The sequence below is a fragment of the Sphingobium mellinum genome (assembly GCF_037860795.1).
In the GTDB taxonomy this organism is placed as follows: domain Bacteria; phylum Pseudomonadota; class Alphaproteobacteria; order Sphingomonadales; family Sphingomonadaceae; genus Sphingobium; species Sphingobium mellinum.
In genome coordinates this window covers 1-115,343 of the sequence record NZ_JBANRK010000002.1, presented here as the reverse complement: position 1 = coordinate 115,343, position 115,343 = coordinate 1, and the positions used below count along the sequence as shown (strand labels likewise).

The window sequence follows — 115,343 nt, the reverse complement described above, 5'->3', positions numbered from 1 at the left end:
GACACGCAAATAGGTATCGACCAGCGCCTGGTTCACCTGGTCCCAGCCATAGCGTTCCGCATCGGCCATCGCGGCCGCACCCGCATCCGCGCGCACCTGGGCATCGGCGCAATAATGGGCGAGGGCATCGGCAAAGGCGCCGATCGCGCCGGGGCGTATCAGCCGCCCGGTCGCCCCGTCCCTGACCAGGCTTTCGCTGCCCGTCGCACGCGCGGCCACCGTGGGCAGGCCGCATGCCATCGCCTCCAGCGTCACATTGCCGAAGGTTTCGGTTACCGAGGGATTGAACAGCATGTCCATGCTGGCGACGGCGCGGCCCAGATCGGCGCCCTTCTGAAACCCGGTGAAGATCGCGTCGGGCAGGCGATTCTGGAACCACTCCCGTGCCGGACCCTCGCCGACGATCAGCACCTTGTGCCGCACATGGCGCAGCGCCAGCTGGTCGATCGTGTCGGAAAAGACGTCCAGCCCCTTTTCCATCACCAGCCGACCGATGAAGCCGATCACCGGCTCGTCATCGGCAATGCCGACCGAGCGCCGCCAATCAGGGTCACGACGGCCGGGATGGAAAATCTCCCGGTCGATGCCGCGCGTCCAGATGCCGACATCATAGCTCATCCGCTGTTCGCGCAGCAGCTGCGCCATGGATTCGGATGGCGCGACGATGGCGTCGCAGCGGCGATAGAATCGGCGGAGCAGCGATTCGATCACCGGTTCCAGAAAGGCGAGCCCATAATAGCGCGGATAGGTCTCGAACCTCGTATGCACCGACGCCACGGCGGGCAGCTGGTGATTGCGCGCCCAGCTGACGGCGCGATGGCCCAGCGGATCCGGGCTCGACACATGCACCAGATTCGGGCGGAACGCCTTGATATCCCGGCGGACATGACCCGACATGCGATAGGGCACGCGATATTCCGCGCGACCCGGCACGGAAAAGGATGGCGCGCTCACCAGGTCGCCGGTCGGCTCGAACGCCGGGGTGGCTGTCGTGGCGGAATAGACGCGCACAGCGGCTCCCTGCCGCAGCAGATAGCCGACGAAGCGGTTGAGCGCCTGGTTCGCACCGTCGCGCACATAATTGTAATTGCCGCTGAAGAGCGCGACGCGAAGCCCCGTGACATCCATGCGCCGCCCTTAGCCCAGGCAAAGGCAAAACCCAAGGGAACCGGGTCGCCCACTGGGATTTTTGCTTGTGGCAGCAGCGAATGAACGGCCGGCGTGGTTGCGCCCGGATTGAGAGCCGGATGGAGAAATACCGATGACGGAAAGCTTTCGCAAAGGAGCGAGGGTTAAATGGAATTGGGGACAGGGCGTGGGCCGGGGTCGCGTTGCGGCGCGTTTCGACGGCCATGTCGAACGGACCATCGAAGGCGCGCTCATCCGCCGCAATGGGTCCAGCAGCAACCCGGCCTATCTGGTGCAGACCGACAATGGCAGTGAGGTGCTCAAGCTCGCCTCCGAACTCAGCCGGGCCTGAATCGGCTCGGCCATCGCCAATCGGCCACGCCCGTGTCATAGGGGCGAGATGGCCGACCATATGATGATTGAAGCCTTGCTGACCGGCACCCCGCTTCCTTTCCGGGGGGACGACCATAGCGCTATCGCCAAGCGTCCGGTCGTGGGCGCCGTCCGCGTCGGCTGGCTGGGTCTGGAAGGGGACGCCGTCGCAGACCCGGTCCATCATGGCGGCTGGGACAAGGCTATCCACCTCTACCCGCAGGATCATTATGGCTGGTGGCGCGAACGCAAGCCCGACCATCCGCTGCTGCAAGCGCCGGGCGGCTTTGGTGAGAATGTGGCGTCCAGCGGCATGACGGAAGAGGACATCTGCCTTGGAGACCGCTTCTCGCTTGGAACCGCCATCGTCGAGGTCAGCCACGGCCGACAGCCCTGCTGGAAGCTCGATCATCGCTTCGGCCAGCGGGACGTGATGGCGACCATCGTCCGCACCGCCCGGTCCGGCCTTTATTTCCGCGTCATCCGTGAAGGGAAGGCGGAGGCGGGCACCCGTATGGACCTGCTTGACCGCTCCTTGCCGCAATGGCCGATCGCGCGCCTTTTCCGTCTGCTCATCGGCGGCGGACACAAGGCTGATCCTGCCGCCGTTCGTGCCCTGGCGGATATGCCGGTGCTCGCCGAGGCCTGGCGCGACCGCGCGCGCAAACTGGGGTCGGGCTAGCTGGCTTCGAGGCCGCGCCACTCAATCCATGCCCCCTGGGGCATGTGCGCAGTTGCTTGCTGAATTCTCCATTTCGCCATGGACGAGCGGTCAAGCAGGCTGATCGTTCTCGCTCATCCACTCTTACGCGCCGCCCTACTGGCGCCCGCCATCGCCGCTCCCTATAGCTGACAGATGGCATCGACCCAGAAGCAGAAAAAATCCGCTAACGTCCGGCCCGCCGGCTTCCCGACCCGCGATCAAGTGATGGAATTCATCACGTCGTCCGACCAGCCGGCCGGCAAGCGCGAGATCGCCAAGGCTTTCGGCCTCAAGGGCCAGGAAAAGATCGCGCTAAAGGCGCTGCTCAAGGACATGGCCGATGAAGGCCTGATCGATCTGGGTCCCGCGCGCGCCTTCCACAAGATGGGCGGGGTGCCCAAGGTGACGGTGCTGCGCATCGTCGATGTCGACGACACGACCCTGATCGCCACGCCCGAGCGTTGGGAGGCGGAGGGTCAGCCAGCGCCGCGTCTTCGCGTCGTGGAGCGAGGGAAGCGGGGCGCGCTGACCATCGGCGATCGCATTCTCGCTCGGACGGAGGAGGCCGGGCGCGGCTGGGTCGCGCACCCGATGAAGAAGCTCGCCAAGGCGAGCGAGGAGTTGCTGGGCGTCGTCGAGGAGGGCGAGGGCGGCAAGCTGTGGCTGCGCCCCGTCGATAAGCGCATTCGCAAGGATACGCCGATCAGCGACGTCGGCAGCGCCAAGGCGGGCGACCTTGTGCTCGCCGAGCCGGTCGGGCGCCCCCCGCGCATCAGCGCCCGCGTAACGGATATATTGGGCGATCCCTTCGCGCCGCGCAGCTTCAGCCTGATTGCGATCCACAAACATGGCATCCCCCATGTCTTTTCTGATCGGGTGGAGGAGGAGGCGATCGTCGCTTCCAACCTGCCCCTGCATGAGGACAAGCGAGAGGATCTGCGTCATCTGCCCATCGTCGCGATCGACCCGGTCGATGCGCGCGACCATGACGATGCCGTATGGGCGGCGCCGGACGAGGATCCGGCAAACAGCGGCGGCTACCGAGCGATCGTCGCCATCGCGGATGTCAGCTATTATGTCCGCCCGGGCAGCGCGCTCGACAAGGAAGCGCGCAAGCGGGGCAACAGCGTCTATTTCCCCGACCTCGTCGTTCCCATGCTGCCGCATCATCTGTCCTCCGACATGTGCTCGCTGCGGGCTGGGCGGGACCGGGCGGCTATGGCCTGCCATCTCGTCATCAACGCTTCGGGGAAGGTGACGTCATGGCGCTTCACGCGCGCTGTCATTCGCGTGGCGGCGGTGCTCGCTTATGAGGACGCGCAGGCGGCGATCGACGGCACGAAGGCCAATGACCTGCTCGAACCGGCGTTGAAGCCGCTCTGGGCCTGCTGGAAACTGCTCCGCAAGGCCCGCGACAAGCGCGATCCCCTGGCCCTCGACCTGCCCGAACGGCGCGTGGTGCTGGACGATCAGGGCAAGATCGTCAGCGTTGCCGTGCGCGAACGGCTCGACGCGCATATGCTGATCGAAGATTACATGATCGCCGCCAACGTCGCCGCCGCCAAGGCGCTGGAAGCGAAAAAGGCGCCGGTGATGTATCGGGATCATGAACCGCCCAGCCGCGAAAAGTTGGTGGCGCTCAAGGATTACCTGGCGACCTTCGACATCGAGTTCGCGCTGGGGCAGGTCATCAAGCCGGCAACCTTCAATCAGTTGATCGCGCGCGTGGGCGAGGGAGAGGAAAAGCCGCAGATCATGGAACAGATCCTGCGCAGCCAGACGCAAGCCTATTACAGTCCGCAGAATATGGGGCATTTCGGGCTGGCGCTGGGGTCCTATGCGCATTTCACCTCGCCCATCCGCCGCTATGCCGACTTGCTTGTCCATCGTGCGCTGGTGGGTGCCTATGGCCTTGAACTGCCTTCGCCCAAAGGTGGAGTTCTGCCGGACCGGACCTCTCTCAGCGCCGATGATTATGAAAATATGGGTCGCGTCGGCGAGATGATCAGCCAGCATGAACGCCGCGCCATGGAGGCGGAGCGTGAGACGATCGACCGCTACGTCGCCGCTTTCCTCTCCGCGCATGTGGGCGATCTGGTCGAAGCGCGCATCACCGGCGTGCAGAGCTTCGGCTTCTTCGCCACGGTGGAGGGGCTGGGCGGCGATGGGCTGGTGCCGGTATCGACGCTGGGCGATGAACGTTTCTTCTACGACGAAGCGGGGCGGGCGCTGGAAGGGGTGGCGAGTGGTGACCGCTACACTGTCGGGCAAAGGCTTCAGCTTCGTCTTGCCGAAGCCGATCCGATCAACGGCGCCCTGCGCTTCGAATTGCCCGATGCGCTGCGTCAGCGGCCAAGTTTCAAGAAGGATCGGACGCGGCCGGGTATTAAAAGAGGGCGACCGGCCAACATCCGTCACATCGGGGCAAAGCGCGGCAAGCACCGCCTCTGAGGTGGGTTGCGCCCGCCGCTTGCCCCCGCGCTCAGCTCAGCCGGTCGATCGTCTCGGCATCCAGCCCGCCGGGGATGATCATGATGGGGCAGGGCAGCCTGCCGGCATCGGACCCGGCGAAATGGGATACCAGGGCCCCGGGCGGACCGCTGGCCGCCGCCCCCAGCACCAGCGCCGCCACGTCGGGCATTTCCCCCAGCGTTTCCCGGACGACCGTCACCGGGTCGCCTTGGCGCACCGTGATGCTCGGGCGAATGCCGGATTCGTCGGTCAGCGTTCCCGCCGCGCCCGTGACCAGTGCTTCGGCGCGTTGCATCGCCTCGTCCTCCATCGTCGCCTGCACGCCGCCCCACTGGACGAACTCCGCCGGCGGGATGAGCGCGAGGATCCGCACCGCGCCGGCCGTCTTTGCGGCGCGACGAGCGGCGAAGCGCAGCGCGGTTTCCGCCTCGGGCGATTCGTCCACGACAACCAGATATGTGCGCATGTTTTCCATCCCGATCAGAAAGGCATCCCAGTTTTGCAAGGCAGCCTTCACAAACCTATTTGGTGAAATTTGAACCAGTTTGGTGAAATGTGTCGGATTATGCACGCCCGTGCAAGCGATGCCTTGACCACCCGGTCCAAAGGGTGAAAACGGCTGCCAACGCCCGCTCGCGCTTCATAATCATAGAGAGGCCTTCCCCCGATGAGCAAGAAGATCCAGATGCCCGCCCTGTCTCCCACGATGGAGGAAGGAAAGCTGGCGAAATGGCTGGTGAAGGAAGGCGACAGCGTGACCTCGGGCGATCTGCTCGCGGAAATCGAAACCGACAAGGCGACGATGGAATTCGAGGCGGTTGACGAAGGCAAGATCGCCAAGATCCTGATCCCTGAAGGCTCGGAAGGCGTGAAGGTCGGCACCGTCATCGCCATCATCGCTGAAGAAGGCGAGGATGTTGACGTGGCCGCCGAGGGCAACGCCGATTCAGCGCCCAAGGCCGCCTCCGCTCCCAAGGCCGATCCCGCCCCCGCCCCGACACAGCCATCCGCGCAGCAGTCCGGCTCCGCCGGCCAGGCGGCACCATCCGACCCCGATCGCCGGGTCAGGGCCAGCCCGCTCGCGCGGCGCATGGCGCAGGCCAAGGGCATCGACATTGCCGCGCTGGCAGGTTCCGGCCCCAATGGTCGCGTCGTGAAGGCCGACCTGGAAGGCGCCACGCCCAGCGCGACAGCGCCGACTCCGGCTACCACTGCCGCTGCCGCACCGAAGCCCGCGCCCATTGCGCCCGCCGCTGCGAAGCCCGCCGCGCCGTCCCCGGCTTCCTCCGGCGCGCAGGATTTCGGTATCCCGCACGAGGTCGTGAAGCTCAGCGGCATGCGCAAGACGATCGCGCGCCGCCTGACCGAATCGAAACAGCAGGTTCCGCACATCTACCTCACCGTGGACGTGCAACTGGACAGGCTGCTGAAGCTGCGCGGCGAACTCAACGCCGGTCTCGCTGGCCGCGGCGTCAAGCTGTCGGTCAATGATCTCCTGATCAAGGCATTGGGTGTCGCCCTCATGCAGGTGCCCGAATGCAACGTGCAGTTCGCGGGCGATCAGATGTTGCAGTTCAAGCGCGCCGACATTTCCGTCGCCGTGTCGATCCCCGGCGGGCTCATCACGCCGATCGTGACGGGGGCGGACAGCCAGGGCGTGGCGGCGATCTCCACCGTGATGAAGGACCTCGCCAAGCGCGCCAAGGAAGGCAAGCTCAAGCCGGACGAATATCAGGGCGGCACCGCGTCGCTGTCGAACATGGGCATGTTCGGCATCAAACAGTTCGAAGCCGTCATCAATCCGCCGCAGGCCATGATCATGGCGATCGGCGCGGGCGAAAAGCGGCCCTTTGTCGTCGATGACGCGCTGCAGATCGCGACGGTCATGTCCGCCACCGGCAGCTTTGATCATCGGGCGATCGACGGCGCCGACGGCGCCAGGCTGATGCAGGCCTTCAGGGACCTGGTCGAACATCCGATCGGCATGCTGGCCTGATGGGTGGGCCGGACGAACTTCCGCCCGACGAAAGCCCGGCCGTCCGGGTCATCGCCATGCCCGCCGACACAAATCCCTATGGGGATATTTTCGGCGGCTGGCTGATGAGCCTGATGGATTCGGCCGCCGGCTCGGTTGCTGCCCGGTACAGCCATGGGCGGGCGGTGACGATCGCGGTTGAGGGCATGAGCTTCCTGCGCCCCGTCGTCGTGGGGGACGAGGTCTCCGTTTTCGCGCAGTTGCTGTCCGTCGGACGCACGTCCATGAAGGTCGCGGTCGAAGCCTGGCGTCGCGCCCGTCACGACGATCGCACCTACCGGGTGACCAGGGCCGTGTTCACCTTCGTCGCGATTGGGGAAGATCGTCAGCCCCGTTCCGTGCCGCCTCTTCCCGCTGCAAACCCCGTAGTCATCCCATAAAATAAGAGAGTCTGACCAATGGCAGAGAATTACGACCTTATCGTTCTGGGTTCCGGGCCGGGCGGCTATGTCGCCGCCATTCGTGCGGCTCAACTGGGGCTGAAGACCGCGATCGTCGAGCGCGAGAATCTGGGCGGCATCTGCCTCAACTGGGGCTGCATTCCGACCAAGGCGCTGCTGCGTTCGGCCGAAATCTTCCACTATATGCAGCATGCCAAGGACTATGGCCTCGCCGCCGAAAAGATCAGTGCGGACATCGCAGCCGTCGTGCAGCGCTCGCGCGGCGTCGCCAAGCAGCTCAATCAGGGCGTCACGCACCTGATGAAGAAGAACAAGATCACGGTCCACATGGGCCAGGGCAAGCTGACCGGCCAGGGCAAGCTCACCGTCACGGCCGACGGCAAGACCGAGGAACTGGCCGCCAAGCATATCATCATCGCGACGGGCGCGCGCGCGCGCGATCTGCCCGGACTCAAGGCCGACGGCAAGCGCGTCTGGACCTATCGCCATGCCATGACGCCGCCGGAAATGCCGACCAAGCTTCTGGTCGTCGGATCTGGGGCGATCGGCATCGAATTCGCCAGCTTCTACAACGACATGGGCGCCGATGTCACCGTCGTCGAAATGATGGACCGGGTCGTGCCGGTGGAGGATGCGGATGTGTCCGCCTTCCTCGAAAAGGCGATCAAGAAGCAGGGCATGAATGTCATGACCGGCGCGAGGATCGAAAAGATCGCGACCAGCGATACCGGCGTCACCGCCACCATCAAGGACAAGTCCGGCAAGGCGGTCGAGGCCGAATTCAGCCATGTCATCGTCGCTATCGGCATCGTTCCCAATGTCGAAAATCTCGGGCTTGAGGATGTCGGCGTCGAACCGGACAAGCGCTACCATATTAAGATCGACGAATATTGCCGCACCAATGTCGAAGGCGTCTGGGCTATCGGCGACGTGACAGGCCCGCCATGGCTCGCGCACAAGGCCAGCCATGAAGGCGTCATCGCCGCCGAGGCGATCGCCCAGGCGCTCGGCAACAGCGACGTGCATCCCCATCCGATGGACGTGCGCAACATCCCCGGCTGCACCTATTGCCATCCGCAGATCGCCTCCGTCGGCCTCACCGAAGCCAGCGCGTGGGAAGCCGGCTATGACGTCAAGGTCGGCATGTTCCCCTTCATCGGCAATGGCAAGGCGATCGCGCTGGGTGAGGCGGAAGGCTTCACCAAGACGGTGTTCGATGCTAAAACCGGCGAACTGCTGGGCGCACACATGATCGGGGCCGAAGTGACCGAAATGATCCAGGGCTTCACGATCGGCAAGACGCTGGAAACGACCGAAGCCGAACTGATGCACACCGTCTTCCCGCATCCCACCATTTCGGAATCGATGCACGAAAGTGTCCTCGCGGCCTATGGGCGCGCGCTCCACATCTGAACAGCGCCGCTGGCACCGGGGCGCGGGGGTGTTCGCCCTCGCGCTCCTGTGCGTATTTGCTATCGCGCTGCTTCAACGCAATGGTGCGCTCGATCGCTGGAATGTCGCCGGGATGACGCTGGCTGGAACGCTTCGCGACAGGGCGAGCGCCGTGACCGCCATCATGGAAGGCGCCACGATTGTCGGAGACAATCTCGGCCGCTCCATCATCGTGGGTCTTTCGCTTGTCGGCCTCCTATGGTCCGGCAGGCGGGCGGCAGCGCGGTGGCTGGCGCCCGTCATGGCGGGGGGCACCTTGCTGAACCTCGGTCTCAAGCAGGTGTTCGCCGCACCACGACCGGAACTTCTGCCCCATCTCGACATCGTCCACAGCTACAGTTTTCCCAGCGGCCATGCCGCGGGCAACATGATGCTGTTCGGCGCGCTGGCGTTGCTGGCGGACGATCCGGTCGCTTATGTCGCGGCGGCCCTCGCCATAGCCGTAATCGGCATAAGCAGGATCTGGTTGGGCGTTCATTGGCCCAGCGATGTGCTGGCCGGATGGATAGAGGGCTTCGGCTGGCTCGCCTTGTGCCTGTCATGGAAACCCCAAACCAGGCTTTGATCTGCCTCAATCGGACCAGCGGGGCGACGGCAGCAGCATCGCGTCTCGCAGTCGTTCATGCGGCGGCATCCCGTCGCTTGTGATGAACCCGTGGATCCAGAAGCTGTCGAACGCACTCGCCATCGCCACCAGCAGCAACAGCGGGGCGGCAAAAGCGAATAGCGGCCGCGCGGCCCTGATCCCGCGCTCGGGCATCAGCGCCATCAGCGCCAGAGGCAGCAGCGGAATGAAATAGCGCCCCTGGGTCCCCTGAATATAGTCGGCGGCATAGGGCGTCCCCGTCAGGTACATCGCCGTTTCGATCAGCAGTCCGCAACCGATAACGATTGTCAGCCACCAGAGCCGCTGCCCCAGTGTAATCCGCGCGCCCGACCCGCTCATGACTGCCGCCGCCAGCATCAGCAGCGCCAGCGGATAGGCGGCGAGTGGCAGCAAGATCGCGTTCCAGCCGAAGCGGCCGACGATCTGCACGGCATAGACGGGACCGCGTTCCACCGGGCTGGCGAATAGCACCCGCAGATAGGCCAATGGGTCCGCCGCAATGACGCCAAGCTGCGCCGACAGCGGCGCCGTCCACATCGTTTCGCCGGTCTTGCGCGACATGATGTGATACAGCGCCGGCGTCCCGCCCGACATCTTCATCCAGACGACAAAGGCGCCAGCGCCTGCGATCATGGCGCCCAGCAGCAGCCAGGGCCTTGGGTCGCGCCGCCCCTCTGGCCAGCGCAGCCCCGCCGCGATCAGCGGCAGATAGACGCCCTTCGCCAGTGCCAGCAGCGGTGCAAGGGTCAGCAGCAGGACGGAACGACCGGAGGTCGCGCCTATGAAAGCGATCCGCAACGCCATCGCCAGGCCGATAAATCCCAGTCCATTAATGACCGCGTCGGGAGAGAGCGATCCGGTCTGATAGCAGAAGGTCGGCAGCAGCGCCGTCGCCAGCAGGGCATTGCGCCCGAACGGTATGATCAGGATTGCCGCCGCGAGCAGCGCCAAACCCGCCAGTGCGTTGGCGACGCGCCCGGTGTAGAAGCTTCCCAGCCGGGGGAGGCCGATCGCATCGCCCAGCTTCAGCCCGGCCGCGCCAGGCGCATAGAGGGTGGGCGCGTAACTGGCGACGTTCGGGAATTCGGCAAAGACCGCCCCCGTCCTGCCCGCATCAGCGGACCATGACTTCCGCAGCATGGGCCAGTCGAACCGCCGCGTCGTCGGCGCCACGTCGGTCGGGAAATCCACTGCATGCAGATCGACGGCAGTGCGCGGCAGGCTCGCGCCGATCAGCCCCTGCCGCTGCTCCGCCAGCAGCCGTCCTTCCGACAGCAGCAATGCCTTCATATAATGCTGGTTTTCGTCCGGCGCCTGGAAGGGTGGCGTCATGACCGCAAAGGCAAGCGTGGCGAAGCAGATCAGCGCCAACAGCCAGCGCTGCATTGGGTCCACGGCCACCGAAAAGGGCATGGACGGGCCGCTGGTCGTCGAAACTGCTATTCGTTCGTGCCGCACGATGCGCTGAAACCCCTGCCGCCCCGGGCGCGGGGCAGCGACACCTTATGCTCCAGCCCTTAAGATTCGCCTTCACCGCCACCCTTGCACCCAGTGCACTCGAGCGCCGCGGCGTCACTCATCCTCTTCGGTCCCCCGGTCCGACGGCGGATGCAGCCGCAGCCGGGTAACACGCCGCCCGTCGCTGCTCACCACTTCCAGCTTCCAGCCGCTTTGCGGATGCTCCAGAATTTCGCCCGCCTCGGGCACCCGCCCGGCGAGCACGAAGGCCAGGCCGCCCAGCGTATCGACATCCTCTTCGACCTCGGCCAGCCGCTCGTCGATGTCCTTGCCCACATCGTCCAGTTCGGCGCGCGCATCGGCTTCCCACAGACCGTGATCGAGCGGGACGAGCAGCGCTTCTGGCGCCTCGTCATGCTCGTCCTCGACCTCGCCGACGATCTCCTCGACCAGATCCTCGAACGTCAGCAGCCCTTCGGTGCCAGAATATTCGTCCAGCACGATGGCAAGATGGGTGCGCTTGGCCCGCATCTCCGCAAGCAGGTCCAGAGCGCCCATGCTTTCCGGCACGTAGAGCGGCTGGCGGATCAATGGGGCGATGCTGTCGGGGACGGGCGCCTTGCCGGCCAGGATCGCGAAGGCATCGCGAATGTGGATCATGCCCACGATCGTGTCGAGCGTGTCGCGATACACCGGAATGCGGCTGTGCCCCGCCTCGGCGAACAGTGCAGCGAGGTCGGCAAAGCTCGCCTTCTCCTCTATGGCGACGATGTCCGCGCGCGGCACGGCGACATCGTCGACCGTATGCTCGGAAAAATGGAGAAGATTGCGCACCATCTGCCGCTCGATCGCCGACAGGTCGCCGCTGGCGGGCGAGGGCGCGTCCTGATCCTGCGCATCCTCGTCATATTCGTCCAGCGCTTCTTCCAGTTCACGCCGAAGGCTGTGGCCCTCTTCCTCGCCGAACAGGAGCGATTTCAGGCCGCTCCATAAACCGCCCTCGTTGCTGCTACTGTCCGATTCCTTTGAACCGTTGCCGTCCTTCGGACTGCCTTCCGCCATCGTTCTTCCTATTCCCCTGTCCGAAGCGTCCTCGAAGCGGATGGTCCCATCCGGCGTCCTGCGAAAACGCGATGTTTCATCCTATCGATCCCCATAGGGGTCGGAAATGCCCAGGCTCAGCAACGACTGTGTTTCCATCGCTTCCATCGCCTCGGCCTCGGCGTCCTCCATATGGTCATATCCCAGCAAATGAAAAGTCCCATGGACGATCAGATGGGCGGCATGATCCGCGACCGAAATGCCCTTTTCCGCCGCTTCGCGGGTGCACACGCCCTCGGCCAGGACGATATCGCCCAGCAGCACCTCGCCGTCGTCGGTGTTGGCGGTCGCCTCCAGCAGGTCCGCCTGCACCAGCGGAAAGGACAGGACGTTGGTCGGCTTGTCCTTGTCGCGGTAGGCGCGGTTGAGGGTGTGGACCTCCTCATCCGAGGTCAGCTTGACCGCGACCTCGTACAGCGCCTCGTCGGCCGCGAAGGACGCGTAGGGGCTGTGCGTGATCGCTGCGACGACGGCCCGCTGGGCGAGCAGCTCCCAGTCGCCGCTCGGCCAGCCCTGTTCGTGCAGAAGGGCAACTTCAATCATGGCGCTTCAATTCCCTACGGCTTTGGCGGGCGTCAGGCATCGGGGCCCTCATAGGCCTGGACGATCCGCCCGACCACCGGATGGCGCACCACATCGCCGATGCCGAAGGGCACGACCGCAATGCCGTCCACGCCCTCCAGCCGCGCGACCGCGTCGGCCAGGCCCGATATGCCCGGCTGCGGCAGGTCGACCTGCCGCGGGTCGCCGCAGATCACCATGCGGCTGCCTTCGCCAAAGCGCGTCAGGAACATCTTCATCTGCGCGACCGTGGTGTTCTGCGCCTCGTCCAGCACGATGAAGGCATTGGCCAGCGTCCGCCCGCGCATGAAGGCGAGCGGCGCGATCTCGATCTCGCCGCTTGCGATCCGGCGCTCGACCTGTTCGGCCGGCAGCGTGTCATACAGCGCGTCGTAGATCGGGCGGAGATAGGGGTCGACCTTCTCCTTCATGTCGCCCGGCAGGAAGCCCAGCCGTTCGCCCGCCTCGACCGCGGGGCGTGACAGGATCAGCCGGTCGACGCTGCCGGTGATGAGCTGGCTCACCGCCTGCGCGACGGCGAGGTAGGTCTTGCCTGTCCCTGCCGGACCCAGCGCAAAGATGATGTCGTTGCTGGTCAGTGCCTCCATATAGGTGACCTGCGTCGCCGATCGCGGGACGATCGTCTTCTTGCGCGTGCGGATCATCACCTTGGGCGGCTCGGCGACATCGTGGCGGATGATGCCATCCAGCGTCGGTTCGGCGGACATGGCGATCACCGCCTCGACCGCGCCGGCATCCACTTCCTGACCCGCGACGATGCGGTTGTAGAGCCCGGTCATCACATCGCGGGCGCGGGCGGCGGCTTCGGCTTCGCCCTCGATCTGCAGCTTGTTGCCACGCGCGGCGATATAGACGCCGAGCCTGTTTTCGATCGCGACCAGATTCTGGTCATATTGGCCGAACAGCGCACCGAGCAGATGCGGCCGGTCGAAAGTGACTTCCAGCCGCGCCCTTTCGGCGATTTCACGCTGGCTGTTCTGATTGGGCTTCCTCGACATTCAGCGGCCTCCCTTGACCATCGCCATACCCGCGTCAGCGGCTATCCATCTCCTCGCGCGTGCGCCTGGCGGACAGGTCGAGAGATGGGTCCCCGTCGTCGCGGGAACGACTGTGCGTTGGTTCAAGCGGCCTTCCTCCTGCCAGGTTGTCCGGCCAGACTGTTGGGGCCGGCGCTGATGATATCGACTTCGACCATGTCGCCGATGACAAGGTCCGGAGCGGTGACGACCACCGACTGCAACCAGGGCGACTTGCCGATCAACTGACCGGGATGTCGCCCCTTGCGTTCAAGCAGGATCGCCGTCCGGCGACCGACCGTCGCGGCGTTGAAGTCCGCCTGATGCCGGTTGATGACCGCCTGTAGCCGGGCGAGCCGCTCGTCCATCACCTCCGCCGGGATCTGGTGATCCATGTCGGCGGCGGGCGTGCCGGGACGCGGGCTGTATTTGAAGCTGTAGCATTGCGCGTACCGCACCTGCTCGACGATCTTGAGCGTATCCTCAAACTCTGCGTCGGTCTCTCCGGGGAAGCCGACGATGAAGTCGCCCGACAGCGCGATGTCGGGCCGCGCCGCGCGCACTCGCTCGATGATCCGCAAATAGCTGTCCGTGTCATGGCTGCGGTTCATCGCCTTGAGGATGCGATCATTGCCCGACTGCACCGGCAGATGGAGGAACGGCATCAACTTGGGTTCTTCCCCATGGGCCGCGATCAGCCCGTCGCTCATGTCATTGGGATGGCTGGTGGTGTAGCGGATGCGCTGCAACGCATCGATCTTCGCCAGTTCCCGGACCAGGCCGTCCATGCCCTGCATCCGGCCCTTGTCATCCTCGCCTGTCCAGGCGTTGACATTCTGCCCCAGCAGCGTGATCTCGCGCACGCCGCCGTCCACCAGGGCCCTCGCCTCATCCAGGATCGCGGACCAGGTCCGGCTGATTTCCGCCCCACGCGTATAGGGCACCACGCAATAGGTGCAGAATTTGTCGCACCCTTCCATGATCGTCAGGAAGGCGGTCGGCCGCGCCTGCTTCGTGCGGGCGGGCAGGGCACCGAATTTGGACGCCAGCGGCATGTCGGTGTCCACGGCCTGCTCGCCCCGTCCGGCCTTGTCGATCAGGTCGGGCAGCCGGTGATAGGCCTGTGGTCCGACGACGATATCGACATTGCGCGCGCGGCGCTGGATTTCACTCCCTTCGGCCTGTGCGACACAGCCGGCGACAGCGATCATCGGGCGCGATCCATCGTCCCGCGTCATCCGGCCGATGTCCGAATAGACCTTGTCCACCGCCTTTTCGCGGATGTGGCAGGTGTTGAGGATGACCAGATCAGCCTCGGCGCCCTCGGCGGCAGGGGTCATGCCGCGAGTCCCCAACATCTCGGCCATGCGTTCGCCGTCATAGACGTTCATCTGGCAGCCGAAGGATTTGACGTGGAATGTGGCCGGGCTGGTGGGGGCGTTACGATTCATGCGATCCAGCTATACAAGGGCAGGCGCCGGAGTGAAAGGCGGCTGGTGCGCCGCCAGGCTCGCGCTGATCCTTTCGCGCGCCAGCGCGGCCAACTGCTTGCGGTCAGGGCATAATGTCGGGTCGAACGGCTCCAGAAAGCGCAGCGTCACCGCCAGCTGCCCCGGCCTTTCCAGTACGCGTTTCATATTCGCGCCCGCCGGTTCGTCGCTGTGCCAGGCGATCTGCGTCGCGGCGGCGCCATAATCGATATGGACCGGCTGGATCATGACCGCGCGCGGCGGCGGCAGCAGCACCGCCAGCAGCGATGGCTTGAACGGCAGCAGGTCCCGCCCGTCGCCGGTCGTTCCTTCCGGGAACAGCGCGACCGGTTGATGGCCGGCAAGCGCTCTTCGCAAGGCGTGGATCTGCCCCGCCAGCGCACCGCGCCGGTCGCGGGCCACGAACAGCGTATTGTTCTGCGCCGCCAGCCAGCCGACGACGGGCCAGCCGGCGATTCCGTCATGCGCGACGAAGGCAGCGCCGGTCGCGCCGCCCAGCGCCAATATGTCAACCCAGCTGACATGATTGGCGATGATGAAACTGTCGCCATGAAAGGGATGACCCTCGATGCGAACGCGCGCGCCGACCGCGCGCGCCGCCAGCGCCAGGAATCGGGGAGGCCACGGGGATCGGCGGCCCATGGCGCGCCAGAGCAGATGCGGGATCAGGCAGATCAGCAGGCTCGCGGCCAACGCCGCCAGGCGAAGGATCCGGCGAAGCCTTGGCAAAGGGTTCAGTTCTTCCGGTCGATCGACACGCCGTACAATTCCATCCGGTGGTCGACCAATCTGAAGCCCAGTCGCTCGGCGATCTGCTTTTGCAACTGCTCCAGTTCCGGGTCGACGAATTCGATCACATTGCCGGTCTCGACGTCGATCAGATGATCGTGATGCGCTTCGGGCGCGGCTTCGTAGCGCGCGCGGCCGTCGCCGAAATCATGTCGCTCCAATATGCCCGCTTCCTCGAACAGGCGGACGGTGCGATAGACGGTGGCAATCGAAATGCCAGGATCGACTGCGGCGGAACGGCGGTGCAGTTCCTCCACATCGGGATGGTCAGTCGCATCACTCAGGACCTGAGCGATCACGCGGCGCTGCTCGGTGATACGCAGGCCCTTTTCGTGGCAAAGGGCTTCTACGTCGATCTTGCGGTTCATGCGGCTTCGCTCATTTCGATGGGAGTGTCAGCTTTAAGAAAAGGCCTAGCGGCTTTTCGCAAAGCATAAAAGGGGCGCATCGCCAATGCGCCCCCTATCATGATGGATTGTCGGAATATTGCGATTATTTCGCGCGGGTGCGACGGCGCTTCGTGCCGAGGCCGATCTTCTTGGCCAGCGACCGGCGCTGTTCGGCATAGTTGGGGGCAACCATGGGATAATCCGCCGGCAGGCCCCATTTGGCGCGATAATCGTCGGGCGTCATCTGATAATGGGTCATCAGGTGGCGCTTCAGCATCTTGAGCTTCTTGCCGTCTTCGAGGCAGATGATGTAATCCGGCTTGATCGAAGAGCGCACCGACACGGCTGGTTCCGGCTTTACTTCCGGCGCGCTGACCGGATTGGCCAAGCCGGCAAGAGCGGCATGCACATTCTGGATCAGGGACGCCACGTCGGACACGGCAACGCTGTTATTTGATACGTGCGCCGCGACGATATCGGACGTCAAAGTAATGAGAAGTTCGCTCTGCGCTGATTCGATTTCCATTTTCTTGTTTCCTGCGAAGGCTGATTTTACTGCGACCCGCCCAGGGAAGATTATTTCAGGAGCGGTACATCCCGATTATACCGGCAACTTCCGCTTGGCAAGGCTTGATGCAGACTAACTGGCTATTTCTAAGCGAAAGCTCAGTGCGTCATGAAGTTGTCCATCATTCCCCCGGTAGTAACCGGGTCGACGATGAACATATTCAAATCCGATATTTTCATAGAGATTTATCGCTGTATTGGACGAACGGACTTCCAAATTCATCGATCTGATGCCCAGGCGCCGCGCTGTCTTGAGGCTGTCGAGCAACAATGTCCGGCCGATGCCGCGCCCGCGCCACAGCGGATGCACCGCCAGCAGCAACAGTTCGCATTCGTCAAGCACTGACCGGACCAGCGAGAAGCCGAGCGGTGCGGCATCCAGTCGCGCGATCGTCAGCCACGTTCCGGGCATCGTCATGACGCCCGCCAACTGCGCCAGCGTCCACGCCTCGCCATAGGCGGGGTCGAAAGCTTCCGTCATGACGTCCATGGCGTCCGCCAACGCGTTGCGTTCGCCTTCTTCGACCGTGTCGAGGGTCAGGCCGGCCATCATCGGCGAACGGGGGCGGTCATCGGCCGCGCGTCGGCATCCCGGCAGTAAATCGGGGATGGCGCCAGGGCGGCGAGCGATGCGATCAGCGGATAATCGGCGGAATCGGGATAGAGGCTGACGGCGGCGCCATGTCCGCGCGCCGTAACGAACGCCTCGGCGCCCGTGCCGTAGACAGTCGCATGATCGAGCTGGGCCGCAAGGGTGAGAATGGGGGTGGAGGCGGGGGCGGAGAGGGGCGTCAGCCCGTCCGCCTCGAAACATTGCCAGAACAGTTCGCCATGTCCTCCCGTTATTGTCACGGCGATCGGTGCGCCATGACCCATTCCCCCGTCGTCCGCGCGGGCCGCCCTGGCCGCGATCAGCGACAATGCGCCATAGCCATGCACGGGGATCGACCAGGCGAGAGCAAGGGCGCGCGCCGCCGCGATGCCGATCCGCACGCCGGTAAAGCTGCCGGGTCCCACATCAACGGCGATGGCATCCGCCCGGCCGCCGCCTGGCAAAGCGGCGATGGCCGGCATCAACGCTTCGGCATGGCCGCGACCCACAACTTCATGCACATGGCCCAGCGGCACGCCGTTATCCAGCAATGCCACGGACAGCGCCTGCGTCGCTGTGTCGATGACCAGAATGCGCAACAACGTCCCCTGTGACTGTCCGCTGTGACTGTCCGCTGCGGACCATGATCCCAGCGGTTAGTCGATCATCGCCGATTTGCCAAATAGCGCCCCGGAAAAATCAGACCGCCCGGACTTCCGTCACTTCGGGCACATAATGTTTCAGCAACTGCTCGATCCCGTTCTTCAACGTCGCGGTGGACGAAGGGCAGCCGGCGCAGGCGCCATGCATCCGCAGATAGACGGTGCCCTTGTCGAAGCCGCGATAGACGATGTCGCCGCCGTCATTGGCAACGGCGGGGCGGACGCGCGTGTCGATCAGGTCGCGAATCTGCGCGACGATTTCGGCGTCCTCGGGATCATCGGCGAACTCCTCTTCTTCGGGGACGGTGATCTCGGCCGCCGAACCCTGGGCAAACAGAGGCATGTTCGCGGAAAAATGCTCCAGCAGGATGGACAGTATGTCGGGCTTCACATCGCTCCACTGGGCGCCCGGCGCGATCGTCACCGAAATGAAGTCGCCGCCAAAGAAAACGCCGGTCACGTCGCCCAGCGTGAAAAGTGCCGCCGCCAGCGGCGATGCCTCCGCTTCCTCGGGGCTTGCGAAGTCGCGGGTGCCCATTCCCATGACCACTCGGCCGGGAATGAATTTGACGGTCGCCGGGTTGGGCGTTGGCTCGGTCTCGATCAGCATGGCCGCTATGTGGCGAGAAGGCTGCTTGAGATCAAGCTTTCGTGATAAGATGATGCGGAACTTCGGTGGATGCTGTCAATTGAGTCCCTTTTTGCACGCGCAGGAGAAAGAGGATGAGCAACGAGTCCGATACCCGTCATCGCTTCTGGACTGAATTGGCGCAAAGCCCTTTCCTGATGGTGGGCCTCGTGGGATCGCATGAGCATAGCCTGCCGATGACCGCTCAGCTCGACCCGGGCGCCAATCACTGCTTCTGGTTCTATGCCAGCAAGGATAATCGGCTCGCCGCGGGCGGCCCGGCGATGGCGCAATTTGTGGGCAAGGGCCATTATCTCTTCGCCTGTGTGGATGGAACGCTGGTGGTGGAAACGGATCCTGCCGTCATCGACCGTTATTGGACGCATGAAGTCGCCGCCTGGTATCCGGGCGGACGGCAGGACCCCAATCTGCTGATGCTCCGGTTTGAGCTGGGCCATGCCGAAATCTGGCGTGCCGACATGTCGCTGGGCGGTGTGTTCAAGCAGATGTTCGGGGGCGATGTCCGCGAGGAAATGCGCGGCAAGCATGTAGAAGTGCCGCTCTGACGCGCTCTCCCTGGCACCGAAATCATGGCGGCTCCGGTCTTTCGGCTGGAGCCGCTTGCTTTTTGCGTGCATTGCAAGCATATGCGGCGCAGCGCAGCAGCGGCCCTTGTGGCCTCTAGCGATTGGCAGCGTGATCGTCCCGGCCCTTTTCAGGGGTGGCGGGGCCGGCCAATGAAAGTCTGCGTCAAGCTTTGAGGCTTCCCTATTCACGCGGGTCGTTTCGCAACCCGCCTTGCGTCCAGTTGCAAAACGCAACCCGTTGACGCTTGAGCCTTTTCTTTTCGAGAGTTCATTCATGCAATTTACCGACCTTGGCCTCGCCGAGCCCATTCTGAAGGCGCTCGCCGCCAAGAAATATACCTCGCCGACGCCTATCCAGACTCAGGCCATCCCGGTCTTGCTGCAGGGCAAGGACCTGTGCGGCATCGCCCAGACGGGGACCGGCAAGACGGCCGCCTTCGCGCTGCCCAGCCTCGACTTTTTCGCCCGCAATCCCAAGCAGACGCCGCTCCAGGGCTGTCGCATGCTGGTGCTGTCGCCCACCCGCGAACTGGCTGCCCAGATCGCGCAGAGCTTCCGCGACTATGGCCGCTTCATGAAGCTGTCCGTCGAAGTCGTCTTCGGCGGCGTGCCGATCAATCGCCAGATTCGCGCACTCAGCCGGGGCGTCGACATCGTCGTCGCCACGCCCGGCCGTCTGCTCGACCTGATCGACCAGCGCGCCTTCACCGTCAAGGACACGGAAATTTTCGTGCTCGACGAAGCCGACCAGATGATGGACATGGGCTTCATCCATTCCCTGAAGCGCATCGCCAAGTTGCTGCCCAAGGCGCGGCAGAACCTGTTCTTTTCGGCAACGATGCCGGGCGAGATCGAGGCGCTGGCCAGCCAGTTCCTGCATGATCCGGTAAAGGTCAGCGTCGCGCCCCAGTCCACAACGGCGGAGCGCGTGCGCCAGCAGGCGACCTTCGTCAATCAGGCGGAAAAGCAGGCTCTGCTCACCCTGACGATCAAGAATGAGGACATCGACCGCGCGCTGATCTTCACCCGCACCAAGCATGGAGCCGACCGCGTGGTCCGCTTCCTGGAAGGCGCGGGCATCCAGGCCGCCGCGATCCACGGTAACAAGAGCCAGGGCCAGCGGACCGCCGCGCTCCAGGCATTCCGCCAGGGCCATGTCAAGCTGCTGGTGGCAACCGACATTGCCGCCCGCGGCATCGACGTGTCGGGCGTCAGCCATGTCATCAATTTCGAGCTGCCCAACGTCGCCGAGCAATATGTCCATCGCATCGGCCGTACTGCGCGTGCGGGGGCTGACGGTATCGCTATAAGCTTCGTCGCGGACGATGAACGGCCCTATCTGAAGGCAATCGAGAGGACCACCAAGGTCAAGCTCGACATCGTGCCGCTTCCCGACGATTTCGTGGAGGCCGTGCGCAACCTTCCCAAGCCGGCGCCGCCGCGCAAGGGACGCGAACAGACACCCGAGCAAAAGGCGAAGCGCACCGACGGGCAGCGCCGCTATCAGGACCAGCAGAAGCAACAGCGCGGCACCGCTGAACGGGCGCACCGCCCCGAAGGCGAGCAGCCGGCGAAGAAACCTTTCCGTCGCCGCCGCAACGGCGTCGGCGCGCACAAGGCCGCCGTGCAAAAGATCGGCGGGCGTTAAGCGAGCAATCGGCTGATCCGGCGGGACGAACGCCTTTTCATTCGTCCCGCTTTGTCAGTAGCCATTCAGGAATTTCGCTTTAGGCTGGGGTCATGACCCCTTCCTTCCGGCGCACCGCCGTCTCGCTCTCCATTGTCGCCCTGCTGCTTTCGGGATCGCCCTTGCCTCTGGCGGCGCGCACCGATCCGGCCACGACGGCTTCGCCTGCGGCCACCGGTTTCACTCAGCCGCAGGTTCGGCCGTGGCTGTACGAGAATAGCGATGTGCCGATCGACCCGGCGTGGCGTTTCGGCACGCTGCCTAACGGCCTTCGCTACGCGATTCGGCGTAATGGGGTGCCGCCCGGCCAGGTTTCAGTGCGGCTGCGTATCGACGCGGGATCACTGATGGAGAAGCCCGACGAGTTGGGCTACGCGCATTTCATGGAGCATCTGACGTTCCGCGGATCGCGCCATGTGCCCGATGGCGAATCCAAACGCATCTGGCAGCGGCTCGGCGTGACATTCGGCAGCGACAGTAACGCGCAGACGACACCGACCGGCACCACTTATGCCCTGGACCTGCCACAGGCGACAGAGGCAAGTCTTGGCGAAAGCCTCAAGATCCTGGCCGGGATGATGACCGATCCCAACATCATCGACAGTGCCGTGGAGGCGGAGCGGGCCGTCGTGCTCGCAGAGCGGCGCGAGGGCGATGGGCCGCAGATGCGCATCTCCGACGTTACCCGCCGTCACTTTTTCGCTGGCCAGCCCCTGGCCGATCACAGTCCCATCGGCACTGTGGAGACGCTCAATGCCGCCACTGCCTCGCGAATGGAGGCTTTTCATCAGCGCTGGTATCGTCCCGAAAATGCCGTGATTTCGATTGCGGGGGACATGGATCCTGCCCTGGTTGAGCAGCTTGTGAAGGATAATTTCGCCTCCTGGAGCGTGCCGGGGAAGGGGGCGCCTCTGCCCGATTTCGGAACACCCGATCCCAAGGCGCCTGCCACCGCCGTCGCTGTCGAACCCGGCGCGCCGACGGGGCTGACGCTCGCCTGGCTGCGGCCGTGGAAACCGCATGCAGACACAATCGTCTACAATCAGGACAAGCTGACCGACATGCTGGCCTTGCAGATCATCAGCCGCCGGCTGGAACAGGCGGCGCGAGGTTCCAGCAGTTTCCTTCAGGCCGGTGTGGACCAGCAGGACGTCAGCCGTTCTGCCGACGGCACCTTCGTCACCATAGTGCCGACGGGTGAGAACTGGGAAAAGGCGCTGACCGACGTGCGCGCCATCATAGAAGATGCGAAAGCCAATCCGCCGAGCCAGCAGGAAATCGACCGCGAATACGCACAGATGGATACAGCACTGTCCATCCAGGTCGAAAACGCCGATACCGAGGCCGGAGCCAAGCAGGCCAGCGATCTTGTGAGTGCGGTCGACATCCGCGAAACGACGGTCAGTCCGCAGGCGGCGGTCGACATCTTTCGCTCGGGCAGACCGGCAATGACTCCCCAGAAGATTCTGGATTCCACCCGGCGGCTCTTCTCGGCGGGCGTTTTCCGTGCCTTGCTGGTTACGGGCAGGCCGCAATCGGGCATGGAGACTAAGTTGTCGCAGGCTGTGGCAGCTCCGGTCCGGGCTGCCGCGAACGCTCGCCTCGCCGAAAAAACCGTGACTATGGCAGACCTGCCCAAGCTCGGCCCTCCGGGCGAGGTCATCTCTCGCCAACCGGTTGGTTTGCCGGGGATGGAAAGCATTACCTTCGCCAATGGCGTGAAGCTGACGCTCTTTCCCAATGACGCCGAAACGGAAAAGGTCCGCGTCAATGTGCGTTTCGGTCACGGCCAGCAGGCATTCTCTCCGACGCGGCCCGCGCCCAGTTGGGCCGCCAACTATGCTCTTGTGGCGAGCGGCATCGGGAAGTTGGGTCAACGCGAACTGGACGACCTGACCAACGGGCGCCGGATGGGAATGGATTTCTCGATCGATGACGACGCCTTCGAACTGCAGGCCATCACGCGTCCGGCTGATTACAAGGATCAACTTCAGCTCTTTGCCACCAAGCTGCTGGCACCCGGCTGGGATCCTGCACCGATAGAGCGCGTCAAGAGCGGCGCGAGCCTGGCCTATGATGCGATGTCGCGCGCGCCTGACTCGGTGCTCGCCCGCGATCTTGCCTGGCTTCTGCGCGATAAGGACGTGCGCTTTCGCACGCCTTCACGCGCGGAGATCGAAGCGCTGACGCCGCTGGCGTTTCGCGCAACGTGGGAACCTTTGCTCGCGTCTGGACCGATTGAGGTGCAGATATTCGGCCAAGTTAAGCCAGACGATGCGATTCAGGCGGTATCGGCGACTTTCGGGGCGCTGCCGCCGCGCGCGAATGATCCCGTCCCAGCTTCAAAGAGGGTGATCCACTTTCCGGCGCACGTCGAAACTCCTGTTATACTGCGTCATCAAGGTGACAAAGAACAGGCCGCCGCCGTCATGGCCTGGCCCACGGCTGGCGGCTTCGCGCTCACCAAGGAAGCGCGTCAGCTGGAAATCCTGACGCAGATCTTCAACGATCGGCTGTTCGACAGGCTTCGGTCGACCGAAGGGGCGGCCTATTCCCCCAGCGTCCAGAATAGCTGGCCATTTTCCTATGACGGCGGCGGCTATATCCTCGTCACCAGCCAGGTGCGTCCCGATCGCATCAAATTTTTCTATGGGGTCATAAAAGACACCGCTGCCGATCTGGCCCGCAATCCAGTGAGCGCGGACGAACTGCAGCGCGCGGTTGCGCCAATGCGGCAGTTGCTGATGCGCGCCGGGACGGGGAATGCCTTCTGGATGAACCAGATGGAAGGCTCAAGCTTCGATCCGCGCTATGTGCAGGCGATGCAGACCATGGCACAGGATATGCTGACCGTTACTCCTGCCGACATACAGGCGCTGGCGGCCAAATATCTGGTGCCGGGCAAGAGCTGGTCAGCAGTCGTTCTTCCAGAGGGTGTCGAGGCACGCTGACACGTTGCATCGCGGTCGCTGACCTTCTGTGATGGGCGCAGTTCAGGCGATTCCCCGCAATGCAGCGACGATCATCCGCGCGGCTCCCTTCGCTGTCCTATCCGCGCTCAGTTCCGGCTGCGCGAGAGTGCGATGCCCGAGTCCGAACATGCTCGCGAGAATAAGCTCCTCCGCAGCGGCCAGGTCGTCGCCGGAGAGGCGAGGGTTCGCGACGCGTGCGAACTCGCGCATGGTCTGGCGCAGCCGGTTACACAATGATGAAATGGTCTCACCAACCCTGGGATTGCGAAAGGCTTCTGCAAGGATGTCGAAGGAAAGCGCCTCATCCCCCTCGTCGGTAACGTTAAGGAATAGCGCTTCGAAAGTCTGTTCGATGCTACACTGGCCGGTCTTCAGCCGATCGCAAAGCTGGCAGATCATGTGGTCACGCATCACCGCATCAACCTCCACGATGGCGCTGATGATGTCGTCTTTGCTGTTGAAGCTGCGATAGATTAATCCGACGGACACCTGCGCGGCTGTCGCTACCTCCGCAACGGACGTCTGATGGAAACCTTTCCGGCTGAACAGCGTTCGGGCGGCTTCCAGGATGCGGTCCCTGCTTGCTCTTTCATGTTGCGCCGCACTCAAAACTTTCCACTCCTTCATTTTTATCCTTGAACTCACAGTGGCAGCTTCCTACTTCCGAGGCAAGCGGAATGAACGTTCATTCCGTTCAAACTGTCTAAGCTATGTAATTCGGGTGGAGCATCGGGTGATGCAAAAGGGGTTTATCGTCGGGCTGCTTGCCTGTGTGTCGACGCTGACGCTGGCTGGATGCGGCAAGCATGAGCCTCCGCCTCCGCCTCCTCCGGCGGTGGGTGTTGTGACGCTGAAGGTCGAATCCGCTCCGCTGGTCAGCGAGCTTCCGGGCAGGATTTCCGCTATGGAAACGGCCGAAGTCCGTCCTCAAATCAATGGCGTCATCCGCCGTAGGCTGTTCGCGGAAGGAAGTTATGTCCGGGCGGGGCAGCTACTGTATGAGATCGAAGATGCGCCTTATCGGGCCGCACTCGCCCAGGCGCAGGGCGGCCTTGCCCGCGCGCAGGCGGCCATCCGCGCGACCGCCCTCCAGGCACAGCGCTACCGCGAATTGGTGGGCATCAATGCTGTCAGCCGGCAGGAGGCAGACAATGCAGCGGCATCTGCTTCCCAGGCTCGAGCCGATGTTGCGGCGCAGCGTGCGACGGTTCAGGCAGCCCAGGTAAATCAGAATTTCACTCGCATCCGCGCTCCGATCGCCGGGCGGATTGGACGGTCCCTCTTCACACCGGGCGCTCTGGTCCAGGCAGGCCAGGCGGAGGCTCTGGCAACGATTCAGCGGACCGATCACGTCTATGTCGACGTCACTCAGTCCGCCGCGCAGCTCCTGAGCTTTCGTCAGGCCCTCAGGGAAGGAGGGGTGAGCGAGGCGCAGGGCGCGCGCGTGCAATTGCTCCTGCCCAACGGCAGCATCTATCCCAGCGAAGGTCGATTGCAATTTTCCGAAGTGACGGTCGATCCGAGTTCCGGCGCCGTTACGCTGCGCGCGACGTTCCCCAATCCTGACGGTTTGCTTTTGCCTGGCATGTATGTGCGCGCGAAAGTCAAGGAAGGCGAGCGCCAGTCAGTGATACTGGCGCCGCAGCAGGGCATCAGCCGCGATCCGAGGGGGCGGGCGACCGCGCTGGTCGTGGATGCCCGCAACAGGGTGGAACTGCGTCAGGTCGAAACCGATCGCGCATTGGGTGACAAGTGGGTCGTGACCAAGGGGCTGAAGGCGGGCGACCGACTGATCGTCGAGGGGTTGATGAATCTCAAGCCGGGCACGCCGGTCCGGCCACGAGCGCCTCAGCAGGTCACACGTCCCCAAGCAGGGAAGCGCTGATCGATGGCACGCTATTTTATCGACCGGCCCATTTTTGCATGGGTCATCGCCATCGTGATCATGCTGGCGGGCCTTCTGGCCTTGCGGCAACTGCCCGTCGCACAATTTCCGGCCATCGCTCCCCCTGCGGTGACGATCAGCACCACCTATCCCGGTGCGAACGCCCGCACCCTGGAAAGTACGACAACGCAGATTATCGAACAGCAGCTCAAGGGCATCGACAATCTGCGATATTTCTCCTCGGCGAGCGATTCTGCCGGGAACCTGACGATTACCCTGACCTTTGAGCAGGGCACCGATGCGGATATCGCGCAGGTCCAGGTGCAGAACAAGTTGGCGCAAGCGACGCCGCTGTTGCCTCAGGAGGTGCAGCAGCAAGGCCTGCGTGTCACCAAGTCGACATCGACCTTCCTGATGGTAATGAGCGTCTATGCCGACGACGGCATCCACGACCAGCAGGATGCCGGTGATTTTGTCGCTTCCACGCTTCAGGATCCTCTCAGCCGCCTCAGCGGCGTCGGTGATACGCAGTTGCTGGGCGCCCCTTACGCGATGCGCATCTGGCTCGACCCGTTCAAGATGGCGAATCTTGGCGTCACCGCGGGCGATGTCAAAGCCGCAATACGCACCCAGAACGCGCAGGTGTCAGCCGGGCAGATCGGCGGAACGCCGACGGTCAGGGGGCAGGCCCTCAATGCCACCGTGACGGCGCAGTCGCGGCTCAATACTCCAGAACAATTTCGCCAGATCCTGCTCCGCAGCAATCCTGACGGATCGGTGGTGCGGCTGGAAGATGTCGCCAGGGTGGAGCTGGGCGCGGATAATTACGGCTTTAACGCGAAATTCAATGGTCATCCGGCAGCGGGATTCGGCATAAAGCTGGCTCCCGGAGCCAATGCGCTCGACACGGTGCAAGCCGTCAAGAGCCGAATGGCCGAATTGTCGAAGACTTTCCCCTCGTGGGTCAAATATGACTTCCCGGTCGACAATTCGACCTATGTCAAGCTGTCGGTTGAGCAGGTGCTCCATACGCTGCTGGAAGCGGTACTTCTGGTGTTCGTCGTCATGTTCCTGTTCCTGCAGAACTGGCGAGCGACGCTGATCCCCACGATCGCCGTTCCGGTCGTGTTGCTGGGCTCACTGGCGGTACTGTACGCAGCGGGCTTCACCATCAACACGCTGACGCTTTTCGGCATGGTGCTTGCCATCGGGCTGCTGGTCGACGACGCGATTGTGGTCGTCGAGAATGTCGAGCGTATCATTCAGGAGGAAGGCCTATCTCCCAAAGAAGCCGCGAAGAAGTCCATGGACGAGATCAGCGGCGCACTTATCGGTATTGGCTTGGTCTTGTCGGCGGTCTTCCTGCCCATGGCCTTCTTTGGCGGTTCGACCGGGGTGATTTTCCGCCAGTTTTCGATCACTATCGTGTCGTCAATGGCGCTGTCGGTCCTGGTCGCACTCATCCTCACTCCCGCGCTCTGCGCCACGATCCTCAAGCCGCGGAGCGAGGATCACGGACAAAGGACGGGCTTTTTCGGATGGTTCAACCGCACCTTCGATCGCGGCGTGGACCGATATGGACGAGGGGTGGAAAAAGTCGAAAGGCGCTGGGGGCGTACAATGCTGGTCTATGGCTTGGTCACGCTTGGCGTTGGTCTGCTATTCCTGCGCCTGCCTGGCGGCTTCCTGCCAGACGAGGACCAGGGCAGCCTGATTAATCTGGTGTCGCTGCCAGCGGGTACCAGCATGGAGGAAACAGACCGCACGCTCTCCAAGGTCCGCGATTTCTACCTCAAGGATGAAAAGAAGAATGCGCGAGCCGTGTTTACGATCGCCGGCTTCAGCTTCGCGGGGCAGGGTCAAAACACCGGCCTGGCGTTCGTTCGCATGCGTGACTGGTCTGAACGCAAGGGCAAGGAGAATTCCGTGTCGGCGATAGCCCAGCGCGCCAACCAGTATTTCCGCCAGCTCGGAACGGGCATGATAGTCGCGATAGTGCCGCCGGCCGTGCAGGAATTGGGCAACGCTTCGGGGTTCGATTTCCAGCTCGTCGATCGCGTTGGCATGGGCCATGACGCTCTGCTTCAGGCGCGGAACCAATTGCTGGGCATGGCCGCTGCGGACAAGAGGTTGGCGCAGGTTCGTCCGAATGGACTGGACGACACCCCCCAGCTCAAGCTCAACATCGACCAGGCCGCTGCCGGGGCGCTCGGTATCGCCCAAGCCGATGTAAACGACGCGATCGCGACGGCGATGGGCAGCTCTTATGTCAACGATTTCGTCGACCGGGACAGGGTAAAGCGCGTCTACGTCCAGGCTGATGCGCCATTCCGAACCTCTCCAGATTCGATAGGCGCGTTGCATGTGCGAGGCAGCGGCGGCGTCATGGCCCCCATCGCTTCTTTCGCCAACACGGAATGGACTTATGGGCCGGCCAAGTTGGAACGCTATAACGGTATATCGTCGATGCAGATTCAGGGCGCGCCAGCGCCTGGCGTCAGCACAGGTGAAGCGATGGCCGCGATGGAGGAGCATGCGAGCAAGCTGCCTGCGGGATTCGGCTTTGAATGGAACGGCATTTCCTACGAGGAAAAAATGTCCGGCGGACAGGCCCCCGCGCTTTACGCCCTGTCGATGCTGATCGTTTTCCTGTGTCTTGCCGCCTTGTACGAAAGTTGGTCCGTGCCGATAGCCGTATTGTTGGTGGTTCCGCTGGGTATTGTGGGATCGCTGATCGCTGCCGCTCTGGTAGGGCTCAACAACGACATCTATCTGCAGGTGGGCCTCATCACCACCATCGGCGTGTCGGCGAAGAATGCCATTCTGATCGTCGAATTTGCCGAAGAAAAGATGCGGGAAGGCATGCCCGCAGCGCGGGCCGCGTTTGAAGCGGGCAAGCTGCGTCTGCGGCCGATCCTTATGACCAGCTTCGCGTTCATCTTCGGCGTGCTGCCGCTGGCCGTCGCCAAGGGAGCGGGTGCAGGGGGACAGCATGCGATCGGCTGGTCGGTGGTCGGCGGAATGCTGTCGGCGACCATATTGGCGATATTCTTCGTCCCGGTTTTCTTCACCGTGGTGAAGCGTCTGTTCCGCGAAGCGGATGCTGTTCCACAGGCAACAGCATCGACATCTGTTGGCCCGATTGAGGCATGAAAGATATGCGCAACCTGAAACGCTCATCGGTAGTAGCGTCGCTGCTCATGCTCGCAGCCTGCGACATGGCGCCCAAATATGTGCGACCTGTGCCGCCAGTGCCGGCGTCCAGTCCCTCCGGTCCGGCTTATTCTGCCGCGACGGTTGTTGAACCCGCGATCGTGCCTGCGGACACGGCATGGCGTGATTTCTTCACCGATCCGCGCCTCGCGCGAGTGATTGAAACGGCGTTGGGCGAGAATCGCGACTTGCGCATCGCGCTCGCCAATGTCGAGCAGGCGCGAGCGCTATATCGCGTGCAGCGCGCGGATCTGCTTCCGACGGTCAACGGCGGTGCAAGCGCTACCTATCAGAAAACGCCGTTCGCGCAGCAGCAAGGCGGTGGAGGCGCAGGCCGCCAGGACATATACACCGCATCGGTTGGCATTTCCGCCTGGGAAGTTGATCTTTTCGGGAGGGTTCGCAACATGGCAAGGTCAGCCCAGGAGCAATATTTCTCTTCCGTAGAGAATCGTAATGCGGCCCAGACGGCGCTGATCGCAGAAGTGGCTTCCGCATGGCTCACGCTAGCCGCTGACCAAGACAGGCTGAGGATCGCTCGAGATCTCGCGAATGTGTTCGGCCAGACGCTGGAATTGACCCGCGCGCGATTTGCTAAAGGCGTCGCTTCGGAGTTGGAAGTGCGTCAGGCGCAAACAAGCTATGACCAGGCTCGATCAGATATTGCCGCAGCCACAACACTGGTCGCGCAGGACCAGAATGCGCTAAATCTACTAGTCGGGACAACCGTCCCTGCGGAAAACCTGCCCGATGCAATGCCTGACGGCGACGTAACACTCAGCAATCTGCCGGCCGACCTTTCATCTTCACTGCTGCTGCGGCGGCCGGATATCGCAGCGGCCGAACATCAGCTGCGCGCAGCCAACGCCGATATCGGGGCCGCGCGTGCCGCTTTCTTCCCGACCATATCGTTGACGGCTGCGTTCGGCACGGCCAGCCTTGGATTGTCTAATCTGTTCAGTGGGGGGAGCCAGAACTGGTCGGTCGCCCCATCCGCTCGCCTACCGATTTTCGATTTCGGCAGAAATCAAGCGAATCTGCGCTACGCCCGCGCCAGCTACGACGCCATGCTGGCCACCTACGAAAAGAGCATCCAGACCGGATTCCGCGAAGTTGCGGATGCTCTGGCGCGGCGCGGAACGATGGCTTCTCAGCTGGAAGCACAGACATCTCTCCGCGATGCCGCCCGGATTGGATATCGACTTTCGGAAGCGCGCTTCCGCGCCGGCGTGGATGCCTTCCTGACTACGCTTGATGCGCAGCGGACGCTCTACAACGCGGAACAATCGTTACTGGCCACACGGTTGGCACGCGCGGCTAACATGGTCGAACTCTACCGCACCATGGGAGGCGGACTAAAATAAAGGCCGAACTTGAAGCCCAAGGGGGAATGAGCGCTGCTAATGGACGCGCGCTGACGCGCTATTTCGGCGCCCATCGAAACGGCACGGAGCCGCGAGATGGTGAGGAGTCGCGCTTTCCGTCTGAATTTGTACAACCTGATTGTGATGTCGCCTTGTTGTGCGAGCGACCGAGCCACACTATCGTCCAGGCGCGATAACTAAAGGAGCGGGTTCAGTGTTGCTCGGTCCTAAATCTAGATCAGAGCGGCGCACTGCGGCTTTTATCTACACTGGTGTAGGCAATTCGGACCGGCTTTGTCCTCGCCTGGAACTGCGCTCCGCTGGGCGGGGAACAGACCGCCTGTGAAGCTGACGAGGTTGCACGCTGAGCGCATGAGGAGAGGGCGTTGAACGCGGAACTGCTGGGCAAGACTATCCTCGTGGTGGAAGATGAATTCTTCATAGCCAAGGAAATCAAGCAGGTGCTTGTTGAAGCGGGTGCGGTGATCATCGGGCCCGTGGGAGATGTTGGCAGCGGACTGGCTGTGGCGCGAACGGCAACGCTGGATTTCGCCGTTCTGGATGTCAACCTAAACGGCGAAGCATGTTTCGCGATAGCTGACAGTTTGACCGACCGTGGCGTCCCCTATCTGTTCCTTACCGGTTATGATGGCTGGGCTCTTCCGGACGCCTACCGTGAAGTTCGATGTATTCCCAAGCCTTTCGGGGCCGAACAATTGGTCGCTGCCATCCAACAATCGTCCCAATCGGGCGGGAAGGCATGACAGACAGGGAGAGCTCGGCTTCAGAGAAAGAAACGACCCGGGACAGGGAGATAAAGCCACCTGCAAGCCAAATTGTCAAAATCCGGTCCAGGGATCAAATTTCGGCAATGGCGCACCCAAGAGGATTCGAACCTCTGGCCTTTGCCTTCGGAGGGCAACGCTCTATCCAGCTGAGCTATGGGTGCATGTCGTTAGTGCGAAGCGCCGCTTAGCAAAGGCAAACCGCCGGCGCCAGCACCAATCGCGACATGTCGAAACTATTTCACCTTGGCCATTGGCTGGAACTTGCCCAAGCCGCAGCTAGCGCCACGGGAAAGGTTTGGTGAATCGTAGAGCACCGTGATGATGTCCACGGAACAGAGTTCCGACAGGCTGGTCTTGTACATGAAACGTCGTTCGAATCCCAAGCTAGGACAGCTGTTAGGCAGCGTGTTGCGATAGACCTTATTTCCACTCATGATGAAATCGATCGTTCGGTCGTCGCGTACTTCGGTATTGCGGATCTGCACGATCTGGACACAATCCACAGGCTTTCCGGCAGGCACCAGTCTATCGGCCGTTGGCTTGGCGATGACGGGCGCGGCGATGCCCATCAATCCGGCAGCCACAACCATGCGGACGATCTTGCCGAAAACGGGGGCGGACATGTTAGACTCTCCTCAATGACTGCTATTGGTACCACGCCGCCAAAGGGCGGTTCCCGTCCTCTTTAACACATCTCGGCTGAACGGCAGGATAATGAATGACCGCTAATCGGGGGCCTGCGCCCCCGACCGGGGCGCTGCTGTCTTGGGTTTGTAGCGACACAGGTCCGCAATAGGACAGCGCCAACATTCCGGCCGCCGCGCCTTGCAAATATAGCGGCCAAGCAGGATCAACCAGTGGTGCGCGTCTCGGCGGAACGGGCCTGGCACGTGCTTTTCCAGCTTCAATTCTACAGAGAGGGGTGTTTTGCCGGGCGCCAGACCGGTGCGATTGCCGACGCGAAAAATATGGGTGTCGACCGCGAAGGTCTCCGCGCCAAAAGCGGTGTTCATCACTACATTGGCTGTCTTGCGACCGACGCCTGGCAGGGTCTGCAAAATGTCGCGATCGCGCGGCACTTCGCCGCCGAAGTCGCGAACCAGAATCTCCGACAAGGCGATGACATTCTTTGCCTTGGCATTGAACAGGCCGATGGTCCTGATGTGCGACTTCAACCCTTCTTCGCCCAGTGCCAACATCGCTGCGGGAGTCCGCACGTCGCGGAACAGTGCTCGCGTTGCCTTGTTGACGCCAGTGTCGGTTGCCTGTGCCGACAGGACCACTGCCACAAGCAGTTGATAGTCGTTACCATATTCCAGTTCCGTGCGCGGCGAGGGATTAGCTTCTGCCAATCGGCTGAAAAGCTCGAATATCTGGTCCTTTTTCATGGCGGCTAGAGGCCCAGGACGCCTTTCATGTCGTAGCGGCCGGCGCTTTGACCGATGAGCCAGAGCGCAGCCCTGAGTGCACCGCGCGCGAAGATGACCCTGTTTTCCGCGCGGTGACCGATCTCGATGCGTTCGCCTTCAGCGGCGAAGATGACCTGATGATCTCCCGCTACCGATCCTCCGCGTAGCGCAGCGAAGCCGATCGCGCCCTGTACCCGCGCGCCTGTGATGCCGTCGCGGCCACGCTCGCTATGGTCAGCAAGCGTGATGCCCCGCCCCCGCGCGGCCGCTTCTCCAAGCAGTAGTGCCGTGCCGGATGGTGCATCTACTTTATGCCGGTGATGCATTTCGACGATCTCGATATCCCAATCATCCGCAAGGCGTGATGCGGCCTGCTCGACCAGTGCCGCCAACAGGTTGACCCCCAGCGAGGTATTTCCGGTCTGCAGCACCGGAACGGCTTTCGCAGCCTCATCAATCAGCGCATGATGTGCAGGCTCCAGCCCGGTTGTACCGATCAGGATCGGTTTGCGCGCCGCGACCGCGGCATCGAGATGTGCGGCAAGGGCAGCTGGCACGGAAAAATCGATGAGCACGTCGCTCTGTCGGGCCAGGGCGGCGGGGTCGGTGCCGATCCCGATCCCCGGCGCGATCTCTCCCCCGCCGGCCCGATCGACGCCGCCCGCGAGTGTGTGGCCGCTCTCGATCGTTATCTGCGCTATGGCGTGTCCCATGCGACCGGCTGCGCCGAAAATTCCGATGCTGCTCATTTGCGTCCGTTTCCATGCCTGCTCACTGGCCGGGCGATGCCAGAGCCGACCGCGTTTGTCATCCCTTGAGCCAAGGCTCTCTTATCGACAAGAATTACGTCCCGCCAACGGGCACTGAAGGAAAGAGCAATGGAGCTTGCCACAGTCCGCAGCATCGTGATCCTGACGGGCGCAGGAATATCGGCCGAAAGCGGCCTCGCGACGTTTCGGGGCCCCGATGGGCTATGGGAGGGCCATCGGGTCGAGGATGTCTGCACGCCTGAAGCGTTGGCGCGCAACGCCGCACTGGTGCATCGCTTCTATGATGAGCGGCGCGCGCGACTGCAGGACGTAAAGCCCAATGCGGCACATGAGGCACTTGCCGCACTTGATGCCCAATGGCCTGGCGAACTGCTGATCGTGACGCAGAATGTCGACGACCTGCATGAGCGCGCAGGCGCCAGGCGGCTGATCCACATGCATGGGGAACTGTTGTCGGCCCTTTGCGGCCATTGCGGCATTCCCAGGCGCTGGACCGGCGCACTGCGGCCCGGAACCTCCTGCCAAGAGTGCGGCCATGGGCCATTGCGGCCCGACATCGTCTTTTTCGGCGAGATACCCTACGAGATGGAGGCTATCGACCAAGCGCTGCGGCGATGCGACCTGTTCGTATCTATCGGCTCGTCGGGCGCGGTATATCCCGCAGCCGGCTTTGTACAGACGGCCAGCCATCTGGGAGCCAGCACGCTGGAACTCAATCTCGAACCGTCAGCGGGCAGCATCTATTTCGATGAGAGCCGGATCGGAAAGGCAAGCAAGCTGGTGCCGGAATTGGTGCTCAGTCTACTCGCGCGGGACGGTGCGGCTTAAGTTCAGCGATCGGTCGGCAGAGCATCACGATATAGCAGCATGACAGAGCCATCCTCGCCATCCACCGCCCTGATCGGCAGCCCACCCTGTAGCATCGAAAGGAAGGCGTGGCTGTCCGACGTGCGGAACTGTCCCGAGACGCGCAGTGAAGAGACTCGGGTGTCACCGATCAATATCGGTGTCGGCCGGTAGCGGTTGAACTCGCTCGCTGCCTGTTCGACCGTCTGACCATTCAGTTCGACCATCTTCCGCCGCCACGCCGTCCGCTGGCTGATAATCTGTGGGTCAAGGCGCGTAAGGACGAAGCTGCGCGGCTGCAGGATGGCGCCACCGCCGGCGGTGACGCGCTCGGCTCGGTGATTACCGCAAATCAGGCTTACAGTACCCTTCATGACGGTTACTTCGATGAGGGAAGGGCGAAGACGCACATTGAAGGCGGTGCTTGTCGCGCGGAGGAGCGCCGATCGCGCCTCGACCTCGAAAGGTCGCTCTCGGTCAGGCGCGACGTCGAAGGATGCCTCTCCCTTCAGGATGCGAACCTTGCGGCCGTGGTTGGTGAAGCGCACCTCCGCCTCACTGTCGCTGTTGAGATGAAGGACGGACCCGTCGGTCAGGCGCAGATCGCGGATTTCACCGATGCGGGTCTCATAGCGCTCGACGTCGTTGAACGTGCGCACGGTGACGATCGCCGCGACGATGAACAGCAATATCGCTGCCGCAGCGACGATCATTATGTTCCGCGAGAGCCGCCGTTGCTGCTCTTCGCTCACGATTTCCGCGATCGGCGGCAGCGTGACTTCGGCGGCAGCGCTTTTCAGCCGCTCGGCCGCTTCCCAGGCCGCTTCGGCGCGGGCGAACGCTATGGCGTGGCGGGGGTCGGCCTCGACCCAGGCGCAAAGGTCGGTCTCGTCCTGCGGACTGGGGCTATTATTATGCCTGGCCAGCAGGCGCGCGGCTTCCGCCTCGATCGCGTCCCGGCTGTTGCAACTTGACCCTGGTCCCGACGCCTGCACGCTCGAAATCCGTTTCCTCACGTTCCGCCCAGGCTCGCATAACTATCGCGATTGCTTTGGCCAGATGTTTTTCAACTGTAGAAACGGACAGAGCCATCTCCGCCGCTATTTCCTGCATCGATCTCTCATGGATTCGGCGCAGGATAAAGACCCGCCGGCATTGCGGTGGCAGCGATTCCACTATGGTTTCGACCTGGCGAAGGGCTTCGCGGGCGTGCAACTGCACCTCCGCATTGTTTTCGCCCTGCAGCAATTCCAGGTCAGCGATGGTTTCGAAACTGACAACCTTGTTGCGGCGGGCAGCGTCAATCACCAGATTACGGGCGATGGTAAAGAGATAGGCCCGGCCTGTCGTCACATTTTGCCAGTTTTCCGTGGCAAAGGCCCGCGCCATGACTTCGGCGACCATGTCCTCCAGTTCATGCGTGGTGGGAAGTATCCGCCGCAAACGGCCCCTCAGCGCGGCTTCTTGCGGCAATATGACTGTCTTGAACCATTCCAGCTTGGCGCGAATTTGATGCACGTTGACCCCCTTGATGTCAGCCGCGCCTCTCCCGCATTAATTTATCTGTCATAGTTCAATCATGCTTGCAGGGGCCTGTCTAGCCGCTGAAGGGGCGTTCTTGTGCGCCAGCGAAAAAAACTTCTCGTCGTTGCGGATTAGCTGTGGATATGTTGCCGTTCAGTGGGGCGGTAACTCGGGTATGGACCTGCTGGGCTGATCGTAATCGGGGCGTTCCGGCATAAAGCCGGGGGGTTCTCCGCCTGGCGCCTCATCGGGCGCCGCAGGTGGCGGCGTCTCAGGCGGGGATTGCGGCTGGATGGTGTCCGGCGGCGGCACGCTGCTGGGTTCGGGGTCAGGTTGTGTGGCCATGCGTCTCTCCTGTCGAAAGAAAGGCTACGCATCGTAGGCCATGACGGTTCCGGGAGACTTATCCACAATCCCTTGCCTCGCCCTTCGCTTTTCTCTATGCCGCGCCGACCGGCGACCGATGCGGGCGTGGCGAAACTGGTAGACGCGCCAGATTTAGGTTCTGGTATCGCAAGATGTGGGGGTTCGAGTCCCTTCGCCCGCACCAGATGCGCCAGGCCCCGCGTCACTACAGGCGCCAACTGAATTCAGCTGAAGAAAGCGTTTGAGAGAAGAGATGCAGACTGTCGAGACGTTGAACGAGGGCCTGAAGCGCGCCTATACCGTGACCATCACGTCGAAGGACATCGACGCCCGAGTGGAAAAGGAAGTGGCGGCGATCGCGCCGCAGGTGCGTATGCCTGGCTTCCGCCCCGGCAAGGTACCCGCCAACCTCGTCAAGAAGATGCACGGCGAGTCGCTGCAGCGCGAGGCGCTCAACAATTCGATCCAGGAAGGCATTCAGAAGCTGATCGCCGACAACAAGCTGCGTCCCGCGATGCAGCCGTCGGTCGAGCTGGATGAAGGCTTCGAGTTCGGCAAGGATGCCGAGGTGAAGGTCGCGCTCGAAGTGCTGCCCGAAATCGCGGCGCCGAGCATCGAAGGCTTGAAGCTGGAGCGCCTGACCGTCGAAGTGGCCGACGCGCAAATCGATGAGGCCGCTGGCCGTATCGCGACCCAGCAGGGCGCGCTCGAAGAACATGCCGCTTCGCATAAGGCGAAGGATGGCGACACGCTGACCATCGATTTCGTCGGCAAGGTCGATGGCGAAGCCTTTGAGGGCGGTTCGGCCGAAGATGTGAAGCTGAAAATCGGTTCGGGGCAGTTCATCCCCGGCTTCGAAGAGCAGCTGGCCGGCGTCAAGAAGGGTGACGAGAAGACCATCACTGTCACCTTCCCGGAAGATTATGGCGCGGCTCACCTCGCCGGCAAGGAAGCGACGTTCGACATCACCGTCAAGGCGATCCTGAACGCGGACAAGCCCAAACTGGACGACGATTTCGCCAAGTCGCTGGGTCTTGAAGGTCTGGAAAAGCTCAAGGAACTGCTCAAGGCCCAGATCGAGCAGGAACATAATGGCCTCACACGTACCTACATGAAGCGCAAGCTGCTCGATCAGTTGGCCGCTGCCCATGATTTCGACGTGCCGCCCAGCATGGTGGAAGCCGAGTTCGAGCAGATCTGGGCCCAGCTGCAGCACGAAGCCAGCCATGAGGAAGATCCCGAAGCGGCCCTCAAGGAAATGGAGGCGGAGAAGGAAGACTATCGCGCCATTGCGGTGCGCCGCGTCCGCCTGGGTCTGCTTCTGTCCGAAATTGGGCAGGCCAACGGCGTGGTTGTCAGCGATCAGGAGATGAATCGCCTGATCATGCAGGCTGCCCAGCAGTACGGCCCCCAGGATCGTGAGCGCTTCGTGCAATATGTCCGTCAGGACCCGATGGCCGCCGCTCAGCTGCGCGCGCCGCTCTATGAGGACAAGGTCGTCGACTTCCTGTTTGAAAAGGCCGAGATTTCCGACCGCGCCGTGAGCCGTGAAGAGCTGGAAGCCGCGATCGAAGCGGAGGACGGCGACCTGAAGCCGCATGTCCATGGTCCGGGCTGCGGTCATGATCATCATGACGATCAGCCCAAGGCGAAGAAGCCGGCGGCCAAGAAGAAGGCTGCTGAACCGGACGCCGCCGCTCCGGCTGCCGACGCCGCTGAAGAGGTGTCTGCAAAGAAGGCCGCGCCCAAGAAGGCTGCTGCAAAGAAGGACGATTCGGTTGCTGAGGAGGCTGCCCCCGAGGACAAGCCCAAGGCCAGGAAGGCGCCCGCAAAGAAGGCCGCTGCCAAGACTGAGTGAGGCCGTCATAGTTGATTGAGCAAGCGCCCGGCTTCCAGTGGAAGCCCGGGCGCTTTTCAATTTGCGCGCCGAGTGGCAGAGGAAATGTTAATTCGGCTGCGCCATTGCAGGCATCCGGGGTGGAAGGTTGGGCAGATGAAGGAGTATCCGGCGGTGGCAAGCGGGGAGGGGCTTTCAGGCCCGCGCATCGCGGTCATTCTGCCCTGTTATAATGAAGCCGGGGCCATCGTGCAGACGGTCGAGGATTTCCGTCGCGCGCTTCCCTCCGCTGACATTTATGTTTTCGATAATAACAGTACCGACGCCAGCCGCGAACTGGCGGCTGAGGCCGGCGCATTCGTCCGCCGCGTCGCCCAGCAGGGCAAGGGCCATGTGGTTCGGCGGATGTTCGCCGATGTCGATGCCGACATTTATGTCATGGCTGATGGCGACGCGACCTATGAGGCGGCCGCCGCTCCGAAAATGGTCGCCGCCATGCTGGACGACAATCTCGACATGGTTGTGGGTGCGCGCCGGAGCGAGATCGAGGAAGCTTATCGGCGCGGGCACCGCTTCGGCAATTGGGCGCTGACCAGCCTTCTGAAGCGGCTGTTCGGGCGAAGCTTTACGGATATCCTTTCAGGCTACCGCGTCTTTTCCCGTCGCTTTGTCAAAAGCTTTCCCGTCCTGTCGGCAGGCTTTGAGATTGAGACGGAGATCAGCGTTCACGCGCTGGAGCTTGCGATGCCGGTATCGGAGGTGGTCACCGCTTATGGTGCGCGTCCCGAAGGGTCGGTCAGCAAGCTTTCGACCTATCGCGATGGCTGGCGCATCCTGCGGACGATCATCACCCTGTATCGCATCGAACGGCCTATACTCTTCTTCGGCATAATCGCCGCATTGTTAGCCGCGACCGGATTGCTGCTAGCGCTGCCACTGATCCTCACCTATATGCACACCGGCCTGGTGCCGCGCTTTCCCACGGCCGTCCTGGTCACCGGCCTCATGATCCTGGCCACGCTGTCGGGTATGTGCGGCCTGATCCTGGATACAGTCGTTCGCGGGAGGCGGGAGGTTCGGCGGCTCGCATATCTGGCTTTCCGGGCCCCTTCAGATTTTGGCCGCTCGGGCTGACCTCGCGCTTCGCCTTCACAGCCCCCTTGAACCGCCTTGCTTTTGTGCCGATGTAGGGATCGGGCAAAAGCAACCATCCGAAAGAGAAAAATGACCGATTTCATGTCCGATCCCATGGCCGCGCTGGTTCCCATCGTTATCGAACAGTCCAACCGGGGCGAGCGCAGCTTTGACATTTATTCGCGGCTGCTTCGTGAACGGATCATCTTCGTGACTGGCCAGGTAGAGGATCACATGGCCTCGCTGATCGTTGCGCAGTTGCTGTTTCTCGAGTCGGAAAATCCGAAGAAAGACATCTGGATGTACATCAACTCGCCCGGCGGCGTGGTGACGTCCGGCATGGCGATCCACGATACGATGAAATATATCCGGCCGCAGGTCGGTACGGTGTGCATCGGCCAGGCCGCGTCGATGGGCAGCTTCCTGCTCGCCGCCGGTGAACCGGGCAAGAGAATTGCCCTTTCCAACGCGCGGATCATGATCCACCAGCCATCGGGCGGTGCGCAGGGCATGGCGTCGGACATCGAGATTCAGGCGAAGGAAATCCTTCGCATCCGCCAGCGGCTTAACGGCCTTTATGCGAACTATACGGGTCGTCCGCTGGAAGAAATCGAAAGGGCGATGGATCGCGACACGTTCCTTGAAGCGGAGGAAGCCAAGGCTTTTGGCCTTGTGGACGAGGTGTTCGATCGCCGTCCGATGGCTGCGGAAACGGCAGAGGGCTAACATGGATCTTAATCGCGCGCGCCGCTTTCTCCCCTTGTGAAACCGGCGCGACGCGGTCTAGGATGATGCTAGGACCAGATTATCCCTCGCCCGCGGCGGATTTTGCATGAGGCAGGGAAGAAAGATTGGCGAATGACTAAGCTTACGGGCTCCGATTCTAAAAGTACGCTTTACTGCTCCTTCTGCGGCAAGTCGCAGCATGAGGTGCGTAAGCTGATTGCGGGGCCGACCGTGTTCATCTGCGATGAATGCGTGGAATTGTGCAACGACATCATCCGCGAGGAGACCAAGGGTGGTCTTGTCGGCAAGAAGGATGGCGGCGTGCCGACCCCGCAGGAGATCTGCGATGTGCTGGACGATTATGTGATCGGCCAGAACCGGGCCAAGCGTGTTCTTTCCGTCGCGGTCCACAATCATTACAAGCGGCTCAACCACGGCGCCAGACCGGGCGAGGTTGAACTTGCCAAATCCAACATTCTGTTGGTCGGGCCGACCGGCTGCGGCAAAACGCTGCTCGCCCAGACTCTCGCCAAGACGTTTGACGTGCCTTTCACGATGGCTGACGCGACCACCTTGACTGAAGCGGGCTATGTCGGTGAGGATGTCGAGAATATCATTCTTAAGCTGCTCCAGGCCTCGGACTATAACGTCGAGAAGGCGCAGCGTGGCATCGTCTATATCGACGAGATCGACAAGATCAGCCGCAAAGCCGAAAACCCGTCTATCACCCGCGACGTATCGGGAGAGGGCGTGCAACAGGCGCTGCTGAAACTGATGGAAGGCACGACCGCCTCGGTTCCGCCGCAGGGCGGGCGCAAGCACCCGCAGCAGGAGTTCCTTCAGGTCGATACGACCAATATCCTGTTCATCTGCGGCGGCGCGTTTGCCGGTCTGGAAAGGATCATCGGTGACCGTCTGGAGGCCAAATCGATCGGCTTCGGCGCGCATGTTGCAGCGCCTGAAGAGCGCAAGACCGGAGAATTGCTGCGTCAGAGCGAGCCCGAGGATCTGCTGAAATTCGGGTTGATTCCCGAGTTCGTCGGCCGTCTGCCCGTCATAGCGACGCTGGAGGATCTCGACGTGACGGCTCTGGTCAAGATTCTGGTCGAGCCCAAGAACGCGTTGGTGAAGCAATATGCCAAGCTGTTCGACATGGAAAATGTCGAACTTAGCTTTACCGATGATGCGCTGATGGCGATCGCCAGGAAGGCGATCGAGCGCAAGACCGGCGCGCGCGGACTTCGCTCCATTCTCGAGGCGATCCTGCTTGATACCATGTTCGACCTGCCTTCGATGCAGGGTGTGGGCGAGGTGGTCGTGGACAAGGATGTCGTTGCGGGCACGAAGGAGCCGATTCGCGTGTTCAGCGAGAAAGAGAAACGCGCCGAAGACGCGGCCTGAACCCCGCGCGAATGGCTGCTCCGCAACTGTGGAGTTTGTTGTGGACGTCTGCGGGCGTGGGGTTCCTGATGGGAAGGCGCCGGGTTGTCACCCGGGGCAGCCCTTCGCTTATCAAATGCTGCCGATGGGGCGAGCGCATCTAGGCCGCGCTGGTGTATGGCTTTGGCCTGCCAGACCCCCTCAATCGGCTAGCATCTGTGTGCAATGGTGGAAGGTCGGGCTCGTGCCTCTCCGGTCTTTTTGCGAAAAGTGCAGACGGTTTAGGCGCGACGTGATCTTTAAAGATTTCGGTCCGTACGTCTTCGCGCGTCGACAATCACGCACCTTCGCCATTGCCCGGCGCAAACGGCACGCTATGGTCGCGCCCGCAACTATCTCGGCGAGATCATGACCCCTCCCTGGCTAATCCCCGCGTTCGTCCTGCTGCTCGGCTACCTCCTGGGGTCCATTCCCTTCGGCCTGCTGTTGACGCGCTTCACGGGGGTGGGGGACCTGCGCAAGATCGGGTCGGGGAATATCGGCGCCACCAATGTGCTCCGCACCGGACGTAAGGGGCTGGCGGTCGCCACTTTGCTGCTGGACCTGTTCAAAGGTGCCTTGGCTGTGCTGATAGGGGCCGCGCTCGTCGATGGCGGTGGGCCAATGGCGGGCGCGATGGCCTTTATCGGTCACTGCTATCCCGTCTGGCTGCGCTTCGCGGGGGGCAAGGGTGTCGCGACGATGATGGGCGTGGTCACGGCGCTCTATTGGCCTGCAGGGGTAATCTTCGCGATAGTCTGGCTTGGGGCGCTGTTCGGTACGAAATATTCTTCGGTGGGCGGCATCGGGGCTGCCATCAGCGCGCCTGTCGCCATGGGGCTTCTGGGACGTATCGACCTGGTGCCGGTAGCGTTGGCACTGGCGCTGATAGTGGTGTGGCGGCATCGCGCAAATATCAGGCGGCTCGCCAAGGGCGTCGAGCCAAAGGTCGGTGGGTCAAAGGCGAAAGTATCCGCGGAATGACCGAACAGGAGCGGTTCGACCGCTTGCGCCTGATACGTTCACCACGCATCGGACCCATCACTTTTCGGCAGTTGATTGCGCGCTTTGGCTCAGCAGGCGAGGCGTTGCGCGCCGTGCCACATCTTGCCGCGCGAGGGGGCGGTGATGCCACCGTCGCGGATCCCGCCGAGATCGATAAGGAAATTGGGCGCAGCCGAGGTCTTGGCGCGCGCTATCTGCTGATGGGTGACCGGGACTTTCCGTCATTGCTCGACGACATGGACGGCGCGCCGCCCGCGCTGATTGTGCGCGGCGACGTCGCACTGGTGGCGCGGCAATGCATTGCCATGGTGGGAGCGCGGAATGCATCGGCCGCAGCCTGCCGTCTGGCGCGCAGCATGGCTCAGGAACTGGGGGAGCGCGGCGGTGTGGTGGTGTCTGGGCTCGCGCGAGGTATAGACACGGCCGCGCATCAGGGTTCGATCCGCACGGGAACAATTGGCGTCATCGCATGCGGCATCGATGTGGTCTTTCCGCCCGAAAATGCGGCTTTGCAGGAGCAGGTCGCCGCTGAGGGCCTGCTCGTGACGGAACATGCGCCGGGAACGCAGCCTTTGGCCCGGCATTTCCCCGCTCGGAACCGGATCATCGCGGGGCTTGCGGCCGGCACGGTCGTGGTGGAGGCTGCACCGAAGTCGGGATCACTGATCACGGCGCGCCTGGCTGGGGAGGCGGGGCGAGAAGTGATGGCGGTGCCTGGCTCCCCGCTCGACCCCCGCGCCCAAGGCTGCAATCAATTGATCCGCGAGGGTGCGACCCTGGTTCAGAATGGCGCGGATGTCATGGAGGCGGTGGGAACGATCGATCCGCGCATGGTGCGGCAGGGCAGCCTGGACTTCGCCGGAGAGCCTGTGTCGTCCGACGTCACCGCCGGTGATAGGGCTGAGGTTGCTGGCTTGCTTGGACCAGCGCCAGTCCCTGTTGACGAGTTGATCCGCCTGTCCGGCCTCAGTCCGGCGGTTGTGCAGACCGTCCTGCTGGAACTCGAACTCGCGGCTCGGCTGGAGCGGCATGCAGGAGGCCGGGTAAGCCTGTCATGATGGCCTTGACGTTGGACCTTTACGCCTACCAGACTCGCGCGTGTACGCGAGAGCACTCAATTATCGGGGCATGAATGCAGCTTGTCATCGTTGAATCGCCGGCCAAGGCGAAGACCATTGAAAAATATCTGGGCGGCGATTTCCACGTCCTCGCCAGCTATGGCCATATCCGTGACCTGCCGGCCAAGGACGGATCGGTGGATCCTGACAACGGCTTCGCCATGTCGTGGGAAAATTATGGCGACAAGGGGAAGCAGTTGAAGGCCATCGCTGATGAGGCGAAGAAGGCCGATCGGCTGATCCTGGCGACCGACCCCGACCGGGAGGGGGAAGCCATAAGTTGGCATGTGCAGGAAGTGCTGCGCGCCAAGAAGGCATTGCCGCAGAAGGTCGATCGCGTGACTTTCAACGCGATTACAAAGCAGGCGGTCACCGAAGCCATGGCGCAGCCGCGCGCATTGGACGAAGATCTGATCGACGCATATCGCGCTCGGCGGGCGCTCGACTATCTGGTGGGCTTCACCCTCTCGCCGGTGCTGTGGCGCAAGCTGCCCGGCGCGAAGTCGGCGGGCCGGGTGCAGTCGGTTGCGCTGCGCCTGGTAGTGGAGCGCGAGCGCGAAATCGAGAGTTTCGTGCCTCAGGAATATTGGTCCGTCGCGGCCGAGATGGAACAGGGTGGTCAGGGCTTCACCGCACGGCTTGTCCGCTGGAAGGGCGAGAAGATCGATCGCTTGACCATCGGCAGGGAAGGCGATGCCATGGCCGCGAAGGCCGATGTTGAGGCGGGGCGCTTCACCGTCGAGAAGGTTGAGACCAAGCCGCTTACACGCAATCCCCCGCCACCGTTCACCACGTCGACGCTTCAGCAGGAGGCCGCACGCAAGCTCGGCTTCTCTGCCAGCCACACGATGCGGATCGCCCAGCAGCTCTACGAAGATGGTGCGATTACCTACATGCGTACGGATGGCGTGCAGATGGACGGCAGCGCCATCTCTGCCGCGCGCAAGGCGATCGCGGAGCGGTACGACGGCGGTTACCTGCCCGAAAAGCCCCGTCAGTATCAGACAAAGGCCAAGAATGCGCAGGAAGCGCACGAGGCGATACGCCCGACCGAATTCGGGCGTGACAAGGTGGGCTCTGGCGACCATGCGCGGCTCTACGACCTCATCTTCAAGCGGGCTCTGGCGAGCCAGATGGCATCGGCTCGGTTGGAGCGCACGACAGTCGATCTGGTGGACGGCACCGGACAACACGCGCTGCGCGCCACGGGGCAGGTGGTGATCTTCCCCGGCTTCCTCGCGCTTTACGAGGAAGGCCGCGACGACAGCGACGATGACGATTCCAGGCTGCTGCCCCGCATGGCCCAGGGCGACACGCCGGCGAGGAAGAAGGTCATCGCCGAGCAGCATTTCACCCAGCCCCCACCGCGCTATTCCGAAGCCTCGCTGGTCAAGAAGCTGGAGGAATTGGGCATCGGGCGGCCCTCCACCTATGCGTCTACCCTGCAGGTGCTCAAGGACCGCGACTATGTGCGGATCGAGAAGAACCGCTTCTTTGCGGAAGAGAGCGGGCGGCTGGTGACAGCCTTCCTCGAACGCTTCTTCGAACGCTACGTGTCCTATGACTTTACCGCGGGGCTGGAGGAGGAACTGGACGATATCTCCGGCGGACGCGCGCAGTGGCAGGCGGTGCTGGAAGCATTTTGGAAGGATTTCAAGCCCAAGACGGCCGAAGTGATGGATCAGAAGCCGTCGGACATCACGGCGGAGTTGGACAAGTTCCTGGAACCGATGCTCTTCCCGCCACGAGCGGATGGGGGCAACCCGCGTGCCTGTCCGCTGTGTGCCGACGGGCAGCTATCGCTGCGCGGCGGGCGTTTCGGAGCTTTTATCGCCTGCTCCAATTATCCCGAGTGCAAATATACACGGAAGTTTGGTCAGCCCGGCGGCAGCGAAGGGGACGAGGCTACGGGGCCGGAGATATTGGGCCAGCATCCCGAAACCGGGCAGGACATTGTCAAAAAATCTGGCCGCTTCGGCCCCTATATTGAAATGGGCGAGGGCAAGGAGGCCAAGCGCGGGTCCATCCCGCGTGATCTGCCCGATGGAGAGCTGACGCTGGAATGGGCGGTGAAGCTGCTCAGCCTGCCGCGCGAGGTTGGGCTGCATCCTGAAACGGGTAAGCCCATTGTTGCGAATATCGGCCGCTTCGGACCCTATCTGTTGCACGACGGTAAATACGGGCGCCTGTCCTCGACTGCCGAAATTTTCGAGGTCGGCATGAACAGCGCGGTCGCCAAACTGGCGGACGCGGCAAATCGGGGAGGGCGGGGCGCGTCATCGCGTGAACCCCTCAAGGTTCTGGGCAAGCATCCTCGCACCGAGGGCGAAATCAAGCTGATGGCGGGGCGCTACGGGCCCTATGTCACGGACGGCACGACTAATGCGACGCTGCCCAAGACGATCGAGCAGGATGCGCTGACTCTGGAAGAGGCTGCGCAGCTCATCGACGCGCGGGCAGCGGCAGCACCGGCCAAAAAGGGAAAGAAGGCGCCCGCCAAGAAAGCGGCGGCGAAAAAGCCCGCAGCCAAGAAGACGCCGACCAAAAGGGCACCGGCCAAGAAGAAGGTGGCGCCGGCGGAATGAGCCGGTTCACCTCCCGAAAGAGCGGCTCTGCCTATTAGCGAAGAACAGGCTTCGCCAGGCTGAGGGCGAAGGGGATGGGTGGCGCTCAGTCCACCCAATCCAGCCCGATATCGCGGTAGATGAAGCGATCGTCCTCCCAATCTTCCTTGACCTTGACGTGAAGGTAGAGGTGGACCTTGACGCCCAGCAGGCTGGCGAGTTCGGCACGCGCCTTTGATCCGATTTCCTTGAGGCGTTGTCCGCCCTTTCCGAGCACGATGGCACGCTGACTGGACCGCCCGACCAGGATTTGCTGGTGGATTTCGACCGATCCGTCGTCGCGCTCCTTATACTGCTCGGTATCGACCGCAGCGGCGTAGGGGAGTTCGGCGTGGAGTTGATGATAGAGCTGCTCGCGCGTGATTTCAGCAGCCAGCATCCGGTCGGTGGCGTCTGAAACCTGATCCTCGGGAAAATGCCACGGCCCCTGCGGCATGGCATTGGCGAAAGCGGACCTGAGTTCAGGCAGACCATCCCCGGTCTGGGCGGAGATGAAGAAGGTCTCCTCGAAGCCGATGCGTTCGTAGAGCTTCTGGGTATGGACCAGCAGCTTTTCCTTGATGGCGATGTCGACCTTGTTGAGGATCAGCCATTTGCGCTCCGGCCGATGCGCCAGCGCCTCGATGATCGGCTCCATCTTGGCGCCTAGCCCTGCCTTGCCGTCAACGATCAGTGCGATCAGGTCCGCGCCTTGCGCACCGCCCCAGGCCGCCTGCACCATCGCGCGGTCGAGCCGGCGTTTCGGCGCGAAGATGCCCGGCGTGTCTACCAGCACGATCTGCGCATCGCCCTCGATCGCGACGCCCATCACGCGGGTTCGCGTGGTCTGAGCCTTGGGACTCGTGATCGCGACCTTCTGCCCGACGAGCGCGTTGACCAGCGTCGATTTGCCGGCATTGGGCGCGCCCACGATCGCGATAACGCCGCAGCGTTGGGATTCCATTTCTGCAGTCAATCAAATCTCCGTTCGGATCGGCACGTCAATAGCATGAAAGGGACCTCAGCCCGCCAATTTATCGAGCAGCGCCTGGGCGGCAGCCGTTTCCGCCTCCTGCTTCGACCCGCCGGTGGCGCTCGCTTCGCCGGCGCCCTTGATCGAGACGGTCACAGTGAAGCGCAGCGCATGATGCGGACCGGAGCGATCCGTCATCGCATATTCGGGCGGCTTGCGCTTGTTGGCGGCTGCCCATTCCTGCAGCGCGGACTTGGGATGTTTGGGCGCGCTGGCCTGGGTATCGACCCTTTCGCCCCAAAGCCGGTGGACCAGCTCTCGGGCGTCATCGAAACCGCCCTCCAGATACAGCGCGCCGATCAGCGCCTCCATGACGTCGCCCAGCACATTGTCACTGTCGGCCGCGCCATCGTCGCGCGCTTGCTTGCCGAGGACCAGATGAGGCGGAACACCAGCCGCGCGCGCAACCTCGGCGCAGGTTTCTCCCGATACCAGCGCGTTGAACCGTCGGGACAGCTTGCCTTCAGGCTCGCCGGTGAACCGGCCGTAAAGCCAGTCCGCGATGATCAGGCCAAGAACGCGATCGCCCAGAAACTCCAGCCGTTCGTAGTTGCTTGATTGCGCGCTGCCGTGAGTCAGCGCCTGGGCGAAGGAGGCGGCGTCTCGAGGTGCGCGACCGATCAGAGCCGCAAGCCAGGCCGCCGTGTCAGGCCCTCGCGGACTTGATGTCAAAAGCCTTCCCCGATCCGGTTCCAGCGCGCTGCGGTGAACCAGGTCCACGGGAGCAGCCAGTTGGCGCTGCCATCAGTGGAGAAGACCGAAATCATCGCCTTACCCACCAGATTTTCTTCCGGCACCAGCCCGATTCCCCCACCTTCTACAGCAGGAAAGCGGCTGTCGGCGCTGCGGTCGCGATTGTCGCCCATCATGAAGAGATGACCTTCGGGCACCAGAACCGTATCGCGATCGTCAGCCGCCCCGTCCGGAACCAGGTCCAGCACGTTGTAGCTTTTGCCGCCCGGCAGGGTTTCCCGATATTGGGGATAGCGACACTGACGACCGCCCCCCGCCGCAGCTTCCTCGAACTTGGAGCGGTAGCAGGGGGAAGGGCTCCCCTCCTTCGCAGCAGCGTCGACCATGTTCGGCGTCACGGGAATGACAAGGTCCGCGACCCTTTGCTTGGGGATGGCCTGACCATTGAGGTAGACTGTGCCGCCCCGGACGGAGATCATGTCCCCGGGCAGGCCGATCACCCGCTTGATATAGTCATTCTTCTGGTTCGGCGGCGCCTTGAACACCACGACGTCCCCCCTCTGTGGCGTTGAGGCAAGGATGCGGCCGGGGATGAGGGGTAGTCCGAAGGGGAGCGAGTAGCGCGAATAACCATAGGGCCATTTCGCGACCAGAAGATAATCCCCGATGAGCAGCCGCGGCTGCATCGATTCAGACGGGATATTGAACGGAGAGACAATGAAGCTCCGCAGAATGAAGACGAATACCGCGAGCTTTGCGAGAAACCAGAGGAAGTCCCGCGTTTCGGATTTTGCGCTCATGCCTGGTCGTCTAGTCCTTCATCTTGCCTTGAAAACAGGCCGTCGCGGCTTTTGCGGCCTCCCAAAGCTGCCGTCAAGCGCGGCGGGCGGTGCATTGCCCGCAACGCTTGGCTAAGAAAGGGAAGAATCGACAGATGCGGCGTCGGTATCCATCAAAGGCAAAGAGGATTTTCTCATCCATGTCCAGTCCTGCACTGGAGGCTATCGCAGCCCTTCCCCAAGTTGATCTGAAGTCCATCTTCACGACAGAGCCCGACCGCCTGAGCAAGTTGATATTGCGGCAGGGGCCGATCCGCTTCGACTGGTCGAAGACGCACCTGACGGGTGATCTCGTCGGTGCCTTTCTGACGTTGGCCGAGGAGCGAGGCTTTGAGGCGAGGCGTGACTCCCTCTTTGCTGGTGAGCCTGTCAATAACACGGAAGGCCGCGCCGCCGAACATCCTGCCGAACGCGGCGAGGGCAGTGCCGAAAGCGTCTCTCGCGCCAAGATGCTGCATGCCCGCATGCGCGCGTTGATTGATGCTATCGAGGGTGAGGCTCTGGGTCCCGTCCGCCATATTCTGCACATCGGCATTGGCGGTTCGGCGCTGGGGCCCGACCTCATCATAGACGCGTTGGGCGGTGACGGCGCCCGCTACGACGTGGCGATCGTATCCAACGTTGATGGAACCGCGCTGGAGCGGGCGATGGACCGGTTCGATCCGGCAGCGACGCTGATCGCCATCGCCTCCAAGACCTTCACGACGACCGAAACCATGCTGAACGCGGCGAGCGCGATTAGCTGGATGATCGAATCTGGCGTCGACGACCCCTACGGGCGCGTCATTGCCCTCACCGCCAATCCCGACAAGGCGATCGAATGGGGGGTCGATGAAACGCGCATCCTGCCCTTTGCGGAAAGCGTGGGCGGGCGCTATTCCCTCTGGTCCTCGATTGGCTTTCCGGTGGCGCTGGCGCTGGGATGGGATGCGTTCGAAAGCCTGCTGGAGGGCGCGGCGGCGATGGACCGGCATTTCCGCTTGTCTGATCCGGCGCGGAACGCGCCGCTGATCGCGGCGTTCGTCGACCAATATTATACCCGCATAATGGGGTGTCAGACGCGTGCGCTGTTTGCCTATGACGAACGGCTGCGGTTGCTGCCGTCCTATCTCCAGCAGTTGGAGATGGAGAGCAATGGCAAGAGCGTGACCCGCGACGGCAAGCCCGTGGATGGACCGACGGCGCCCATCACCTGGGGCGGCGTCGGTACGGACGCGCAGCATGCGGTGTTCCAGCTTCTGCACCAGGGGACGGTGCTGGCGCCGGTCGAGTTCATCGCATCGATCGAGCCCGGCCATTCGCTGGACCCCGCGCATCACCGGGCGCTACTGGTCAATTGCTTCGCGCAAGGGGCCGCGTTGATGCGCGGCAAGGAGAATGCGACGGACCCCGCACGCGCCTATTCAGGACGCCGGCCATCCACGACGATCCTCTTGGACGACGTGACGCCCGATGCTCTTGGCGCGCTGATCGCCTTCTACGAACATCGTACCTTCGCCAATGCCGTGCTGATGGACATCAACCCGTTTGACCAGTTTGGCGTCGAGTTGGGCAAGGAAATAGCCAAGGCAATCGAGGTCGACGGCCCGCGCGGATTTGATCCTTCAACCATGGCGCTGATCCACCTTGCCTTGGGCGGTCCGGGCGATTCTCATTTGTAACGCAGCGATTTCGTCGCCATATCCGGCGCTATCCAGCGGAGACCGGCATGAGCGACTATGATTTTGACCTTTTCGTCATCGGTGCGGGCTCGGGCGGGGTCCGTGCTTCGCGGGTGGCGGCGGCCCATGGCGCGCGCGTTGCGGTAGCGGAGGAATATCGCGTCGGTGGCACTTGTGTCATCCGCGGCTGCGTCCCCAAGAAACTGCTGATTTACGGCGCTCATTTCGCAGAAGATTTGAAGGACGCCCGGCGATTTGGCTGGAATGTGCCGGACTGCGATTTCGAATGGAAGGTGCTGCGCGACAATGTGCTGGCGGATGTGGACCGGCTCGAAGGCCTCTATAAAAATACGCTGTCGAGCCACAATGTTGAAGTGATCCCGGAAAGAGCCACCGTCACCGGACCCCATTCAATCAAGCTCGCGAGCGGACGGGAGGTGACGGCAAAATATATCCTGATTGCGACGGGCGCGTGGCCTGTGATCCCAGAGATGGAAGGCGCCGAACATGGCATAACCTCCAACGAAGCCTTTCATCTGGAGGACGCGCCCAAGCGAATCGTGATCGTGGGCGGGGGCTATATTGCCAACGAATTTGCCGGCATCTTCAATGAGTTCGGCAGTCATGTGACGATCGTCAACCGATCCGGCACGCTGCTGCGCGGCTATGATGAGCAGATTCGCGACCGGCTGATGCAGATTTCGACGATGAAGGGCATCGTTTTCCGCTTCAACGCGCAGATGGACCGGATCGAGAAGAATGAAGACGGCACACTTTGCATCCACTTCAAGAATGGCGATCCGATTCCATGTGACACGGTGATGTTCGCGACCGGGCGCCAGCCGCATGTCGAAGGGCTCGGGCTCGAGAGCGCGGGCGTCGAATTGGACGAGAAGGGCGCGATCAAGGTTGACGAATACAGCCGCACCAGCTGCGAAAGCATCTATGCCGTGGGCGACGTCACGGACCGGCTGCAACTGACGCCGGTCGCTATCCGTGAGGGGCATGCCTTTGCCGACACGGTGTTCGGCGGCAGTCCCCGGACAGTGGATTACCACTGTGTCCCCTCCGCTGTGTTCAGCCATCCGCCCCTTGCGGGAGTCGGTCTGACCGAAGCGCAGGCCAAGAACAAGCTTGGCACCGTAAAGGTCTATACTTCCGACTTCCGGCCGATGAAGAACGTGCTGGCCGGGCGGGACGAGCGGGCGCTCTACAAGATGGTGGTCGACGCGACCACCGACCGTGTGGTGGGCCTGCACATGATTGGACCGGATGCGCCAGAAATCCTCCAGGCTGCGGCGATTGCCGTGAAGGCGGGTCTTACCAAGGAGCAGTTTGACGACACGGTGGCGCTGCATCCCAGCATGGCCGAAGAGTTGGTCCTCCTCAAATAGCCCAAGTTCATCCGCGGCCGGTGGCTCAGCGCTCCGCCACGAAGGTCACGACGAGCGCGTCGCGCCAAGCCGGGGAGTTGGCGTCAACGGGATGGATCTCCGTCACTCCGTGCATGGTGCGTCGATCGTCGATCAGCACAGCGTCGCCCGGCTCCGCCAACGTGAACTCCCCAAGGGATGTGCCATCCGGCGTCCCGATGCGAGTCACGCCCTCGCGCACATTGCGGCGCTCGATCAGCATCACGAAAACCCAATCGACCCCGTCGCGATGCAGGCCTTCGGGCGTGGGCCGCCCGACATGATCCTCTTGCGTCTCGATGCGGAACTGGTGGATTTCCACATGCCATCGCTGGGCGTCCGCCGCGCCGAAGGTGCTCGCGCAAAATGCGAAAATCGCCTGCGTGACGTCATTCTCGACTGTGGCATCAGCGACCGGATCGAACCATCGCTGCAAGTCGCCATTTAGCGGGTTATAGTCCCGGCTCTGATAATGCGGTTGGTGAGGATTGCGGTTGAGGAGCCCGTGCTGGCATCGGAAGGTCGCATGGCGCCGTCGGCGGTAGCGTCCGCCGTCGGCCATGTAGAGGTCTGGCCCCATATCGTCCCAACTAGCAGCGAACGCTCGCCATGCGGCCGGCGTCACCCTCAATATGTTGAACATGTCGGCTCCGTCCAGTCGGGCATAGCCTCGATCATGCAGATCGCTGCGCAGGCTGCCGATGTCAGGATGCGAAAGGCTGATGTGGGTCATCTGTCCTAACTATTCCATTGGCGGAGCGCATGACAGGGTCAGTTTCCGCCGGTTGGCCTGCCAACAGGCGATCAGCCGATCCAGTACGGCACGATCTGCCGATGGTCGGGATCGACGCGGATCGGCCGGTCGGCAGGCGGGAAGGCCCGCTGATCGCAGCTTTGGCGCGAACAGAGGCGGCATGTGATCCCGATGGGCGTGGCGGCGCCCTCCATCTCCAGTTGCAGGCCGTCCGCATAGACGAAGTTCGCTGCGTGCACGATCTCGCAACCCAGGACGACCGCGAATCGCCGCGGGGTGCGTGAATAGCTGCCCGAAGGCTTCACCAGTCCCTTTGCCATCGAAACATAGCGCACACCGTCTGGCGTTTCGCCCAGTTGCACGTTGATGCGGTCGGGAATCGCCACCGCCTCATGCACGTTCCATAAGGGGCAGGTTCCGCCGAAACGGGCGAATTGCAAGCGCGTCGCGCTGTGTCGCTTGGTGATGTTGCCCGCCATGTCGACGCGGCAGAAGAAGAAGGGGATGCCCCGTAATCCTGGCCGCTGCAGCGTCGAAAGGCGATGGCAGGCCTGTTCGAAACTGACCCCGAAGCGCCTGGCCAAGCGGTCGATATCATGCCGCAGCTCGCGCGCGGCTTCGCGAAAGGCGGCGTAGGGCATCAGCAATGCGCCTGCGGCGTAGTTGCCCAATCCAATCGCGAGCAGCCGGTCTGCTCCTTCGACGGGAAGCGCGGCGCGGTTGACGACATCGGCGATCACCGCCTGCCCCTCCAGCATCATGAGCTGGTGCGACAGCATGAACTTGCGGCTTTCCGTGGGCAGCGCAGCGTTGACGAACAGCCTGCGTTCGCTCGCCGAATAGGCGCGCAGCGCTGAGTCCGGTGTGTCGGCAATCAACGTCTCGATGCCGTGGCGGCGCGCGAGCGCTTCGACCAGCATGCCTTCGTCCAGAACCTGGCCCTGGGTGAAGCTGGCTGCCATGTCCTCCGCGAGGCAATCGAGCGAATGGACATAATTGCCTGCTTCGTGGAACCAGTCCCGCACCGCTTCCCACGGCAGTCGAGCCTGTACTGCATGATCGTTGGCGATCGCCTCCTCGATCATGTTGATGCGTTCATTGGCGCGCATGTGCGCGTTGTAAAGATCAATGTAGCGAGCAGCGAATTCAGGAAACTGCAGGTGCAGCTTCTCGATCCGCTCCGGTTCGATCGGCGTTCCCGGCAGCTCCGGATGGGCGAGCGCATAGGTGAACGCGCCCAGCAGTTGCTCCTCTTCGCGACTGTCGAAGCTCGCCCAGTCGGTGGGGAAGGCGCTGGCGACCGCCGCCTTGACCTTGGCGGTCAGCGGCCGGTCGTCATTTTCAAGTTGACTGAGATAAGATACCGAAATGCCGAGCGCATTAGCCATCGCCGCCTGGTCCATGCGGTGATCCAGACGCAACTGTCGCAGGCGCGGACCTGCGAAAATACGGTTGCCTCGTGCCATGCTTCGCTCTTAATTTGCGAAATGGTGATTTGCAAATTGGCAAATTTGCATTTGCGAAAAGCTGGGAAGTGGGGAATGGGGCTGGCATAGCCGTCCGCGTTTCACCGGAGAGAAGCCGTTTATGTCGAAACTCGCCATTATCGAACAGCTTGAAGCCAAGCGTGACGCCGCGCGCCTGGGCGGCGGCCAGCGCCGCATCGATGCGCAGCATGCCAAGGGCAAGCTGACCGCGCGCGAGCGCCTGGAAGTGTTGCTGGATGAAGGCAGCTTCGAAGAAGTCGACATGTATGTCGAACATAATTGCATCGACTTCGGCATGGATGAGCAGCATATCCCCGGCGACGGCGTCGTTACTGGTTCGGGCACGATCAACGGGCGGCTGATTTTCGTCTTCAGCCAGGATTTCACCGTCTATGGCGGCGCTGTCTCTGAACGGCATGCGATGAAGATCTGCAAGATCATGGACATGGCGATGAAAGTCGGGGCGCCCGTCATCGGCCTCAATGACTCCGGCGGCGCGCGGATCCAGGAAGGCGTTGCATCCCTGGCCGGCTATGCGGAGATTTTCCAGCGCAACGTGCTGGCTTCGGGCGTCGTGCCGCAGATCAGCGTCATCATGGGCCCCTGTGCGGGTGGCGCGGTCTATTCTCCGGCGATGACCGACTTCATCTTCATGGTGAAGGATTCGAGCTTCATGTTCGTGACCGGCCCTGACGTGGTTAAGACCGTCACCAACGAGATCGTGACCCAGGAGGAACTGGGCGGCGCCGTGACGCACACCACCAAGTCGGGCGTTGCGGACCTGGCGTTCGAGAATGATATCGAGGCGCTGCTGGCCGTGCGCGACTTCGTCGACTTCCTGCCCGCCTCCAACAAGGAACCGGTGCCCGAGCGTCCGAGCGCGGATCCGTGGGACCGGGCTGAAGAAAGCCTGGATACCCTGGTGCCGGCAAACGCCAACCAGCCCTATGACATGCATGAACTGATACGGAAGGTTGTCGACGAGGGCGACTTCTTCGAAGTGCAGCCGGCTCATGCGGGCAACATCCTCTGCGGTTTCGGACGGATCGAGGGCAAGCCGGTGGGCATCATTGCCAACCAGCCGATGGTGCTGGCCGGGGTGCTCGACATCAACTCGTCCAAGAAGGCAGGTCGCTTCGTCCGCTTCTGCGATGCGTTCGAAATCCCGATCGTCACCTTCGTCGATGTGCCGGGCTTCCTGCCGGGCACCGCGCAGGAACATTCGGGCATCATCAAGCATGGCGCGAAGCTGCTCTTCGCCTATGCCGAAGCGACCGTGCCGAAGATCACCGTCATCACCCGCAAGGCCTATGGCGGCGCTTATGACGTCATGTCCTCAAAGCATCTGCGGGGCGATCTCAACTATGCCTGGCCGACCGCCGAGATTGCGGTGATGGGCGCCAAGGGCGCGGTCGAGATCATCTTCCGCGGCAAGACGGCCGATGAGATCGCGGAAAAGACCAAGGAATATGAAGACCGCTTCGCCAACCCCTTCGTCGCTGCGAGCAAGGGCTTTATCGACGAGGTCATCCAGCCGCACTCGACCCGCAAGCGGATCGCGCTGGGGCTGCGGAAGCTGCGCAACAAGGCGCTGGAAAACCCCTGGAAGAAGCACGACAACATCCCGCTGTAAGGATCGGCAGTCATGAAGCTCGGCCGTCTCAATCATATCGGCGTGGCCACGCCCTCGCTGGAAGCCAGTATCGCCTATTATCGCGACGTCATGGGCGCTACGAAGATCCACGAACCGTTCGACCTGCCTGCCCAGGGTGTGAAGGTGTGCTTCGTCGACACGCCGGGTGAGAATGGCACCAACGGCACGCAGATCGAGCTTATAGAGCCGCTGGGCGAGAATAGTCCTATCCACGGCTTCATTGCCAAGAACCCGGCGGGCGGGCAGCATCACATGTGCTACGAAGTGCCTGACATCCATCAAGCCAAGACGTGGTTTGAAGGTCTCGGCAAGAAGGTCCTTGGCGAACCGCGCATCGGGGCCCACGGTACGCTGATCTTTTTCGTGCATCCCAAGGATATGAACGGGGTGCTGACCGAGATCATGGAAACGCCTAAAGAGGCGCATTGAGTTTTCGTCACCCCGGACTTGATCCGGGGTCCCGCTGTTTTCGTCCCGCTCGCAGAAGAAGCGGGATGCCGGATCAAGTCCGGCATGACGAATGGGTAGGATGATAGAAATGACCGACAAGCCGACACGGGATCAGTGGGCCGCCGCCGCCGCGAAAGAGGTGAAGGGCAAGGACCTCAACTGGCAAACGCCGGAGGGGATCACCGTGAAGCCGCTCTACACGGCGGAGGATGTAACGGTTGATCCGGGCTTGCCCGGCTTCGCGCCGTTCACCCGCGGCGTACGCGCATCCATGTATGCGGGGCGGCCCTGGACCATCCGCCAATATGCGGGCTTCTCGACGGCTGAGGAATCCAACGCCTTCTACCGCCGCAACCTTGCTGCCGGCCAGAAGGGCCTTTCCGTCGCGTTCGACCTTGCTACCCATCGCGGCTATGACAGCGACCATCCTCGCGTCGTCGGTGACGTCGGCAAGGCGGGCGTGGCGATCGACACGATCGAGGACATGAAGATCCTCTTCGACGGCATTCCGCTCGACCAGATGTCCGTTTCCATGACCATGAACGGTGCGGTGATCCCGATCCTCGCCTTCTTCATCGTCGCGGGCGAAGAGCAGGGGGTCGAACGCAAGCTGCTCGACGGGACGATTCAGAACGACATTCTGAAGGAGTTCATGGTCCGCAACACCTATATCTATCCGCCTGAGCCGAGCATGCGGATCATTTCCGACATCTTCGGTTACACCAGCCGCGAGATGCCCAAGTTCAACAGCATTTCCATCTCCGGCTATCACATGCAGGAAGCCGGCGCGACCCAGGTCCAGGAACTGGCCTTCACCATCGCGGACGGCATCGAATATGTGAAATATGGCGTGGACTCGGGCCTCGACATCGACAAGTTCGCCGGTCGCCTCAGCTTCTTCTTCGCGATCGGCATGAATTTCTTCATGGAGGTCGCCAAGCTGCGCGCGGCTCGCGTCCTGTGGCATCGCGCCATGACCAAGCTTGGCGCGAAGGACGAGCGCTCCAAGATGCTGCGCACCCACTGCCAGACATCGGGCGTGTCGCTGACGGAACAGGACCCCTATAATAACGTCATGCGCACCACCATCGAGGCGATGGCGGCGATGCTGGGCGGCACCCAGTCGCTGCATACCAACGCGCTGGATGAAGCGATCGCGCTGCCGACCGACTTTTCAGCTCGCATCGCCCGCAACACGCAGATCGTCATCCAGGAAGAGACCGGCATGTGCAATGTGGTCGATCCGCTGGGCGGCAGCTATTATGTGGAGGCGCTGACCCAGCAGCTGGTCGATGCGGCGCAGGAGATCATCGACCGGGTCGAGGGTGAAGGTGGCATGGCGAAGGCCGTTGCGGCCGGCTGGCCCAAGGCCATGATCGAGACCGCTGCGGCCGCCCGACAGGCTCGCGTGGATCGCGGTGAGGATGTCATCGTTGGAGTTAACAAATATCGCCTTGCCAACGAGGACCTGCTCGAAACGCTGGAAGTCGACAATAGCAAGGTTCGCGAGGCGCAGATCGCTCGCATCACCAAGGTGAAGGCCGAGCGCGATGACGCGAAGTGCCAGGCGGCGCTGGAATCGCTGCGTCAGGCCGCTGCCGGGCCGCAGTCGATCGAGAATAACCTCCTGGCTCATGCGGTGGAAGCGGCGCGCGCGCGGGCCACGCTCGGCGAGATTTCCGCCGCCATGGAAGACAGCTTCAACCGCTATGGCACGGTGCCAACGCCGGTGAAGGGCGTCTATTCCAAGCCTTACGCGCAGGACAGCCGCTGGAAACAGGTTCTTGACGGGGTGCAGGCCGTCGAGCGGCGCCTCGGTCGCAAGCCGAAATTGCTCGTCGCAAAGATGGGCCAGGACGGTCATGACCGGGGCGCCAACGTGATTGCCTCTGCGTTCGGGGACATGGGCTTCGACGTCGTGTCGGGTCCGCTGTTCCAGACGCCGGAAGAAACGGTGGTTCTGGCGCTGGATAGCGGGGCCGATGTCGTCGGTGCTTCGTCGCTGGCCGCGGGGCACAAGACGCTTATCCCCGAACTCATCAAACAGCTCCGCGAGAACGGCCGCAGCGACGTAAAGGTGATAGCGGGTGGCGTTATTCCGCCGCAAGATTATGACTTCCTTCGTGACGCGGGCGTGCAAGGCATTTATGGCCCAGGCTCCAACGTCCTGGAATGCGCCGCCGATGTGCTGCGCCTCCTCGGCCACAACATGCCCCCGGCGGGTCTGGAGGAAGCTGCTTGACCACTGCAACGCCCCGCACTGACTGGACACGCGACGAAATCGCCGCGCTGTTCGACCTGCCTTTCAACGACCTGATGTTCGAGGCGCAGTCGATCCATCGTGCGAACTTCCCGCGCAACGAGGTGCAGCTTTCGACGCTGCTGTCGATCAAGACCGGCGGCTGCCCGGAAGATTGCGGTTATTGCAGCCAGTCGACGGAGGCGGAGAGCGGCCTGAAGGCGACCAAACTGATGGACGTGCAAGCGGTGCTGCAGGCGGCGGCGCAGGCGAAGGACCATGGTTCGGGGCGTTTCTGCATGGGCGCGGCGTGGCGCAATCCCAAGGAACGGGACATGCCCAAGCTCATCGAAATGGTGAAGGGCGTACGCCAGATGGGCATGGAAACCTGCATGACGCTGGGCATGCTGTCAGCCGGTCAGGCGAAGCAGCTCGCCGATGCGGGATTGGATTACTACAATCACAATATCGACACCTCGCCGGAAAATTACGCCAACGTCATCACCACCCGGACCTTCGAGGACCGGATCGAGACGCTGGAAAATGTCCGCGACGCGGGCATCAATGTGTGCTGCGGCGGGATTGTCGGCATGGGTGAGACGCGCTCGGACCGTATCGGTTTCCTCCACGCGCTCGGCACCATGCCGCACCCCGAAAGCGTTCCGATCAACGCGCTGGTGCCGGTTGCCGGGACCGTGTTGGGCGACATGCTGAAGGACACGCCGCTCGCCAAGATCGATGAGGTGGAGTTCGTCCGCACCGTTGCTGTCGCGCGGATCGTCATGCCGCAGTCGATGGTCCGCCTTTCGGCAGGGCGCGAGAGCATGAGCGAGGCCTGCCAGGCGCTCTGCTTCATGGCGGGCGCGAACAGCATCTTCACCGGCGACAAGCTGCTGACCGCAGCCAATGCCGGGGATGACAAGGACGCCGCACTGCTCGGCAAGCTGGGACTGAGTCCGATGATGGCACAGCCGCACGGGCATCTCGAGGCGGCGGAATAATTCAACATGCATACCGATGTGTGCCTGTTCTCTTCGGGGAGGCGGACATCAGCAACTCAGCCCAAATGGGCCGAGAGGAATAGGACTGGGGCAAGGACAGATAATGGCAATCACCAAGATCCTGATCGCGAACCGTGGCGAAATTGCGTGCCGCGTCATCCGCACCGCGCAGAAGATGGGCATCAAGACCGTGGCGGTCTATTCGGATGCCGACGCCCGTGCGCCGCACGTGCTGATGGCGGACGAAGCCGTGCATATCGGCCCATCGCCCGCTGCCCAATCCTATCTGATTGCCGAGAAGATCATTCAGGCATGCAAGGATACAGGCGCCGATGCCGTGCATCCGGGATATGGCTTCCTGTCGGAGCGTGAGAGCTTCCGCAAGGCGCTCGACGCCGAGGGCATTATCTTCGTCGGCCCCCCCGCCAACGCCATCGCCGCCATGGGCGACAAGATCGAATCCAAGAAGCTCGCCAAGGCCGCGGGCGTCAATGTCGTCCCCGGCTATGTCGGGGTGATCGAGGACACCGAACATGCCGTCCGCATCTCCAACGAGATCGGCTATCCGGTGATGATGAAGGCGTCGGCCGGCGGCGGCGGCAAGGGCATGCGCCTTGCCTATAGCGAGCAGGACGTTCGCGAAGGCTTCGAGGCGACAAAGCGTGAGGGCCTGAACAGCTTTGGCGATGATCGCGTGTTCATCGAGAAGTTCATCGAAAGCCCGCGCCATATCGAAATCCAGATCCTGGGCGATCAGCACGGCAATATCGTTTATCTCAACGAACGCGAATGCTCGATCCAACGCCGCCACCAGAAGGTGGTCGAGGAAGCGCCGTCCCCCTTCGTCAGCCCTGAAATGCGCAAGAAGATGGGCGAACAGTGCGTCGCTCTGGCGCGGGCCGTCGGCTATTTCAGCGCGGGTACGGTCGAACTGATCGTGTCGGGCGCGGATAAGACCGGCGATGGTTTCTACTTCCTGGAAATGAACACCCGCTTGCAGGTGGAGCATCCGGTTACCGAAGAGATCACTGGGCTTGATCTGGTCGAACAGATGATCCGCGTCGCCAATGGCGAGGAACTGAGCTTCCGCCAGGAGGACGTGAAGATCAACGGCTGGTCGATCGAAAATCGCGTCTATGCCGAAGATCCCTATCGCGGGTTCCTGCCTTCGACCGGCCGTCTGATCCGCTACAATCCCCCGGAAACCGGCGTCGATGAAAGTGGAGCCAAGGTGCGCGTCGATGATGGCGTGGTCGAGGGTGGCGAGGTGTCGATGTTCTATGACCCGATGATCGCCAAGCTCGTCACCTGGGCGCCGACCCGTCTGGAGGCGATTGATAAGCAGATCGCGGCGCTCGACCAGTTCGAGATCGAAGGACCGGGCCACAACATCGATTTCGTGTCTGCGCTGATGCAGCATGAGCGCTTCCGCTCGGGCAATATCACGACCGGCTTCATCGCCGAGGAGTATCCCGAAGGCTTCATGGGGGCGCCCGCGTCCGAAACTCTGCTCAAGCGGCTGGCGGCTATTGGGGCGTTCGCCGCGATGGCCCAGGCGGACCGCGCCCGGCGCATCGATGGCCAACTCGGCAAGAAGTTGAAGGCTCCCACTGGCTGGCAGGTCGGGATCGACAAGACGGTTCATGACATCGTCATCAATGGCGATGACGTAACCGTCGACGGGGAAGCAATCGACTTGGCGCTGGAATACACGCCCGGTGATCGGCTGATCGAGGCCGAGTTTGGCGACGAGCGGCTGGCCGTGAAGATCGCGCCGGTGCGCGCAGGTTTCGTGCTGACGGCTCATGGGGCCAGCCATAAGCTGCGCATCCTGCCGGCTCATGCCGCGGTGCACGCCAAGCACATGATCGAAAAGATTCCGCCGGATTTGTCGCGCTTCCTGATTTGCCCGATGCCAGGACTGCTTGTCGCTCTTCACGTGAAGGAAGGCGACAAGGTCGAGATCGGTCAGCCGCTCGCGGTGATCGAAGCGATGAAGATGGAGAATATCCTTCGCGCCCAAAAGGCTGGCGTGGTCAAGAGCCTGTCGGCATCGCAGGGCGAAAGCCTGCCGGTGGACGCGATCATCCTCGAACTGGAGTGAAGCTGGACGGATGGCGCCTTCCCGCCCTGAAGAAGGGAACGGGAAAGGCGCCACCTTCGGCTCCATGATTCCCTCTGATGGGTCGACGATGCGAAGGCATGCCGCTATCGCTCTCCGATGACTTCTTTTCCTGCTCCACTGCGCCTTATGCTCGATGCAGAGGCGCTTTTGTCCAATTGGCGATGGCTGCAAGCGCGTAGCGGCAACGCCGCCTGCGGCGCGGCGGTCAAGGCCGACGGCTACGGGATTGGCGCTGTCGAGGTGACGCGGCGGCTCATCGCTGCGGGGTGCCGCGATTTCTTCGTTTCGAACTGGGCGGAAGCAGCGCAGTTGGAAGCGCTGTTGGAAGACGGCCTGTCGCTGTCGGTCCTTCATGGCGTGCGCGATGAGGATATGGCCGTCGCGCTGCACGCGCGCGCCCGTCCGGTGCTGAATACGCCGGAACAGACAGCGCGGTGGAAGTCAGCTGGCGGCAACGTGTGCGATGTGATGGTGGATACCGGCATCAATCGGCTGGGATTGGATTGGCGCGGCGGAATCGCGCCATTGGTCGAGGGGCTGGAGGTAGCCACGCTGCACAGCCATCTGGCATCGGCCGACGAAGATAGCCCATTGACGCAGCAGCAACTTGTTCGGTTTGGCGCGCTACGAAACAGTGTGCCGGCGGCGCGTTACAGCCTTGCGAATAGCGCCGGCATCTGTCTGGGCGAAGCTTATGCCTTTGATCTTACGCGGCCCGGTTTGGCGCTTTACGGCGGCATCCCTCGACCGGAAGCGGCAGGCCATATCAGACAGGTGGTCTTCCCACAGGCACAGGTGCTGCAGCGTCGCACCGTAACGACCGGGGATACGGTCGGCTATAACGCTACCTACCTGGCATCACGCGATCTGGAGGTTGCGATTCTGAATATCGGCTATGCCGATGGCTATTTGCGCAGCTTTGCACGCTGCGGTCAGATCTTGTGCGCGGGCGCTCGGCTTCCTCTCGTCGGGCGGGTCTCGATGGACCTGATCGCGGTCGACATATCGTCACAGCCTGATGTGCGCGAAGGCGATTGGCTGGATATCGATTATGCCTTGCCAGAGGCTGAAGCCGTCTCAGGCCTCTCGCAATATGAACTGCTGACAGGACTGGGCGCCCGTTTCGATCGTGTCTGGCGCTGAAAAAGGAAAAGGCCGCCGTCCAGAGGGCGGCGGCCTGTTCTCGTCAGCGCTGTGTCAGCGCTCGACGCACATGGACACGCCCATGCCGCCGCCCACGCACAAGGTCGCGAGCCCCTTTTTCGCATCGCGCTTCTGCATCTCATAGAGCAGCGTCGTGAGCACACGCGCGCCCGAAGCGCCGACCGGATGGCCAAGGGCGATTGCGCCGCCGTTCACATTGACCTTTGCCGGGTCCCAGCCGAGTTCCTGGCCCACCGCCAGCGCCTGGGCCGCAAAGGCTTCGTTCGCCTCGATGAGATCGAGGTCGGCAAGTGACCAGCCGGCCTTCTCCAGCGCGATGCGAGATGCAGGTGCCGGGCCGATGCCCATGATCGCCGGATCGACACCGCAGGTCGCGAAGCTGGCAATGCGCGCCAGCACGGGGGCACCACGTCTTGCTGCGTCTTCGGCGCTCATCACGACGAGCGCGGCCGCGCCGTCATTGATGCCGCTCGCATTGCCGGCGGTCACGGTTCCGTCCTTCTTGAAAGCCGGGCGCAAGCTCTGCATGGCCTCAAAGGTAGCGCCTGATCGGATATACTCATCCGCATCGACGATCGTGTCGCCTTTGCGCCCCTTGATCGTCACGGGGACGATCTCGTCCTTGAAGCGGCCGGCGGCGCGAGCGGCCTCCGCCTTGTTCTGGCTGGCGACCGCGAATTCGTCCTGCGCTTCGCGGCTGATCTGATACTTCTCCGCCAGATTTTCGGCGGTGATACCCATATGATAATTATGGAAGGCATCGGTCAGGCCATCATGCGTCATCGTGTCGATGAAGGTGATCGGCCCCATCTTCGCCCCACCGCGCAAATATTGCGCATGGGGCGCCATCGACATGCTCTCTTGTCCGCCGGCTACCATGATGCGCGCGTCGCCAGCCCTGATCGCCTGGGCAGCAAGGGCGACTGCGCGCAGGCCCGATCCGCACAGCTGATTAAGGCCGATGGCGGTGCGTTCCACCGGAATGCCGGCATTCACCGCGGCCTGTCGTGCGGGATTCTGCCCTTGACCGGCTGTGAGAATCTGGCCGAGGATGACCTCGTCGACTTCTTCGGGAGCAACACCGGCCTGAGCGAGTGCGGCGATGATGGCGGCGCGGCCAAGCTCATGGGCTGGCGTAGACCCGAAGGCGCCCATGAAGCTGCCGACAGCGGTCCGCTTGGCAGCGGTGATGACGATATCAGTCAAGTTCTCGATCCTTGGATTATTATCCGCCGCCGCATATCATCATCCGCCATGGCTGAAAAGCCATTCGGACAAGGGACGCCAGAGAAGGTCGCACGCGCGATTGCTTACGACCATACCGACATGGCCGAGTTCCAGGACCAGGCCCTTGTCCAACTGCGGAGCAGCGCTGGCAGGAACGATGCGGTCCCTTGCGGAGCTTACGGAAAAAGCGGGGCAACGCAGGCGTTCGGGGCCCACGACCTGCCCCGCGACCTTCCAGTTTCCACGGCCGGTGGCGTTCGCCCCATATAGATCGTCGAACAGGTCGCGCCCCGCGGCAAAGCTGAGCGGAGGTCCGCCATTGGCCCAGTCCTCCACAGCCAGGAACGCGCGCTCCTCGTCGCTTTGGGGCATCATGTCGCCGAAGGCGGCATATTTGCGCACGGTGCGGGCCGGGTCGATTGCCCAGAAGCCTGATTGCAGCACCTCCATCGGAACATAGCCCAACCGCTCGCACACGGGCTTGGCGTCCCGCCAGAGTCCGGTAATCAACTGCCTGTCTGACGCGGGAAAGCCGTCAAACTGCCAGGGCGTCGCGATGGTCGCCAGCCCGCTCACTTCGCTGATGGTAGCTGCGCCGAGTGCAAGCGTCCCGCCCAGGCAATAGCCTACGAGGATGGGCGGGCGACCCACGCTGGCGATGAGCGGCAGCAGCCGCTCGATGACATGGCCGTCAAGCCCCAGCATCGTGTCGCCCGACGCCGGCTCGCCCCAATCGACCAGATAGGCGTCATGTCCTGCTGCAGCCATGTGGCGCAGCATGGAGCGACCCCGCGACAGATCCAGCACCTGCGGCGGGTTGATGATCGAAGGGATGAACAGGACCGGCAATCGCTCCTGATTCGTCCCATAATGCAGCAGTCTGGCCGGTCCTGCGGTCGCATGAACGAGAGGGGGAGCGGGAGGCGGCGGTCGCCTAGCCCCTTGATATTTCCGCAATCCCTGGAACGCGCGGCGTCTGAGATCGGGATCGCCCTCTGTCTCGCGCCATAAAATATCGAGAAAAAGGGGCAAGGGGCGGGGGCCATGTTGCGGTGCGGCAACCCCCTGTGCTAATGCGGAAAGTGCAGGTGTGGGAGAGGAATTCATGGCCAAAACCAAGACCGCCGATAAATCTGAGCCGGTCGTCATAAAGAAATATGCGAACCGGCGTCTCTATAACACGGAAACGTCAAGTTACATCACGCTGGATCTGTTATCGCAAATGACTCGTGAGGGGCGCGAGTTCGTTGTGGTCGATGCCAAGACCGGCGAGGATATCACGCATAATGTCCTGACCCAGATCATCATGGAGGAGGAGCAGCGGGGCAAGAATATGCTGCCGGTCAATTTTCTGCGCCAGCTGATCGCCATGTACGGCGATTCCATGCAGTCCATGGTCCCGCAATATCTGGAAGCGTCAATGGACGCATTTCGCAAGAACCAGATTCAGTTTCAGGAAGCCATGAAGGGCGCCTTTGGTGGCGGTCCTCTTGCCGAGATCGCCAAGCGCAATATGCAGATGTTCGAGGCCGCGGCGAGCGCGTTCGGGGGGGTGCCCGGCATGCCGGGTGTATCCGGACTGCCCGGCATGCCGGGGGCCGCGACCACCTCGGCTTCGGAAGGCAGCAAGGACGATGAAATCGCCGATCTTAAGGCGCAACTGGCCGCCCTCAACGCGAAGATCGACAAGCTGAGCTGAGGCGTTCGTTCGGGGTCGACGGGGCGGCGCGCTTGGCTTATGGCGCGCCATCCAGGATCAAGATCAAGGTCGAGCCCACGTGAAGCACGCACTTTCCGTTACCCGCGAACAGGATTTCGCCGCCTGGTATCAGGCCGTCATTGCCGAAGCCGACATGGCGGAGGAAAGCGGTGTTCGCGGGTGTATGGTGATCCGGCCCTGGGGCTATGGCATCTGGGAACGGATGCAGAAGCTGCTGGACGATCGCATCAAGGCGACCGGCCACGAAAACTGCTATTTTCCTTTGTTCATCCCGCTTTCCTATTTCGAAAAGGAGGCGGAGCATGTCGACGGCTTTGCCAAGGAAATGGCCGTGGTTACCCACCACCGCCTGATCCAGAAGGACGGACGTCTCGTCCCTGATCCCGACGCAAAGCTCGAAGAACCTCTTGTCGTCCGTCCGACGTCGGAAACCGTCATCGGCGCCGCCTTCTCCCGCTGGGTGCAAAGCTGGCGGGATCTGCCGGTGCTGATCAACCAGTGGGCAAACGTCGTGCGGTGGGAGATGCGGACCCGCATGTTCCTGCGCACCACCGAATTCCTCTGGCAGGAAGGTCACACAGCGCACGCCACCGTTGATGAAGCGATGGAAGAGACGCTCAAGATGCTGGAAGTATATCGCAGCTTCGCTGAGGAGTGCGTGGCCTTGCCGGTGATTGCTGGCGAGAAGCCTGAGAATGAACGCTTTCCGGGCGCGGTCGCGACCTATTCGATCGAAGCGATGATGCAGGACGGCAAGGCGCTGCAGGCGGGTACGTCGCATTTCCTGGGCACGACATTCAGTCAGGCGCAGAACATCAGGTTCCAAAATGCCGAAGGGCAGCAGGAACTTGCGCAAACCACCAGCTGGGGCGTGTCGACGCGCATGATCGGCGGCCTCATCATGGTGCATGGCGATGACGACGGCCTGCGTGTACCGCCCCGGCTTGCCCCTCACCAGATCGTCGTGGTGCCGATGCTGCGCGACAGCGAAGAGGATGCTGCCATCCTTGCTTATTGCGGTGAGCTGGTGAGCGAGTTGAACAATCTCGACGCCTTCCGCGAGCCGGTGCGCGCCCTGCTGGACAAGCGCCCCGCCAAGGCGGCCAACAAGCGCTGGGCCTGGGTGAAGAAAGGCGCGCCGATCATTGTCGAGGTGGGCGGGCGTGATGTCGCCGGCAGCAACGTGTCCGTGCTGCGCCGCGATCGGCTCTATCGTGCCGACGGCAAGCTTGACAGTCAGATCGTCGCGAAAGCCGACTTTCTGGCAGCTGCGCCGTCCATGCTGGAAGAGGTCCAAAAGACCCTGTTCGCCGAGGCCGAGGCACGGCTGCTCGGAAACATCGACAAGTCGATCACATCGCTTGACGCGCTTAAGTCCTTTTTCGCATCAGCCAAAAAGCCGGGCTGGGCCCTGGTGCAATGGGCCAAGCCGACTGGCGAGGAGCTCGACAAGGTGGTCGAGTGGCTGAAAGGGCAGAAGCTGACGCTGCGCAACGTACCAAGGGACGCGGATCTGGCCGATGGTGCGTGTATCTTCACCGGCGAAAGGGCGGTGGAGCGCGTTCTGGTGGGCCGCAGCTATTGAATCCAATTCCCCTCCCGCATTGCAGGAGGGGAAACAGGCGATTCGCTAGAGCACATATTTGCTGAGGTCGGTGTTCCGCGCGACTTCGCTCAGCTGCTTGCCGACATAAGCCGCATCGATCACCAGCGTTTCGCCCCGGCGATCCTCTGCGTCAAAGCTCACATCCTCCAACAGCTTTTCCATCACGGTCTGGAGACGTCGGGCTCCGATATTCTCGATCTCGCCGTTCACTTCGGCCGCGATTTTCGCGACAGCCCGGATGCCGTCGGGTGTCAGGTCGATCGTTACCCCCTCCGTCGCCAGCAGCGCACGATATTGCGCAACAAGGCTCGCCTTGGTGTCGGACAGGATCGCGACGAAATCATCCTCGGTCAACGCCTTCAACTCAACGCGGATAGGTAGGCGTCCTTGCAGTTCCGGCAGCAGGTCGCTGGGCTTTGCGACATGGAATGCGCCCGACGCGATGAACAGGATATGGTCGGTCTTGAGCGGGCCATATTTGGTCGATACAGTCGTTCCTTCGATCAGCGGCAGCAGGTCGCGCTGCACCCCTTCGCGGCTGACCGATCCGCCGCGCACGTCGCTGACGGCGATCTTGTCGATTTCGTCCAGGAATACGATGCCGTTCTGCTCGGCGCTGGAGATGGCGACGCGGGCGACGTCATCCTGATCCAGCCGCTTGTCCTGCTCCTCTTCGACCAGCTTGTCCCAGGCCTCGGCGACGCGCAGCTTGCGGCGCTTCTTCTGTTGCTGGCCGAAAGCCTTCGACATCATGTCGCTCAGGTTGATCATCCCGATCTGGCCGCCCATGCCGGGGATTTCCATCGGCATGGATGGGCTGTCGGCGACTTCCACCTCAACCTCGACGTCGTTCATCTGGTCGTTCTCGATTCGCTGGCGGAAGGACAGACGGGTCGCCTCGCTAGCTTCCTTGCCCGTGAGCGCGTCGAGAAGGCGGTTCATCGCCGCTTCGGACGCGGCTTCACGCACCGCCTCGCGCCGACGATCGCGCTCCAGGCGGACGGCTTCCTCGACCAGGTCACGGACGATTTGCTCGACGTCACGGCCGACATAGCCCACCTCGGTGAATTTGGTGGCCTCCACCTTGACGAACGGCGCGTCAGCGAGCTTGGCAAGACGCCGGCTGATTTCGGTCTTGCCGCAGCCGGTGGGGCCGATCATCAGGATATTCTTGGGCGTGACCTCATCGCGCAGGTCGGGCGAGAGGCGCTGCCGGCGCCAGCGATTGCGCAGGGCGACGGCTACCGCGCGCTTGGCATCCGCCTGGCCGATGATATGCGCGTCCAGGGCAGAGACGATGGCTTTGGGGGTCAGGTTGTCGTTCATGGTTCCGATGGATCCGTTCGCCCCCGGGTTGTCAGAGGGCATGCTTTAATTGGAAGACGAATAGGAGGCTTTGACGAACGCCGTCCGGACGGCATCAAGCAACAGAAGCCAGTTCTTCGATGATGACCTGGTCGTTGGTGTAGACGCATATGTCCGCCGCGACCTTCATCGCCTTGCGGGCCAGTGTTTCAGCGTCATCCTCATAATCCACCAGTGCCCGGGCGGCGGCCAGCGCGAAATTGCCGCCGGACCCGATCGCCGCGACGCCGCCTACCGGCTCAAGCACATCGCCATTGCCCGTGAGGATCAACGTCACCTCCTTGTCCGCGACGATCATCATTGCTTCGAGATTGCGCAGATATTTGTCGGTCCGCCAGTCCTTTGCGAGTTCCACGGCAGCGCGCATCAATTGGCCATTATGGCGTTCAAGCTTTGCCTCCAGCCGTTCGAAAAGCGTGAAGGCATCCGCTGTCGCGCCGGCAAAACCGCCGATAACGGATCCATCGTGCAGCCGTCGCACCTTGCGGGCATTCGGCTTCATGACCGTCTGGCCCATGGACACCTGCCCGTCGCCGGCCACGATCACCTTTCCGTTCTTGCGGACCGACATGATGGTGGTGCCGTGCCAGACCGGGAAGCTGCTGGCTGGGCTGTTGGAATATCGCTCGTTCATGCGGCGGCATATGGGAGCGAATGGGCTACCGCGCAAGCATAGTGGCGGGGGGCGGCGGATCGTGGCATTTTCTGGACGGATTTATGACAATCTGTTCAGGAACAAACCCCCGTTGATTGACATTGTGCATCGCAGCATCGATCATGACGACCATGGATGGGAAGAACATCATGTCTCTGAAGGCCAGGGCTCGGGAAAAGGTCGAGCGTGCGGGGATATCCAACTATTCCTTCGACCACGATATTCTGGTGATGTGCGGCGTGCGCTACATGTTGGCGGCCTGCGATTGTGGCGAGCCAGAATGTGACGGCGTCCGGCTCGAAAAGGATGCGGCGATTACGGACCGCATCCTCCCACAACCCCCGTTTAACCGTGAAGGATCAATGGATCACGCGTTCCCCGGCCCGGCCAACGGACTCTATGTCTCGGCCCGCCCCCTTGACCGTGTTGCAAGCGGCCAGCGACGATAGAAGCAGGGTTGTGATAACCAGGGCGATGCCTTGACGCATGAGTGGAAAGTCCTTGTTGTTGACGCTTGAATGAATCATTGATCGGATGGAGAGATGCCGCATAAGCCCATTTTGTGCAATTGCCTCAGCACCTGCTTGACAGGAGCGGTGGCCGGTGCCAATGGCCGCTTCCTCCTTCCAGGGGGCGCGTAGCTCAGCGGTAGAGCACACCCTTCACACGGGTGGGGTCACAGGTTCAATCCCTGTCGCGCCCACCATGATCGACCGGATCATGGCACGAAATTTTATGTCGTCACATTGATCTTTTTGTCTGCACGGCGTTAACTTCGTAGGCATGGCGTTGATGCATGGTCTTAAGATTGCCGTCTCCTTCGCAGGGGTTCTGGCGCTGTCCTCCCTTCCCGCTCAGGCTCAGCAGAAGCTGACGCTGGAACGCGTTTTTGCCAATCCGGACCTGTCGGGATCCCAGCTCCGCGGGCTGAAGCTGTCGCCCGACGGAAGGCTGGTCACCCTCCTCAAGCCCAGGCCGGATGAGAAGGAAAGGCTCGACCTCTGGGCGATCGACAGCGTCACCGGCGCGCAACGCATGCTGGTCGATTCGAAGAAGACCGGCAGCGGCGCCGATCTGTCCGAGGCCGAAAAGATGCAGCGGGAGCGCGATCGGTCGGTGGCGGGCAACACCGGCATAGTGACCTACGACTGGGCACCCGACGGAAAGGCCGTTCTTGTACCGGTGGACGGCGATCTCTATCTGGCCGCGCTCGATGGCCGGGTGACGCGTCTTACCAATACACCGCAAGGCGAGTTGAACGGGATGGTCAGCCCCAAGGGCGGCTTCGTCTCCTTCGTTCGGGACGGCAATCTTTTCGTCCAGCCGATCGGCGGGCAGGAGCGTCAACTCACGCGGGGCGCAAGCGACACCGTCAGCTGGGGTATTGCGGAGTTTGTCGCGCAGGAGGAGATGGACCGGCGCACCGGCTACTGGTGGTCCCCCGACGATAAGCTGATCGCGGTGGCGAAAGTCGATGAAAACCAGGTGGGCGTCGTGACGCGCATGGCGATCGGCGGGGAGGGTGCCCAAGTCTATCAGCAACGCTATCCCGCCGCCGGCATGCCCAATGCGCGGGTCGAGCTCTACGTGATGAAACCCGACGGCTCGGGACAGGTGAAGGCGGACCTTGGTCAGGATCTGGACATCTATCTCGCCCGGGTGGACTGGTCGAAGGATGGCCGGACCCTTTATGTCCAACGGCAAAGCCGTGACCAGAAGCGGCTGGACCTGCTCGCGGTCGATCCGACGAGCGGCAAGTCGAATATAGTCCTGACCGAAAGGGCGCGGACCTGGATCAACCTCAGCAACAATTTCCGGCCGCTTCGCGACGGTACTTTCCTCTGGTGGTCGGAAAGGACCGGCCATGGGCATCTCTATCATGTCCGCGACGGCCGCTGGACGCCGCTCACCAGCGGCGACTGGGATGTGCGCGACATCGTGGGGGTGAACGAACAACAGGGTTTGGTCTATTTCACCGGCAATAGAGAAACGCCGCTGGAGCAGCAGCTTTACGCCGCGCCCCTGACGGGCAGGGGCGCTCTGCGGCAACTCACCAGCAGCGGCTGGTGGAACGACGCGGTGTCGGACGGCCCTGTATCCCGCTTCATCATCTCGCGCAGCAATGCGGGCCAGCCGAAGCAAGTCTATCTCGCAGACAAGGATGGAAAGCGTCTCCAGTGGATCTCGGAGAACGCGGTCGGGGGCGATCACCCCTACGCGCCCTATCTGGCGCGCCATGCCGCTTCGCGCTTTGGCACGATCAAGGCCGTCGATGGATCGACGCTCTATACCCGCATCATGACGCCACCATTGGAGCCGGGTAAGCGCTACCCGGTATTCATGCTGCACTATGGCGGCCCCGGGGCGGGCAGGGTCGCTACCAACCAGTGGGTGTCCCCCATCTATCAATATCTCGTCGATCGGGGCTGGATCGTTTTCGCTGTCGACAATCGCGGCACGCCCGACCGGGGGAAGGCGTTCGAGGACCAGATCTATCGTGCCATGGGAACGGTGGAAGTCGAGGATCAGTTGAAGGCCGTTGAATGGCTGAAGACCCAGCCCTATGTCGATCCCAAGCGCATCGCCACATACGGCTGGTCCTATGGCGGCTATATGTCCCTGAAGCTGCTCGAAAAGGCGCCGGGCGTGTTCGCGGCGGCGATCGCTGGTGCACCGGTCACCCGCTGGGAACTTTACGATACCCACTATACGGAGCGCTATCTCGGTCGGCCCCAGGACAGGCCGAGCGCCTATCCCTCATCCGGCGCTCTCGAGCAGGCGGTCGGGATCAAGGACCCGCTGCTTTTGATCCACGGCATGTCTGACGACAATGTCGTCTTTGACAACAGCACCTCGCTGATGGCGCGGATGCAGGAGGCGGCCGTCCCTTTTGAAATGATGATCTATCCCGGCCAGACGCACCGGGTCGGCGGGCCTGGCATCAGCGTTCATCTATGGCGCACGATCGAGGATTTCCTGGATCGGCACGGCGTCTGGCCGGACGAACCGGACAAATAGGAAAACCAGCCTTTCGCCATGGCAACCGCTTCATGCTGGACAATCGCGGCCATGGCGCTATGGGCGCACTTCCGCAATTTTGCATGGAGTGGAGTCTCTGGTCATGGGTTACAAGGTCGTCGTCGTCGGTGCCACGGGCAATGTGGGCCGCGAAATGCTGACCATTCTCGCCGAGCGCGAGTTCCCGATTGACGAGATCGCGGCGGTCGCATCGCCCCGGTCGCACGGCACCGATGTCGATTTCGGTGATACCGGCAAGACCCTCAAGTGCAAGAATATCGAACATTTTGATTTCGCCGGATGGGACATTGCACTGTTCGCCGCGGGCTCGGGCCCGACGGCTGAATATGCGCCCAAGGCGGCGGCGGCAGGATGCGTGGTGATCGACAATTCGTCGCTCTACCGCATGGATCCGGACGTGCCGTTGATCGTGCCGGAAGTGAATCCGGATGCGATCGAAGGCTATACGAAGAAGAACATCATCGCGAACCCGAACTGTTCGACCGCGCAGATGGTCGTGGCCTTGAAGCCGCTGCATGACGCGGCCAAGATCAAGCGCGTCGTGGTCGCGACCTACCAGTCGGTGTCCGGCGCGGGCAAGGCCGGCATGGACGAGTTGTTCGAACAGTCGCGCAACATCTTTGTCGGCGATCCGGCCGAACCCAGGAAGTTCACCAAGCAAATTGCTTTTAACGTGATTCCGCACATCGACGTGTTCCTGGACGATGGCTCCACCAAGGAAGAGTGGAAGATGGTCGCGGAAACGAAGAAGATTCTCGATCCCAAGGTGAAGGTCACCGCAACCTGCGTGCGCGTGCCGGTGTTCGTCGGCCATTCCGAGGCAATCAATATCGAGTTCGAGAATGAGATTTCGGCCAAACAGGCGCAGGACATCCTCCGGGAAGCGCCGGGCGTCATGCTCGTCGACAAGCGCGAGGACGGCGGTTACGTCACCCCTGTCGAATGCGTTGGCGACTACGCTACCTTCATCAGCCGGGTTCGCGAAGATTCGACCGTCGACAACGGCCTCTCGCTCTGGTGCGTCAGCGACAATCTGCGCAAGGGCGCGGCGCTGAATGCCGTGCAGATCGCGGAACTGCTCGGCCGTCGTTACCTGAAGAAGGGCTGAGGCTTCAATATGATCGCCGGCGCTGGAGCGGTGTGGAAGACCCTTCCACCCGCGCAGCGCCGGATGATCCTGTTGCTGGTCGTGGCGATCGCACTGGCACAGGTCGATCAACCCTTTCCCGAACTTGCTCCGCTTCAGCACGGCCCGACGCTGCTCATCGCTCTTGCGGCGCCATGGCTGCTGCGGCGCTGGCCGCTGTCCAACGCCTCAGCGGCCTGCGTCCTCATCTTCCTGCTGCTGCATACGTTGGGCGGGCGCTACATCTATTCCTACGTGCCCTATGACGACTGGGCGAAAGCCCTGACCGGGCACGATCTTTCAAGCAGTTTCGGATGGCGGCGCAACGGCTATGATCGGCTGGTGCATTTCGGTTTCGGCCTGCTGCTGACCAGGCCGTTCGCGGAGATCGCGCGCAAGCGGGGCGCCATGCCGCGGCGCTGGAGCCTCGGGTTCGGATTTGCGGCCATAGGCCTCCTTGGCGCGCTCTACGAGATATTCGAATGGTTGCTGACGCTTGTGGCGGCAGGTGACACGGCCGACTGGTATAACGGCCAGCAGGGTGATGCGTGGGACCCGCAAAAGGACATGGCTGCGGCTCAACTGGGCAGCGCATTGTCATGGCTCTGCCTCGGGCTGCGCTGCTCTCGACAATTCGCCGCTGAAGCCATATCCGGCGACCAGCCAAGGAGTAGCGCATGACCGACCTCGCCATCGAAAAGCTGGAGATCAAGGGACTGGGCGGCCTGCCGATCGCCGTGCACGTGGCGGGTCAAGGGCGCGATCTGGTGCTGATCCACGGCTATTTCTCGAACGCCTGGACAAACTGGATCCGCTATGGCCATGCGGCAAAGCTCGTGGGCGCCGGGTTCCGCCTGATCATGCCGGACCTGCGTGGCCATGGCGACAGCGCCAAGCCGCATGACCCTGCCGCCTATCCCGTCGACGCGCTGACAGACGATAATCTGGCGCTGGTCGATCAGCTTGGTCTTACCGATTATGACCTCGGGGGCTATTCGCTCGGCGCACGGACGACAGTGCGCATGCTGGCGCGTGGCGCGAGTCCCCGTCGTGTGATCCTCGCGGGGATGGGCCTGCGGGGACTTGTCCAAACGCTCGATCGCGGCGGCTATTATCGCAACGTCCTGACCAACCTGGGCACCTTCGAGCGCGGCACGTCCGAATGGATGACGGAGGCTTTCCTCAAGACCACCAAGGGCGATCCGGTCGCGCTGCTGAACATCATCAATAGCTTTGCCGACACGCCCGCCGAGACGATCGCTGGCTTCGCTCAGCCGACAGCCGTCATCTGTGGGGCCGACGACCGGGACAATGGCGTTGCTCAGGAGCTTGCCGAACTGCTGCCCCATGGCCGCTATCTGGAAATTCCGGGCAACCACATGAACGCCGTCACCCGCAAGGAGCTGGGGCAGGCCATGGTGGACTTCCTGAGTGAATGACCCTTGCGGTCTAGCGAAACGGCGGTTCGTTGAAAGCGCGCAGCTTCCGACTGTGCAGTTTCGGCCCTTCCTGCCGCAGCAGTTCGCAGGTCATCAGCCCCACGCGCAGGTGACCAGCAATCGCTTCCTCATAGAAGCGATTGGCCTGACCCGGCAGTTTCAATTCGCCGTGGATCGGCTTGTCCGACACACAGAGCAGCGTGCCGTAGGGAACGCGGAAGCGATAGCCCTGCGCGGCGATCGTGGCCGATTCCATGTCGATACCCACCGCGCGTGAGAGGCTGAAGCGCAGGGCCGAACTGGAATAGCGCAGTTCCCAGTTGCGATCATCAGTGGTGACGACGGTGCCCGTGCGCAGCCGGCGCCTGAAGTCTTCGCGATCATTGCCGCCCAGCACCGCTTCGGCCGCGTTCGCCATGGCCACCTGGACTTCGGCGATGGCGGGCACGGGGATCTCAGGCGGCAGCATGTCGTCCAGCACTTTGTCGTCCCGCAGATAGGCATGCGCGAGCACATAGTCGCCAATCCGTTGGCTGGGCCGCAGACCGCCGCAATGGCCGATCATCAACCAGACCTCCGGCCGCATGACCGCCAGATGGTCGCAGATCGTCTTGGCATTGGCGGGACCTACGCCGATGTTGACCAGCGTTATGCCGCTGCGGTTGGGTGCGATCAGATGATAGGCGGGCATCTGGTGCTTCCGCCAGGCGCTGTCGGCGATCATGCGTGCCGGATCGGCGGTCTCGGCCGTCACATAGACTCCGCCAGCGCCCGACAGGGCCGTGTAGGGCGACCCGTCGCGCTTCAGCTCGGCGCAAGCCCACGCGACGAATTCGTCGACATAGCGATGATAGTTGGTGAACAGAATGTAGCGCTGAACATCCTCGACCGGTGTGCCCGTATAATGTTTGAGCCGCGCCAGGGAGAAGTCGGTGCGCAATCCGTCGAACAGCGCCAGCGGGCGATGCCCCTCGGCGTCGGTCATGAACAATCCATCAGCGATCTCATCGCCAATTGCCGCCAGTTCTGTCGCGGGAAAATGGCGCGCCAGTTCGGTCGGCGGGGTGCCATCGAGCGCGCTGATGTCCAGCCCGTCCAACACATAGGGGAAGGGGATCTGCTGATCGCTGAGCGCGACCTCCACCTCCACACCATAATCCCGAACAAGCAGGTCGATCTGTTCGGCGAGATAGTCGCCGAACATCGCCGGTCGGGTGACTGTCGTTACATAGAGGCCGGGCTTCGACAATCGGGCGAAAGAGCGGCCCGGTGGTGGGGCGTCGGTTTCGGCATGATGGGCAATCCGCAACTCGGGGTAGCAGAAGCGACGGTCCGCCTTGGCCTCCGGAGGTGGGACGCTGCCGTCCCGGGCGTAAGCCTGCATTGCCCCGCGTAGATTTCCGATGGAGGCCTGATAAAGCTGTTCGAGGTGCGCTACGGTTGCGCGGCCGATGCTGTCCGTCATCGCTTCTTGCTACCGCACTTATGTTGCCGACGAAAGTATAAGGGGCCGCGCGCCCTGGCGACGCGCGCGCGGCTTTTCCGGATCAGAGCTGACCGAGCAGATGGTCGGCCGAGGAGACGTTGAAGTCGCCCGGCTGCTCGACGTTGAGTTCGGTCACGACGCCGTCCTTCACCAGCATCGAGAAGCGCTGGCCGCGCGTGCCAAGGCCGAAACCGCTGCCGTCCATGGTGAGGCCCACGGCTTTGGCGAAGTCGCCATTCCCATCGGCAAGCATCGTGACCTTGCCGTCCGCGGCAGCCGACTTGCCCCAGGCGGCCATCACGAACACGTCGTTGACGGCAGTGCAGGCAATTTCGTCGACGCCCTTTTCCTTCAACTGCTGCGACTTTTCGACGAAGCCCGGCAAGTGCCTGGCCGAACAGGTCGGCGTGAAGGCGCCGGGGACGGAGAAGAGCGCAACGGTGCGACCGGCGAAATAAGCGTCCGATGCCACCGTTTCGGGGCCATTCTCTGTCATGGTGGTGAAGCTGGTGCTGGGGATGCGATCGCCCTTGGCAATGGTCATCGTCTGTCTCCTAACCTGTGAAGCGCGGCAAGTCGGCCTTGCACTGCGCGCTGTCAAGGCCCGCTTATGTGCCGCGCCGCCTTGTCCGGGCGACAGCCTGCCATTGGCAAGCGCGCTGAGCGGCGTATAGTCAGGGCCATGGACCATTCTCGTTCCTATGCCGGTCAGTTCCTGCTCGCGCTGCCGGGCATGGAGGACATGCGCTTCGATCATTCCGTCATCGCCATCTGCGTCCATGATGAAAATGGCGCCCTGGGCATCGCCGTCAGTGAAGAGATTGACGGGGTCGGGCTGCATGACCTGCTCGAAAGCTTCGATATCGATGCGCGCAACATCCCCGACGGGCCGGTGTTGCGCGGCGGCCCCGTGGAGCCGCGTCGCGGCTTTGTTCTTCACTCGCTCGACTGGACAGGCCACGACATGGTCCCGGTCGGCCCGGACTGGGGCCTGTCCGGCTCGCTCGAAATATTGAAGGCGATCGCGGAAGGAGAGGGGCCGAGTCGCTACGTCGTCGCGCTGGGCTACGCCGGGTGGGGCGCGGGGCAGCTCGACCGCGAGATGACCGGCGAGAGCTGGTTTCCCACGGAATGCCAGGCAGATATTCTGTTCGACGTGCCGGCGGAGCGCAAATGGGCGGCCGCCTATGCCGCCGCCGGAGTCGATGCCTCTCATCTGGTCAGCGGAGCCGGCTCGGCCTGAAACTGCGGTCGCGCGGCGACGCTGGAATCGGGTTCCGCCGCGAAACGATGGCTGCCGGCGTGGCTTGTTCTCGCTCCGTAACTGAACCGATGGCGATAAAAGCCGCTTAACCCTGTCCGTTGACATCGCGGCAAGCGGACGGGCGCACCCTCCGTTTCAGGGACTGTTCGGGGGTTACATTCATGAAGAAAATTCTCGCCGCGGCGCTTGCCGCGATGCTGCCGCTCGCGCCGGCCCACGCCGCGTCTTGCTGGAAACCCGTCGAGGTGGAAGCCGCTCAGATCCGCGACTTCGAAATGATGCTGATGGTATCGGCGCTGCGCTGCCGGTCGACCGGCAACAATTTCCTGCCTGCCTATAACCGCTTTATCCACGACAAGCGGGAGGCGCTGACCCAGGTCAATGATGAACTGCGCGAACATTTCCGCTCCGCAGCCGGGCCGCTGGGCGCGCTCGGCGCCTATGACAATTACGTCACCGGTTTGGCGAACGTCTATGGCGCCGGGGCGGATGGGCTTGCCTGCCGTGACCTGCAGTCGATCACGGATGCCGCCAACGCGCTGCCCGCCACCCGTTCCGCGATATTGGAGCTGGCCGACGCGGCCGGCGTTGCGCCGCATCTCTCCGGCGCCCGCTGCGATGTCGTCATAGCGGTCGCGGGCAGGGACCGCGAGCGCGACGCACAGGCTCCGGTCACGGTCGCATCCCGTCTTGGAAACTAACATAAAGAAAACTTTATATTGAGTTGCCTTGGACGGCGGCGGTTGGTAAGGCGCAGGCCATCGCCGCCGCTTGGACATGGCTTTGAGCGGCCCATTCAGTTTGAAGCAATGGAGACACGCTCGTGGCCACCGCTCCCGCCACCCAGGCGCAGGATTATGTGATCGCCGACATCAGCCTTGCCGGCTTTGGTCGCAAGGAAATTGAGATCGCCGAGACCGAAATGCCGGGCCTCATGGCGCTCCGCCAGGAATTCGGCGCCTCAAAGCCGCTCACGGGCGCGCGCATCACCGGGTCGCTGCACATGACGATCCAGACCGCCGTCCTCATCGAGACGCTGGCAGAACTGGGCGCGGAAATCCGCTGGGCATCGTGCAACATCTTTTCCACCCAGGACCATGCCGCCGCGGCCATCGCTGCGCGCGGTATTCCGGTGTTTGCCGTGAAGGGCGAGACGCTGGAGGAATATTGGGACTATGTCATCCGCATCTTCGATTGGGGTGACACGACCTGCAACATGATCCTGGACGATGGCGGCGACGCTACCATGTTCGCACTGTGGGGCGCCCGCGTCGAGGCCGGGGAAGAGCTGTTCACGCCCGGCAATGAGGAAGAGGAAATCTTCGTCGCGACGCTCAAGCGTTTCCTCGCCGAGCGTCCCGGATATCTCACCAGGACGGTTGCCGCCATCAAGGGCGTCTCGGAAGAAACCACCACGGGCGTCCACCGCCTCTATGAACTGGCGAAGAAGGGCAAGCTCCCGTTCCCGGCCATCAACGTCAACGACAGCGTCACCAAGTCGAAGTTCGACAATCTCTACGGCTGCAAGGAATCTCTGGTCGACGCCATCCGTCGCGCCACCGACGTCATGCTGGCCGGCAAGGTCGCCTGCGTCGCCGGTTTCGGTGACGTCGGCAAGGGCTCGGCCGCTTCGCTCCGCAACGGCGGCGCCCGTGTGCTGGTGACCGAAGTTGACCCCATTTGCGCGCTGCAGGCGGCGATGGAAGGCTATGAAGTCGTGACGATGGAAGAAGCGGCCAGTCGCGCCGACATCTTCGTCACCGCGACCGGCAACGAAGCCGTCATCACCGTCGATCATATGCGGGCGATGAAGAATATGGCGATCGTTTCCAACATTGGCCATTTCGACAGCGAGATCGAGATTGCGGGCCTTAGCAACATGAAGTGGACCGAGATCAAGCCGCAGGTCGACGAGGTCGAGTTCCCCGACGGCAAGAAGATCATCGTTCTGGCCAAGGGCCGCCTGGTGAACCTGGGCTGCGCCACCGGTCACCCGAGCTTCGTCATGTCCTCGTCCTTCACCAACCAGGTGCTGGCGCAGATCGAACTGTGGACCAAGTCGGGCGAGTATAAGAACGAGGTCTATGTGCTGCCCAAGCACCTGGACGAGAAGGTCGCCGCGCTTCACCTCGAAAAGCTGGGCGTGAAGCTCTCCAAGCTGACGCCGAAGCAGGCTGCCTATATCGGCGTGTCGGCGGAAGGCCCGTTCAAGCCGGACCACTACCGCTACTAAGCGGAACGAAGGGGAGGCGAGGGCCTCCCCTTTTTTCTATGTCTGCCGGCAATTCTTTGTATCTGAACGCTTCACGCTGCTTTCGACTTGGGTTAGTCCCTTGATAATCATGCAGAGGGGCGGTCGGATCGAGATGGGGGGCGAGCAGGCGCGATGACGTCATTGACCCCCTTTGCCGCCATCATGTTGGGCATCGTGCTGGCCGGATGGCTGGCCGCTTCGATATGGGCGCTTTCGACCGGCCAGCGGATGCGACGTGAAGGCAGGCAGGCGCAGGGCAAGTTCGACCGCCTTTCGAGCCTGCTCGCCTCCGCTCCCGCCGCGCCCGTGATTATCCATCCCGATGGGCGGATCGAGGCTGCCGATCGCCTGGCCAAATGGCTGGGCAAGGATCGTGGCCCGGCTTTCGTTTCAGAACTGACTGCGCCCGACGGGGGGCTTGAACCCGACGATGCTGCCGCCCTGGCCGAAGAAATCGCGGCGACGCAGCGCGCTGGCCGCAGCTTCGCGCTGCCGGTGCGCGGTCTGGGATCGTCCCGCCTGCTGCTGGTCCGTGGCGCGCCTGCGGGTCCGGTGCTTGCGGAAAGCGGCGGCGTCACGCTTTGGATCTTCGACGCGACCGACAGCCAGTCTGAAATCCAGGCGCTCAGGGGCAGGGTCGAACAACTGCGCGAGGCGCTGGAGGCATTAGCGGGCCTGGTTGAAGCTGCGCCCTTCCCGATGTGGCACCGCACCCGTGACATGCGCCTCAGTCTGGTTAACGCGGCTTATGTCCGCGCCGTCGATAGCGAAAATGCCGGCGAGGTCATCGCCAGCGGCACCGAACTGGTGGAGGCGGTCGGCGGGCTGACGCCACAGGCGGCTGCCGAACAGGCGCTCAGCGAAGGCCAAGCTGTCGAGCGCATGGTGCCCGCCACCATCGATGGCGAGCGCAGGACCATGCGCGTGGTCGACGTCCCACTGGGGGAGGCGGGGGTGGCCGGTTTCGCGATGGACCAGAATGAGCTGGAACAGGCCCGGGTCGAACATCGCCGGCTGGAAGCGGCGCAGCGCGATTTGCTTGACCGCTTGTCCGCCGGCGTCGCCCGCTTCGGACCCGACCGGACCCTGCGTTTCTGGAATCAGCCCTTCATGAGCCTGTTCGGCCTCGATCAGGAGCATCTGGCGGATCAGCCGGCGTTCGAACGCGTGCTCGACCGCATGCGCGAGGCGCGTCGGCTGCCCGAGCATCGTGACTTCCCCGCCTGGCGGGCGGAACGTCGCGAATGGTTCCTCTCCCCCGATCCACGCGAGGAAAACTGGCTGCTTGCCGACGGCACGCACCTGCGTGTCTATGCCCAGCCGCTGCCCGACGGCGGCTTGCTCCTCATCTTTGAGGATCGCACCGAGCAGGTGCAACTGTCGAGCGCACGTGACACCTTGTTGCGCGTGCGTACCGCAACCTTCGACAATCTGTTCGAATCGATCGGCGTCTTTTCCTCCGACGGCCGACTGTCGCTCTGGAACAGCCGTTTCCGCACCATCTGGGAAATTTCGGAGGATTTGCTGGCGCAGCATCCGCGCATCGACGATCTGATGCGCGCGGTCCAGTCGCGCCTCGCAAAGCCGCAACAGGCCAATCTCGTCCGCGAACTGGTTCGCACCGCCACGGTCGAGCGCAAGCAGCGCGTCGGCCATGTGGGCTTCGCCGATGGGCGGATCTTTGAATTCGCGGCTATCCCTTTGCCCGACGGCAATGCCCTTTTCACCATGCTGGACGTGACCGACAGTCGTAGGGTCGAACAGGTGCTGCGCGACCGCAATGATGCGCTGGAACAGGCGGACAAGGTCAAGACGGCCTTTGTCACCAACATGAGCTATGAGCTGCGCACGCCGCTCACCACCATCGCCGGTTTTGCCGAGATGATGAGCGCGGGCTATGCCGGCGAACTCAGCGAATCTGCCAAGGATTATGTCGACGGTATCCTGCAAAGCACCAAGCGTCTGGCGATGCTGATCGACAATGTGCTGGACTTGACGCAGGGCGAGGCGGGCACCCTGCCGATCGATCGCGCGCCGGTCGACCTCGCTCAACTCGCGAGGGAAAGTGTCGAACGTATCAAGGCTGACGCAGCGGCCAAGGGCATCGACCTTGCTCTGTCACTGCATGCCACGCTGGGCACTGTGCAGGGCGACAGCCGGCGGATCGGCCAGGCGCTCGATCATCTGCTCGAAAATGCGGTCTGCTACAGCGGCGAGGGCGCACGCGTTCTGCTGCACGGCGATGGCGATGCCGGCAGCGCGCGACTGGTCGTGTCGGACAATGGCCCGGGAATCAGCAGTCACCGACAGGCGACGATCTTCGACGCCGCCGCGCGCGCGGAACAGGCACGCAGCGGGGAAAAGACTGGTATCGGCCTGCCGCTCGCCAAGCAGTTCGCGGAGGCCCATGGCGGAAGCCTTCAGCTCGTGTCGGAGCCGGGTCAGGGGACCATGGCGGTGATCGAGCTGCCCCGTGGCTGAAGCCGCCGTCATCCTGGCCGACGAAGCGGCTATGCTGGCGCTGGGCCATCGTCTCGCCGCCCATGCGCGGATCGGGGACGTCATCGCGCTGGAGGGCGGGTTGGGCGCGGGCAAGACGACCCTGGCGCGCGGCCTGCTGGAAGCGCTGGGTCTGGAAGAGGAGGCGCCGAGTCCCAGCTTCGCGATCGTCCAGCCCTATGACGTGCCCGACGTTCGCATGCCTGTCGCCCATGTGGACCTCTACCGGCTTGACGGGCCGCAGGACGCCGAGGAACTTGGGCTTGACGACTATCTCTCGGACAGCCTGCTGATCGTCGAGTGGCCTGAACGGCTGGGAGAAGGCGCCTGGCCGGACGCGCTTCGGCTGCGCATCGACATCGAACCCGACGGCGCTAGGCGCTTGACAGCGCGCGTGCCGGACGCTTGGACGGAGCGATGGTCGCAGATATGATCCCGCCCGCCGCAGCCCCCGCCTTTCTCGCGCGAGCGGGCTGGGAGCATGCCGCGATTGTTCCCCTGGCGGGTGACGCCTCTTTCCGCCGCTATTTTCGCATTATCGATGGTGCGCGCCGAGCCGTCCTGATGGATGCGCCGCCACCGCATGAAGACCCGCGCCCGTTCATCGCCATCGCCGAGCATCTGGCGGGGCAGGGCTTTGCCGCGCCGCGCATTCTGGCGCGCGATCTCGACGACGGGCTGGTCCTGATCGAGGATTTCGGCGATCTGCGCGTCAAGGAACATCTGGACGAGCATCCTTCCAATGAACCGGACGTCTATGCCCGCGCGGTGGACCTGCTTGCCGATCTCCACCGCCTGCCCGCCGCCGATCTGCCGTCTTATGACCGCGCCGTCTATCAGCGGGAAGCGGACCTGCTGACGGAGTGGTATTGCCCCGCGATCGATCTTCCGGTCGATGCAGCAGGCTATGGCCGCGCTTGGGACGCCGTCCTGCCGCTGGTCGAACAGTCCAGGAGTCCGCCCGTGACGGTGCTGCGCGACTATCATGCCGAAAATATCATGCTGATCGACCGGCCCGAGGCGCGGGGCCTTGGTCTGCTCGATTTTCAGGACGCGCTCGCCGGCCATCCCGCCTATGATCTCGTATCCTTGTTGCAGGATGCCCGCCGGGACGTATCGCCTGACGTCGAGGCAGCGATGATAGCGCATTATCGCGCCGTCGCGAACCCGCCTGCCGATTTCGATGCGGCCTATGCCGTGCTGGGCGCGCAGCGCAACGCCAAGATCATCGGCATCTTCACCCGGCTGTGGAAGCGCGACGGCAAGCCGCGCTACCTCTCCTTCCTGCCGCGCATGTGGGACCTGCTGGAGCGTGACCTCGCCCATCCCGCATTGGCCCCGGTTGCGCAGTGGTTCGCGGCGAACATTCCCGCCGACAAGCGCCATAGCGCGCTGCAGGATCAGGCGCCGCTATGATCGACACGGCGATGCTGATGGCGGCGGGACTTGGCAAACGGATGCGTCCGCTCACGGCCACCCGTCCCAAGCCGCTGGTGAAGGTCGCGGGGAAGCCGCTGATGGATCATGCGCTAGACCGCCTCGCCGCCGGAGGCATCCGCAAGGTCGTGGTCAACGTCCATTATCTCGCGGACACGGTTGAAGCGCATCTGGGCGCCTATCGCGATGACTTGGAGGTGCTGATCTCGGACGAACGGCCCAAGCTGCTAGAAACGGGGGGCGGACTCATCCACGCCCGGCCGCTTCTGGGGGACGAACCCTTTGTCTGCGCCAACAGCGACAATCTGTGGATCGACGGCCCGCAGGAAACGATCGGCATGATGCAGCGCCTCTGGGATCCCGAACGGATGGATGCGCTGCTGCTGCTGGTGCCGCTGGCGCGCGCCCATTGCCACAGCGGGCCTGGGGACTTCCACATGGACGCGGCCGGGCGCCTCAGTCGCCGCAAGGCATCGCATGTCGCGCCGTTCGTCTTCACTGGCGTTCAGATCATGTCGCCCCGGCTGCTGGTCGACCCGCCCTCTGATGTCTTTTCGACCAATGTCTTCTGGAACCGGGCGATAGAAGCCGGGCGGCTGTACGGCGTTTCGCATCAGGGGCTGTGGTTCGACGTGGGCACCCCCCGCGCCATTCCCTATGTGGAATCCTTCCTGGCTCATGGGTGATCGCGCCCGGCCAGCCCTGTTCACCATCCCTGCTCATCGCGCCTTTTCCGACGCGCTCGTGGCGGGGATCCTTGCCCAGCATGGCGGCGATCCGCTCCGGCTGGCCCAGGGCATGGTCCTGCTGCCCAGTCATCGTGCCGTTCGAGCCGTCAGCGACGCTTTCGTCCGCAAATCGGAAAAGGGCCTGTTGCTGCCGCGCCTTGTCGCGATCGGCGATCCGGATCTGGGGGAGCAGGTCGGCGGCGCGCTCGACCCGCTGGGCGAGGGGGATGCGATTCCGCCCGCCATTACCCCGATGCGCCGCCAGATGATCCTGGCGCGGCTGGTGCAACAGGCTTCGAGCCATCCCGTCGATGCTGGTCAGGCGCTCAAGCTCGGCCATGCGCTTGGCGCCGTGCTTGACCAGATGCAGGTCGAGAGGGTGCCTGTCGGCGCGCTTGGCGACCTTGCGATCACCGAGGAGCTTTCCGCGCACTGGCAGCGGTCGCTTGATCTCTTCGCCATTCTGATGCGGCGCTGGCCGGAGGAACTGGCGCGGCTGGGCCTCATCGATCTTGCGGATCGGCGCAACCGGCTGTTCGATCGCGTAGCGGCGCGCTGGGCGGAGCAGCCGCCCCCTGTCTTCACGATCGCTGCCGGCATTTCGACGACGGCGCCCGCAGTCGCGGCATTGTTGCGTCGCATTGCCGTCATGCCGGGGGGCAGCGTGATCTTCGCGGGGCTCGACCAGGAAATGGACAGCGAAGCCTGGGATGCGATCGGCCCCTTTGAGCCGGACGCGCTGACCGGCCGCGCGCGACCGGGCCACGAAACCCATCCGCAATATGCGCTGAAGCTGCTGCTGGACCGGATGAGCGTGACCCGCGACGACGTTGCGCTTTGGCGCTGGGGCAGCAACCTTGATGCGCGCGCCGTCCGCAGCCGTAACATCTCCAACGCCATGCTGCCGCCACGCCTGACCAGCCGCTGGCGCCATCTCAAGACAGCGGACCGTTCCTTGGCGGGCGTGGAAGCGCTGGAGGTCGCGACGCCAGGAGAAGAAGCGCAGGCCATCGCCATCGCCTTGCGCGAAGCGGTCGAAACGCCCGAGCGCACCGCCGCGCTGGTGACGCCGGATCGGCAACTTGCCACGCGCGTGTCGGCGCATCTGGCGCGCTGGGGCATAGAGGCGGACGATTCCGCCGGCCAACCCCTTTCGCGTCTGCCGCCCGGAACCCTGCTGATCGCGATGGCGGAGGCTGCTGCGGAACGCTTCGCCCCCGTCGCCTTGCTGACCCTGCTCAAGCATCCGCTGGTGATGCGCGGGGAAGGGCGGCTCGCATGGCTGGACGGCGTGCGCTCGCTTGACCTGCTGCTGCGCGGCCCACGGCCGGCCGCGGGGCTGGCGGGCATCGACCTGCTTGTCGCTCAAAGCGAAGGGGAAGACCGCCAGCGCGTGCTGCGCGCCGCTGTCCGCGACTGGTGGCCGCAGGCCCGCGCCTTGCTGGCCCCGCTGGAGCTGGCGTTCGCAGGCAGTCCCACGCTTGCCCAGCAACTCGCGATCATCCGCGAGCAGGCCGGCGCCCTTACCCATGACGCCGTCTGGTCCGGGCATCAGGGTCACGCCGCCGCCGACCTGTTCGCGGAAATGGAGGAAGCGGCCGGGGAAGGTCCACCGCACGCCGACATCCGCGCGCTTCCCCAATTGCTCGACCATATGCTGGGCGGCATTTCGGTGCGCCTGCCACAGGGCGGCCATCCCCGCATCGCCATCCTCGGCCTGATCGAGGCCCGATTGGTGCAGGCGGACCTCATGATCCTCGCCGGCCTCAACGAAGGCACCTGGCCCGGCTTGCCCGCGCCCGATCCCTGGCTCGCGCCTCGGATCCGCAAGGAGCTTGGCCTGCCAGGCCTTGAAACCCGTATAGGTCTTGCCGCCCATGATTTCGCCAGCGCGCTGGGGGCGCCGCAGATACTCATCACGCGCGCCCGGCGGGGGGCGGGCGGTCCCGCCGTCGCGTCCCGTTTCTGGCTTCGGCTGAAGGCGATGGCCGGGCCGCAATGGAAGTCCGCCGATCGTTATGCCGCGCTGGCGCAAGCGCTTGATCGCCCTGACCGGCAACGCCCCGCCGTCCGCCCCGCGCCAAAGCCCCCTGCATCGGTGCGGCCCCGGTTGATCCCGGTTACGGATGTCGACCGACTGAAGGCCGACCCTTACGCCTTCTACGCGAAGCGCATTCTGCGCCTCGCTCGCCTTGATCCGGTGGACGCTGACGCCGGCCCGGCCTGGCGTGGCACGGCCGTGCATGAAATCCTTCAGCACTGGGCCGAGTCAGCCCGTGATCCTGCCGATCTGGAAGCGCGCGCCCGCGCGATGTTTGATCGCCCGGAAATTCATCCGCTGCTCAAGGCGCTATGGCAACCCCGGCTGGTCGAGGCGGTGCGCTGGATCGCGGCGGAAGTGCTCGCGGATCAGGCGGCTGGTCGCACGATCGTGGCGGTAGAGGCGGAAGGCCGGGCCGACATTGCCGGCGTCACCCTGACCGGCAAGGCGGATCGCATCGATCGGATGTCCGACGGCACGCTCGGCATCGTCGATTACAAGACCGGCAAGCCGCCAAGCGCAAGGCAGGTACGCGCCGGCTACGCGCTGCAACTTGGCCTTCTGGGCCTGATCGCGGAGCAGGGCGGTTTTCCCGGCACTGCGGCGTCTGAAGTCGCAGGCTGCTTCGAATATTGGTCGCTCGCCAAGAAGAATGACGCCTTTGGCTATCGCGACAGCCCCGTCGATCCGATGGGCAAGCGGGACAAGATCATCACCGCCGATTTCACGTCATGGGTCCATGCCCGGTTCGAGCAGGTCGCTGGCGCCTATCTGACCGGGGACTCCCCCTTCGCCGCTCAGGTCAATCCGGAAGTCGCCAATTATGGCGACTACGACCAGCTTATGCGGCTGGAAGAATGGTATGGCCGCGACGATGGCTAGAAAGGCGACCCCCCTTCAGAAGCTGCTGGGCGATCAGGCCCGCGCGGCGCAGCCCGATGCGCATGTGTGGTTGTCGGCATCGGCCGGCACCGGCAAGACCCATGTCCTGACCGCGCGCGTCTTTCGGCTGCTGCTGCAGGGTGTGCGACCGGAAAATATCCTCTGCCTTACCTTCACCAAGGCTGGCGCAGCGGAAATGGCGGATCGCATCCATGACCGCCTGGCTGCCTGGGTACAGATGGAGGAGGGGGACCTGTTCCGCGATCTGGAGGCGCTGGACGAGGAGTCCGGCCCCGAAGCCCGTGATCGCGCCCGACGGCTCTTTGCCGAGGTGCTGGAAGCGACCGGCGGCGGCCTGCGTATCCAGACCATTCATGGCTTCTGCCAACAACTGCTCACCGCCTTCCCGCTGGAGGCCGACCTTCCACCCGGCTTTCGCCCGCTCGATCAGCGCGAACAGGGGGCCCTTGCGCGCCAGACCCTGGCCGACATTGTCGTCCGCGCGCAGGAACAGGGAGACGGTGCGCTGATTGAGGCGATCCAGGCGATCAGCCTGCGTCTTGGCGAGGGCGGGGCGGAGCAGTTCCTCCTGCGCTGCGCGTCGCGAGCCGACGCGCTCGACCAGCTTCCGGGCGATATTTCCGGCTGGCTGCAAAGCGAACTTGGCCTGCCGGAAGGCGACATTGCCGATCATCTTGCTCGCCAATGTGCCGACGATGTTTTCGACATGCGCACCCTCGCCTGGGTGGCGCAGGCCAATGCCGACTGGGCCACGGGCCGCGCGGTCGACCGGTGCGAGCGCATCGCTCGCTGGCGCGCCCTCCCGCCGGCGGCCCGGGCCAGCGGCTTGCGCGACCTTCATGGCGCCTGGGCAAAGGCGGACGGCGACCTTATTTCCGCCAAGGGCTGGATTCCGCCGATCGACGGCTATGTCGAGGCCAGCGAACGCCTGCACGGTCGCTGCGCGGAGTTGCTCGGCCTTCAGGCGCTCGCTCAATATGCCGAACTGCTGGGCGCCGCCCTCCATGCCGGCCGTTCCTATGCCCGCGCTTATGCCGATGCGAAGCAGCTGGCCGGGGCCGTGGATTTTGACGATCTCATCGCCCGGACCGCGATGCTGCTGTCGCAGCCAGGCATCGCCGACTGGATCCGCTACAAGCTCGACCAGCGCATCGACCATATATTGGTCGACGAAGCGCAGGACACCAATGTCAGCCAGTGGGAGATCGTCGGGGCCCTGGCGGCCGAATTCTTCGCGGGCGAAGGTGCCAAGGGCGACAAGGTTCGCACCATCTTCACCGTCGGCGATTTCAAGCAGGCGATATTCGGCTTTCAGGGCACCAGTCCGCAGGCTTTCGCTGCGGCGCAGATCGCGTTCCAGCGCCACGCCGAGGCCGCCGACCATCTGTTCCATGACTTGTCGCTCGAACGCAGCTTCCGTTCCACCCCTGCGGTCCTCGATCTTGTCGATCGCACGATCGCGACGCTCGGCGCCGGTCGGCTGGGCCTGACCCGGGGTGATGTCCGCCATGTCAGCGCCAATCCGTTTCCGGGCGAAGTGCTGCTGTGGAAGCCGACCGTCTCTGGCCTCGCCGAAGCCGCTGATGGCGAGGAAGACTGGGCGGCAGACCAGGAAAGACTCCTGGCGCAGTCGATCGCGCGGCAGGTTCGCGGGTGGATCGACGAAGGCATGATGCTCGAAAGCCGGGGCCGCCCCATCGCCGCCGGCGACATCATGATACTCGTGCGCCGCCGCAGCGAACTCGCGCGGCTGATCGTGGCGCGTCTGTATGAGGAAAATGTTGCGGTGGCGGGGATCGACCGCCTGCGGCTCAATGCGCCGCTCGCGGTTCGCGATCTGCTCGCGGCGATGCGTTTCGCGGTGCAGCCGGAGGATGATCTGAACCTCGCCTCGCTGCTGGTGTCGCCGCTGATCGGCTGGTCGCAGGAGCAGTTGATGGCCCGGCTCATCGGACGACGCACCGGCCTGTGGCGGCATCTGGTCCAGACGCTGGATGATGCCGAACTGGCGCCCCTGCGACAGCTTCTTGCGCGCGCAGATTTCACCACGCCATACCGCTATCTGGAGGCAATCCTGTCCGGGCCGACGGACGGGCGGCGTCGCCTGATCGAACGGCTGGGCACCGAAGCCGCCGACCCGATCGAGGAATTGCTGAACGCCGCGCTCGTCTTCGAGAGCGACGATCATCCCTCACTCCAGCGCTTCATCGACTGGTTCGATCGGGGCGAGGTGGAGATTGTGCGCGACGCGGCCGCGCAGGGCGACTCGCTCCGCTTGCTCACCGTGCATGGGGCCAAGGGCCTTCAGGCGCCTGTCGTCATCCTGGCCGACGCCTGCCTGGATCCCGACGCGGGGAACCGCACCGACTCCCTTCTGTGGAACGGCTTGCCGATCCTGCCGCCGCGCAAGGCCGAGCGGCAAGGCGTCATCGGCCGGGCTCTGGAGGCTGCGCGCGCGGCGGAGCGGGAAGAGCATTGGCGGCTGCTCTATGTGGCGCTGACCCGGGCGGAGGAAAAGCTCATCGTCACCGGCGCGCTGGGACCACGCGCAAAGGGAGAGCCGCAACCGGAAAGCTGGTTCACTGCCGTCGACGCCGCGCTGGCTAGCCTTGGTGCGGATTGGGAAGCGGACCCTCTATGGGGCGCCCGCCGCCGCTGGCGGGGGACAGAAACCTTGCCGCCGCGCGCGCCCGAACCGATGCCGTCCTTCCAACGCGGCGACCATGCCGAACCCCTCTGGTTGCGCCAGCCGGCACCGGCCGAAGCGCGCCCGCCGCGCCCGCTGGCGCCCTCCGCCCCGGTCGAGGATGATGTGCCGCACCCGCCGCCCACCCCCGCCATGCGCCAGGCGGCGGAGCGAGGACGGTGGCTTCACGCCCTGTTCGAGCGCCTTCCCGACGTGTCGCCTGCGCACCGCCGCGACCGGGCCGATCGCTGGCTGGCGCAACAGGGGGCAACCGACCCAGCCCTGCGCCATGACGTCATCGACCAGGCGCTGCGCGTCATCGAGGATCCGCGCTTCGCCGATCTGTTCGGGCCGACCGCTTTGGCGGAAGCGCCCGTTGCGGCGGTCGTCGGCGAACTGGTCATCGCGGGCACGGTGGATCGCCTCTGCGTCGGCGACGACAGGGTGCAGATTATCGATTTCAAGACAGGGCGTGTCGCGCCCCTGTCTGCAGCGGAGGTCCCGCTCGCCCATGTCCGTCAGATGGCGGCCTATGCCGCCGCGCTGCAGGTGATCTTTCCCGATCGCCTGATCGAAGCGGGACTGCTCTACACCAGCGCGCCGCGTCTCATCGCCTTGCCGGCCGACTTGCTGGCGGCGCACAAGCCCGGCTATTTGCCCGCGCAGGAGAATTTGCCCTTATCGGCCGTTGAGCCCAACGCTCCGCCACCCTAGATACTCAGCCAATCGAAGGAGATATCAGATATGGCAACCAAGGCAGTCACCGACCTCAGCTTCCAGGCGGACGTTATCGACGCGGACAAGCCCGTGCTCGTCGATTTCTGGGCGGAATGGTGCGGTCCGTGCAAGATGATCGGCCCGGCCTTGGAAGAGATTTCCGAAGAGCTTGCTGACAAGGTCACGATCGCGAAGATCAATATCGATGAGAATCCCGATGCGCCGGGCAAATATGGCGTGCGCGGCATTCCGACGATGATCCTGTTCAAGAATGGCGAAGCCGCAGCGACCAAGGTGGGAGCCGCACCCAAGAGCGCGCTCAAGGGCTGGATCGAAAGCGTTCTTTGATCCCATGAACCGGGGAGGGGGCGAAGCTGCCTTCCCCGGGGCTCATCGCAATCGGTCTCTCACCGAAATAGTGTCTCGGCCGCCACATCCCAAAGCCGGGGCGACGATGCCCCCAACAACCCGCGCCGGCTATCCCCGACGACATAGGGTGTCCCATCCAGCCGCTGGCAGCAGCCGCCCGCCTCGTTCAGGAACAGCGTCCCCGCCGCATGATCCCAGGGCAGTGTGCGGGAAAAGACCGACACGTCATTCTGCCCCAGCACCAGTCGCGGATATTGCTCGGCAGCACAGCGCGGGATGTCGACAAGGGCGAACTGGCCTTCCGACCGCCGCTGGATGTCGGCGCGCTCCTCGGGCGTCATGAAATAGACCGCGAGAGCAGCCACCGGCTGGGCGTTGCCGGACTCGCGCGCACGCACCTGCTCGCCATCAATGTGACTTCCCGCCCCCAGGATGGCGTGGCACAACCGGCCCGTCAGCGGATCCAATATCCACCCCGCAAGGGTCGTGCCCGCATCGACTAGGGCGATCATGACGCCGAAGGGCGGGCGCCCGGCGGCGAAATTTCCGGTGCCGTCGATCGGGTCGATGATCCAGTTGAGCCCCTGTCCCGCGCGGTCCAGGATGGCCGGCTCGGCGGCGCAAGCCTCTTCGCCGATGACGCCCGCTTCCGGCAGGATCGCGGACAATCCTTCAGCCAGCCGGATTTCGCTTTCCCTGTCGGCGATGGTCACGAAGTCGTCGGCCGCCTTCTCGCTGATCTCGTCGGCGCGCAGATTCCGGTAGCGCGGCATGATGATGTCACGCCCCACCGAGCGCATGAGCGCGACCACCGGCTGATGCAGTTCAAACGGCATCAACTGCGATAATCCGCATTGATCGAGATATATCCATGCGTCAGGTCACAGGTCCACACCGTGGCCCTCCCGTCGCCCAGGCCCAGGTCAACGCCGATGACAATCTCCTGCCCCTTGAGATGCGCTGCCACCGGCGCTTCGTCATAATCTTCGACCGCGAGGCCGCGCGCCGCGACCTGGGTTGAGCCGAAGCGGATCGACAGCCTGTCGCGGTCGGCAGGCTCGCCCGCCTTGCCGATCGCCGCGACGACGCGTCCCCAGTTTGCGTCCTCGCCTGCGATCGCCGTCTTCACCAGCGGCGAGTTGGCGATCGACATCGCGATGCGATGCGCGCTGGCGTCGCTTTCCGCGCCTTCGACCGTGATCTCCACGAACTTGGTCGCGCCTTCGCCGTCCCGCACCACCAGATGCGCGAGTTGCAGGCAGAGGTCGCCCAGCGCCGCGGCAAAGGCATCCGTACCCGGGTCATCCATCGATGCGAGCGGCGCGTTGCCTGCCTTGCCGGTCGCAAAGGCCAGCACAGTGTCGCTCGTCGATGTGTCGCTATCCACCGTGATGCACGAGAAGGTCCGCCGGTTCGCCGTGGAGAGCATCTGCTGCAAGAGCTGGGGCTCGATGGCCGCGTCAGTGAAGATATAGCCCAGCATCGTTGCCATGTCGGGTGCAATCATGCCCGACCCCTTGATGATGCCGACCAGTTCGACACGGGTGTCGCCGATCATTGCCGACGTGCGCGCGCCCTTTGCGTAGGTGTCGGTGGTGCCGATGGTGTTCGCGGCCTCTTCCCACCCGCAAGGTTCAGCCGCGAACGCCGCATCCAGCCCCGCCTCGGCCTTTTCGGCCGGGAGGGGGACCCCGATCACGCCCGTCGAAGAAATGAACACGTCCGAAGGCAGGCAGGACAGATGATGGGCGACCTTGGCGGCGATGGCCTCAACCGCGGCCCGCCCCCGATGGCCGGTAAAGGCGTTGGCATTGCCCGCATTCACCACCAGCGCCCGCGCGGAGCCAAGAGGGATGGCATCCCGGCACCACTCGACTTCGGGAGAGGGGCATTTGCTCTGCGTCGTCACGCCCGCGACGGCCGTCCCCTCCGCCAGCTCGACATAGGTAAGGTCGCAACGGTCCCAATTCTTGTAGCGCGCCCGCGCCACGCGTGCGGTTACGCCCGCGATGGACGGTAGGGCGGGAAAGGCGGCGGGAGCGAGCGGAGAGACCTGTGTCATGCCCGCCGCTTAGCGTAACTGTGGCGCGGGTCAATCATGCGTCGCACCAATGCGCCCGCGCGGCCGGGCGCAGGGCAGGTTGACGATACTGTATGTGTGACCCGTCTCTTTGTTTCTTCGTGACTATATGGCGTGAAATGCAAGTACCGCGCAGGCTCGCAGCCCCTTCGCCTTGCAACGGCGAAGGGGCCAAGGCTTTATCGGCGCTCCGATTGACTAACGGATGTGTCGTGCCTAAATCGCGGCGCATATGTGCGCCTCCCGAAAGGGGCCGCGCGCTCCCCCTATTGTCAGGAAGCTGCATGTTCGGCGCACTCGCCAAGTCCATCTTCGGATCGTCCAACGACCGCTACGTCAAGTCGCTGGGTAAAATCGTCGAGCGCATCGCCTCTTTCGAGCCCAGCATTTCGGCGATGAGCGACGAGGAGCTTTCTGCCCAGACCGTGCGGTTCCGCGAACGCCTGGCCCAGGGGGAGACGGTGGACGATCTGCTTCCTGAGGCTTTTGCGACCGTGCGCGAAGCGGCCAGGCGCACGCTCGGGCAGCGCCATTATGACGTCCAGATGGTCGGCGGCATCGTGCTTCATCGCGGTGAGATAGCCGAAATGCGCACCGGTGAGGGCAAGACGCTCGTCGCAACGCTCGCCACCTACCTCAATGCGTTGGAAGGGAAGGGCGTCCATGTCGTCACGGTGAACGACTATCTCGCCACGCGCGACTGCGAATGGATGGGCCAGGTTTATCGGTTCCTTGGCCTCACGACTGGGGTCATCGTGCCGAACCTGTCGGAGGACCAGCGGCGCGAGGCTTATCACGCAGACATCACCTACGCGACGAACAACGAACTTGGCTTCGATTACCTGCGCGACAACATGAAGTATGACCGGGCTTCGATGGTGCAGCGGCCGTTCAACTTCGCGATCGTCGACGAGGTGGATTCGATCCTGATCGACGAAGCCCGCACGCCGCTGATCATCTCCGGCCCGACCGACGACAAGTCGGAACTCTATGTCGCCGTTGATACTATCGTGAAACGGCTCGATGAGTCCGATTACGAAAAGGACGAGAAACAGCGCTCTGTCACCCTGACCGAAGACGGCACCGAAAAGATCGAGCGTATGCTGGAGGATGCCGGCCTGCTCGAAGGCGCAAACCTCTATGATTTCGAAAACACGGCTGTCGTTCACCATGTCAATCAGGCGCTGCGCGCGAATGTCATGTTCCGCCGCGACATCGACTATATCGTCAAGGACGACAAGGTCATCATCATCGACGAGTTCACCGGCCGCATGATGGACGGCCGCCGCTGGTCGGATGGCCTGCACCAGGCCGTGGAAGCAAAGGAAGGCGTCCAGATCGAGCCGGAAAACCAGACGCTGGCGTCGATCACGTTCCAGAATTATTTTCGCATGTATCCCAAACTGGGCGGCATGACCGGCACGGCCGCGACCGAAGCGACGGAATTTTACGAAATCTACAAGATGAACGTCGTCACCATACCGACCAACCGGCCGGTGCAGCGTGCCGATGAAGAAGACAGCTTCTACAAGAATCTGGAAGACAAGTTCCGGGGGATCGCCAAGACGATCAAGGTTCACGCCGAACAGGGGCAGCCCGTTCTGGTCGGCACCGTCTCGATCGAAAAATCGGAAATGCTGTCTGAATTCCTGACGCAGGAAGGGGTGAAGCATGCCGTGCTCAACGCCCGTTTCCACGAAAGCGAAGCGCATATCGTCGCCCAGGCGGGCCGCAAGGGCACGGTGACGATCGCCACCAACATGGCTGGACGCGGCACCGACATCAAGCTGGGCGGCAACCTCGAATTCCGCGTCGAGGATGAACTGCGCGATATGCCGGAAGGGCCGGAGCGCGAAGCCGCCATCCGCCGGATCGATGCCGAGATCGAAGCCGAAAGACAGGAAGTGCTGGCGGCGGGCGGCCTGTTCGTGCTGGGCACCGAACGTCATGAAAGCCGCCGCATCGACAACCAGCTGCGCGGCCGTTCAGGCCGTCAGGGCGATCCGGGCCTGTCGCGCTTTTACCTCAGCCTCGACGATGATCTGATGCGCATCTTCGGGCCGGACACCATGTTCGCCAAGATGATCCGATCCAATCTGGAGGATGGCGAAGCGCTGCCGCCTTCCAAATGGCTCAGCAAGGCGATCGAGACCGCGCAAAAGAAGGTCGAAGCGCGCAACTATGATATCCGCAAGCAGGTTGTCGAATATGACGATGTCATGAACGACCAGCGCAAGGTCATCTATGAGCAGCGTAGCGACATCATGGATGCCGATACGGTCGACGACGTCGTCACGGACATGCGCCATGAAACGGTGAATGACCTGGTCGGTGCGTCCTGTCCGCCCGGGACCTATCCGGAACAGTGGGACATGGATCGCCTGAAGGCGCGGACCGCTGAAATCCTTGGCCTGGAGCCGGACTTCGATGCCTGGCTGGCGGAAGACGCGGTCGATCCCGAGATGATCGAAGAGCGCCTGAAAGCTCTCGCCGACGAAGCCGTGGCGGAAAAGGTCAGGGAGATTGATCCCGAAAATTGGCACATGATCGAAAAGAGCATTCTGCTCCAGAGCCTCGATCATCACTGGAAAGAGCATCTCTCGACACTCGACGCGCTTCGCCAGGTCGTGCATCTCCGCGCCTATGCCCAGAAGACGCCGATCAACGAATATAAGCAGGAAGCCTTCGCCCTGTTCGAACGCATGCTGGGGAACATCCGTGAGGATGTGACCGGCTCCATCGCGCGCATCCAGTTCCGTATGGAAGAACCGTTGCCCGAATTCGAACTGCCCGTTCTGCCCGACTTCATCACCACGCATATCGATCCCTTCTCGGGCGATGACAACAGCAGCGATGTCGATGGGGCAGGGATCGGAATTACCACAACCATTCCGCGCCCGCGGCTTGGCGATGCGCTGGCCGGTGAGTTCGCCAATCTCGATATCAGCCGTAACGCACCTTGCCCCTGCGGATCGGGCCAGAAGTACAAGCACTGCCATGGGGCGCTGAATTGAGCCGTTAGGCCATGGCGCGTCCGAACTGACGCCGATTTGCGGGCGGAACGACCGTTTGTCTCACGGTCTTTACGCGCGCCCTGTCAACCTCCGGTCATGGCCGCGCCCGATCGCTCACTGGTCCCGTCGCTTGTCCGCCTCTTGCGCGTGCAACTTCGCCCAGAGATCCGCGGTGCCGGCTTCCTGCGCCTGATTCACATATTGCGCGGCGACCAGCCACCCCTTGATCGGCCGCATCGGCAATATCGTCGTCAGTATCAGCACCGGAATGCCCACGGCGATATGTACCCAGAGCGGTGGCCGGGCCAAAATCTCCAGCATGATGATGAAGATGACGCCCGGCACACAGGCAAACAACTGGACGAACACCGCCGGACCGTCGGCCGGATCTGCGAAGGAATAGTCGAGCCCGCAAAATTCACAATGATCGCGTACGGTCAGGAAACCGCGAAAGATATGCCCCTTGCCACAGCGTGGGCACAGGCCTCTCGCTCCCGTTTGGATCGCAGATAATCGCGGCCATGTTCCCGGCTGGTGCGGGAGGTGATTGTCTTCGATCGTCATGGATATGCCCTCGCTCTCTGCGCATCATGCGAGATGCGGGACATTCTTTTCAATCGGTCTTTTTGCCCCAGCCTGGCGGCAGGCGCACCATGACGGCGTGCCGCTACGGAAAGCAGCCGATTATATATTGCCGGAAAAGCCGATTACTGCTAATCGACGGCCGATTTGGATGCCCGACAGCATACAGATCGCGCCCCCGGCGTCCCTTGCTCGGGGGCGCTTTTTACTGACCGGCTACCGCTTCGGATCGCGCCTCAATGCGGCCGCGTCGGAGGCTCTGGCTCGCCCGGCGGATCATAGCGTTCCAGGGCGTCATGCAGCACCTGGTCCGGACATGATATCGACAGCGCCCTGACCTTGTACCGCAGCGCCAGTTCGCGATGCGCGGCGATCTCCGCCGCGGGAGCGTGCCGCGCGGCGGCCTGGTCGGCTTTCGCGGCTTCTTCCCGCGCCCGCCTGAACAGATAACGGGCATCAATGTCAGCTGGCATCGCAACCTCCCGGTGGACAGGCGGGACCCTAGCATTTTGAGCCCGGCATCGCCTTAACGCCGGTTAAGGGATGGGGCGGCCACTTCCACCTCTGCCATTTGTCATACGCCACCTTAGCAAAGGTCCTCCCAGGGGCTTGCTGCTAATATGGTCATGCACGAATTTAGAGGAGGCAGCCTTGCCCGAACACCCGCCATTTCTTGATGCAGCCGAAGATCGACGCCGTTTTCTGCAAAATTGCGGCCGTTTCGCAGCGACAGTGCCACCTGCCATGACGATTCTGTTGTCCACATCCCTGTCTTCGGCAGCCATCGCCAAGTCGATGGGCGGGGGTGGCAGCGGCCCCAAGCCGGATGGCGGCGCACCCAAGTCGCCGGACAGCGGTCCACCCAAAGGCCCTGACGCAAGTCAGAAATTGACCACGCCGATCAGGGACGGACACGACGGCGTGAGGCGCCCGGACGGTCGCGGCGCTGGCGGGAACTAGGCGAAGGGTGGCGGACAGGGTGTCCGCCAAAAATATGAAAACGGCCAAACACTTAATCCAAAAATCAACCTACAACGTATTATATTTTAAAGGTTTTGATTTACCTCATCTCATGTGACATCATCCAATCTTGCCATTTGTGTGGGGCTGAATGTGGGGTTGATGTGTCACAGCTCACTGACTTAAAACTCAAAGCGGCCCAGCCTGGCGGAAAGCCCATGCAGGACGGGTCGGTTGTGGGCCTGCGCTTCGAGCCCAGCGCCCAGAAGGGCCAAGGCAAATGGATTTTCCGCTTTGTCTCGCCACTGACGGGCAAACGTCGGGATATGGGAATGGGCGCATACCCCGACGTTGGTCTTGCGGATGCGCGCATGAAGGGAACCTTGGCGCGCCAACTCATTGCCAACGGCAAGGATCCGATTGACGAACGTGGCGCGCAGAAGGCGGAACGGAAGGCATTGGCCGAAGTCCTTACTTTCGAGCAAGCCGCGCGCCGGGTTCATGAGGACAGCAAGGACGGCTGGAAAAATTCCAAGCACCAAGACCAATGGATCAATACGCTTCGCGACTATGCCTTCCCCAAGGTCGGGGCGAAAAAGGTTGCGGCGCTTAATCCGGCTGATTTTGCGGACCTTTTGCGCCCCATCTGGCTAGCGAAGCCGGAAACCGCCACTCGCCTAAAGCAGCGATGCCACAAAGTCATGAAGTGGTGCTGGGCGAACGGCATGGTGCAGGGCAATCCGGTTGACGTGGTGGACCACCTCTTGCCCCGACAGCCAGGCAAACGAGAGCGCGTGCGCCATCAGCCCGCAATGGATTGGCGGGCGGTGCCTGACTTCGTCGTCTCATCGCTTCGCTCGGGACCAGCCAATGTCACGCGCGCACTCCTGGAATTCGTGATTTTGACCGCTGCACGGTCAGGAGAGGCTCGGGCGATGCGTTGGGATGAAGTGGATGAGTCGATGCGGACGTGGACGGTGCCTGCCCATCGCCTAAAGACTAAAGTTGAGCATCGCGTCCCCCTTAGCGAAGCGGCGATGAAGGTCCTGGAGGCCCAGCGTAAAGCACATCCCGATAGCCACCTTGTGTTCCCCGCGCCGCGAGGTGGTGTCCTGAGTGACATGGTGCTGACCAGCTTCCTACGGGATCAGAAGGCCGCAAGCAGAGATAAAGGGCGAGTCGCCACGGCGCACGGATTTCGCTCATCATTTCGGGACTGGGCATCTGAGAACGGCTATGCGCGTGATCTTGCTGAAAAGGCATTGGCTCACACCATCGCTAACAGGACTGAGGCAGCTTATCATCGCACGGACCTGTTGGAACAGCGCCGACCAATGATGGAGCATTGGGCGAGGCATGTCTGCGGGTGTACGGGATCGAACGTCGTATCGATCGAAGCCCGGAGACGATCGATATGGGAATAACGGGAGCCCGGCCCAGGGGAAGGCCCCGAAAGAACCACCCCCTAGATTGGCTGCTTTTAGCCCCCGATCATGTTCGGCATGCGAAGGGCGAGATGGGGGTGAACACTGATTGGGTTGGTAGACGCGAGGTTGGCGAATTCGCAAGGAAGGAAGGAGCCGGAAACGGTCTCAGGAAAGCAGGGATTGTGCAGCGTGCAATCAACAACGCGGCGCGAGCGGCGGTCGCGGAACAGACCCGTCAATGGTTGTGGCAGGACCACGGTGATCTAATTCGCACCCCGCGACTGAGCCAGAGTGCTGTCGCAACTGAGATTATACAGAGGCAGGCCGCCGTTCCTCAGGAATTCAGAACTCTGAGGCGGCACATAGGTCGCATACGACGAGAGCGCGGCGTCATCTAGCAGCTTGCCGTCTCCGGTTGGCCAGGCCTCCTTGCACGAAAAATCCAGGCGCTGGCACATCGGGCTCCATGGTGTTTCATGGAGACCTGCGATGACCTGGGAAGGCGACTACACAGCCGAAACGACGCGAGCCATTCGGCTCAGGAAAGTTTGTGATCTAACTGGAGCCTCTCCCGCCACCATCTGGCGTTGGGTGCGTACCGAACCCGGTTTTCCGCAACCTTTTCACCTTTCAGCAGCCATCACGGCTTGGGAAGAGGCCGAGGTTGTCGCGTGGCTCCGGATGAAGAAAGCCAAGCGGGGAGGTGTGGCATGAGTCGGGAGCCGCAGGACGACGCGCCAGACGCCGAAGGGGCAGTCGATCATTTCTTCGACGGCACCCGTTACGAGCACTACGCCACGGCGTTCAACGCGATGACCTCGCTCGCCATCGAGCGGCTTTGCGGCACGATTTCAGAGCGGAGCTTCCAATGGGAGGTTTGGAAGGCCGCTCTGCGCAGCGGGTTGCCAGGAGAATGTGGCGTGATCTTTGCTGATCGGATCGAGGCTGGGCTGCGTATCCTACTGCAACCGAATGCCTCTAGCAGTGAAAATTCGGGGGATTGAAAGGTGCTGCAAGGGGGGAACGCCACGCCGCTGAAGGCGCGTCCAATCATCAGCCAGAACATACCCGCCCTTTTGCGAGGAGTGAAAAGGTGGGTGTCATGGCGGGCTGGAGCTCCAAAACCCACCGGTAAGTTCGACAAAATTCCGGTGTCCGCCGTCACTAGGCGCAATATCAACCCGCTTGATCCTAGCAACTGGTTGTCCATCGACGACGCGATAGATGCCTGCAATTGCGGAAAGAGCGATGGTATCGGAATAGTCCTGAGTGACGAGCATCCGATCAACCTGGACGGTGTCGACTTCTATTTGACCGCCGTCGATCTTGACGATTGCAGTGACCGTACAGCTGAATGCCAAGCGTTGTGGCGTCAGCTGGGGCGGCCGTATTTAGAAGTTTCACCTAGCGGCAAAGGCTTGCGCATGCTGGGCCTGTCCCGCACGGCAGTCCGCGGCGGAAACGCTGGGGGAGGGCGTGAGTTATATGCCACCAAGCGTTTCGTCACGATAACCGGCTGGGATGCTCGCGGAACCCTCGCCGATTTCACCAACGAAATTGTTGCGGTGGATGAGCGCTGGTTCGGCACCCGTGGGGCCAGGAACAGTGTTAAAACGATAGCAGTTCAAACATCTCATCCTGAAGCCGAGCCGTTCGTGCGTCCCGTCTTGGCGATGCTCGATACAGTCTCATCTGATACTGAATATGAGACATGGCGCGACATCATATGGTCGGTAGCATCCACTGGATGGAATAGTGCGCGGCACATCGCTCACGTTTGGAGCCGCAAAGCCCAACATAGATACGATGCTGCCGCCCTTGATCGGCTGTTCGATGATTTCGATCCGGGCCGGGGGATCACGCTCGGCACCTTAATCTATCATGGCCGGAAAAATGGCTGGTCAGGTGAATGGCCGCCGACAACTCAGCAAATTGACCAACCCATGCTCATGACGGCGGATCAGCTACGGCAGATACCCGTACCTCCCTATGTCGTGCGCGGGGTGCTACCCGCTAAAGGGCTCGCCGCGATTTATGGCGATCCTGGATCGGGAAAATCCTTCTTGGCCCTGCACCTCGCGCACGCTGTCGCGACAGGGGCGCACAACTGGTTCGGGTTTCGGATTAGACAAGCTCCGGTCGTCTATGTCGCGCTTGAAGGTCAAGGCGGTATGGGCAGGCGTATCACTGCGCTCGAACGCCATAGCAAACAGCTGTGCCCCGATGCCTTCCGTATTTGCTGCCGTGACATCCATCTGCTGACGGGGGAGGGGATCGACGATTTGGCATCCAATATTGTAGCAACTGTAGGAAGGGGGGCGGTCATCATCATCGACACCCTCAACCAGGCCTCTCCCGGCGCGGAGGAAAACACCTCTCAGGATATGGGGCAGATCATCGCAAGCGCAAAACGATTGGCGTCGGAAGTCAATGGCTTGGTTATCTTCGTTCATCATTCTGGAAAGGAGCGCTCCCGGGGGCCGCGTGGTCACTCGTCGCTGCTCGGAGCCATGGATGCCGTAATTGAGGTTGTGAAAGAAGCGTCTGGCCGCAGCTGGTCAATTCGGAAGGCCAAGGATGATAGCGGCGACGAAGCGAGGGACTTCGACTTGATCCCCTACGAGGTGGGGCATGATTCGGAGGGCGCTATCATGAGCTGCGCGGTGCAGCAGGCGCTGCATGTGAAGGCACCTAAACGGCGTCAGCTAACGGGGAAGCATCAAAAGGCGGCAGTGGCTGAATTGCGTCGGTGCCTAACTCTGCCGGGCCAATCGCTGGATTACAAACAAGCGATCAGTTGCGTTGCCGCCATCCTCACCACCGCAAAACCTCACGAGCGTGCGAAGGAGGCGGTGGATGCCCTTATCCGCGCCGACCACCTTTTAATGAATGAGGGGGTGGTCAGCCTTACTTGAGCCCGAAAGTTCTCCCGAACCCGAACCCCTAAAGGGGATTCGGGTGTTTCGGGGATTGAACTTCAACCCGAAATGGACCCGAAACGGGTTTTCGGGGACCGCGTTGTCAGCCTGAGCCTAACCACCAGCGAGAATTGCCATGCCGTCAGCCTACATCAATGCCCTGAACCGTGAGATGGCCGCGAGCGCGACGGCGCAGCCCGCAAAGCCTGATCTGCGGCAACGCTTCACCGAATGGTATGACAGCCTCCCGGTCATCTCCCGGCATCGCCCTTTCGCGATGGCTGAATTTGAGCAGGCGTTGGGTAGCCAGGGGAAATACCTGAGCCCGATCCTTTTGAGCCTGGGCTGGGAGAGGCGGCGAAAGTGGTCTGACAAGGCACAATATTCCCGGTACTGGTTGCCACCTCGTTTGTGATTTTCACAAGTCCGCACGGTGGTAACATAGATAAGGCACCGGTAATTATTTGGCGATTATAATACTGAAACTAGACCGATAAACTTGGGCCAGCGGTTATAGCCGACTGCTGGATCGTTGGACCGAAATTCAACTATGGCGCGGCGCTCCATCTCGTTCACCTCTTCTTGAGTCGCGGTTTCTGATTCCCACAGAATATCGCGCGTCACGGTGAAGCTGCGGCGCTCTTCCCGCGTGAAATCCCTGGCGATCATCGCGCTCGACGCGCTGCCGAAATAGTTGATGCTGTCGGTCACGTCCTGCCCGATGTAGATTTTGCCGTTCGGATAGGTGACGCGGTAAACGACCTTCACTCAGGCTTATCCGGCGTAGGCTTATGCTGCACGAGCTTGGCAAGCCTCTCCTTGAAGCACTGTTTATCGTCTTCTGCTTCTAGCTCGCAGGCGACTTCCTTGAACTTGTCGAGTTGAGATTTGTCATCAACCATCAACCCTCTCCCTCAAGCGATAATGTGCCTTGTGATCTCTGGTGTAAGTGCCTGCTACAAATTCCAGCACGCCTTTGCGAACCAGCCTTTCCAAATCCTTTTTCGACGTTGCCCAAGTTCGTCCGGTTATGCGGGAGGCGTCAGAGACATGAATTTCACGGTTACGATATGCGTGCGCGGCAATAGCGATTTCATGTTCCTGCAATGCCTTCCAAACCTCGACCCCGAAGAAAAGTGCTACGTCACGATCTGATGCGCGTTTACGGGTAATATGGTCGTTAAATAGCGTGACTTTGACGACCACGCCATGCACCGCCTCTTGGCGAAATACCGGCTCAGGAAGCCTATAATCCGCCATACTTTCCTTAATGCGACGGGTTCCTTCGCGAGCCATTTGAACATATCCCAAATAGCGCATTGCATCCATAAAGTGATTGTTTCGAGCCGCCCGCGTTAGGTAAAGGTTACTCTCGTTGACCGGAGGCACAAACCCGCCTGGACTTTCAATTTCCATCCTATTTGGAAATAATTTCACCGTAATCTCGGTTCCGGCGAAGCTATATGACCGGTGAACACACGCATTTACAAGGGCCTCAAACCAAGCCCATCTAGGGTATTCTGGAGTTGTTTCAAATTTTCCATCTTGGTTTAGCCAGGTCACGTCATAGATTAGTTCATCTAATTCTTGCGCGACTGTCTTTATGATGGAAACTACACTTCCCTCAAAGAAGCGATCTCTCAGTGGATTGTATTCAGCCCCCGATCCTTCTGTCTCTCCGGCAAATCGCTGCACTCTAACCCGGCAGCCCGGTATGCTCTTGCGAGGACTTTTTGCAGCCAACAATACTAAGGCATTGGTAGGAACAGTTTTACCATCAACTTCCGTCAATAGGTAGCGATCCTTGAGAATTTCCTCATTGGTCCAGTTTTCCCTTCGTTCACGAGTTCGAAAACCATCGCAAAAATCCTGAACAACCCCCAAGTCAAACTCAGAAGGATAAGTATACGGAGCAGGCCTAAGTTCATATGTCAATTCTTGGCGAGTAGACCGGAAATCCTGCTTTTCTTCATCACTCATCTTATGGATTGTGTCGCCATAGCGAATCCAAGCTTCTTGCTTGTTGGTTTCTACTAGGCGACCAATGTACGGAATGTATACGGCAATACAAAAATTCTTAGCGCCGTCAACGGTTGCTTCGATCCTTCGAAATTCAGGCCGAGATTCCGGGCAGAGTTGAGTGTGGCAGGATTCAATTCTATTTTGCTGGTCGGGAGATAGCGCCAAGCAGCCCGTCGGATTGCCGTTTGAATCGGCCCCAAAAAGCAGCACTCCGCCGTCAGGAGTGTTGGAAAAGGCGCTTAGATATTTCGCCATGTCAGCGAAATCAATTTTGCTGCCCCCCTTATAATCAATGCGCCGGCTTTCCGCAAAGTGCGGCATCATCTGCGCCGTCAGACGCACCCATATCTCGCGCGGCGTCCAAAGCGCGGGATTATCATCGACGGCAAATGGCCCTTCAAAAGGCAGTTCGAACTGGCTCATTGCAACGACATATAGTGTGTCGACTATTGTGTCGACACACCATATTTTACGCAGCGATCCGCGACAGGTGAGGTGTTTTGCCTGCGATGCCCTTCAACCCACAACGGCGCGCTGGCGGTCATTCACGCCATGGGAGGGCACGGTTATTTTCCCGAAACTCGTGACCTGTCGGGTTCCAGGAGCGTAAAGAACCCGGAAGGCGCTATCCGCTGCGGCCTGAAGAAGTGTGGCCAGTGCCGCCATATTAAGTCAGTGCGTCACCGGTATGAATTGCCCCGTTCGGGTGTCGACGACGCCGTTAGGACCGGCAGGAGCGTAATAGGTGCCGTCGCGTGTGCTGGTGAACCCGGAGCCCGACGGAGCATAGAATTCCCCCGTGCGAGGGTTGATTGCTCCGACGTTTGAGGGGCTGGTGCTGCGGGGGGGTGTAGGGGCAGCGTCACTGACGGCGGGAATGCTTCGACGTGAACTGGAACTCGCACCAAACCGCCGCTCTAGTCGCTCATATGCATTTTCCTCGTCTGCGCTCTCAATGGCTCCCATCCGTATACGAGGTTGCGGATTGTATGCGGGGGCAGGGTCCACGACTGGCATCGTTCGCGTTCTAATACCCGAGGCAATCACAGTCGCACTGGGATCGTCGCCTACCGGGAAATTTTCAGTTCCCATCAGGGCTGCCGCTTGAGCAACGGTTAATCTCGGGTTCAATTGCAGAAGCGTTGCCAGGCGCCTTTTTGCCAAGATGTCTGGTAAAGCCGTCATTAGAAATTTTTGGGCGATTGGTTCGCCATTAGCGGCAGCTTGCCTAACCCAACGGGCACCTTCCTCAATATCCTCCTCTCCCCCTTCTCCTAAGACCATCATAATGCCGACCATGCCCTGAGATGCGACATGCCCCGATTTCGCCGCTTCCAAACCTAGTCGGCGTGCTTCACGCTGATCTTGGGGAACTCCGGTTCCCGATGAATAACGCATTGCAAGCTGGAACTTCGCTTCCGGATATTCATTAGCCGCAAGTTTCCACCAACTAGCCGCTTCCTGTGGATCTTTTGGAACGCCATGTCCAAAGAAATACATCACGCCGACCAAATATTGAGCTTTGGCGTAGCCCTTCAAAGCCAGAGGGCCTAGTAATTGCAGAGCCTCATTGTAGTCAGAAGATCGATAGAGATTATTCGCTGTTACTATCTTATTATCAACATCTTCCGGTTCTGGTATTACAGCTTGATCCTTGGCGTATTCGGATCGCACTTCGGCGGCAGTGATCGGCTGCGAATTAATGAAGCCCAAAACTACCATTCCGAGCGCAACGCCCACAATAAGCCCGATCAACATCTTGCCATAAGTGGATTTTGCGAAATTATGGAACCGCAGCATGTCTATACGCCGCCCCCTCGCCGCCTTACACTTCATTAAGTTATCGAAATAACCTGTATGCGGCAAAGGTAATAATCGGCCCCAGAATCAACGGGGTGCAGAAAATTGGCGAATTTTTCAAAAAATATGTGGGAGATCATGATGCACACCCCCCATGTGAACGTTGGTCCCCCTCGGGGGCGTCCAGCCCGAAAAGGAATGCTTGATGCAGGTCTGTGCCCTTAAAGCGACGGACTCTGCGAGACGCTTATGCCGTGAGCGACGATCAGCCTTGGCTGGAAATAATGTGGGGCCAACTGTGGGGCGGAAAAGCGCGGAATATAATTATCGGTCAAGATCAATGTCTTGCGATAAAGTTTGGCGGACAGGGTGGGATTCGAACCCACGGTGAGCGTAAACCCACGGCGGTTTTCAAGACCGCTGCCTTAAACCACTCGGCCACCTGTCCGTCGCATGGCTTCCTAGCGAAGCCGGCGGCCAAGCCAAGTCCAAAATCGCGTAATGGGCTATATCTGCCTTTACGGCTCCACCACGTGTATCGCGATTAAGGGGATTACATCACCGCGCGTCCCTGTGCCACAAAAGGGCTAGGGAGATTCTTCAATGCGTTCCATCATCCTCTCGCTCGGTCTGGCCATCGCCGCGGTGATCGCGGCGATCCTCATGAGCAGCCAGGCGATGGCGCAGGACGATCTCGCCTTTCGCGCCTATCTGGATTCGCTTCGGCCCCGCGCCCGCGCCATGGGCATTCGGGACGCAACGCTGGATTCCGTTTTTCCCACGCTGACGCCCAACCCGCGCGTCGTTCAGCTGGACCAGACCCAGCCGGGCGGCGGGGCCTATTCGCCGATCCCCAATTTTGAACCCTATCGCCGCCAGCATGTCGATGCCGCGCGCATAAGCCGGGGACGCGCCGCCTATCTCGCGAACCGTGCCCGGCTCGCCCGGATCGAGGCGGAAACCGGCGTGCCGGAGGAAATCATGGTCGCTATCTACGGTCATGAAACCAATTATGGCGCCTATACAGGCGATTTCGACCTGATCCGATCGCTGGCGACCCTGGCTTATGAAGGCCGACGCCGCAGCCTGTTCGAACCCGAATTGCTCGCCACGCTCAAGATGCTCGACAGCGGCGTCCCGCGCACCCGCCTTGTGGGCAGCTGGGCGGGAGCCACGGGCTATCCGCAGTTTCTGCCCAGCGTCTATCTGCGTCTGGGCAAGGACGGCGATGGTGACGGGCGGGTGGACATCTGGAACAGCGAAGCCGATGCGCTTGCATCCATCGCCAACTATTTCGTGCATTCAGGCTGGCGGCGCGGCCAGCCCTGGGGCGTCGCTGTCTCCGTGCCCGCCGGCCTCGACCGATCCGGCATCGCTGCGCGCCTGACCCCGGCCCGATGCCCTCGCGTCTTCAACCGCCATAGCCGCTGGCTGACCATGGCCGAATGGCGCCGCCTGGGCGTCACTTCCATAAATGGCGTCTGGCCGGGCGACACGGTGATGGCTACCTTGCTGGAACCGGACGGGCCGGGCCAAACCGCCTATCTGCTGACCACGAATTACCGGGCGATCCTCGATTATAATTGCTCCAACTTCTACGCCCTGTCAGTCGGGCTGCTGGCCGATGCGGTAAGGCAGTAGCGGCCCGCATCGTCCTTTCCAGCAAGCCGGCGCCTACAGGGCCTTGAGGGATCGAGGCTGTCATGGCTAAGGACATGCAACGGGCATTTGATCATTTCCGAATCCACCAGTGCGAAGGCAGTCCTCATGAAAAAGACCGTAGCCGCCATTTTCTTCGTCGGCCTGATGGCGCAGCCGCTGACCGCTGCCGCGCCGCCTTTCACGACTGTGGCGCCCATCGCCTATATGAAGGACCTCTCATCGGGCGCGGTCCTTTACGACAAGGGTGGCGAGACTCGCATGCCCCCCGCCTCGCTGGCGAAGATGATGACGGCCCATGTCGCCTTCCGACTGATCCAGAAGGGTGAATTGAAGCTCGATACGAAGTTCACCGTTCGTCCGGAAACCTGGCAGAAATGGCACGGTCCGGCGGCCGGATCGACCATGTTCCTGTCGCCGGGCGAACAGGTGTCGGTTGAAAATCTCCTTCATGGCATCGTCACCCTGTCGGGTAATGACGCGTGCGTCGTGGTGGCCGAGGGGATCGCCGGTACCGAACAGGCTTTCGTGTCCCTGATGAACGACGAAGCCAAGCGGCTGGGCCTCAGGAACAGCCATTTCGGCACCAGCAATGGCTGGCCCGATAATGGCGTCACCTATGTCACGGCGGAAGATCTCGCGCGCCTCGCCGAAGCGACGGTCGAGGAAACGCCCGACCTCTACAAGCGCTTCTATGCCACCCGCTCTTTCACCTGGGGCAAGACGATGGGTGGAGCGGACATCGAACAGGGCAACCGCAACCCGATATTGGGCAAGGTGGCTGGAGCCGACGGGCTCAAGACCGGCCATACCGAGGAAGCGGGCTACGGCTTTACCGGTTCTGCGATACAGGATGGCCGGCGCCTGGTGATGGTGCTGGCGGGATTGCCGACCTACAACAGCCGCATCAGTGAGTCGGTGGCCTTCATGGACTGGGGCTTCAAGGCGTGGAAGGCGCAGCCCCTCTTCAAGAAGGGCCAGACCGTCGACACGGCAGCAGTGCAACTCGGAAGCGCGACAAGCGTGCCCCTCGTAGCGCCCCAGGACATGGCCGTGACGCTGCCGCGCACTGCATCGGGCAATGTGTCTGTGAAGGTTGCCTATATGGGCCCGATCAAGGCGCCGATCGCCAAGGGGCAGAAGATCGCCGAACTCATCGTCTCCACGCCTGATACGCCGCCGCAGGTGCTTCCCCTTGTCGCTGGCGAGGAAGTGGCCGAAGCCGGCATCTTCGGCCGGCTGTGGAACGGGCTGAAGTCCTTCTTCGGGTGACGCGCGGCCGTTTCATCTCTTTGGAAGGCGGGGAAGGAACTGGCAAGTCCACCCAGTTGCGGGCCCTTGCCGCCGCGCTGCGTGCACGCGGCCTGGAGGTTGTGGAAACCCGCGAACCTGGCGGCAGCGAAGGGGCTGAAGCAATCCGCGCGCTGCTGCTGACAGGTGACGCCGATCGCTGGAGCGCGCGGGCCGAAGCGTTGCTGTTCGCCGCCGCCCGGGCAGATCATGTCGAAAAGACCATAGGTCCGGCGATCGGGCGAGGGGCCTGGGTCCTGTCCGACCGCTTTATCGACAGCAGTCGCGCCTATCAGGCGATGGGCGATCTCACGGACGACGATATCAAGGCCCTGCACAGGATTGGCAGCGCCGGCCTCCTGCCGGACCGCACGTTTATCCTGTCTCTGCCCGATCAGGAGGCGCTGGCACGCGCCAACCGTCGCGACGGTGACGCGGCCGACCGGATCGGCGGCCGCGATCGCGCCTTTCATCAGCGTGTCGCCCAAGCCTTCGCCCGCTTCGCGGCACAGGAGCCTGAACGCGTCCGCGCCATTGACGCATCGGGTGATGCCGATGCCGTGACCGCGCGGTTGCTGGACGCGCTGGACGATCTGCTGCCATGACCCGCCTGATCGGTCATGATCGGCAGGTCGCGACGCTGCTCGCGGCTGTCCGCAGTGGCCGCCTCCATCATGGCTGGATACTCGCTGGACCCAATGGCGTGGGCAAGGCGACCTTCGCGCGCGCCTTCGCCCTGCGCCTGCTGGCGGAGGCGGCCGGCCCGCCGGTCGCGGCCGAGGGGCTGGATGTGCCAGCCGATCACCCTGTCGCCAGGTTGATCGACGCGGAATCGCACCCCGATTATGCCGAGTTGCGCTGCCTGGAAAAGGAAAGCGGGACGGCGCGCAACATCACCGTCGATCAGGTCCGAGGCCTCCAAAGACTGATCCAGTCGGCCCCATCCCTTTCCCCCCGCCGCGTCGTCATCATCGATAGCGCTGATGATCTGGAGCGGGGCGCGGCGAACGCCCTGCTCAAAAGTCTGGAAGAGCCGCCGGCGGATATGCTGTTCCTGCTGGTCAGCCATGCGCCCGGACGCCTGTTGCCGACCATCCGCTCCCGCTGCCGCACCCTGCGCTTCGACCCGCTTGACGATGCGCAGATGCGGGACGCGCTGCGTGCGAGCGGCGAGGCCCTGTCCCCGGGCGAAATCGATTCCCTGGTCGAGGCGGGGGAAGGTGCTCCGGGGCGGGCGCTTCGTTATGCCGGCCTGGACATTGGCGAGATTGATCGAACGCTTGCCGCGATCGCAAATGACGGGGATGCAGGCAATGTCCGGCGCCTCGCGCTCGCCAAGGCGCTTTCCACCAAGGCGGCTCGTCCGCGTTACGAGGCTTTCCTGGAGCGTGCTCCCGCTTTCATAGCGCAGGCTGCGCGCCAGCGCAGCGGCGATGCGTTGCGCGTGGCACTGGACCGGTGGGAAGCTGCTCGCCAACTCGCGGGCGGCGCCGTCATTCTTTCGCTGGAACCCGGCGCGGTGACCTTTGAGCTTGCCGGCCATGTCGCGGCGCTTGCGGCCTGAAAAGCGGCTTTGCGCGCGCCTCGACTCTCGCTAGGGAAGGCGCATGTCGCAGCCCTACACGATCACCACCGCCATCAGTTATCCCAACGGCCGGCCGCATATCGGCCACGCCTATGAGGTGATCGCCACCGACGCCTTCGCCCGGTTCCAGCGGCTGATGGACCGCGATGTCTTCTTCCAGACGGGCACGGACGAGCATGGCCTCAAAATGGCCCAGGCCGCGCGCGGACGCGGCATTGAACCCAAGGCGCTGGCCGATGAAATGTCTGGATATTTCAGGGATATGGGAGACAGGCTGAATATCAGCTATGATCGATTCATCCGTACCAGCGAGCCCGATCATCATCGCGCCAGCCAAGCCATCTGGCAAGCCATGGAGGCGAATGGCGACCTGTATCTTGGCCGCTATGAAGGCTGGTATTCGGTCCGCGACGAAGCATTTTACGACGAGAAGGAACTGGTCGAAGGCGAGGGCGGCGAAAAGCTTTCGCCGCAGGGCACGCCCGTCGAATGGACGGTTGAGGAAAGCTGGTTCTTCCGGCTGTCTGCTTATCAGCAGAAACTGCTGGATCTCTACGAAAGCCAACCCGACTTCATCCAGCCCGACAGCCGCCGCAACGAGATCATGCGCTTCGTCGAAGGCGGCCTGTCGGACCTCAGCATCTCGCGGACCAGCTTCGATTGGGGCGTGAAGGTGCCCGGCACCGCAGGGCATGTCATGTATGTCTGGGTCGACGCGCTCACCAATTATCTGACCGGTTGCGGCTATCCGGACGATGCCGATCGCATGGCCCGCTATTGGGCCGAAGGTGGCGACATCACCCATATCATTGGCAAGGATATCGTTCGTTTTCATACCGTTTACTGGCCGGCATTCCTGATGAGTGCAAAGCTGCCTTTGCCCAGGCAGGTGTTCGGCCATGGCTTTGTCCTCAACCGGGGCGAAAAGATGTCGAAGTCGGTCGGCAATGTCGCGGACCCGCTGGAACTGGCGGATCGCTTTGGCGTCGATCAGTTGCGCTACTTCCTCCTCTCCGAAGTCACCTTCGGCAATGACGGCAGCTACAGCGCCGAAGCCATCGTGGCCCGGTCCAACAGCGACCTGGCCAACAGCTTCGGCAATCTGGCCCAGCGGACGCTGAGTTTCATCGCCAAGAATCTTGAGGGGCGCCTGCCTGAACCCGCCGCGCAAGAGGCAGACCAGGACCTGATGACCGCCATCATCGAGGCCAGCAGCACGTTCCAGTCCGCGATGGCGCAACTGGCGCCCTCCGTCGCCATAGAAGCGTGGATGCGCGCCGTATTCGCCTGCAATGCCTATATCGACGCGCAGGCGCCCTGGGCGCTGCGCAAGACGGACCCGGCGCGGATGGAAGCAGTGCTTGCGACCCTCTATGAAGCGATCGCCAGCCTCGCCATCATGGTCCAGCCCGTCATTCCGGCCAGTGCGGCTACCTTGCTCGACCAGATGGGATTGAACCGGGACGGGCGCGGCTATGCGGCCATCGGCGGCGACTGGTACAGCCAGCTCCGCTCCGCAGGCTTTACATTGGGTCCGCCCAAGCCGCTTTTCCCGCGTCTCGAACTGACCGAAGCGGATGCCTGACACGATGCTGATCGATAGCCATTGTCACTTGAATTACAAAGGCTTGATCGAAGATCAGAAGAATGTGCTTGAACGTGCTCGCGGGGCAGGGGTGGGACTGATGCTCAACATCGCGACCCGCGAAGGCGAGTGGGACGCGGTGCTCGAAACCGCGGAACGCGAGACCGACGTCTGGGCCACTGTTGGCATCCACCCGCATGAGGCTGACGAACATCCCCATGTCGACACAGCCAAGCTGGTCGAACGGGCGGCGCATCCCCGGGTCGTGGGCATTGGCGAAACCGGGCTCGACTATTATTACGACCATAGCGACCGCCAGCAACAGCAGGCCAGCTTCCGGGCCCACATCGCCGCCGCGCGCGACACCGGGCTGCCCTTGATCGTTCACACCCGCGACGCGGAAGAAGACACGCTGTCGATCTTGCGCGAAGAAATGAAAAACGGTTCTTTTCGCGGTATCATTCATTGTTTTACCGCCAGTGGCGCCTTCGCCGACGCCGCCCTCGGCCTGGGGCTCTATATCAGCATCTCGGGCATCGTAACGTTCAAGAGCGCGAAGGATCTGCAACATACCGCTGCGCGGCTTCCGCTCGACCGTCTGCTTGTCGAAACGGACTCGCCCTTTCTGGCTCCGGTGCCACATCGCGGTAAGCCATGCGAGCCGGCCTTCGTCGCTGACACCGCGCGATTTCTCGCTATCCTGCGGGGCGAAAGCTTCGAACAATTGGCGGAGGCCACGTCCGCGAACTTCCACGCGCTGTTCAGCAAGATCGGATCAGGGCGGCGGGCATGAGCCTGACGGTCACCATTCTGGGCTGCGGGACGTCATCCGGCGTTCCTCGGATCGGTAATGACTGGGGCAACTGCGATCCGCAGGAGCCGAAGAACCGCCGTACCCGCGCGTCAATTCTCATCGAAAGCGCGACCACGCGTCTCCTTGTCGACACCTCGCCGGACATGCGCGCCCAGTTGCTGGCAGCGGACGTGATCGATATCGATGCGATCCTCTGGACCCATGATCACGCCGACCACAGCCACGGCGTCGACGATGTCCGCCAGATCTATCATCACCGTCACAGCCCTGTGCCTGGCTATGCACGCAGGCAGACGCTGGCTCTGCTCAGAGAGCGCTTTGCCTATGCCTTTGAAGGGCGGCAGGGGTATCATCCCACGATCGAACCCCATATCCTCCTCGATCGTCTGCGCATCGGGGACATCGATATCGTCTGCACCGACCAGCCTCATGGCGAAATTTTCTCCACGGGCTTCCGCTTCACGCACGATGGTTGGTCCATCGGCTACGCTACCGACTTTCACGCCCTCACTGCGGACATGATCGCTCTCTATGATGGCCTTGATGTCTGGGTTGTCGATGCCTTACGCGAAAAGCCGCACCCGACTCATCCCCATCTGGCGCTCACCCTCGACGGCATCGCCGCCGTTCAACCTCGCCTGGCGGTCCTGACCCATATGGATCAGAGCATGGACTATGCGACTCTGACGCAGTTACTCCCCGCTGGCGTCAAGCCAGGCTACGATGGCATGGTGGTCCGGCTCGGCAGCGACGGGCGGCTAGGGGGCTGATAGCTATGGACGCGGATCAGGCGATGTCCGGCCTTTGGTATGTGCTGGCGCTCGTCCTTGTCGGGTCCGCGCTACTCGCGCGTCGCGCGCCACTCGGCGGCATGTTCCGCATGACGTTGCTGTGGGCCGTTATCTTCATCGCGCTGCTGGGACTGTTCAAGCTGGGCGAGCAGCGCGGCTATTTTCCTGCTCGCACCGTGGTGTCAGCCCCGTCTGTCGCGCCCGGGGGCGGGTCTCTCGCCGCAACGCCTTCCACCCGTGCCTTAGGATAGGCATTGCACATCCCCATGGCGCCTGATGGTCATTTCTGGGTGGAAGCCACGGTAAACGGCACGCCCGCGCGATTCCTGATCGACAGCGGGGCCAGCGTGACGGCGCTTTCGGTTCCGACGGCGCGCGCCGCTGGCCTTAATTTCGATATGAATGGGCCGGGTGTCGCGATGATGACCGCCAACGGCAAGATAGATGCCAAGCGATCCACCGTCTCCACGCTTGTCATCGGGCCCATCCGCACCAGCGATCTCGACATCGTCATATCGCCCGCCTTTGGCGAGGTGAATGTCGTTGGCATGAACCTGCTGTCGCGCCTGAAAAGCTGGGGCGTTCAGAACGGGGAAATGGTGATGACGCCATGACGGGACCGCTCGCCGCGCGACCGCCGACCCGACACGAGCGCGTACGGGCCATCATCGGCGGCTCGGCCGGCAATCTAGTCGAATGGTATGACTGGTATGTCTATGCGGCCTTCACGCTCTATTTCGCGCCCCATTTCTTTCCGACCGAAGATCGGACGGCACAGCTGCTGAGCGCAGCTGGCATTTTCGCGGTCGGGTTCCTCATGCGTCCGATCGGCGCCTGGGCCATGGGGGTCTATGCCGACCGGCACGGCCGAAAGAGCGGACTGACCCTGTCCGTTGGGATGATGTGCGCGGGATCGCTGCTCATAGCGGTGACGCCGGGATATGACGTTATTGGCGTCGGCGCGCCGATTCTCCTCGTTCTCGCGCGGCTTGTACAGGGGCTGTCGATCGGTGGCGAATATGGCGCGAGCGCGACCTATCTGTCGGAGATGGCAGGGAAAGACCGACGAGGATTCTACTCCAGCTTTCAGTATGTCACACTAATTGCTGGGCAGCTTATAGCAATCTGCGTGCTCATCCTGCTCCAGGCCACGCTTGGTGAAGCGGTTCTCGATGCGTGGGGCTGGCGTATTCCTTTTGTCATTGGCGGTCTGTTGGCTGTCAGCGTAGTCTGGCTGCGGCGGGGTTTGCGTGAAACGCAGAGCTATGCCGTAGCCAAGGCCGAGAGTGGGCGCCGATCGAGCTTCGTGGAGCTGATTAGGTGTCATCCGCGCGAGACGGCGACCGTAATGTTGCTGACGGCGGGCGGCACGATCGCCTTCTACGCTTATTCCATTTACATGCAGAAATTCCTTGTCAACACCAGCGGCCTGACCCGCGAAACAGCATCCGAAATCAACGGCATAACCTTGTTCTTTTTCATGCTGTTGCAGCCGGTTGCGGGCATGGTGTCTGATCGCGTAGGGCGCAAGCCGCTGATGATCGGCTTTGGCATATTGGGTATGATCACAACATATCCGATCTTCGCGACGCTCGCGGCGACGCGGGATCCCCTTATAGCTGCGTTGCTGGTGATGGCCGGTCTTGTCATCGTCACCGGCTACACCTCGATCAACGCAGTGGTGAAAGCCGAACTTTTTCCAGCGCACATCCGTGCTTTGGGGGTCGCCTTGCCGTACGCGTTAGCGAACACGGTATTTGGTGGAACGGCTGAGTTTGTCGCGCTCTATTTCAAGCACGCTGGGGTGGAGGAAGGCTTCTATATCTACGTTACAGCAATGATCGCGATATCGCTCATCGTGTATATTCGCATGCAGGATACGCAGCGCCATAGCCTGATCCGGGAGGACTGAAGCGAGCAAAGCTGGACGGGCTATCGCGATATAATTTAACATAATATATATTATCGGTCTATTTCGGTGTAAGCGCCGGATAGAAATGACACCCCTCTGCTAGATAGAAATGACACCCTGAGGCGTCCTTAGCA

Annotated in this window: 99 protein-coding genes, 4 tRNA genes and 2 pseudogenes (1 of these 105 running past the window's edge); 64 read left to right on the top strand and 41 right to left on the bottom strand. The window is 62.4% G+C overall.

What is annotated here, in order from left to right:
• Positions 1-1,128: the 5' portion of a glycosyltransferase family 4 protein gene (locus AAC640_RS04910; RefSeq protein WP_340264993.1), read on the bottom strand. Its footprint begins 51 nt before the window's first position; the window shows 1,128 of its 1,179 coding nt (coding positions 1-1,128); it begins with the start codon at positions 1,126-1,128; its stop codon lies off the left edge, out of view.
• Positions 1,129-1,261: 133 nt separating this feature from the next.
• Here AAC640_RS04910 and AAC640_RS04905 point away from each other — a divergent pair, with 133 nt between their 5' ends.
• The 3 genes from AAC640_RS04905 (at position 1,262) to rnr (ending at position 4,654) form a co-directional block, all read left to right on the top strand.
• Positions 1,262-1,480 (top strand): hypervirulence associated TUDOR domain-containing protein, encoded by a 219-nt coding sequence (locus AAC640_RS04905; RefSeq protein ID WP_340264992.1) that lies wholly within the window; start codon positions 1,262-1,264, stop codon positions 1,478-1,480.
• 48 nt (positions 1,481-1,528) lie between these two features.
• The gene (locus AAC640_RS04900; protein WP_340264991.1) at positions 1,529-2,182 is read left to right on the top strand and encodes an MOSC domain-containing protein; all 654 of its coding nucleotides are present in this window, start codon (positions 1,529-1,531) and stop codon (positions 2,180-2,182) included.
• A 174-nt stretch (positions 2,183-2,356) separates the two neighbouring features.
• A complete protein-coding gene (gene rnr / locus AAC640_RS04895) occupies positions 2,357-4,654 on the top strand; it encodes a ribonuclease R (RefSeq protein WP_340264990.1) in 2,298 nt (765 codons plus the stop codon).
• A 31-nt stretch (positions 4,655-4,685) separates the two neighbouring features.
• Here rnr and AAC640_RS04890 read toward each other — a convergent pair whose 3' ends face one another.
• The gene (locus tag AAC640_RS04890; protein WP_340264989.1) at positions 4,686-5,141 is read right to left on the bottom strand and encodes a universal stress protein; all 456 of its coding nucleotides are present in this window, start codon (positions 5,139-5,141) and stop codon (positions 4,686-4,688) included.
• A 201-nt stretch (positions 5,142-5,342) separates the two neighbouring features.
• Here AAC640_RS04890 and AAC640_RS04885 point away from each other — a divergent pair, with 201 nt between their 5' ends.
• Genes AAC640_RS04885 through AAC640_RS04870 form a run of 4 tightly spaced genes read left to right on the top strand, consistent with a single transcriptional unit; the run spans position 5,343 to position 9,128 of the window.
• Positions 5,343-6,671, top strand: coding sequence for a pyruvate dehydrogenase complex dihydrolipoamide acetyltransferase (locus AAC640_RS04885; protein WP_340264988.1), 1,329 nt, complete (start codon positions 5,343-5,345; stop codon positions 6,669-6,671).
• Positions 6,671-7,090, top strand: a complete 420-nt coding sequence (locus AAC640_RS04880) for an acyl-CoA thioesterase (RefSeq protein ID WP_340264987.1) — start codon at positions 6,671-6,673, stop codon at positions 7,088-7,090. Before AAC640_RS04885 ends, AAC640_RS04880 begins: the two co-directional genes overlap by 1 nt.
• An 18-nt stretch (positions 7,091-7,108) precedes the next feature.
• Entirely contained in the window at positions 7,109-8,524 is a 1,416-nt protein-coding gene (lpdA, locus tag AAC640_RS04875; RefSeq protein WP_340264986.1) for a dihydrolipoyl dehydrogenase, read from the top strand.
• On the top strand, positions 8,502-9,128 hold the full coding sequence (locus tag AAC640_RS04870) for a phosphatase PAP2 family protein (protein WP_340264985.1): 627 nt from the start codon (positions 8,502-8,504) through the stop codon (positions 9,126-9,128). The genes lpdA and AAC640_RS04870 overlap by 23 nt, the downstream gene beginning before the upstream one ends.
• Before the next feature lie 6 nt (positions 9,129-9,134).
• On the opposite strand, the gene AAC640_RS04865 is transcribed toward AAC640_RS04870, so the two are convergent.
• The 11 genes from AAC640_RS04865 to AAC640_RS04815 all read right to left on the bottom strand — a co-directional run bounded on the left by AAC640_RS04865 (position 9,135) and on the right by AAC640_RS04815 (position 18,426).
• Positions 9,135-10,583 carry a DUF2142 domain-containing protein gene (locus AAC640_RS04865; RefSeq protein WP_340264984.1) on the bottom strand — a complete coding sequence of 483 codons (1,449 nt, stop codon included), beginning with the start codon at positions 10,581-10,583 and terminating at the stop codon, positions 9,135-9,137.
• Positions 10,584-10,742: 159 nt separating this feature from the next.
• Entirely contained in the window at positions 10,743-11,690 is a 948-nt protein-coding gene (locus AAC640_RS04860; RefSeq protein ID WP_340264983.1) for a hemolysin family protein, read from the bottom strand.
• A gap of 81 nt (positions 11,691-11,771) precedes the next feature.
• Entirely contained in the window at positions 11,772-12,272 is a 501-nt protein-coding gene (ybeY, locus tag AAC640_RS04855) for an rRNA maturation RNase YbeY (protein ID WP_340264982.1), read from the bottom strand.
• A 32-nt stretch (positions 12,273-12,304) separates the two neighbouring features.
• Positions 12,305-13,309, bottom strand: coding sequence for a PhoH family protein (locus tag AAC640_RS04850; RefSeq protein ID WP_340264981.1), 1,005 nt, complete (start codon positions 13,307-13,309; stop codon positions 12,305-12,307).
• Positions 13,310-13,431: 122 nt separating this feature from the next.
• Entirely contained in the window at positions 13,432-14,778 is a 1,347-nt protein-coding gene (miaB, locus tag AAC640_RS04845) for a tRNA (N6-isopentenyl adenosine(37)-C2)-methylthiotransferase MiaB (RefSeq protein WP_340264980.1), read from the bottom strand.
• Positions 14,779-14,787: 9 nt separating this feature from the next.
• Positions 14,788-15,546 (bottom strand): lysophospholipid acyltransferase family protein, encoded by a 759-nt coding sequence (locus AAC640_RS04840; RefSeq protein WP_340264979.1) that lies wholly within the window; start codon positions 15,544-15,546, stop codon positions 14,788-14,790.
• Between the two features lie 5 nt (positions 15,547-15,551).
• Positions 15,552-15,974, bottom strand: a complete 423-nt coding sequence (locus tag AAC640_RS04835; protein ID WP_340264978.1) for a Fur family transcriptional regulator — start codon at positions 15,972-15,974, stop codon at positions 15,552-15,554.
• 124 nt (positions 15,975-16,098) lie between these two features.
• Positions 16,099-16,521 carry a Ros/MucR family transcriptional regulator gene (locus AAC640_RS04830; RefSeq protein ID WP_340264977.1) on the bottom strand — a complete coding sequence of 141 codons (423 nt, stop codon included), beginning with the start codon at positions 16,519-16,521 and terminating at the stop codon, positions 16,099-16,101.
• A gap of 114 nt (positions 16,522-16,635) precedes the next feature.
• The gene (locus tag AAC640_RS04825) at positions 16,636-17,115 is read right to left on the bottom strand and encodes a GNAT family N-acetyltransferase (RefSeq protein WP_340264976.1); all 480 of its coding nucleotides are present in this window, start codon (positions 17,113-17,115) and stop codon (positions 16,636-16,638) included.
• Entirely contained in the window at positions 17,112-17,753 is a 642-nt protein-coding gene (gene tsaB / locus AAC640_RS04820; protein ID WP_340264975.1) for a tRNA (adenosine(37)-N6)-threonylcarbamoyltransferase complex dimerization subunit type 1 TsaB, read from the bottom strand. The genes AAC640_RS04825 and tsaB overlap by 4 nt, the downstream gene beginning before the upstream one ends.
• A gap of 100 nt (positions 17,754-17,853) precedes the next feature.
• Positions 17,854-18,426 carry a NifU family protein gene (locus AAC640_RS04815; protein ID WP_340264974.1) on the bottom strand — a complete coding sequence of 191 codons (573 nt, stop codon included), beginning with the start codon at positions 18,424-18,426 and terminating at the stop codon, positions 17,854-17,856.
• 113 nt (positions 18,427-18,539) lie between these two features.
• On the opposite strand from AAC640_RS04815, the gene AAC640_RS04810 reads away from it, so the two are divergent.
• The 3 genes from AAC640_RS04810 (at position 18,540) to AAC640_RS04800 (ending at position 23,669) form a co-directional block, all read left to right on the top strand.
• The gene (locus AAC640_RS04810; protein ID WP_340264973.1) at positions 18,540-19,010 is read left to right on the top strand and encodes a pyridoxamine 5'-phosphate oxidase family protein; all 471 of its coding nucleotides are present in this window, start codon (positions 18,540-18,542) and stop codon (positions 19,008-19,010) included.
• A 295-nt stretch (positions 19,011-19,305) separates the two neighbouring features.
• Positions 19,306-20,679: a DEAD/DEAH box helicase gene (locus AAC640_RS04805; RefSeq protein ID WP_340264972.1), complete on the top strand. Its 1,374-nt coding sequence runs from the start codon at positions 19,306-19,308 to the stop codon at positions 20,677-20,679.
• Between the two features lie 92 nt (positions 20,680-20,771).
• Positions 20,772-23,669, top strand: a complete 2,898-nt coding sequence (locus tag AAC640_RS04800) for a M16 family metallopeptidase (RefSeq protein ID WP_340264971.1) — start codon at positions 20,772-20,774, stop codon at positions 23,667-23,669.
• A gap of 42 nt (positions 23,670-23,711) precedes the next feature.
• On the opposite strand, the gene AAC640_RS04795 is transcribed toward AAC640_RS04800, so the two are convergent.
• The gene (locus AAC640_RS04795; RefSeq protein WP_340264970.1) at positions 23,712-24,317 is read right to left on the bottom strand and encodes a TetR/AcrR family transcriptional regulator; all 606 of its coding nucleotides are present in this window, start codon (positions 24,315-24,317) and stop codon (positions 23,712-23,714) included.
• A gap of 109 nt (positions 24,318-24,426) precedes the next feature.
• Here AAC640_RS04795 and AAC640_RS04790 point away from each other — a divergent pair, with 109 nt between their 5' ends.
• From AAC640_RS04790 to AAC640_RS04775, 4 genes are all read left to right on the top strand, one after another.
• Positions 24,427-25,575 (top strand): efflux RND transporter periplasmic adaptor subunit, encoded by a 1,149-nt coding sequence (locus AAC640_RS04790; RefSeq protein WP_340264969.1) that lies wholly within the window; start codon positions 24,427-24,429, stop codon positions 25,573-25,575.
• 3 nt (positions 25,576-25,578) lie between these two features.
• Positions 25,579-28,728 carry an efflux RND transporter permease subunit gene (locus AAC640_RS04785; RefSeq protein ID WP_340264968.1) on the top strand — a complete coding sequence of 1,050 codons (3,150 nt, stop codon included), beginning with the start codon at positions 25,579-25,581 and terminating at the stop codon, positions 28,726-28,728.
• 5 nt (positions 28,729-28,733) lie between these two features.
• A complete protein-coding gene (locus tag AAC640_RS04780; protein ID WP_340264967.1) occupies positions 28,734-30,152 on the top strand; it encodes an efflux transporter outer membrane subunit in 1,419 nt (472 codons plus the stop codon).
• 386 nt (positions 30,153-30,538) lie between these two features.
• A complete protein-coding gene (locus AAC640_RS04775) occupies positions 30,539-30,916 on the top strand; it encodes a response regulator (protein WP_340264966.1) in 378 nt (125 codons plus the stop codon).
• Positions 30,917-31,024: 108 nt separating this feature from the next.
• Here the strand turns inward: AAC640_RS04775 and AAC640_RS04770 are convergent.
• The 4 genes from AAC640_RS04770 to dapB all read right to left on the bottom strand — a co-directional run bounded on the left by AAC640_RS04770 (position 31,025) and on the right by dapB (position 33,098).
• Positions 31,025-31,101: transfer RNA gene (locus AAC640_RS04770), tRNA-Arg, on the bottom strand.
• Positions 31,102-31,173: 72 nt separating this feature from the next.
• Positions 31,174-31,563: a hypothetical protein gene (locus AAC640_RS04765; protein ID WP_422794954.1), complete on the bottom strand. Its 390-nt coding sequence runs from the start codon at positions 31,561-31,563 to the stop codon at positions 31,174-31,176.
• Positions 31,564-31,665: 102 nt separating this feature from the next.
• Positions 31,666-32,328 (bottom strand): endonuclease III, encoded by a 663-nt coding sequence (nth, locus tag AAC640_RS04760; RefSeq protein WP_340264965.1) that lies wholly within the window; start codon positions 32,326-32,328, stop codon positions 31,666-31,668.
• A 5-nt stretch (positions 32,329-32,333) separates the two neighbouring features.
• The gene (dapB, locus tag AAC640_RS04755) at positions 32,334-33,098 is read right to left on the bottom strand and encodes a 4-hydroxy-tetrahydrodipicolinate reductase (RefSeq protein WP_340264964.1); all 765 of its coding nucleotides are present in this window, start codon (positions 33,096-33,098) and stop codon (positions 32,334-32,336) included.
• A 129-nt stretch (positions 33,099-33,227) separates the two neighbouring features.
• Between dapB and AAC640_RS04750 the strand changes: the two genes are divergently transcribed.
• The gene (locus tag AAC640_RS04750) at positions 33,228-33,947 is read left to right on the top strand and encodes an NAD-dependent deacylase (protein WP_340264963.1); all 720 of its coding nucleotides are present in this window, start codon (positions 33,228-33,230) and stop codon (positions 33,945-33,947) included.
• A 2-nt stretch (positions 33,948-33,949) separates the two neighbouring features.
• Here the strand turns inward: AAC640_RS04750 and AAC640_RS04745 are convergent, their stop codons facing one another.
• Both AAC640_RS04745 and AAC640_RS04740 read right to left on the bottom strand, forming a co-directional pair.
• Positions 33,950-34,960, bottom strand: coding sequence for a FecR family protein (locus AAC640_RS04745; RefSeq protein ID WP_340264962.1), 1,011 nt, complete (start codon positions 34,958-34,960; stop codon positions 33,950-33,952).
• Complete coding sequence (locus tag AAC640_RS04740) at positions 34,878-35,483, bottom strand: RNA polymerase sigma factor (RefSeq protein ID WP_340264961.1); 606 nt, start codon at positions 35,481-35,483, stop codon at positions 34,878-34,880. Before AAC640_RS04740 ends, AAC640_RS04745 begins: the two co-directional genes overlap by 83 nt.
• A 471-nt stretch (positions 35,484-35,954) precedes the next feature.
• On the opposite strand from AAC640_RS04740, the gene AAC640_RS04730 reads away from it, so the two are divergent.
• The 8 genes from AAC640_RS04730 to topA all read left to right on the top strand — a co-directional run bounded on the left by AAC640_RS04730 (position 35,955) and on the right by topA (position 45,679).
• Positions 35,955-36,039, top strand: a tRNA-Leu gene (locus tag AAC640_RS04730).
• A gap of 69 nt (positions 36,040-36,108) precedes the next feature.
• A complete protein-coding gene (gene tig / locus AAC640_RS04725; protein ID WP_340264959.1) occupies positions 36,109-37,713 on the top strand; it encodes a trigger factor in 1,605 nt (534 codons plus the stop codon).
• A 135-nt stretch (positions 37,714-37,848) separates the two neighbouring features.
• Positions 37,849-38,826 carry a glycosyltransferase family 2 protein gene (locus tag AAC640_RS04720; protein ID WP_340264958.1) on the top strand — a complete coding sequence of 326 codons (978 nt, stop codon included), beginning with the start codon at positions 37,849-37,851 and terminating at the stop codon, positions 38,824-38,826.
• A 90-nt stretch (positions 38,827-38,916) separates the two neighbouring features.
• Positions 38,917-39,552: an ATP-dependent Clp endopeptidase proteolytic subunit ClpP gene (clpP, locus tag AAC640_RS04715; RefSeq protein WP_340264957.1), complete on the top strand. Its 636-nt coding sequence runs from the start codon at positions 38,917-38,919 to the stop codon at positions 39,550-39,552.
• A 132-nt stretch (positions 39,553-39,684) separates the two neighbouring features.
• The gene (gene clpX / locus AAC640_RS04710) at positions 39,685-40,953 is read left to right on the top strand and encodes an ATP-dependent Clp protease ATP-binding subunit ClpX (protein WP_340264956.1); all 1,269 of its coding nucleotides are present in this window, start codon (positions 39,685-39,687) and stop codon (positions 40,951-40,953) included.
• A 387-nt stretch (positions 40,954-41,340) separates the two neighbouring features.
• Positions 41,341-41,955, top strand: coding sequence for a glycerol-3-phosphate 1-O-acyltransferase PlsY (gene plsY, locus AAC640_RS04705; protein ID WP_340264955.1), 615 nt, complete (start codon positions 41,341-41,343; stop codon positions 41,953-41,955).
• Positions 41,952-43,034, top strand: coding sequence for a DNA-processing protein DprA (gene dprA, locus AAC640_RS04700; RefSeq protein ID WP_340264954.1), 1,083 nt, complete (start codon positions 41,952-41,954; stop codon positions 43,032-43,034). Before plsY ends, dprA begins: the two co-directional genes overlap by 4 nt.
• A gap of 74 nt (positions 43,035-43,108) precedes the next feature.
• Complete coding sequence (gene topA, locus AAC640_RS04695; protein WP_340264953.1) at positions 43,109-45,679, top strand: type I DNA topoisomerase; 2,571 nt, start codon at positions 43,109-43,111, stop codon at positions 45,677-45,679.
• Positions 45,680-45,764: 85 nt separating this feature from the next.
• Here topA and era read toward each other — a convergent pair whose 3' ends face one another.
• The 3 genes from era to lepB are packed head-to-tail and all read right to left on the bottom strand — an operon-like array spanning position 45,765 to position 48,223.
• Positions 45,765-46,673, bottom strand: a complete 909-nt coding sequence (era, locus tag AAC640_RS04690) for a GTPase Era (protein ID WP_340264952.1) — start codon at positions 46,671-46,673, stop codon at positions 45,765-45,767.
• A 45-nt stretch (positions 46,674-46,718) separates the two neighbouring features.
• Complete coding sequence (gene rnc / locus AAC640_RS04685; RefSeq protein WP_340264951.1) at positions 46,719-47,402, bottom strand: ribonuclease III; 684 nt, start codon at positions 47,400-47,402, stop codon at positions 46,719-46,721.
• A complete protein-coding gene (lepB, locus tag AAC640_RS04680) occupies positions 47,399-48,223 on the bottom strand; it encodes a signal peptidase I (protein WP_340264950.1) in 825 nt (274 codons plus the stop codon). The genes rnc and lepB overlap by 4 nt, the downstream gene beginning before the upstream one ends.
• Before the next feature lie 179 nt (positions 48,224-48,402).
• Here lepB and pgi point away from each other — a divergent pair, with 179 nt between their 5' ends.
• Positions 48,403-49,923 carry a glucose-6-phosphate isomerase gene (gene pgi / locus AAC640_RS04675; RefSeq protein ID WP_340264949.1) on the top strand — a complete coding sequence of 507 codons (1,521 nt, stop codon included), beginning with the start codon at positions 48,403-48,405 and terminating at the stop codon, positions 49,921-49,923.
• A 47-nt stretch (positions 49,924-49,970) separates the two neighbouring features.
• On the top strand, positions 49,971-51,317 hold the full coding sequence (gene gor / locus AAC640_RS04670) for a glutathione-disulfide reductase (protein WP_340264948.1): 1,347 nt from the start codon (positions 49,971-49,973) through the stop codon (positions 51,315-51,317).
• Positions 51,318-51,342: 25 nt separating this feature from the next.
• Here the strand turns inward: gor and AAC640_RS04665 are convergent, their stop codons facing one another.
• Both AAC640_RS04665 and AAC640_RS04660 read right to left on the bottom strand, forming a co-directional pair.
• On the bottom strand, positions 51,343-52,068 hold the full coding sequence (locus AAC640_RS04665; RefSeq protein WP_340264947.1) for a 2OG-Fe dioxygenase family protein: 726 nt from the start codon (positions 52,066-52,068) through the stop codon (positions 51,343-51,345).
• A 71-nt stretch (positions 52,069-52,139) separates the two neighbouring features.
• Positions 52,140-53,555: a helix-turn-helix domain-containing protein gene (locus AAC640_RS04660; RefSeq protein ID WP_340264946.1), complete on the bottom strand. Its 1,416-nt coding sequence runs from the start codon at positions 53,553-53,555 to the stop codon at positions 52,140-52,142.
• 121 nt (positions 53,556-53,676) lie between these two features.
• Between AAC640_RS04660 and AAC640_RS04655 the strand changes: the two genes are divergently transcribed.
• The 6 genes from AAC640_RS04655 (at position 53,677) to alr (ending at position 62,188) form a co-directional block, all read left to right on the top strand.
• Positions 53,677-55,209 carry an acyl-CoA carboxylase subunit beta gene (locus tag AAC640_RS04655; protein ID WP_340264945.1) on the top strand — a complete coding sequence of 511 codons (1,533 nt, stop codon included), beginning with the start codon at positions 53,677-53,679 and terminating at the stop codon, positions 55,207-55,209.
• A 12-nt stretch (positions 55,210-55,221) separates the two neighbouring features.
• Entirely contained in the window at positions 55,222-55,659 is a 438-nt protein-coding gene (gene mce, locus AAC640_RS04650; RefSeq protein ID WP_340264944.1) for a methylmalonyl-CoA epimerase, read from the top strand.
• A gap of 109 nt (positions 55,660-55,768) precedes the next feature.
• On the top strand, positions 55,769-57,922 hold the full coding sequence (gene scpA, locus AAC640_RS04645; RefSeq protein WP_340264943.1) for a methylmalonyl-CoA mutase: 2,154 nt from the start codon (positions 55,769-55,771) through the stop codon (positions 57,920-57,922).
• Complete coding sequence (bioB, locus tag AAC640_RS04640) at positions 57,919-58,920, top strand: biotin synthase BioB (protein ID WP_340264942.1); 1,002 nt, start codon at positions 57,919-57,921, stop codon at positions 58,918-58,920. Before scpA ends, bioB begins: the two co-directional genes overlap by 4 nt.
• A gap of 103 nt (positions 58,921-59,023) precedes the next feature.
• Positions 59,024-61,024: an ATP-binding protein gene (locus AAC640_RS04635; protein ID WP_340264941.1), complete on the top strand. Its 2,001-nt coding sequence runs from the start codon at positions 59,024-59,026 to the stop codon at positions 61,022-61,024.
• Positions 61,025-61,141: 117 nt separating this feature from the next.
• A complete protein-coding gene (alr, locus tag AAC640_RS04630) occupies positions 61,142-62,188 on the top strand; it encodes an alanine racemase (protein WP_340264940.1) in 1,047 nt (348 codons plus the stop codon).
• 54 nt (positions 62,189-62,242) lie between these two features.
• Here the strand turns inward: alr and AAC640_RS04625 are convergent, their stop codons facing one another.
• Positions 62,243-63,415, bottom strand: coding sequence for an acetyl-CoA C-acetyltransferase (locus AAC640_RS04625; protein ID WP_340264939.1), 1,173 nt, complete (start codon positions 63,413-63,415; stop codon positions 62,243-62,245).
• 39 nt (positions 63,416-63,454) lie between these two features.
• Positions 63,455-64,543: an alpha/beta fold hydrolase gene (locus AAC640_RS04620; RefSeq protein WP_340264938.1), complete on the bottom strand. Its 1,089-nt coding sequence runs from the start codon at positions 64,541-64,543 to the stop codon at positions 63,455-63,457.
• Here AAC640_RS04620 and phaR point away from each other — a divergent pair.
• Positions 64,542-65,135 (top strand): polyhydroxyalkanoate synthesis repressor PhaR, encoded by a 594-nt coding sequence (gene phaR, locus AAC640_RS04615; protein WP_340264937.1) that lies wholly within the window; start codon positions 64,542-64,544, stop codon positions 65,133-65,135. The two genes, AAC640_RS04620 and phaR, sit on opposite strands and share 2 nt — an antisense overlap.
• A 79-nt stretch (positions 65,136-65,214) precedes the next feature.
• Positions 65,215-66,741 (top strand): proline--tRNA ligase, encoded by a 1,527-nt coding sequence (gene proS, locus AAC640_RS04610; protein WP_340264936.1) that lies wholly within the window; start codon positions 65,215-65,217, stop codon positions 66,739-66,741.
• Between the two features lie 45 nt (positions 66,742-66,786).
• On the opposite strand, the gene hslU is transcribed toward proS, so the two are convergent.
• Complete coding sequence (gene hslU / locus AAC640_RS04605) at positions 66,787-68,088, bottom strand: ATP-dependent protease ATPase subunit HslU (RefSeq protein ID WP_340264935.1); 1,302 nt, start codon at positions 68,086-68,088, stop codon at positions 66,787-66,789.
• Between the two features lie 94 nt (positions 68,089-68,182).
• Entirely contained in the window at positions 68,183-68,761 is a 579-nt protein-coding gene (gene hslV, locus AAC640_RS04600; RefSeq protein WP_340264934.1) for an ATP-dependent protease subunit HslV, read from the bottom strand.
• A 170-nt stretch (positions 68,762-68,931) separates the two neighbouring features.
• Here hslV and AAC640_RS18370 point away from each other — a divergent pair.
• Positions 68,932-69,114: pseudogene (locus AAC640_RS18370) on the top strand (hypothetical protein); the annotation flags it as partial.
• Between the two features lie 27 nt (positions 69,115-69,141).
• On the opposite strand, the gene AAC640_RS04595 reads toward AAC640_RS18370, so the two are convergent.
• Positions 69,142-69,270 (bottom strand): entericidin A/B family lipoprotein, encoded by a 129-nt coding sequence (locus AAC640_RS04595; protein WP_340264933.1) that lies wholly within the window; start codon positions 69,268-69,270, stop codon positions 69,142-69,144.
• 143 nt (positions 69,271-69,413) lie between these two features.
• Here AAC640_RS04595 and AAC640_RS04590 point away from each other — a divergent pair.
• The 5 genes from AAC640_RS04590 (at position 69,414) to AAC640_RS04570 (ending at position 74,386) form a co-directional block, all read left to right on the top strand.
• Positions 69,414-69,488, top strand: a tRNA-Val gene (locus AAC640_RS04590).
• A gap of 86 nt (positions 69,489-69,574) precedes the next feature.
• Positions 69,575-71,800 (top strand): alpha/beta fold hydrolase, encoded by a 2,226-nt coding sequence (locus AAC640_RS04585; RefSeq protein ID WP_340264932.1) that lies wholly within the window; start codon positions 69,575-69,577, stop codon positions 71,798-71,800.
• Positions 71,801-71,903: 103 nt separating this feature from the next.
• Entirely contained in the window at positions 71,904-72,929 is a 1,026-nt protein-coding gene (locus AAC640_RS04580; protein ID WP_340264931.1) for an aspartate-semialdehyde dehydrogenase, read from the top strand.
• Between the two features lie 9 nt (positions 72,930-72,938).
• The gene (locus AAC640_RS04575; protein ID WP_340264930.1) at positions 72,939-73,628 is read left to right on the top strand and encodes a DUF2238 domain-containing protein; all 690 of its coding nucleotides are present in this window, start codon (positions 72,939-72,941) and stop codon (positions 73,626-73,628) included.
• On the top strand, positions 73,625-74,386 hold the full coding sequence (locus AAC640_RS04570) for an alpha/beta fold hydrolase (protein WP_340264929.1): 762 nt from the start codon (positions 73,625-73,627) through the stop codon (positions 74,384-74,386). The genes AAC640_RS04575 and AAC640_RS04570 overlap by 4 nt, the downstream gene beginning before the upstream one ends.
• Positions 74,387-74,396: 10 nt before the next feature.
• Here the strand turns inward: AAC640_RS04570 and AAC640_RS04565 are convergent, their stop codons facing one another.
• Entirely contained in the window at positions 74,397-75,851 is a 1,455-nt protein-coding gene (locus tag AAC640_RS04565; RefSeq protein ID WP_340264928.1) for an AMP nucleosidase, read from the bottom strand.
• Positions 75,852-75,933: 82 nt separating this feature from the next.
• Positions 75,934-76,416 carry a peroxiredoxin gene (locus AAC640_RS04560; protein WP_340264927.1) on the bottom strand — a complete coding sequence of 161 codons (483 nt, stop codon included), beginning with the start codon at positions 76,414-76,416 and terminating at the stop codon, positions 75,934-75,936.
• A gap of 138 nt (positions 76,417-76,554) precedes the next feature.
• Between AAC640_RS04560 and AAC640_RS04555 the strand changes: the two genes are divergently transcribed.
• From AAC640_RS04555 to trxA, 10 genes are all read left to right on the top strand, one after another.
• The gene (locus AAC640_RS04555) at positions 76,555-77,115 is read left to right on the top strand and encodes a YqgE/AlgH family protein (RefSeq protein ID WP_340264926.1); all 561 of its coding nucleotides are present in this window, start codon (positions 76,555-76,557) and stop codon (positions 77,113-77,115) included.
• 182 nt (positions 77,116-77,297) lie between these two features.
• Positions 77,298-77,837, top strand: a complete 540-nt coding sequence (locus AAC640_RS04550; protein WP_340264925.1) for a hypothetical protein — start codon at positions 77,298-77,300, stop codon at positions 77,835-77,837.
• 122 nt (positions 77,838-77,959) lie between these two features.
• The gene (ahcY, locus tag AAC640_RS04545) at positions 77,960-79,369 is read left to right on the top strand and encodes an adenosylhomocysteinase (protein WP_340264924.1); all 1,410 of its coding nucleotides are present in this window, start codon (positions 77,960-77,962) and stop codon (positions 79,367-79,369) included.
• 153 nt (positions 79,370-79,522) lie between these two features.
• Positions 79,523-81,871 carry a PAS domain-containing sensor histidine kinase gene (locus AAC640_RS04540; RefSeq protein WP_340264923.1) on the top strand — a complete coding sequence of 783 codons (2,349 nt, stop codon included), beginning with the start codon at positions 79,523-79,525 and terminating at the stop codon, positions 81,869-81,871.
• Complete coding sequence (gene tsaE / locus AAC640_RS04535) at positions 81,864-82,322, top strand: tRNA (adenosine(37)-N6)-threonylcarbamoyltransferase complex ATPase subunit type 1 TsaE (RefSeq protein ID WP_340264922.1); 459 nt, start codon at positions 81,864-81,866, stop codon at positions 82,320-82,322. Before AAC640_RS04540 ends, tsaE begins: the two co-directional genes overlap by 8 nt.
• On the top strand, positions 82,319-83,305 hold the full coding sequence (locus AAC640_RS04530) for an aminoglycoside phosphotransferase family protein (protein WP_340265342.1): 987 nt from the start codon (positions 82,319-82,321) through the stop codon (positions 83,303-83,305). Before tsaE ends, AAC640_RS04530 begins: the two co-directional genes overlap by 4 nt.
• A complete protein-coding gene (locus AAC640_RS04525; RefSeq protein ID WP_340264921.1) occupies positions 83,302-84,012 on the top strand; it encodes a nucleotidyltransferase family protein in 711 nt (236 codons plus the stop codon). The genes AAC640_RS04530 and AAC640_RS04525 overlap by 4 nt, the downstream gene beginning before the upstream one ends.
• A complete protein-coding gene (gene addB / locus AAC640_RS04520) occupies positions 84,005-86,977 on the top strand; it encodes a double-strand break repair protein AddB (RefSeq protein ID WP_340264920.1) in 2,973 nt (990 codons plus the stop codon). Before AAC640_RS04525 ends, addB begins: the two co-directional genes overlap by 8 nt.
• Entirely contained in the window at positions 86,958-90,398 is a 3,441-nt protein-coding gene (addA, locus tag AAC640_RS04515) for a double-strand break repair helicase AddA (protein ID WP_340264919.1), read from the top strand. Before addB ends, addA begins: the two co-directional genes overlap by 20 nt.
• Before the next feature lie 30 nt (positions 90,399-90,428).
• Positions 90,429-90,749 carry a thioredoxin TrxA gene (gene trxA, locus AAC640_RS04510; protein WP_340264918.1) on the top strand — a complete coding sequence of 107 codons (321 nt, stop codon included), beginning with the start codon at positions 90,429-90,431 and terminating at the stop codon, positions 90,747-90,749.
• A 59-nt stretch (positions 90,750-90,808) separates the two neighbouring features.
• Here the strand turns inward: trxA and AAC640_RS04505 are convergent, their stop codons facing one another.
• Both AAC640_RS04505 and argJ read right to left on the bottom strand, forming a co-directional pair.
• A complete protein-coding gene (locus AAC640_RS04505) occupies positions 90,809-91,606 on the bottom strand; it encodes an inositol monophosphatase family protein (RefSeq protein WP_340264917.1) in 798 nt (265 codons plus the stop codon).
• Positions 91,606-92,832: a bifunctional glutamate N-acetyltransferase/amino-acid acetyltransferase ArgJ gene (argJ, locus tag AAC640_RS04500; RefSeq protein ID WP_340264916.1), complete on the bottom strand. Its 1,227-nt coding sequence runs from the start codon at positions 92,830-92,832 to the stop codon at positions 91,606-91,608. Before argJ ends, AAC640_RS04505 begins: the two co-directional genes overlap by 1 nt.
• A 302-nt stretch (positions 92,833-93,134) precedes the next feature.
• On the opposite strand from argJ, the gene secA reads away from it, so the two are divergent.
• On the top strand, positions 93,135-95,864 hold the full coding sequence (gene secA / locus AAC640_RS04495) for a preprotein translocase subunit SecA (RefSeq protein ID WP_340264915.1): 2,730 nt from the start codon (positions 93,135-93,137) through the stop codon (positions 95,862-95,864).
• 114 nt (positions 95,865-95,978) lie between these two features.
• Here the strand turns inward: secA and AAC640_RS04490 are convergent, their stop codons facing one another.
• The gene (locus tag AAC640_RS04490; RefSeq protein WP_340264914.1) at positions 95,979-96,428 is read right to left on the bottom strand and encodes a DUF983 domain-containing protein; all 450 of its coding nucleotides are present in this window, start codon (positions 96,426-96,428) and stop codon (positions 95,979-95,981) included.
• A gap of 254 nt (positions 96,429-96,682) precedes the next feature.
• On the bottom strand, positions 96,683-96,919 hold the full coding sequence (locus AAC640_RS04485) for a hypothetical protein (RefSeq protein ID WP_340264913.1): 237 nt from the start codon (positions 96,917-96,919) through the stop codon (positions 96,683-96,685).
• A gap of 651 nt (positions 96,920-97,570) precedes the next feature.
• Here AAC640_RS04485 and AAC640_RS04480 point away from each other — a divergent pair.
• The 5 genes from AAC640_RS04480 (at position 97,571) to AAC640_RS04460 (ending at position 102,166) form a co-directional block, all read left to right on the top strand.
• Entirely contained in the window at positions 97,571-98,830 is a 1,260-nt protein-coding gene (locus AAC640_RS04480) for a tyrosine-type recombinase/integrase (protein WP_340264912.1), read from the top strand.
• Between the two features lie 492 nt (positions 98,831-99,322).
• Positions 99,323-99,547: a helix-turn-helix transcriptional regulator gene (locus tag AAC640_RS04475; protein ID WP_340264911.1), complete on the top strand. Its 225-nt coding sequence runs from the start codon at positions 99,323-99,325 to the stop codon at positions 99,545-99,547.
• Complete coding sequence (locus AAC640_RS04470) at positions 99,544-99,837, top strand: hypothetical protein (RefSeq protein ID WP_340264910.1); 294 nt, start codon at positions 99,544-99,546, stop codon at positions 99,835-99,837. Before AAC640_RS04475 ends, AAC640_RS04470 begins: the two co-directional genes overlap by 4 nt.
• A gap of 93 nt (positions 99,838-99,930) precedes the next feature.
• Complete coding sequence (locus AAC640_RS04465) at positions 99,931-101,748, top strand: AAA family ATPase (protein WP_340264909.1); 1,818 nt, start codon at positions 99,931-99,933, stop codon at positions 101,746-101,748.
• A gap of 139 nt (positions 101,749-101,887) precedes the next feature.
• On the top strand, positions 101,888-102,166 hold the full coding sequence (locus AAC640_RS04460) for a hypothetical protein (protein ID WP_340264908.1): 279 nt from the start codon (positions 101,888-101,890) through the stop codon (positions 102,164-102,166).
• Positions 102,167-102,222: 56 nt separating this feature from the next.
• Here the strand turns inward: AAC640_RS04460 and AAC640_RS04455 are convergent, their stop codons facing one another.
• From AAC640_RS04455 to AAC640_RS04435, 5 genes are all read right to left on the bottom strand, one after another.
• Positions 102,223-102,519: a GIY-YIG nuclease family protein gene (locus tag AAC640_RS04455; protein WP_340264907.1), complete on the bottom strand. Its 297-nt coding sequence runs from the start codon at positions 102,517-102,519 to the stop codon at positions 102,223-102,225.
• Positions 102,516-102,653 carry a hypothetical protein gene (locus AAC640_RS04450; RefSeq protein WP_340264906.1) on the bottom strand — a complete coding sequence of 46 codons (138 nt, stop codon included), beginning with the start codon at positions 102,651-102,653 and terminating at the stop codon, positions 102,516-102,518. Before AAC640_RS04450 ends, AAC640_RS04455 begins: the two co-directional genes overlap by 4 nt.
• Positions 102,646-104,196, bottom strand: coding sequence for an ATP-binding protein (locus AAC640_RS04445; protein ID WP_340264905.1), 1,551 nt, complete (start codon positions 104,194-104,196; stop codon positions 102,646-102,648). The genes AAC640_RS04450 and AAC640_RS04445 overlap by 8 nt, the downstream gene beginning before the upstream one ends.
• A gap of 249 nt (positions 104,197-104,445) precedes the next feature.
• On the bottom strand, positions 104,446-105,573 hold the full coding sequence (locus AAC640_RS04440) for a tetratricopeptide repeat protein (protein ID WP_340264904.1): 1,128 nt from the start codon (positions 105,571-105,573) through the stop codon (positions 104,446-104,448).
• Between the two features lie 358 nt (positions 105,574-105,931).
• Positions 105,932-106,021: transfer RNA gene (locus AAC640_RS04435), tRNA-Ser, on the bottom strand.
• 155 nt (positions 106,022-106,176) lie between these two features.
• Between AAC640_RS04435 and AAC640_RS04430 the strand changes: the two genes are divergently transcribed.
• The 9 genes and pseudogenes from AAC640_RS04430 (at position 106,177) to AAC640_RS04385 (ending at position 115,209) form a co-directional block, all read left to right on the top strand.
• A complete protein-coding gene (locus tag AAC640_RS04430) occupies positions 106,177-107,214 on the top strand; it encodes a lytic murein transglycosylase (RefSeq protein WP_340264903.1) in 1,038 nt (345 codons plus the stop codon).
• A 126-nt stretch (positions 107,215-107,340) separates the two neighbouring features.
• Positions 107,341-108,504 carry a D-alanyl-D-alanine carboxypeptidase family protein gene (locus AAC640_RS04425; protein WP_340264902.1) on the top strand — a complete coding sequence of 388 codons (1,164 nt, stop codon included), beginning with the start codon at positions 107,341-107,343 and terminating at the stop codon, positions 108,502-108,504.
• On the top strand, positions 108,501-109,127 hold the full coding sequence (gene tmk, locus AAC640_RS04420) for a dTMP kinase (protein WP_340264901.1): 627 nt from the start codon (positions 108,501-108,503) through the stop codon (positions 109,125-109,127). The genes AAC640_RS04425 and tmk overlap by 4 nt, the downstream gene beginning before the upstream one ends.
• On the top strand, positions 109,124-110,086 hold the full coding sequence (locus AAC640_RS04415; protein WP_340264900.1) for a DNA polymerase III subunit delta': 963 nt from the start codon (positions 109,124-109,126) through the stop codon (positions 110,084-110,086). The genes tmk and AAC640_RS04415 overlap by 4 nt, the downstream gene beginning before the upstream one ends.
• Positions 110,087-110,129: 43 nt before the next feature.
• Positions 110,130-111,692 carry a methionine--tRNA ligase gene (gene metG / locus AAC640_RS04410; RefSeq protein ID WP_340264899.1) on the top strand — a complete coding sequence of 521 codons (1,563 nt, stop codon included), beginning with the start codon at positions 110,130-110,132 and terminating at the stop codon, positions 111,690-111,692.
• 4 nt (positions 111,693-111,696) lie between these two features.
• Positions 111,697-112,485 (top strand): TatD family hydrolase, encoded by a 789-nt coding sequence (locus tag AAC640_RS04405; protein WP_340265341.1) that lies wholly within the window; start codon positions 111,697-111,699, stop codon positions 112,483-112,485.
• Positions 112,482-113,276: an MBL fold metallo-hydrolase gene (locus AAC640_RS04400; protein WP_340264898.1), complete on the top strand. Its 795-nt coding sequence runs from the start codon at positions 112,482-112,484 to the stop codon at positions 113,274-113,276. Before AAC640_RS04405 ends, AAC640_RS04400 begins: the two co-directional genes overlap by 4 nt.
• 5 nt (positions 113,277-113,281) lie before the next feature.
• Positions 113,282-113,911, top strand: a pseudogene (locus AAC640_RS18365) (retropepsin-like aspartic protease family protein).
• Positions 113,908-115,209: an MFS transporter gene (locus AAC640_RS04385; RefSeq protein WP_340264895.1), complete on the top strand. Its 1,302-nt coding sequence runs from the start codon at positions 113,908-113,910 to the stop codon at positions 115,207-115,209. Before AAC640_RS18365 ends, AAC640_RS04385 begins: the two are co-directional and overlap by 4 nt.
• Positions 115,210-115,343: the final 134 nt, after the last annotated feature.

Excerpts from the sequence above, each read along its gene's own strand:
- AAC640_RS04635 (WP_340264941.1), top strand. The coding sequence starts at position 59,024 with ATGGCAATCACCAAGATCCTGATCGCGAACCGTGGCGAAATTGCGTGC.
- ybeY (WP_340264982.1), bottom strand. The coding sequence starts at position 12,272 with ATGATTGAAGTTGCCCTTCTGCACGAACAGGGCTGGCCGAGCGGCGAC.
- AAC640_RS04880 (WP_340264987.1), top strand. The coding sequence starts at position 6,671 with ATGGGTGGGCCGGACGAACTTCCGCCCGACGAAAGCCCGGCCGTCCGG.
- AAC640_RS04530 (WP_340265342.1), top strand. The coding sequence starts at position 82,319 with ATGATCCCGCCCGCCGCAGCCCCCGCCTTTCTCGCGCGAGCGGGCTGG.
- hslV (WP_340264934.1), bottom strand. The coding sequence starts at position 68,761 with ATGAACGAGCGATATTCCAACAGCCCAGCCAGCAGCTTCCCGGTCTGG.
- AAC640_RS04780 (WP_340264967.1), top strand. The coding sequence starts at position 28,734 with ATGCGCAACCTGAAACGCTCATCGGTAGTAGCGTCGCTGCTCATGCTC.
- AAC640_RS04830 (WP_340264977.1), bottom strand. The coding sequence starts at position 16,521 with ATGGAAATCGAATCAGCGCAGAGCGAACTTCTCATTACTTTGACGTCC.
- AAC640_RS04565 (WP_340264928.1), bottom strand. The coding sequence starts at position 75,851 with ATGACGGACAGCATCGGCCGCGCAACCGTAGCGCACCTCGAACAGCTT.
- scpA (WP_340264943.1), top strand. The coding sequence starts at position 55,769 with ATGACCGACAAGCCGACACGGGATCAGTGGGCCGCCGCCGCCGCGAAA.
- AAC640_RS04595 (WP_340264933.1), bottom strand. The coding sequence starts at position 69,270 with ATGCGTCAAGGCATCGCCCTGGTTATCACAACCCTGCTTCTATCGTCG.
- secA (WP_340264915.1), top strand. The coding sequence starts at position 93,135 with ATGTTCGGCGCACTCGCCAAGTCCATCTTCGGATCGTCCAACGACCGC.
- AAC640_RS04425 (WP_340264902.1), top strand. The coding sequence starts at position 107,341 with ATGAAAAAGACCGTAGCCGCCATTTTCTTCGTCGGCCTGATGGCGCAG.
- AAC640_RS04460 (WP_340264908.1), top strand. The coding sequence starts at position 101,888 with ATGCCGTCAGCCTACATCAATGCCCTGAACCGTGAGATGGCCGCGAGC.
- AAC640_RS04385 (WP_340264895.1), top strand. The coding sequence starts at position 113,908 with ATGACGGGACCGCTCGCCGCGCGACCGCCGACCCGACACGAGCGCGTA.
- metG (WP_340264899.1), top strand. The coding sequence starts at position 110,130 with ATGTCGCAGCCCTACACGATCACCACCGCCATCAGTTATCCCAACGGC.
- AAC640_RS04750 (WP_340264963.1), top strand. The coding sequence starts at position 33,228 with ATGGAGCTTGCCACAGTCCGCAGCATCGTGATCCTGACGGGCGCAGGA.
- AAC640_RS04505 (WP_340264917.1), bottom strand. The coding sequence starts at position 91,606 with ATGCCGTTTGAACTGCATCAGCCGGTGGTCGCGCTCATGCGCTCGGTG.
- AAC640_RS04415 (WP_340264900.1), top strand. The coding sequence starts at position 109,124 with ATGACCCGCCTGATCGGTCATGATCGGCAGGTCGCGACGCTGCTCGCG.
- AAC640_RS04885 (WP_340264988.1), top strand. The coding sequence starts at position 5,343 with ATGAGCAAGAAGATCCAGATGCCCGCCCTGTCTCCCACGATGGAGGAA.
- AAC640_RS04805 (WP_340264972.1), top strand. The coding sequence starts at position 19,306 with ATGCAATTTACCGACCTTGGCCTCGCCGAGCCCATTCTGAAGGCGCTC.
- dapB (WP_340264964.1), bottom strand. The coding sequence starts at position 33,098 with ATGAGCAGCATCGGAATTTTCGGCGCAGCCGGTCGCATGGGACACGCC.
- AAC640_RS04525 (WP_340264921.1), top strand. The coding sequence starts at position 83,302 with ATGATCGACACGGCGATGCTGATGGCGGCGGGACTTGGCAAACGGATG.
- AAC640_RS04540 (WP_340264923.1), top strand. The coding sequence starts at position 79,523 with ATGACGTCATTGACCCCCTTTGCCGCCATCATGTTGGGCATCGTGCTG.
- gor (WP_340264948.1), top strand. The coding sequence starts at position 49,971 with ATGAGCGACTATGATTTTGACCTTTTCGTCATCGGTGCGGGCTCGGGC.
- AAC640_RS04800 (WP_340264971.1), top strand. The coding sequence starts at position 20,772 with ATGACCCCTTCCTTCCGGCGCACCGCCGTCTCGCTCTCCATTGTCGCC.
- AAC640_RS04890 (WP_340264989.1), bottom strand. The coding sequence starts at position 5,141 with ATGCGCACATATCTGGTTGTCGTGGACGAATCGCCCGAGGCGGAAACC.
- AAC640_RS04870 (WP_340264985.1), top strand. The coding sequence starts at position 8,502 with ATGGGCGCGCGCTCCACATCTGAACAGCGCCGCTGGCACCGGGGCGCG.
- AAC640_RS04485 (WP_340264913.1), bottom strand. The coding sequence starts at position 96,919 with ATGCCAGCTGACATTGATGCCCGTTATCTGTTCAGGCGGGCGCGGGAA.
- plsY (WP_340264955.1), top strand. The coding sequence starts at position 41,341 with ATGACCCCTCCCTGGCTAATCCCCGCGTTCGTCCTGCTGCTCGGCTAC.
- AAC640_RS04810 (WP_340264973.1), top strand. The coding sequence starts at position 18,540 with ATGAGCAACGAGTCCGATACCCGTCATCGCTTCTGGACTGAATTGGCG.
- argJ (WP_340264916.1), bottom strand. The coding sequence starts at position 92,832 with ATGACACAGGTCTCTCCGCTCGCTCCCGCCGCCTTTCCCGCCCTACCG.
- AAC640_RS04655 (WP_340264945.1), top strand. The coding sequence starts at position 53,677 with ATGTCGAAACTCGCCATTATCGAACAGCTTGAAGCCAAGCGTGACGCC.
- AAC640_RS04470 (WP_340264910.1), top strand. The coding sequence starts at position 99,544 with ATGAGTCGGGAGCCGCAGGACGACGCGCCAGACGCCGAAGGGGCAGTC.
- AAC640_RS04795 (WP_340264970.1), bottom strand. The coding sequence starts at position 24,317 with ATGAAGGAGTGGAAAGTTTTGAGTGCGGCGCAACATGAAAGAGCAAGC.
- topA (WP_340264953.1), top strand. The coding sequence starts at position 43,109 with ATGCAGCTTGTCATCGTTGAATCGCCGGCCAAGGCGAAGACCATTGAA.
- AAC640_RS04860 (WP_340264983.1), bottom strand. The coding sequence starts at position 11,690 with ATGGCGGAAGGCAGTCCGAAGGACGGCAACGGTTCAAAGGAATCGGAC.
- addA (WP_340264919.1), top strand. The coding sequence starts at position 86,958 with ATGGCCGCGACGATGGCTAGAAAGGCGACCCCCCTTCAGAAGCTGCTG.
- AAC640_RS04550 (WP_340264925.1), top strand. The coding sequence starts at position 77,298 with ATGAAGAAAATTCTCGCCGCGGCGCTTGCCGCGATGCTGCCGCTCGCG.
- alr (WP_340264940.1), top strand. The coding sequence starts at position 61,142 with ATGACTTCTTTTCCTGCTCCACTGCGCCTTATGCTCGATGCAGAGGCG.
- AAC640_RS04405 (WP_340265341.1), top strand. The coding sequence starts at position 111,697 with ATGCTGATCGATAGCCATTGTCACTTGAATTACAAAGGCTTGATCGAA.
- AAC640_RS04825 (WP_340264976.1), bottom strand. The coding sequence starts at position 17,115 with ATGATGGCCGGCCTGACCCTCGACACGGTCGAAGAAGGCGAACGCAAC.
- AAC640_RS04580 (WP_340264931.1), top strand. The coding sequence starts at position 71,904 with ATGGGTTACAAGGTCGTCGTCGTCGGTGCCACGGGCAATGTGGGCCGC.
- trxA (WP_340264918.1), top strand. The coding sequence starts at position 90,429 with ATGGCAACCAAGGCAGTCACCGACCTCAGCTTCCAGGCGGACGTTATC.
- tig (WP_340264959.1), top strand. The coding sequence starts at position 36,109 with ATGCAGACTGTCGAGACGTTGAACGAGGGCCTGAAGCGCGCCTATACC.
- miaB (WP_340264980.1), bottom strand. The coding sequence starts at position 14,778 with ATGAATCGTAACGCCCCCACCAGCCCGGCCACATTCCACGTCAAATCC.
- AAC640_RS04475 (WP_340264911.1), top strand. The coding sequence starts at position 99,323 with ATGACCTGGGAAGGCGACTACACAGCCGAAACGACGCGAGCCATTCGG.
- AAC640_RS04815 (WP_340264974.1), bottom strand. The coding sequence starts at position 18,426 with ATGCTGATCGAGACCGAGCCAACGCCCAACCCGGCGACCGTCAAATTC.
- AAC640_RS04400 (WP_340264898.1), top strand. The coding sequence starts at position 112,482 with ATGAGCCTGACGGTCACCATTCTGGGCTGCGGGACGTCATCCGGCGTT.
- AAC640_RS04660 (WP_340264946.1), bottom strand. The coding sequence starts at position 53,555 with ATGGCACGAGGCAACCGTATTTTCGCAGGTCCGCGCCTGCGACAGTTG.
- AAC640_RS04620 (WP_340264938.1), bottom strand. The coding sequence starts at position 64,543 with ATGAATTCCTCTCCCACACCTGCACTTTCCGCATTAGCACAGGGGGTT.
- AAC640_RS04765 (WP_422794954.1), bottom strand. The coding sequence starts at position 31,563 with ATGTCCGCCCCCGTTTTCGGCAAGATCGTCCGCATGGTTGTGGCTGCC.
- pgi (WP_340264949.1), top strand. The coding sequence starts at position 48,403 with ATGTCCAGTCCTGCACTGGAGGCTATCGCAGCCCTTCCCCAAGTTGAT.
- mce (WP_340264944.1), top strand. The coding sequence starts at position 55,222 with ATGAAGCTCGGCCGTCTCAATCATATCGGCGTGGCCACGCCCTCGCTG.
- AAC640_RS04570 (WP_340264929.1), top strand. The coding sequence starts at position 73,625 with ATGACCGACCTCGCCATCGAAAAGCTGGAGATCAAGGGACTGGGCGGC.
- lpdA (WP_340264986.1), top strand. The coding sequence starts at position 7,109 with ATGGCAGAGAATTACGACCTTATCGTTCTGGGTTCCGGGCCGGGCGGC.
- AAC640_RS04785 (WP_340264968.1), top strand. The coding sequence starts at position 25,579 with ATGGCACGCTATTTTATCGACCGGCCCATTTTTGCATGGGTCATCGCC.
- AAC640_RS04555 (WP_340264926.1), top strand. The coding sequence starts at position 76,555 with ATGGACCATTCTCGTTCCTATGCCGGTCAGTTCCTGCTCGCGCTGCCG.
- AAC640_RS04560 (WP_340264927.1), bottom strand. The coding sequence starts at position 76,416 with ATGACCATTGCCAAGGGCGATCGCATCCCCAGCACCAGCTTCACCACC.
- AAC640_RS04445 (WP_340264905.1), bottom strand. The coding sequence starts at position 104,196 with ATGAGCCAGTTCGAACTGCCTTTTGAAGGGCCATTTGCCGTCGATGAT.
- AAC640_RS04900 (WP_340264991.1), top strand. The coding sequence starts at position 1,529 with ATGGCCGACCATATGATGATTGAAGCCTTGCTGACCGGCACCCCGCTT.
- AAC640_RS04490 (WP_340264914.1), bottom strand. The coding sequence starts at position 96,428 with ATGACGATCGAAGACAATCACCTCCCGCACCAGCCGGGAACATGGCCG.
- AAC640_RS04575 (WP_340264930.1), top strand. The coding sequence starts at position 72,939 with ATGATCGCCGGCGCTGGAGCGGTGTGGAAGACCCTTCCACCCGCGCAG.
- nth (WP_340264965.1), bottom strand. The coding sequence starts at position 32,328 with ATGAAAAAGGACCAGATATTCGAGCTTTTCAGCCGATTGGCAGAAGCT.
- clpX (WP_340264956.1), top strand. The coding sequence starts at position 39,685 with ATGACTAAGCTTACGGGCTCCGATTCTAAAAGTACGCTTTACTGCTCC.
- AAC640_RS04905 (WP_340264992.1), top strand. The coding sequence starts at position 1,262 with ATGACGGAAAGCTTTCGCAAAGGAGCGAGGGTTAAATGGAATTGGGGA.
- AAC640_RS04450 (WP_340264906.1), bottom strand. The coding sequence starts at position 102,653 with ATGGTTGATGACAAATCTCAACTCGACAAGTTCAAGGAAGTCGCCTGC.
- AAC640_RS04585 (WP_340264932.1), top strand. The coding sequence starts at position 69,575 with ATGCATGGTCTTAAGATTGCCGTCTCCTTCGCAGGGGTTCTGGCGCTG.
- dprA (WP_340264954.1), top strand. The coding sequence starts at position 41,952 with ATGACCGAACAGGAGCGGTTCGACCGCTTGCGCCTGATACGTTCACCA.
- AAC640_RS04665 (WP_340264947.1), bottom strand. The coding sequence starts at position 52,068 with ATGACCCACATCAGCCTTTCGCATCCTGACATCGGCAGCCTGCGCAGC.
- AAC640_RS04865 (WP_340264984.1), bottom strand. The coding sequence starts at position 10,583 with ATGCCCTTTTCGGTGGCCGTGGACCCAATGCAGCGCTGGCTGTTGGCG.
- rnr (WP_340264990.1), top strand. The coding sequence starts at position 2,357 with ATGGCATCGACCCAGAAGCAGAAAAAATCCGCTAACGTCCGGCCCGCC.
- phaR (WP_340264937.1), top strand. The coding sequence starts at position 64,542 with ATGGCCAAAACCAAGACCGCCGATAAATCTGAGCCGGTCGTCATAAAG.
- clpP (WP_340264957.1), top strand. The coding sequence starts at position 38,917 with ATGACCGATTTCATGTCCGATCCCATGGCCGCGCTGGTTCCCATCGTT.
- AAC640_RS04850 (WP_340264981.1), bottom strand. The coding sequence starts at position 13,309 with ATGTCGAGGAAGCCCAATCAGAACAGCCAGCGTGAAATCGCCGAAAGG.
- lepB (WP_340264950.1), bottom strand. The coding sequence starts at position 48,223 with ATGAGCGCAAAATCCGAAACGCGGGACTTCCTCTGGTTTCTCGCAAAG.
- AAC640_RS04720 (WP_340264958.1), top strand. The coding sequence starts at position 37,849 with ATGAAGGAGTATCCGGCGGTGGCAAGCGGGGAGGGGCTTTCAGGCCCG.
- AAC640_RS04430 (WP_340264903.1), top strand. The coding sequence starts at position 106,177 with ATGCGTTCCATCATCCTCTCGCTCGGTCTGGCCATCGCCGCGGTGATC.
- AAC640_RS04835 (WP_340264978.1), bottom strand. The coding sequence starts at position 15,974 with ATGAACCGCAAGATCGACGTAGAAGCCCTTTGCCACGAAAAGGGCCTG.
- addB (WP_340264920.1), top strand. The coding sequence starts at position 84,005 with ATGGGTGATCGCGCCCGGCCAGCCCTGTTCACCATCCCTGCTCATCGC.
- AAC640_RS04790 (WP_340264969.1), top strand. The coding sequence starts at position 24,427 with ATGCAAAAGGGGTTTATCGTCGGGCTGCTTGCCTGTGTGTCGACGCTG.
- AAC640_RS04440 (WP_340264904.1), bottom strand. The coding sequence starts at position 105,573 with ATGCTGCGGTTCCATAATTTCGCAAAATCCACTTATGGCAAGATGTTG.
- hslU (WP_340264935.1), bottom strand. The coding sequence starts at position 68,088 with ATGAACGACAACCTGACCCCCAAAGCCATCGTCTCTGCCCTGGACGCG.